We start from the raw sequence: 113,753 nt of genomic DNA on the forward strand, positions 1-113,753 counted from the left end.
GGCGATGCCGAGCACGCCGAACCAGCCGATCAGGGCTACGATGGCCAGCACGACTGCGATCCAGAAAACGACTTGGGTAGGTGCACTAAGACTCATCTTGGCCTCCTCCACCAAAAGCGAATCACAACTTGAGCTTTTGCCTCATCGCCGCAATCTGCAAGAAATTTACTTGGTATTTACACAAAACTCGCCATGCATTGCTGCAATGCTGAAGGCTCAAGGCTTTGGCGATTGCGCGGCGCGGCTTTCTCCGCAATCCTACTGATGCGGGTGGGGCTCGGCGCTGAGTAGTGGCGGCCGGGCCGCTTGCTTTTTCAGCTTACGGGGGAACCGGTGTCGATCCGGACCGAATTTTACAACCAGAAGACCATTGGCATTCTCGGGGGCATGAGCAATCACGCCACCGGCGAATATTACCGTCTGCTCAACGATCAGCTCGCCGAGGCCAATAACGGCAATACCGGCGAGATCGCCATCGTCTCGGTCAACTACGGCAATATCGAGCATTTCGTGTTCAACGATCTATGGTCCGAGGCGGAGGCGTATCTCGCCGAAAAGCTCGACCGGCTCGAGGCGGCGCGCCCCGATGTGGTGCTGTGCGCTTCCAATTCCATGCACCTGGCTTTTGAACCGGTGATTTCCAAGCGCCAGACCCCCTATATCCACATTGTCGATCCCACCGGCCACGCCATTCGCGAGGCCGGCATCTCGCGCATCGGGTTCCTCGGCACGCGCTTCACTATGAACTCCACCAAGATGCACCGGCGTTATCTCGAACGCTGGGGCGTGGAGATCATCGTCCCCGACGAGCAGGACCGCGACCTCATCGATCACATCACGCTCCAGGAGCTGTGCCACGGCATCGTGAGCCCCGAGAGCAAGAGCGAGGCGCTAGACGTGGTTGCCGATCTCGAGGAGCGCGGTGCCCAGGGCATCATCCTGGGGTGCACCGAGCTCTGCCTGCTGCTCAGGCCCGAGGACGTGCCGCACCTGCCTGCCTTCGATACCACCGCGCTCCACATCGCCGCGGCGGTCGATTTCGTGCGTGGCGATGACAGCCTCGTCTCCATCGGCAGCCGCCTGCGCTTGGCGGTCGGCGGCTGAAGGCCTATATAAACCTCCAGAGATTGGAGGTTTGCGCATGCGCGACTATGCCATCGGCGAACTGTCATCGCTCTCGGGCGTCAAGGTTCCCACCATTCGCTATTACGAGGAAATCGGCCTGCTCGCCGCGCCGGCGCGCACCGAGGGCAACCAGCGGCGCTATGATGGGGAGGCGCTCAACCGCCTGCGCTTCATCGCCCACGCCCGCGCCATGGGCTTCCCCATGGATTCCCTCAAGGCCATGCTGCGCATCGCCCGTCATCCCGAAGACCCGTGCGACGACATCGACGACCTCGTCCGCGGGCGTCTGGCCGAAGTCGAGGAACGCATCGCCAGGCTCACCAACCTGCGCGCCGAGCTCAAGGGCATGCTCACCAGCCACGCCCACGGCAAGGTCGCCGAGTGCCGCGTGATGGAAGTCCTCTCCGACCACGACAACTGCAAGCACGAACACTAGCGTTCTCGCGAGAGGGCATCGGTCTCCCCCGACCACGCCATCGAATGCCCCTCTTCGCACCTCCAACGACCGCAGCAGCGCACCGTCCCGCCGCCACCGCCTGATCACGCGCCCCACCCCCGATCTTCCCCGGCCGCAGAGCCCGGGCCCACGGATACCGCCACTCAAGTGGAGGGGCGTAGTCGCCCTTAAATCCCGCGCGAGGAAGTCACGTGTCTGGGGGTGTTCAGTGGGGTGCCACCACGGTCCGGGCCGAAAAGCCACATCCCGACCACGTGGGTCATGGCCCCTCTCGCGCCCCAGCGAAAACCCTCGCCCCCTCGGGGAGAGGGTGCCCGGAGGGCGGTGAGGGGGCAGCCGACAACACCGGCCCCACGCCCCCGCCACCAGCCCGAGCCTAGCCCTCGAACCCCGGCCGGAACCGCGCCATATGGTTGGTGTGCCTATAGGTGCCGCCCGAAAAGATATCGAACCGGGTCTGGCCCTCGAAGATGAAGCCGTGCTTCTCGTAGAGCCCGATGGCCCTGTCATTCCCGGCCGCCACGCTCAGTTCGATCCGCACCAGGTTGAGCCAGTTATCGGCCTGGTGCAGCATTTCGGCCATCAGCGCCTTGCCGACCCCGCGTCCCTGGAAATCGGGATGCACCGCGATGCCGAAGCTCGCCACATGCTTGCGGCGCGGGGCGCGGTTGGTGATCAGCCCCAGGTGTCCGGCGGCGACCCCGTCCACGACCCCGACCAGTTCCAGCCCGTCGGGATCGCGGCTCTTGTAGAAATCCCGCCAGAACGCCTCCGTGCGGAACGGCACCTGGCCGGTATTGGCGATCACCGCCTCATGCGCATAGATGGCGGCGATATCGGCGACATCGCGCTCCTCGGCGCGCCGGACGGTGACCATTTTCGGGCTATGCCTTGATGTGAACCGGCGTGCGCGGCAATTCGGAAAGCACCTCGGCCTGGTTGCCGCGCACGATCACGATCTCCTCCAGCCGCACCCCGAACTTGCCGTTGAGATAGATCCCCGGCTCGATCGAGAAGACATTGCCTTCGTCCAGGATCGTTTCGGACGTCCCGGTGATGAAGGGCGGCTCATGCACGTCGATGCCCAGGCCATGGCCCGTGCGGTGCAGGAAGAACTCGCCATAGCCCGCTTCCGTGATGACGTCGCGGGCGGCCTTGTCCACTTCCTTGGCGGCCACGCCCGGCTTGGCGGCGGCCAGCGCCGCCTGCACGGCGCGCTCGAGCACGCCCACGACCTTGTCGAACTCGGCCGGGGTTTCACCCACCACGGCCACGCGCGTCATGTCGGAGGGATAGCCGTCCTTGCGTCCGCCGATGTCGATCAGCACAGCCTCGTTGGCCTTGAGCATGCGGTTGCCGGTGTGGTGGTGCGGGAAGGCGCCGTTCTCGCCGAAGCACACCGAGACGAATTCCGGCTTGGCGCCATTGGCGAGGTAATAGTTGCGGATGGCCTGGCCGACTTCGAGCTCGGTGACGCCCGGCTTGAGCGCGGCGAAGCCCGCCTTCATGGCGCCATCGTTGAGCACCGCGTTCATCTTGAGCGCGGCATATTCGGCTTCGTCCTTGCGGGCGCGCAGGTACCCGACCGTGTCGGTGAGGAACTTGCGCCTGGCGCCGGGCAGGGCGTCGATCACCAGCAGCGCGAAATCGGCGCGCATGGTCTCGTCGAGCGCGATGGAAAGTCCGTCCCGGTTGGCGCCGAGGTCGGCCAGCAGCGTGGAGAGCGCGCCATTGGGGCCGTCCGCGTCGGTCCAGGTGTAGAAGGGCAATTGGGTATGTGGGCGCTGGCTGTCGGCATTGAGCGCCGGCATCAGGAACCCTGCATTGTCCTTGCTGACGATCAGCAGGACCGGACGCTCGTCGCCATGCGGCGACATACCGGTCAGCCAGACCAGGTGGGAGGAGGGGCCCACGACGACCAGGTCCGTCCCGGTAGCTGCCATCTGTTCGCGCAATCGCGCCAGGCGTTCTTCATACATGTCGAAATTCCGTTCAAATTTTATCGATTGAGCCGCCCCGTGGGGCGGCTCTTTGCTTTATATTTCAAGAACTTAGTTCTTCTTGACCAGGCGGTAGAAGACGAAGTCGCTGGTCGCTCCGTTCACATAGCCCTCGATGTTCTTGTCCATGGCAACCTGGGTGGCGGCCTGGAACATGATGACGATGGGGGAGTCGGCCTGAACCTTCTTCTGCAGGTCGATATACATCTCGTTGCGCTTGGCCGGATCGGCTTCGGCGCGTGCAGCCTTGGTTTCTTCGTTCATCTCGGCCGGAACGGCCCAGCCGTTACGCCAGGTGGTGGTCGACTGGTAGTTGTCGTCCGAATTGTCTTCGTTGAAGGCGAAGGCCTTGGCGTTCGAATCCGGGTCCATGAAGTCCGGGCCCCAGTAGAGCAGCATGCCTTCGTGGGTTCGGGCGCGGTACTTGGTGATCACCTGCGAGCCGGTGCCCGGGATGATCTCGAAGTTGATGCCGGCCTCGGCGAACGAAGCCTGCAGCGACTGCGCCATGTCGGTGAACGGGGTCGAGTTGATGACGTCGAGCGTGACGGTCATCGGAGTCTTGACGCCGCCATCGGCCAGGATCTGCTTGGCCTTTTCGACATCGTAGCTATAGGGCGTGTCATCGAGCGAGCCGGGGAAGCCCTTCGGCCAGAAGGCCTGGTGGATTTCCATCTGGCCCTTCAGGAACGAGTCCGTCATGCCCTTGTAGTCGACGAGGTAGCGAGCCGCTTCCCAGATCGCCGGGTTGGTCAGCGCTTCGTCCTTCTGGTTGAAGGAGAGGAAGTGCACGGCGGCCTGCGGGTAGGTTTCGACCTTGACATTATCCTTGCCCGAAAGGCTCGAGATCTGGTCCGGGGTCAGGTTCTTGGCCATGTCGACGTCGCCCGATTCCAGCAGCAGCTGCTGGGTAGCGGCTTCGGCAACGTGACGGATGATCACCGACTTCATGGCCGGGGCGCCGCCGAAATAGTTCGGGTTGGCGTCCAGGTTGATCAGCTCGCCCGGGCGGAAGGCCTTGAGGATGAACGGGCCCGAACCGGCCGAGGCGCCCTTGAGGAACGCATTGCCGTAGTCGCCGTCCTTTTCGTTGGCCTGCACGGTCACCGCATCCACCACCGAAGCGGGGCGGGCGGCGAGCACGTTGAGCACGAACGCGGACGAGAAGTCGCCGTCATACTTGACCACGACCTTGTTGCCGTCGGCGGTGACCATGGAGTCGATGTTCTCCGGGGTCCAGCCGAGCTGGGTCAGGATGAAGGCCGGAGCCTTGTTGAGCATCACGACGCGCTTGAACGAATAGACCACGTCCTCGGCGCGCAGCGGGTTGCCCGACGAGAACGTCACGCCGTCACGCAGGGTGAAGGTGATGGTCTTGTTCGCGTCGTCGGCGGTCCACTCGGTGGCCAGGCCCGGCGCCAGGGTCTTGACGTCGGGAGCATCGTACTGGACCAGGCGGTCATAGGTCTGGGTGACGTATTCGCCCGACGAGAATTCATAGGCTTCCGCCGGATCGATCGAGACGATGTCGTCGATGTTCTGGGCCACCACCAGCACGTCGGCGGGAGTCGCCGCGTAGGTCGCGACCGATGCCATCGGCATGGTCAGGACGGCCGCGAGCAGCGCGGCCTTGAAGAGTTTCATTCGGTGTTCTCCTTCTGAAGCGTAGTCTTTTTCGTTTTTCCCGTGGCCCTAGAACTGCGCAGGGCCGGGCGCTCCGCGCGCGACCGGAACATCGGCAGGGTGCCGGTCCATAGGAGGCGCGCAATCTCGTTGCTGTCGTTGGTCCACGAATGCGGGCGGTTGCCGCGGAAGTGCATGCTGTCGCCCGCCCCGAGCGTGACGTCCTGCTCGTCGATCCGCAGGGAGATTTCGCCGGCGAGCACGAAGAGAATTTCCTCGCCCTCGTGGCTCACCGTCTCCGAGTTATACCCGGGCGGCACATTCAGTATAAAAGAGGAGAGGACGTTGCCGGTGAAGTCGGCCGCGATGCGCTCGTAGATGATGGACGAGCCGTCGACCGAAAACCGGTTGCGTTCCGCATCGCGCGTCAGGCCGTCTTCGGCGCTGGGCGTGGCGATGAAATAGTCTACGCCCAGATCGAGGCTGCGCGCGATCTGGGCCAGGGTACCGAGCGAGGGAGTCGCATGGTCACGCTCCACCTGGCTGAGGTAGCCTACCGAGATGCCGGCGGCGTCGCACAGCTCCTGGAGCGTCATGCGCAATTGCTGGCGCCGGGCGCGGATGAGCGACCCGACCTTGGGCTGCGCCGTTGCAGCGGATTTACCGGCCGCGGGTGACACCCGTATTTCACTCCCACTAAAATTTTTTTGATCTAAGCAAAATTGTTTGTATAGTCCAAGCGGAATTTTTGAAAACGAGGGCGCAAAGCCCCGATCCTCTCGCCTATAGTGGGAGGAGGCGTCCGACACAGGAACTGAGTAGCGCGTGGCCTTCGAACCCGACTCCGCAGCTGAGGTCGTCATCGAAGAGGAAACCAAGGGCCGGGGCGGGCGACCGCACGGTTTCTGGAAGTTTCTTCTTGCCGTTGGCGGCTTCGTTCTCACCATCGCCCTGACCTTTCTGGGGCTGCTCGCCATCACCTTCTTCATCGGCCGCGTGATCCCGATCGATCCGGTGCTCGCCGTCGTCGGCGACCGCGCGCCCCGCGCCGTCTATGAAGCGGCGCGTGTTCAGATGGGGCTCGACCAGCCGCTTCCCATCCAGTTCATCCGCTATATCGGCTCGGTCCTGAGCGGGGACCTGGGCATGTCCGTCTCGACCGGCAAGCCCGTGGCGCAGGACCTGGCGCGCGTCTTCCCGGCTACCCTGGAGATGGCGACCCTGGGCATCATCATCGGCGTCGTGCTCGGCGTGCCGATGGGCGTCTTCGCGGCCGCCCGCCAGGGCAAGCTCGCCGACCAGATCATCCGCGTCGTCGGGCTCCTGGGCTATTCGGTTCCCGCCTTCTGGCTCGGCCTCGTCGGCCTTGCCGTCTTCTATGCCCGCCTCAAATGGGTGGGCGGCCCGGGCCGCATCGATATCTTCTATGACGGCCTCGTCCAGCCGGTGACCGGGCTCCTGCTCATCGACAGCCTCATCGCCGGTGATTTCGAGATCTTCATGAATGCCGTCTGGCATCTCATCCTGCCGGCGTCGGTCCTGGGCTTCTTCAGCCTCGCCTACATCGCCCGCATGACGCGCTCGTTCATGCTCGACCAGCTTGCCCAGGAATATGTGACGACCGCGCGCGTCAAGGGCGTGCCCGAGCGAATGGTCATCTGGCGCCACGCCTTCAGGCCCATTCTCGTGCCCCTGATCACGGTCGTGGCCCTTTCCTACGCCGGCCTACTCGAAGGCTCGGTGATGATCGAGACGGTGTTCTCCTGGCCGGGGATCGGCAACTACCTCACCACCGCGCTCCTCAATGCCGATATGAATGCGGTGCTCGGCGCCACCCTGGTGATCGGCGCCGTCTTCATCGCGATCAACAAGATTTCGGACGTGCTCTACCGCGTCCTCGACCCGAGGGCTCGCTGATGGCTTCCACTCGTGATTGGCTCCTGGACGATTCCCCGTCCTCGCGCTTCCAGGCGCGCATGGGGCGCGGTTACCGCGTCTTTCGCTCGTTGCTGGGCAACCCCCTTGCCGTGCTCGGCGCGATCATCGTCATCGGCCTCATCGTCATGGCGGTCTTCGCCCCGCTTTTCGCCACGCACTCCCCGACCGCCCAGAACCTTTCGATGCGCCTCATGCCGCCCTCGGGCGAGAACTGGATGGGCACGGACGAACTGGGTCGCGATATCTGGAGCCGCGTCGTCTTCGGCTCGCAGATCACCCTCGTGATCGTGCTGCTGGTGGCGGTGCTTGCCGCCCCGGTCGGCCTCGTCGTCGGCGCCGTCTCCGGCTATTTCGGCGGCTGGGTCGACAGGATCCTGATGGGCATCACCGACATTTTCCTCTCGATGCCCAAGCTCATCCTGGCCCTGGCCTTCGTCGCCGCCCTCGGCCCGGGCATCCAGAACGCCATCATCGCCATCGCCATCGCGACCTGGCCTAGCTACGCCCGCATTGCGCGGGCCGAGACGCTGACCATCCGCAATTCCGAGTTCATCTCCGCCGTCGAGCTTCAGGGCGCCTCGCGCCTCCGCGTCATCGTCGCCCACATCCTGCCGCTCTGCACCTCCTCGATGATCGTGCGCGTCACCCTCGACATGGCCGGCATTATCCTGACGGCCGCCGGTCTCGGCTTCATCGGCCTGGGGGCTCAGCCCCCGCTCCCCGAATGGGGGGCCATGATCTCGCGCGGGCGCTCGTTCATCCTCGATCAGTGGTGGGTCGCCACCATGCCGGGCTTTGCCATCGTCATCGTCAGCCTGGGCTTCTGCTTCCTCGGCGACGGTCTGCGCGACGTGCTCGACCCCAAGCACGGAGAACGCCAGTGACCAATCTGCTCGAAGTTCGCAACCTGCGCGTCACCTTCCCCACGGCTCGCGGGCCGGTCGATGTGGTCAAGGGCATCTCCTTTTCGCTCGGTCGCGAGCGCCTCGGCATCGTGGGCGAAAGCGGCTCGGGCAAGTCCATGACCGGCCGTTCGATCCTCCGGCTCATCCGCGCGCCGGGCCGCGTCACCGCCGAGCGCCTCGATTTCGACGGGGTCGACCTGCTGCGCCAGTCCGAAAAGCAGCTGCGCGCCATTCGCGGCGCCCGCATTTCGATGATCATGCAGGACCCGAAATTCTCGCTGAACCCGGTCATGACCATCGGCGCCCAGATCGCCGAGGCCCTGCTGACCCACCAGCGTCTCGGGCGCGGCGACATCCGCCAGCGCGTCCATGCCATGCTCGAATCGGTGCGCATCGCCGATCCCGAGCGCGTCGCCAAGCTCTATCCCCATGAGGTCTCCGGCGGCATGGGCCAGCGTGTCATGATCGCCATGATGCTGATCCCCGAGCCGGACCTGCTGATCGCCGACGAGCCGACCTCCGCGCTCGATGTCTCCGTCCAGGCCCAGGTGCTCGACATCATCGACGATCTGGTCAAGCGCAAAGGCATGGGGCTGATCTTCATCAGCCACGACCTCAACCTCGTCTCGAGCTATTGCGACCGGATCCTGGTCATGTATGCGGGCTCGGTGGTCGAGGAATGCGTGGCGGGCGAGCTGCAGAACGCCAGGCACCCCTATACGCAAGGGCTCCTCGCCGCCATTCCGCGCCTCAACGAGACGCGCGACGAACTTCCCGTCCTCGATCGTTCCGGATGGGCAGCATGAGCGCCATCGTCATCGACAATCTCGACGTTTCCTATGGCGAGACCAAAGTCACGCGCGGCATCGGTTTCACCGTCGCCGAGGGCGAGAGCTTCGCGCTCGTGGGCGAGAGCGGTTCGGGCAAGACCACCGTGCTCAAGGCCATTGCCGGGCTCGCCCGGACCTGGACGGGCTCCATCTCGGTCTTCGGCCAGCCTCGTGGCCATGGCATCGACCGTGGCTTTGCCCGCCAGTGCCAGATGGTCTTCCAGGACCCCTATGGCTCCCTTCATCCGCGCAAGACCGTCGATGCGGTGCTGAGCGAACCGCTCGCCATCCATGGCGTCGGCGGCGACCACGGCAAGCGCGTCGAGGACATGCTCGATGCCGTCGGCCTCGATCGCAAGTTCCGCTTCCGCTTCCCCCATCAGCTCTCCGGCGGCCAGCGCCAGCGTGTCGCCATCGCTCGCGCCCTCATGCTCGAACCCAAGCTGCTGCTGCTCGATGAGCCGACCTCGGCGCTCGACGTTTCGGTGCAGGCCGAGATCCTGAACCTGCTCAAGCGCTTGCGCCGCGAGCAGGGACTCACATACCTGATGGTGACGCACAACCTGCCCGTCGTCTCGTTCCTGTGCGACCGCCTGGCCGTCATGCGCCACGGCAAGGTCGTCGAGATCGCCGATGTCGGGCAGTTGAAGCGCGGCGAACTCGTCAATCCCTATTCCCGGGAACTGATCGAGCTCAGCGCCACTCCTTCCCAGACCTGACGACCCTCGAGGACTTAAATGACCGATCCCGCAATCGCCAAGGCATTGGCGGATTTCGACGCCGCCATCGCGACCGCCCAGGATGCCGAGGCGCCCTGGCGCGCGCTCGAAGCCCTGGCCCAGGTCGTGGTCGGCGCCAAGCTCTTCACCGTCATGAAGGTCGATTGGGCCAACGACCGGTCCGGCCGCGTCTATAGCAGCGACCCCGAGGCCTATCCCGTCTCCGGCACCAAGCCCATCAACCGCACCCACTGGTTCGATACCATCCACACCCAGCGCAAGCCGTTCGTTGCCAACACCATTGCCGGCATCGCCGAAGTGTTTCCCGATCACGAAACCATCTGGTCGCTCGGCTGCGGTTCGGTGCTGAACTATCCGGTCTCGATCGGCGGCGACATGATCGGCACCGTCAACATGCTCCACGAGGAGCATTTCTATACGCCCGAGCGCGTGGCAGCCGCCGAACTGCTCTCGCTCCCCGCCAAGACCGCCTTCCTTGCGGCCGAGCATCTGGAGCGCACCAGGAAGGCCGCTTGATTTTTATTCAAGTGTTGCCGCCATAAACTAGCCGCATATGGGACCACCTGCTAACCTTGCTTGGGTGGTTCCGTGTTCTCTACGCGCGACCGTTAACGGGATATTGGTTCGTTTGGGCCAAAATCTCCTTTTGGCCGAGTGGGTTGAGTGTTTACCCCCGGCAGCTACAGGGAGCAGGGCTCTGCAGCTTAGTCGCGTCATATTGTGCGTATCGGCACTGGCAGTCATGGCGGCTTCGATTCCGCCCGCTTCCGGATTCGAGTTTTTCGGCATCAAGCTCTTCGAGGACCAGAGCGAAAAGGACGCCGATGCGGTCATCGCCGATCCCGTCTCCTATTCGGTCACCTTCGATACGACCGGCGCGGACGGTGACATGGCCAATGTCATCCGCAACGCCTCCGACCTCGCCGCCAGCCAGAACGAGCCGGCCTCGGGCGTGGCAGGTCTCGTCGCCAACGCGCGCGGCGACTACCGGCGCATCCTCGCCGCCCTCTACGACCAGGGCTATTACGGCGGCACCGTCAGCATCAAGCTCAATGGCGTGGAGGCGGCCAACGTGGTGCCGGACGCCAAGATGGCCCGGCCCGTGGCCGTTTACATCGCCGTCAATCCCGGCCCGCTCTTCCATTTCCGCGATCTGGTGATCGTCAATCGCGCGCCGCCTTCGAACTATCCCAACGATCGCACGCCGACCCCGGAAAGCCTCGGCTTCGTCATGGGCGGCGTGGCACGCGGCAGCATCGTCGTGCGGGCCGAGCAGGCCCAGCTCGAAGCCTGGCGCCGTCTGAGCTATGCCAAGGCCGCTGCGGGCGAACGCAAGGTCGTCGCCGACCACCGCACCAATTCGCTCGACGTCGTCATCACCATCGATCCGGGCCGCCAGGCCGCGTTCGGCGACATCACCGTCACCGGCACCGAGCGCATGGATCCCGAATTCGTGCGCCAGCAGACCGGCCTTTCGGTGGGCGAACCGGTTACGCCCGACGCCGTCAGCCGCGCTCAGCGGCGCCTGTCACGGCTCGAAGTCTTCCGCTCCATCCGCCTGGAGGCGGCCGAGAGCATCGGCAACGACGGCCTGCTTCCCTACAACATCATCGTCCAGGAACAGGCCCTGCATCGCTTCGGCGCCGGCGCTACCTTCTCGACGGTCGATGGCGCCGGTCTTGAAGGTTTCTGGCTCAAGCGCAATCTCTTCGGCCATGCCGAGCGCATCCGGCTCGATGCCAAGATCGCGGGCATCGCCTTCCCGATCAACACGGCCGAGTTCGACTATGCCTTCGGCGGTACCTTCACCAAGCCCGGGTTCCTCACCCCCGATACCGACCTGGTCGCCTCCGTCTCGGCTGAGCGCACCTTCTACGACACCTATACCGAAACCTCGCTGACCGCCCGCACCGGCCTGACGCACTACCTGAGCGACGAAATCACGCTCGAGGGCGGTGTCATCTACAAGCGCGCCCGCTTCGACGACGATTTCGGCACCCGCGACTTCTCGACCCTTTCGGCGTATGCCGGAGGTACTTTCGATAATCGCGACGACAAGACCGACGCTCACCGCGGCTGGTACCTCAACGGCCAGGTCGAGCCCTTCTACGACCTCAACTACGGCATCCTGGCCACCAAGGCCTTTGCCGAAGCCCGTACCTATTTCGGCTTTGCCGAAGACGACAAGTTCGTCCTCGCCGGACGCCTCAAGGCCGGGCTCGTGGTGGGCCCCTCGCTCGACCAGATTCCTCCCGACAAGCTCTTCTTTGCGGGCGGCGGCGGATCGGTCCGCGGCTATGGCTACAAGAGCATCGGCGTCGACAATGCCAACGGCACGACCACTGGCGGCCGCTACCTGCTCGAAGGCTCGCTCGAGGCCCGCTATCGCGCGACCAACGATATCGGCGTCGTCGCTTTCGTCGATGGTGGCTACGTGGCCGCCGACACCTTCCCCGATATCTCCCAGCTCCGGCTCGGCGCCGGTGTGGGGTTGCGCTACTATACGGGCCTTGGGCCCCTGCGGCTCGATCTTGCGGTTCCGCTCAACAAGCGCCCCGACGATCCGAATTACGCACTCTATCTCGGCATAGGACAGGCCTTTTGAGACGGCTGCTTGCATTTTTGCTGTTCGGCCTGGCGCTCATCGTCGCCGCGCCGATCTTCGCCCAGGATCAGGCCCAGCCTGACCCGGAAGCGGAAAAGAACGGCTTCCTGCGTTTCGTGGAAGATCGCCTTTCCACGCCCGATCGCATCATCCGCATTTCCAATATCGATGGCGTGCTCTCTTCGGACGCCTCCATCGGCCAGATCACCATTGCCGATCCCGAGGGCGTCTGGCTCGAGATCAACAACGCCAAGATCAACTGGAACCAGGCCGCGCTCCTGCTCGGGCGCCTGGAGATCAATTCGCTCTCGGCCGACAGCATCAACTTCCTGCGCAACTCGGCGCCCCCGACCCAGGCCAATCTGCCGGCACCGGAGGCGGGCGGCCTCTCCATTCCGCAATTCCCGGTCGCCATCAACATCGGCAAGATCTCGGTTCCCAAGATCACCTTCGGCCAGCAGGTCTTCGGCCTGGGCTCGCAGATCTCGCTCGAGGGCGCCCTGCGCCTCGATGGTGGCTCGCTCGACACCACGCTCGATATCGTCCGCCTCGATGGTCCGGGCGGCACGCTCAACGCTAAGGTCGTCTACCAGGCCGGTACGCAAAACCTCGATCTCGACATCACGCTCGCAGAACCCGAGGACGGCATCATCGCCAACCTCCTCAATATCGATGGCCGTCCCGATGTGAAGCTCACCATCGCCGGCTCCGGCCCGGTCAAGGACCTGCGCACCGACCTCACCTTCGATGCCGGCGGCCAGCGCGTGCTCTCGGGCACGGCGACCATCAACCAGGCTCCCGAAGGCTTCGATGTCGGCCTGGACATGCATGGCCCCATCGCGACCCTGTTTGCCGATCCCTTCAAGCCCTTCTTCGGCGCCGAGTCGGTGCTGAGCGGCAGGGCCCTCATCCGGTCCGACGGCGGCCTCGATCTGACGGGCATCAAGCTCTCGGGCGGCCAGCTGGCGCTCAATGCCGACGCCAGCACCACCCCGGACGGCTTCCTGCGGCAACTGGCGTTGACCGCGCAGATCGCCAGCGCCGATGGCAGCAAGGTGCTCCTGCCCGTACCCGGCGCCCAGACCCAGGTCGGCAGCGCCGACCTCAAGATCGATTTCGGCGCCGCCGGAAGCGAGGACTGGTCAGCGGTGCTCAATGTCGCGGGTTTCCAGGGCAAGAGCTTCGCCACCGACCAGTTGACCTTCAAGGCCTCGGGCGTCGCGGCCAATCTCGATCAGCCCGATGCGCGCCGCGTTACCTTCAACGGCGACGGCACGGCCTCCGGCATTACTGCCGCCAGCCCCGACGTTCAGGCGGCGCTGGGGGATACCATCGGCTTCGGCATTGCCGGTCTCTGGAATGCCGGCCAGCCGGTGCGGCTGGCTCAGCTACGCATCGAAGGCAAGTCCCTCGACCTGGCGCTCTCCGGAACCATCGACGATTGGGTCTATAATGGCGACGTGGCCATTCGTGCCGCCAACATCGCCCCGTTCTCGGACATGGCCGGTCGCGACCTCACTGGCGCCCTCGACCTCACCGCCAGCGGCACCATCAGCCCGCTGATCGGCGGCTTCAACCTCAACCTCGACGGCACCGGCACCAACCTCACCATCGGCGATGAAACCGCCGACCGGCTGCTGGCCGGAGAGGTTCGTCTTACCGGCCGCGTCGCGCGCACCGAACAGGGGCTCGAGACGCAGGATTTCCGCTTGGGCAACCAGCAGGTCGAACTGACCGCCAATGGCAATTTTGCCACCGGCGCGGCCGATTTCCGTTTCGACCTCGGACTTGCCGATCTGGCGCTGCTTTCGCCCGACGCCAGCGGCGCCCTCAAGGTCACCGGCACCGCCAAGGGCCAGGACAACAACATCGCCCTCAACCTCGATGCCAATGTCGCCCAGGGCACGCTCTCCGGCCGCAGTCTCCAGAACGGCACGGTCGGCTTTGCCGGTACCCTGCAGGAAGGCAAGCTCGCAGGCGCCGTCACCGGCAACGCCTTCCTCGATGGCTATCGCATCGACCTTGCTGCCGACCTTTCTGCAGATGGCGAGACACGCAAGGTCGGCAATCTCGATTTCAGTGCCGGCGGCACGCGGCTGACGGGCAACCTCTCCCAGGACAAGGCCGGTCTTCTCACCGGCCAGCTCCAACTCGCTTCTTCCAACATCTCCACTGCCGCTGCGCTCTTCCTTGCCGAAGCGACCGGCGCGGCCAACGCTTCGATCACGCTCAGCGCCGCGGACGGCAAGCAGGCGGCAGCCATCAGCGGCACCGTCAATGGGTTGACGACCCAGGGCATCAGGATCGGCGCGGCCGACATCGAGGCCAAGGTCGCCGATCTCTTCGGCATCCCGCAGGTTCAGGGGACCCTGAGCGGCAGCAAGATCGTCGCCGGCGGCGTGGAAGTCGCCACACTCCAGGCCAATGCCGATCTAGAGGGCAACGCCACAAACTTCTCGGGCCAGGCCGCCCTCGTCAACGGCACCAGGCTCGATGTTGCCGGTTCCCTCGCGCCGCTCGACGCCGGCTACCGCCTGGCCCTCGATCGCGTGAACCTGACCCAGGGCCAGCTTTCCGCCAATCTGGCCCAGCCCGCCGCGTTGATCGTCAATGGCGACACCGTCACCATGGACGCCATCCAGTTCAATGTCGGCAGTGGCCGGATCACCGCGACCGGCACGGCCGGGAACGAGTTGGCGATTGACCTCAACATCAACGCCCTGCCGCTCTCTGTCGCCAACGCCGTGGCGCCCGACCTGGCGCTCTCGGGCACGCTGAACGGCACTGCCCGGATCGGCGGCACCCGCTCGGCGCCCCAGGCCACGTTCACGATCGCCGGGCAGGGGATCGACGCGGCCGCGCTCCGGCCCGTGGGCATTTCTCCGGTCTCCTTCACCACCAGCGGCAGCTTTGCCAACAACACCGTGCGCCTGGCGAGCCTTTCCGCCAACGGGGCCGGCGGCCTGAGCATTTCCGGCAGCGGCACCGTCCCGCTGGAGGGCAAGGGATTGGCGCTGGACCTTACCGGCTCGGCGCCCCTCAGCCTCGCCAACCGTTTCGTGGTCGACCGCGGCGGCCAGGCGAGCGGCACGCTTTCGCTCAATGCGCGCGTGACCGGCAGCATCGCCTCACCCCAGTTCTCCGGCCAGATCTCGACGCGCGGTGCGCAATATATCGATCCGCTGACCAATCTGCGGCTCAACAACATCACCGGCACTGCGACCCTCACCGGCGAACGCGCCACCATCAACAGCCTGACCGCTGACCTCGCCACCGGTGGCTCGCTGGCGGTCTCCGGTTCGGTCGGCCTCATCGCGCCCGCTTTCACCGCAGACCTGGCGTTGCAGCTCAACAACGCGCGCTATGCCGATGGCGATCTCGTCGTCGCCACCATGACGGGTGGCCTGACCCTCAAGGGTCCGCTGTTCCAGGGGCCGCTCCTCTCCGGCAACGTGCTGGTCCGCCAGGCGGATATCTCTATCCCCGAACGCATCGGGGGGAGCGGCGACGTCATCGACGTGATCCACAAGGCGCCTCCACCGGCGGTCCAGAAAACTCTGGCGCGCGCCAAGGCCGACGTTCGGCCGGGCGGCGCGCCGACGCCGCGCGAGCGGCCCTCCGTCATGCAGCTCGACGTGACCATCAACGCGCCCAACCAGGTCTTCATCCGGGGTCGCGGCCTTGATGCCGAGCTTGGCGGCTCGGTGCGCCTCACCGGTCCGGTGACCAACGTGCAGCCCGTCGGGTCCTTCAATCTGATCCGTGGGCGCCTATCCATCCTGGGGCAGCGCGTCACTTTCGAGAGCGGCTCGGTGACCCTGGCGGGCAATCTCGATCCGGAGCTCAACCTCGTTGCCAGCACGCAGGGCGATGGCATCACGGTTTATGTCACCGTCTCCGGGACCGCCTCCAATATCGATGTGAGCTTCACCTCCGATCCCGCCTTGCCGCAGGACGAAGTTCTGGCTCGCCTCATCTTCAATCGCTCGATGGGCGAATTGTCGCCGCTCCAGCTTGCGCGGCTCGCCGGCGCGGCGGCCGAACTCGCCGGTGGCGGCGGTGGTGGCCTGGTCGACAGCCTGCGCAACGCCGCTGGCCTCGCCGATCTCGACATCGTCACCGATGCGCAGGGCAACGTCGCCGTCCAGGCCGGTCGCTACATCCAGGACAATATCTACCTGGGCGTTCAGGCCGGTGCGAACGGACAGAGCAAGGTCACCGTCAACCTCGACATCACCAGCGACCTCAAGGCCAAGGCGGCCGTGAGCGCCGATGGCAATTCGAGTGTCGGCGTCTTCTACGAGAAGGACTACTAGCTTCCGCGATCAGGCGGGAGCGCGTTCGAAGACGTCTGCCTCGGCCAGCGACATGCCCAGTCCATCCTTGGCCGAAAGCACCGGGTTGCCTCGCAATGGCCAGCGGATACCGATGGCAGGATCGTCCCAGATGATGCAGCGCTCGCTGGCGGGCGCGTAGTAATCGGTCGTCTTGTAGAGCACCTCGGCGCCATCGGTCAGCGCCAGGAAGCCATGGGCGAACCCCTCTGGCACCCAGAGCTGCGCGTGGTTCTCCGCGGAGAGGATTTCGGCGACCCAGTGGCCGAAGGTCGGGGATGTCCGCCGGATATCGACGGCCACATCGAAAATCTCGCCGCGCACGACGCGCACCAGCTTGCCTTGCGCCGCTGGCGGCAACTGATAGTGGAGGCCGCGCAGCACGCCGCTGGCCGAGACCGAGTGGTTATCCTGCACGAATTCGCGCTCGAGCCCCGTCAGGTCCTCGAAGACGCGCTTGTTGAAGCTCTCGAAGAACACCCCGCGATCGTCGCCCAGCACTCTGGGCTCCAGCACGATGACATCTGGTATTGCCAGCCGTCGGGCCTTCATACGGTCATCAGCTCCCGCTCGCCTGCCAGGCGCCTTAGATACTGCCCGTATCCACTCTTGCACAGCGGGTCGGCGAGGCGCAGCAACTGCTCGTCGTCGATCCAGTGATTGCGCCAGGCGATTTCCTCGGGACACGCGATCTTGAGACCCTGGCGCTTTTCGATGGTGGCGATGAACTGGCCGGCCTCGAGCAGGGATTCGTGGGTGCCCGTATCGAGCCAGGCATAGCCGCGTCCCATCAGTTCGACGCTCACATGGCGCGCCTTGAGGTAGAGCTTGTTGAGGTCGGTGATCTCGAGCTCGCCCCGCGCCGAGGGACGCAGGGACTTGGCGTAGTCCACCACCTGGTTGTCGTAGAAATAGAGGCCGGTCACCGCGAAGTTGGACTTGGGCTTGGCCGGCTTCTCTTCAATGCTGATGACTCTGCCCGAGGCGTCGAACTGGGCCACGCCATAGCGCTGCGGGTCCTGCACCTGGTAGGCGAAGAGCGTGGCGCCACGATCGTGCTGGTCGGCCCGGTCGAGCAGTTCGGTCAGCTTGTGCCCGAAAAAGATGTTGTCTCCCAGCACCAAGGCACTCGGATCGTTCGCCAGGAACTTTTCCCCGATGAGGAAAGCCTGCGCCAACCCATCCGGGGTGGGCTGGATGGCATAGTTGAGGTTGAGGCCCCACTGGCTGCCATCGCCCAGCAGGCGCTCGAAGAGCGGCATGTCCGCCGGGGTCGAGATCACCAGGATATCGCGAATGCCGCCGAGCATGAGCGTGGTCAGCGGATAGTAGATCATCGGCTTGTCGTAAACGGGCAGGAGCTGCTTGGAGATCGCCAGCGTCGCCGGATGCAGCCTGGTGCCGCTCCCTCCTGCCAGAATGATGCCTCTGCGCTTCATGTCCGTGGCTCCACTATGCGTATTGCCGTGCGACCCATTCGCGGTATTCCCCACTCGTGACGCTCGTCGTCCAGGCGGGATTGGCCAGGTACCATTCGACGGTACGGCGGATACCCCCTTCGAAGGAGGTGCGCGGCGACCATTGGAGGGTGCGGGCCAGCTTGCTGGCATCGATGGCGTAGCGGCGGTCGTGCCCGGGCCGGTCGCGCACGAAGGCGATCTGCTCCGCATAGGATTTGCCTGATGCCAGCGGGCGCAGTTCGTCCAGAATTACACAGATCGTGTGGACTACCGTCAGGTTGTTTCGCTCGCTGTTGCCGCCGATATTGTAGGTTTCGCCCGGCTGCCCATCCGACAGCACGCGATTGAGCGCGTCGCAGTGATCGCTCACATAGAGCCAGTCACGGACCTGCTGGCCGTCGCCATAGAGGGGGAGCGGCTTGCCGCCCAGGGCATTGAGGATCACCAGCGGAATGAGCTTTTCCGGAAACTGGAAAGGTCCGTAATTGTTTGAGCAATGCGTGATCAGTACCGGGAGCCCGTAGGTTTCCCCATAGGCACGCACGATGTGGTCCGACCCGGCCTTGCTGGCCGCATAAGGGCTGTTGGGTTCGAACGCATCGGTCTCTCGAAAGCCCGGCTCGTCCGGCTGGAGCGAGCCATACACCTCGTCGGTCGACACCTGCAGGAAGCGGAAGTCCTTTGGAGCTTCCCCGCTCGTCCAGTACTCGCGAGCCGCCTCGAGCAGCTTGAGCGTTCCGATGACGTTGGTCTGGAAGAAGGCTTCCGGCCCCGCTATCGAGCGGTCGACATGGCTTTCGGCTGCGAAGTTGATGATGGCGCGAACATTGTGCGCGCCCAGCAACCGCCGGATCTTGTTGGTTTCCTCGATCCCGATGCGAAAGAAGAAATACTGCTTGCGCGCCGAGACCGTAGCCAGGTTCTGCAGGTTGCCCGCATAGGTGAGCTTGTCGATGTTGAGGACTGGCTCGGGCCCTTGCTCGAACCAGTCCAGAATGAAGTTCGATCCGATGAACCCTGCGCCGCCCGTCACCAGGATCGTCATTTTCTATGCCTGCCCCGCATATCCAGAAGTCGAATCCCGGTAATACGCTGCCGCCTGCGTTCTGTTGTGCGTGCGTAGCTTGGAGATTACGTTGTGGACGTGGATCTTGACAGTATATTCGCTCAGGTTGAGCGAGCTGGCGATGGTCTTGTTCTGAAGACCTCGCGAAACCAGTTCCAGCACTTCCATCTCACGCGCCGTCAGGTGCGAAAGTGCCGCCGGAACACCCGGCTTGGCCGCGACGACCGGGGCCTCCGGCTCGCTTTGCTCGCTCTGCACGCGGTGGTTGTCGAGCAGGTCGCGCGGGAAATACTCGCCGCCCCGCAACATCAGTCCAACGACCGAGAGCCAGAGATCGCCCTTCGACCCGATCGGCAGAACACCGCGCACGAAGCGCGAGGAGACGATGCCGGAGGGCAATTCCTGCTTGCCGCTGTCGAGCACCGACAGGAGCGCGAGGGGATGGCGGTCGCCGATCTCCCGGGCCAGCCGCGCCGCATCATCGAGAACGCTCGGATGCACGATGATCAGGGCGACGATGTCGCGGTAGCTTTCGAACAGCGCCGAAACGGCTTCGACCTTGGTGACGGTCGTCCACGGAAAGGCGCTTTCGATAGCGTCGACGTGGCGGTCGCTGATCGAATCCGCCGGGTCGACGAAGACAATGGCTCTGTGAGACGGCGCACTGGAACGGCCGTGTCCGACAAAGGTAGCGGTGGTGTGGAACATTTGGGCCCCCGACCTCCTTGTTTCGATGCTCAAAGCCTAGGAGGCCGCCACGCAACCGGAAACTTGCCAATAGTGATGAAGGGCCCGCCAACTGCGCGTCAGAAATGAGTATGCGCGTCTAACCCCCTACCCCCATTGATCTATGTCGGGGTGAATCCGCCATCGCTATCGTTTGCCCATGTTCACACCAAATGGGCGACCTTCGTGTTCCACGCAGCTCACGCGAGCCTCGAAATAACCGGCATCCCGATCGACCTGGTCGATATGGCCGCTGTCGTGCGGGAGATCGACGCTGCCGCCCGGACGCGCGAGCCGCTGCTGATCTCCACCGTCAACTCCAACTTCATCGCCCTGAGCGCGCGCGATCGCGGCTTCCGCAATTCGCTGATCGAAAGCGACCTGTGTACCGTCGATGGTGTCGGCGTGCTGTTGCTCTGCAAACTCGTTTGTGGCCGGCCCATCGCGCGCGTGTCGGGAGCAGACATCCTCGAGGTCTTGCGTGCCCGCGCCGACAACGGGCTTGGCCGTCCCCTGCGGGTCTTCTTCCTGGGCGGCGCCAGCGGCGTGGCGGACCTTGCGCGCCGCAAGCTCAACGCGTCGCGCTCGCCGGCCATCTGCTGCGTCGGCGCGCTCGATCCGGGCTTCGGGAGCATGGAAGAACTGAGCCGCCAGGAAGTGATCGACGCCATCAACGACGCCCAGCCCGATTTCCTCATCGTTGCCCTGGGAGCGGCGCGTGGGCAGGCCTGGCTCATGCGTAATGGTAGCCGTTTGCGCGTCCCCATCCGCAGCCATTTCGGTGCTGCGGTGAATTTCGTGGCCGGCACCATCGAACGCGCGCCGGGGCGATGGCAGGCGCTGGGGATGGAGTGGGTCTGGCGCATCACGCGCGAACCCAAACTCGCCAAGCGCTACTGGGACGATGCTCTCGCCCTCGGTCGCCTGCTGTCGTTCGATGTCGTCCCGCAGGCCCTTTCCAGCCGGCTTTCCCAGCTAGTCCAATTCGTCTACCCCGACCACGCCCGTGTCGATGTCGAACTCAAATCCGATACCGCCGTCGTGCGTCTTGCCGGGCGGCTCACCGACCGGTCCAACGACCAGGTCTTCGCGGCCTTCGCCACCGTCGCTGCGGCCGGCAAGCCTGTGTTCCTCGACGTCTCCGAAGTCGCCTCCGCCTCCAGCCAGATCACCGGCGCCATCCTCCGGCTGCGTCACGAACTCGGCCGTCGCGGCCACCCCTTGCGCGTGCGCGGCGCCCGCCGGCGCCTGCAGCGCAGCCTTCAGGACCAGGGAGCAGGCGGATGACGTCCGTTCCGCGCGTCAGCGTCGTCATCCCGCATCTCAACGACAACGCGGAACTCGAACGCTGCCTGGCGCGGCTTGATGCCCAATCGCCCAATGCGCCTCCTTTCGAGGTCATCGTCGCCGACAACGGCTCGCGCGAGATGCCGCGCGCGCAATGCCCCCGCGCGGTGACGACCACGGTCGTGGTCGAAACCCGCCCCGGCCCAGGCCCGGCGCGCAACCGCGCCGCCGCAATCGCGCGTGGTGACATCATCGCCTTCATCGACGCCGATTGTCGTGCCGATCCTGAATGGCTGGCCAATCTCGCCGCCGCCTTCGAGCGTGATCGCGACCTTGACGTCATCGCCGGGCGGATCCTGGTGGATTCGGCAATCCCGGGGCGCCCGACGGGTGTCGAAGCCTATGAAAGCGTCTTCTCCTACCGGGTAAAGCTCTTCGTCGAACGCGACCACTACGCGGCGACTGGCAACATGGCCGTACGCCGCCGCGTCTTCGAGGCCGTTGGCCCGTTCGACGGCGTCAGCCGGGCCGAGGATCGCGCCTGGGGCCAGCGGGCAGCCGCGCTCGGCCACACCATCGGCTACGAACCATCCGCCCGCGTCTCCACGTCCGGATGCACCGACTTCGCCGAACTGGCGCAGCGTATGGACCGCCTCGTCGCCCACAATCACGCCGAGCGGCGATCCAATGCCCGCTGGGTCCTCCAGAGCGTTGCCATGGCGGGTTCGCCCCTGCGCGACCTTTTCGTCCTGGCGCTTTCGCCCGAGCTTTCCGGACTTCGCTCGAGGCTGCTGGCCTCGGGCGTCCTCATCCGCATCCGGACCTATCGCGCCGCGCGCATGTTGCAGTTGATGGGGCGGAACTGGTCGCCTCAACACCTGGCGAGCTGGAACAAGTTGTCCTGAACGAGTAATGCCATGCCAGACAGCCTCTCGATCATCATCGTTACCTACAATAGCGCCGACGCACTCGGTGGCTTGCTAGACTCCTTGCCGTCCGGACTCGATGGCATCGAACGGTCGCGCATTCTGGTGATTGACAACCAGTCCCACGACGACACATGCGCTCTGGCGCGATCCCATCCGATCGGTGCTGAGGTCATAGAGATGGGGCGCAATGCCGGCTATGCCGCCGGCATCAATGCTGGCTACCGGCTCATCGATCCCGACGATCATGTCCTGGTGCTCAACGCCGACCTGCGCCTGGGGCACGGCGCGGCGTCCATGCTGGTCGAGAGGCTTCGGGGGCCCAACGTCGGGATAGTCGGTCCGCGCCTCATCGAGCCGGATGGCCACCTGGCCCATTCGGTTCGCCGCGAGCCATCGCTCGTCACCGTCTGGTCCGAGGCCATCATGGGCGGGCATCTGGCCGCCCGCCTCGGGTTGAGCGAGATCGTTGCCCATCCTGCCATCTATCGCTGCGGCGGCAGCGTTGCCTGGGTGACCGGGGCGGCCGTGTTGATCGGCGCACAGGCGCGGCGCGTGCTTGGCGATTGGGACGAAAGCTATTTCCTCTACAGCGAGGAAACCGACTACATGCGCCGGGCTCGCGAGAGCGGCCTCAAGGTCGTATACGAACCGCGCGCCAGTGCCGTTCATGTGGGGGGCGAGGCGGGCACCAGTCCCTACCTCCACGCCATGCTGACGGCCAACCGCATCCGCTACTTCGGCAATTATCACGGCAAGCTCAGCACGGCCCTGTTTCGGGCCGGGGTCGCAACGGGGGAAGCCTTGCGGCTGCCGCGCGGCGGCATCTATCCTGCAGGTCTCAAGGCGGCGATCACGCCCGCCTAGTGCCGCGTGTGATGGCCGTGACGCAACCGCGTCCACGCCGCCTTGACGCGATCGGCTCCGTCGGCTCCTCCCACCGCGTAGACCAGACGCTTGGTGCCCGCGCGCGCGGCCTCTCGGATCGCGCGCTGGGGTGCGTGGAGCAGATATTCGCCCATGTAGTCAGTGCTTGAGGGCTCGGCCAGATCGTCGAGCAGCCTGCCGAACCGCTCGGCGTGGCGGCGCGGCGAGATCAGCCGCCCGCGCGCGCGATTGCTGACATTGGTATCGTGGACGACCTGGAGCCAGGCGGGCGGGCCATCGATGCGTCGCTCGTCCATTACCTGGTTGAGTTTGTCATGGTGTGCGGCCCAGCAGGTCAGCGCGCCCTCCCAGGGTTCGATGACGTTGCAGAAGGCGTTGCGCCGGTCGACGCGGAAATAGGCCGCCTGATGGGTTCGGATGATGCCGTTGGCGAAGTAGACCGCCATGGGCTGGTCGGAGGGCTCGACCGCTTGCAGGCGCTCGACATAGTCGGCCGCCAGTCCGTCGTCGTTGTCGAGATTGGTGGTGATCAGGAACGCTGGCGTCTCGAAGCCGGGCCGGGCCGCGATATCCTCCAGCCGGTCGGCGAGCGAGACTTGCGCGCGAAAGATCGGTCGAAACTCGCCGGCGGCCGCATGTTCGGCGATCCACGCCAGAAGCCACGGAGGGCTGGCCGGGTCGAAATAGATGATCCAGTCGAATGCCCTGGAAGTCTGCGCAGCTACCGAAGGAAGGCAATATCGCTCGAACAGGGCCACGCGTCCCTTGAGCCACCCCTCCCGCTCGCGGACATAGCTCTCATTGCCCGCCGAGGGGAGGTTGAAGCGCGTGAGGATGACGTGTTGCACGGAGCCCATGGCTTTCATGCTCCACCGGCTGTCGCCGCCCGTCGAGGGATGCGAACGGTCTCCCGGGACGCATCGCTCATCCAGGATCCGGCTCCCAACATGAACATGAAATAGACGCCGATCGCGCCCCAGAAATGCACCGTCAGACCACCGATGAAGAACCCGACCATCGAAACGACATAGGCGGTCCTGGCGAGTTGGATGTCGGGGTCGAAAGTTCGCGCGCGCACAGCATCTACGATCGAGGCCAGATAGGCGAGGATGAGAAGCGCGGCGCCGGGCAGTCCGTAGCGCACCGCCTGCACCATCCAGTAGATATCGATCGTCGAATACATCCAGTTGGGCCGCGCCCAGTCGGCAAAGCCGATGCCGAACCAGGGATGCGTGGCGACTGAGGCGGACGTATAGGTCCAGATGGCCATCCGGTACCACGACGACTGCTGGCTGAAAGTGAAATAGGTAATGTAGATCTCGACCACGCTGCGCTTGGAGGCCAGCGCCAGCACCACGTAGATCGCCGCCAGCCCGAGCAGGACGATCGTCCAGCGATAGGGATTCCTGCGGGCGATACGGTCCCAGGCCACCAGGACGATCTGCGCCGCTGCCACCGCGATCGGCCCCGACGACAGCGACAGGAAGGTTGCCAGGAGCGATGCGGCCGGACCTGCCACGCGCATCATCATGCTCTTCCCCTGTGGCAGGAGCAGCAGGAAGGGCAGCAGGCTTGCGGCGAAAACGCCCAGGTGGATGGAGTGCTCGAACACCGATTGCGCCCGCCAGATGCCCGCGCGCATCTCGAGCGTTTCGAGAGGGAAGGTCGGCAGAACCATCGCAAAGACGTTCCCGACGATGTTCTTGCCTGTGATCGACTCGTAGACCGCAAAGGCGGCGAGCGCGCAGAGCGCATAGAACAGGAACTTGAGGACGGCTCTCAGGTCGGCCAGGGACCGGATGTAGACACGCGCCAGCATGTAGGGCGGCAGAGTTTCGGCAAAAAGCAGTCCCGCCGACCGCATGGCTTCGTCTGCGCCATGGGCGAAAAAGAGGCAGAGCGCGGCCCACCCCACATAGCCGATCAGCAGTCCGTCAGTTGCCTTGAAGCTGGTCGCCGCAAGCTTGATCCATTTGATCAGCAACGGCACGGCCAGGACGAGCAGCACGAGACGCGAGACGGTGAATGTCGTGCCGCCCAGCGTCACCAGCCAGGGGATGAAGAGCGAAACGAGGAAGAGCTTCGTCGGCCAGGCGAGCCTGGCGGCATGTTCTCCGGTTTCCTCAACCGCTGCAGCACTTTGCCGGGGTACGGCCGACCGCCGCCCGCTGCCCTCTCGCGGAGGGCGCGTCAGTTGCCGGGTATTATATCCGGGCTGTTCGCGGGCTTGCAGCATGGAGGTCGTTCCAAGGGTACAGGACGAAGTCAATCCATGCACCCCTCCCAGTCAACTAGCTCGAAATGACTGCGGGCTCCCGCGAGAGGCCGTCAATGACGCCCTGTCCGGCGCGGTCAAGCTCCTAACCCCATTTAGCTATTCGATGCCTCCCACCCCCCGCCTAGTGTCCCGTCATGGCGCAAAGGGCCAGGTGAGGCAGACAATGATCAAGGGCGTGACGCTGGGCGAAGGGGCGGTGATCTACCATCCCGATCTCGTCAATCTCTACGACTGCACGATCGGTGCGGGCAGCCGCATCGGCACGTTCGTCGAGATTCAGCGGGGCGTCACTGTCGGCGAACGCTGCAAGATTTCCAGCCACAGCTTCCTTTGCGAGGGCGTGACGCTCGAAGATGCGGTGTTCGTGGGCCACGGCGTCATGTTCACCAACGACAAGTTTCCGCGCGCCGTCAATGCGGCAGGCGAGTTGCAGGGAACCGACGACTGGTCGGTATCCCCGGTCCTCGTCAAGTCCGGCGCATCCATCGGCAGCAACGCGACAATCCTGGGCGGGGTCACCATCGGTCGCTATGCCCTCGTCGCCGCCGGTGCCACCGTCACCCGAGACGTGCCGGACGGCGCCATCGTCGCCGGCGTTCCTGCGCGCATCGTTGGGCAGGCGCCCGACGTCGCATCCCACATTTATAGCGAGCTTGCATCATGATCGGAGTAGCGGTCGTCGGATACGGCTATTGGGGCCCCAACCTGGTTCGAAACCTCTGGGAAGTGCCGGGGGCAGACCTGCGCTGGGTCTGCGACCTGCAGACCGAACGGCTTGCGGGCGTCCGCAGCCGTTATCCATCCGTCAACATCACCGAGGATTTCGATGAGATCCTCAAGGATCCCAAGGTCGACGCCGTCGCCATCTCGACGCCGGTCGCCTCCCATTACCCGCTGGCCATGAAGGCTCTGCAGGCGGGCAAGCATGTGCTGGTCGAAAAGCCCATGGCCGCCTCCGCCGACAAGGCTTCCCGGCTGGTCGATGAGGCGGCGCGGCGCAATCTCGTGCTGGCCGTGGACCATACCTTCATCCACACCGGCGCGATCAAGAAGATGCGCGAGCTCATCGATGATGTCGTGGGCGATCTCTATTACTATGACTCGGTGCGCATCAACCTGGGCCTTTTCCAGAGCGATGTGTCGGTGCTCTGGGACCTGGCGGTCCATGACCTTTCGATCATGGATTTCGTGCTGCGCGAACGGCCTGTGGCCGTCTCTGCGACCGGCACCAGCCACCTTCCCGGCAAGCCCGAGGACATCGCCTACCTGACCCTCCACTACCAGAGCAATCTCATCGCGCATGTGCACGTCAACTGGCTGGCGCCGGTCAAGGTCCGGCGCACCCTGGTCGGCGGCAGCCGCAAGATGATCGTCTATGACGATCTTGAGCCGAGCGAGAAGATCAAGGTTTACGACAAGGGCGTGGTCATCGACTCGCGCTCGCCCTCGCGCCGCAACAAGGAAGACCAGCTGCGCGTCGGCTATCGAACCGGCGACATGTGGGCGCCCCAGCTCGACCTGGGCGAGGCCCTGGCCTGCGAGCTGCGCGAGTTCGTCTCCTGTGTCGAGCACGGCAAGACGCCCACGGCCGACGCCATGGCGGGCCTGCGTGTCGTCTCGATCCTCGAAGCCGCTTCCAAGTCATTGGCCCGTGGCGGCGCCATGGTGAACCTGGAGGGCGTCAAATGCCTGGCGTGATCCCACTTCTCGATCTGCGCGCCCAATATGCGGCGCTCAAGCCCGAGCTGGATGCGGCTGTCCTCGATGTGCTGGCCTCGGGGGCCTACATTCTGGGCGAGCCGGTCGAGCGCTTCGAAAAGGCGTTTGCCGCCTATTGCGGCGTCGAGCATGCCATCGCCGTAAACAGCGGCACCAGTGCCCTGCATCTGGCGTTCCTGGCGGCCAATATCGGACCGGGCGATGAGGTGATCACGACGCCCTTTACCTTCGTGGCCACCGTGTCCGCCATCATCTATGCCGGGGCGACGCCCGTCTTCGTGGATGTCGAACCGGATAGCTTCGCCATCGATCCCGCAAAGGTCGAGGCTGCCATCACCCCGCGCACCAAGGCCATTGTCCCCGTCCACCTCTACGGCCAGATGGCCGACATGGACGCGCTTCAGTCCATTGCGGTCAACCACGGGCTGGTCATCATCGAGGATGCCTGTCAGGCCCACGGCGCGGCCTATCACGGGCATCGTGCCGGCAGCATGGGGCTGTCGGCGGCCTTCTCCTTCTATCCCGGCAAGAACCTGGGCGCGTGTGGGGAAGGCGGCATCGTCGTCACCAACAGCGAAGAGCAAATGCGCACCATGCGCTCGCTGCGCGACTGGGGGCAGGCCGAGCGCTACAACCATGTCCTCAAGGGCTTCAACTACCGGATGGACGCCATCCAGGGCGCGGTTCTTGACGTCAAGCTGCGCTATCTCGAAGACTGGACCGAGGCCCGGCGCGCTGTGGCGGCTCAGTATCGCCAGCTTCTGAGCGAAGTCGAAAGCCTCCGGCTCCCCGCCGAACTGCCGGGTCGACGCCACGTCTACCACGTGTTCGCCGTACGGACCCGCGACCGCGAAGGTCTGCGCCGGCACCTGGCGAGCGAAGGCGTCCACACCGGGCTGCACTATCCCATCCCCGTCCATTTGCAGAAGGCGCATGCCGATCTCGGCTACGGCGAGGGCGACTTTCCCGTGACCGAGACGCTTGCACGCGAAGTGCTGTCGCTCCCCATCTTCCCGGAGATGACCTCGCGTCAGATTCAGACCGTGGCCGACGCCATAAAGCAGGATGCCTATGTCCTCTAGCGTGACCACGCTCCAGGATCGCCTGGTTCCCGCCGTCCACGCCCAGAAGGCGCCGGTCGATGTCGACTACCTCGAAGGTCTCGTGCTCGACCTCAGGGAAAAATACGACACCAAGGCGCTGGTCGAACTCTATGGCCGCTTCTCGGCCGGCGAGGGCATGGTCGACCAGCTCATGCGCAAGGCCATCGTCAATGCCGCCGCGCGGCGCTGCGGACCGGGCGTGCGGGTGGAAGCCAATGTCGGCTTCAAGCACCTGGAGACCATGGATATCGGGGCGGGTGTGTTCTTCGGGCACGGCGCCTTCATCCAGGGCCGGTTCGATGGCCATTGCCGCATCGGCGACCACGTCTGGATCGGCCCGCAAGTCTTCATCGACGCCCGCGACATCGTCATCGAGGACCATGTCGGCTGGGGCCCCGGATCGCGCGTGCTCGGCTCCGAGCATACCGGGATGCCGCTCGACCGACCCATCATCGCCACCGACCTGCTCATCAAGCCGGTTCGCGTGGAAGCCTGGGCCGATATCGGCACCGGCTCGGTCATTCTTCCCGGCGTCACCATCGGCCGCGGCGCCATCGTTGGGGCAGGGGCGGTCGTAACCGCCGATGTCGAACCATTCTCGATCGTCGCCGGCGTACCGGCGCGGAAACTTCGGATGCGCGATGACAAGGAGGCGCACCATGAGGGGTAAGCGGATACTGATCACTGGCGGGGCCGGTCTCATCGGCTCCCATATCGCTGAAATCCTCGCCGGCGAAAGCCCGCGCGAGATTGTGGTCCTCGACAATTTTGATCGTGGCCGTCGCGAAAACCTCGCCCCGGCCAGCGCCATCTATCCGATCACCATGGTGCAGGGCGACATCCGCGACACCGCCGTGGTGCAGCGGGTAATGGAGGATATCGATATCGTCTTTCATCAGGCCGCCATTCGGATCACGCAATGTGCCCAGGAGCCGCGCCTCGCCCATGACGTCCTCTCGACGGGAACGTTCAACGTACTCGAAGCCGCTGTGGCCGCCGGCGTCTCCAAAGTGGTTGCAGCGTCCTCCGCCTCCGTGCTCGGCGCCGCCGACCTGTTCCCGACCGACGAGGATCACCACCCCTACAACAACCGCACCATCTATGGAGCGGCCAAGGTCTACAACGAAGGCCTCCTGCGCAGCTTTGCCGAGATGTACGGCCTCAAATACGTGGCGCTGCGCTATTTCAACGTCTACGGCCCGCGCATGGACGCCTATGGCGTCTATACCGAAGTGTTGATCCGCTGGATGGAGCGCATCGCCGCCGGCCAGCCTCCGCTGATCTTGGGCGATGGGCTACAGACCATGGACTTCATCAATGCCCGCGACGTGGCGCGCGCCAATGTGCTGGCGGCCAAGTCAGACGTGACCGACGCGGTGTTCAACGTCGGCAGCGGCACCGAAACCAGCCTGCGTGAACTCGCCGATACCCTGCTCGAAGTCATGGGATCGAGCCTCACGCCGGAGTACGGTCCCGCCCGCAAGGTGAACCCCGTGCCCCGGCGCCTGGCCGATGTCAGCCGTGCTCGCAACCGCATCGGCTTTGAGGCATCCATCTCGCTCAAGGACGGGTTGCGCGAACTGGTCGAATGGTGGAGCGACGAGGTGTTCGCTTCCCGGCGTGAGGCGGTCTGACCATGCGCAAGATCCCGGTGGCCCTGCCCAACCTGGGCGAGGAAGAGGCCGAAGCGACCCGTCGCGTCATTCTGTCCGGCTGGGTGACGCAGGGCCCTGAAGTCGCCGCGTTCGAAAGCGAGTTCGCCGCCTATGTCGGCGCGAGCCATGCCTGTGCGGTCTCCAACTGCACCACGGCGCTGCACCTGGCCCTGCTGGCTTTGGGCGTGGGAGAGGGTGACGAAGTCATCACCGTCAGCCACAGCTTCATCGCTACGGCCAACGCCATCACCTATTGCCGGGCCAAGCCGGTCTTCGTCGATATCGAGGCCACCGGCTTCAATATCGACCCCGCTCTCGTCGAGGCGGCGATCACGCCGCGTACCAGGGCCATTCTCTGCGTCCACCAACTCGGGATGCCATGCGACCTCGCGGCGATCGTCGCCATCGGGCGCAGGCATGCCGTCCCCGTAATCGAGGACGCCGCCTGTGCCATCGGCAGCGAGATCGAGTGGGAAGGCGCCTGGCAGAAGGTCGGCCGCCCGCATGGCGATATCGCCTGCTTTTCCTTCCATCCCCGCAAGGTCATTACCACGGGCGATGGTGGCATGCTCACTACCAACAACCCGCAATATGATCAGAAATTCCGCCTGTGGCGGCAGCACGGCATGTCGGTTCCCGACGCGGTGCGCCATGCATCGAGCCAGGTCGTCTTCGAGGCCTATAACGAAGTGGGCTTCAACTACCGGATGACCGACCTGCAGGCAGCCGTCGGTCGCGTGCAGCTCGGCCGGCTCCCCGGGATCGTGGAGGCACGCCGCCGGCTCGCCGGACTCTACGGCGACCTGATCGGCGGGATAGAGGGCGTTGCGGCGCCCATCGAAGCCAATTGGGCTCGCTCGAACTGGCAGAGCTATTGCGTAACCCTGGCGCCCGACCTCGACCAGCGCTCGGTGATGCAATCCATGCTCGATGCCGGCATCGCCACGCGCCGCGGCATCATGAATGCGCACCTGGAGACGCCCTACGCGAATGCCGGCGCCAATCTCCCGCGTTCCGAGGCTGCGCAGGCGCATTCGATCATCCTGCCGCTCTATGATCGCATGCCGGAAGCTGACGTCCAGGCTGTCGTCAATGCGTTGGAGGTGGCGGTCGAGGCCGCCCGTCCCATCCTACATCGTGCTGCTGTCTGAGGGCGCTTGCGCCGACTGCTGGGGCTTTTCCGCCGACAGCACCTTGACCACGTCGCCCGGCACCAGCTGCGAAGTTTCGTCGGCGACGAACTGTTCGGTGCCGCCGCCCGCCTTCTGGCGGATGATCACGAAATCGAGGGCCGGATCGGACGTGGCCGGCGCGGCGTCCGGCGGCAGGCCGATCAACAGCAGTCGCGAGGTCGTCTGGGTGTTGCGCAACTGCTCAAGCTTGGCCTGCTCCGCCTGAAGCTGGGCTGACGCATCGGTCTTCTGCTGATCCTGCACCGCCGCCAGGTTGCGCTGCGCCTCGCTCAGGGACTGCTTGGCGCGCATCGTGGCGGTGATGTTGTCCAGCCGGTCGGCCCGCAGGCTCGTCAGGGCCGTTTCGAGGTCGGTGCGGCGGGTGACCGTGGCGATACCCTGGTCGACCAGCGTCTTGACACCATCCAGTTCCTTTTCCTTGGAGGTGATCGCCGTCTCCAGGTTGCCGGCTTTTTGCTGGAGCACGTCGATTTCGGCCAGCAACAGCGTCTTGAGTTCTTCGAACGAAGCTTCCTGGCGCTTGGTCGCCTCGATCCGCGAACGGAACACAAGTTCCTCCTGCGCCATGATTTCGGCGACTTGGCTGTTCTTGGCGGCCGCGCTCAGTTCGGGCGGATAGGTGATGCTGTTCGCCCCGCTCAGCTCTGCCTGGAAACGGGCAATGTGCGCCAGGCTGCGCAGCATGTCGCCTTCACCGGCCTGCAAGGCGCCGAGCAGCTTGGTCCGCTCGCCGTTCTGGTCCGCTGTCGGCTGGAGCGGGCCTCCGCCCAGCGCCAGCGCCTGCAGCACGGTCATGTCCGGGCGGAACGGGTATTCTCCCGACTTTGTGACGTCCCCGATAACGTAGATCGGAGGGTACTCGGCGATGTCGAGCGTTACCTCGGGCAGGTCGACCAGCCCGATCCGGGACTTGATGCGCTCGGCGATGATCGCGGCGATCTTGTCGACGTCGCCATCCTGGACCGGCAGCTTCCCCACCAGCGGCACCGTAATGCTGCGATCCGGGCCGACGGTGATTTCGCCGCTGACCGCATCCAGCTTTTGGTACTGGCCGACCACCGGATTCCATTGCACGACCGACAATTGCAGCTTGGTCAGAGGGGCCAGTCCGCCCGGCTCGGCCGCCAGGACCGGCATGGCCATTGTTCCGGCCAGGAGGGTCACCAAGAGGCCTTTGCGCCAATTGCCTCCAACCTGATTGAGCCTTCCGAACGCGACCATGACGACACCTGATAATACCACCTTAGGCCTAGACCCGACCATGAAACCGTCAGGCGCTCCATAGCTCCAACGGTCGATAGCCCGTTGACCGGCCGTGACGCAGCATGCAGTCCAATCAATGTTTGGGTGACACTTTGAGCGGCACGGACATTCTCTTTTACCTGGCGGTTTTCTGGAGGCGTCTTCCCTATTTCGTTGGCGCTGCCCTGTTGGTCGCGGCCGCCGGCATCGCGACGGTGATGCTGCTCCCGCCCGTCTATCGCGCGAGCTCGAAGATCCTCGTGGAGACGCCGCAGATTTCGGCTGATCTGGCACGCTCGACCGTCGCCTCGGACTCGCCTTCCCAGATCCAGGTCATCACAGAGAGCATCCTGACCACCGCGAGCCTGGTCAATCTGGCCGACCAGTTTCACGTCTATGAGGGCCGCACCAACATGACGGACTTCGACGTCGCCCAGGACATGGCAAAGCGCATCGGGGTGGGACAGTTGCCGATGGACCTGCGTGGCGCGGCGACCTTCGACGTCTCGTTCGACGCCGAAACGCCCGAGCTCTCTGCGGATGTCACCAACGAGATCGCCAGCCGAATCCTGAGCGAAAACATCCGCCAGCGCACGGCGCGCGCGGGCGACACGCTCGACTTCTTCAAGCAGGAAGTGGATCGGCTCAGCGCCAGCCTCACCGATCTCGAAGGCAAGATCCTCGCCTTTAAGAACAAGAACGCCGACGCCTTGCCCGACAGCCTCGATTTCCGGCGTAACCAGCAGTCGTCCCAGCAGGAGCGCCTGCAACTGCTGGTGCGCGAGGAAGCGACGCTGCGCAGCCGCAAGACCAACCTGACGGAGGCCTTCAATTCCGGCGCCGCCCTGCCGGTGAGCTCAGGCCCTCAGACGCCCCAGGAACGGCTGCTCGATCAACTTGAACAGACGCTGGCCGCCCAGACCGGCATCTATGCCGATGACAGCCCGAACATGCTGGCTATCAAGGCCAGGATCGCCACCGTAAAGGCAGAAGTGCTGGCGGCGTCCAAGGCGGCCAACGCTGCCGATGTGAAGCGCCCGGCCACCGACCTGGACGTGGAACTGGCGGGGATCGATGACCGCCTGGCCTTCATCACCCAGGAAAAGGCCTCGATCACGGCCGACCTTGCCGATCTCTCCAAATCCATAGCGGCAACGCCGGCCAACGAGGCCGTGCTCAACGCACTCGAGCGCGACTACAACGACGTCAAGGCCCAGCACAGCGCCGCCGTCAGCCGCCTGGCCGATGCCTCGACCGGCGAGCAGATCGAACTGCGTTCCAAGGGCGAGCGCCTCACCATCCTCGAGCCTGCCGTGCCGCCCCAGCGTCCCTATAGTCCGAACCGGACCCGGCTGGGGCTGCTCTCGATCGCGGCTGCGATCGCTGTCGGAGCGGGCGTGGTGGCACTGCTCGAATACCTGAACAAGACGATCCGCCGACCCGTGCAACTGACGCGGGCGCTCGATATCGAACCTCTGGCCACGATCCCGATCATCAGGACCAAGCGCGAGCGCCAGCGCCAGCGTCTCCTCCTGACCGGCATGGCGGTGGCAGGCTCGATCGTGGTCATCGCTCTGGCTCTTGTGGCCGTGCACTACGCCACTGGTTCTTTCAACGGAATGGGGATGGGTGTTGCCAAGATCTAATGGATCGTCGCCGCCTGGGGGCTCGGACGCGGTGCGCGATGTAAGCGGCCGGTCCGGCATGCAAGGATTGAAGATGTTTGCCGTCAACACGCCGGCGCCTACCGCCGATGAAATCTGGAAGTCGCTGCCTGAGTTGAGGCTCGACCAAGCCAAGCTGGAAGACAACCGCCTGATCGCGGCAGTGCAGCCGGATGCGGCCCATATTCCCATCGACATGCTGCGCACGCGCGTGGCCTCTATGATGAGCGAGAAAGGCTGGACCCGCGTCGCGGTCACCTCGCCCACTGCCGGTTGCGGCAAGACCACGATCGCCATCAACCTGGCGTTCTCGATGGCGCGCCGTCGCCAGGGCAAGGTGGTGCTGATCGACCTCGATTTCCGCCGCCCGCGCGTCGGCGCGCTGCTCGAGCTCAATCCCAAGCGGCAGCTCGAGGAATATTTCGAGGGCAAGGTCCGCCTCTCCGAGTGCTTCTCCCGCATCGGCCAGAACCTGGCCGTGGCGGTCAACACCTCCCAGGTCAGCCGAGCAGCCGAACTGCTGCATTCGGACGGCGTCAAGCTGGCGCTTTCCGAGATCGAGCGCGACCTCAAGCCGGACATGATCATCTGCGATCTGCCCCCGATGCTCGTCAACGACGACTTCCTGGCCTTTCAGCCCAATGCGCATTGCTCGCTGCTCATTGCCGGCGCAGAGTATTCGACGGTCGGGGAAATCGACGTGTGCGAGCGCGATCTGGCCCAGCACGAGACTCTCTTGGGGGTTGTTCTCAACAAGTGCCGCTACAGCCCGGCGCGCTACGGATACGGCTACTATTAGTAGCCGGTCCCCTTTAGCACGATGCCGACGGTGCGCATCATGATCGCTAGATCAAGGCTGAGCGACATTTCCTGGGCATAGCGCAGGTCGTAGTCGGCGCGCTCGGAAAACGAAGAGGCGTTGCGCGCGCTGGTCTGCCAGAGCCCGGTAATCCCCGGCCGCAGTGCAAAGCACGCGCTGCCCGGATAGATCTGGCGCTGGCTGGGAAACATCGGGCGCGGGCCGACCAGGCTCATGTCGCCCTTGAACACATTCCAAAGCTGTGGAAGCTCGTCTATCGAATACTTTCGCAGGAAGCGGCCGACCCGGGTGATCCGCGGGTCGTGCTTGAGCTTCTGGTCGCGGTCCCATTCGGCCTTGGCCTCCGGGTTGTCTGCGAGGTAGCGGGCCAGGTGTTCGTCGGCGTCCATGACCATCGAGCGCAGCTTCCAGATCTCGAAGACCTTGCCGTCCTTGCCGAGGCGCTTCTGGTGATAGAAGGCCGGTCCGCCGTCCAGCTTGACCAGGGCGGCCGAGACCGCCACCAGCGGCAGCGCCACGACGCCCCCCGCGAGAGTGCCCGCGATGTCGATAAGTCGCTTGACCGGCGGATAGAACCCGCGACGCAGCGCCGCGCGGTCGCCGCTTTCATAGACCGGGACCTTGGATATCGAGGTCTTGTCCACCGACATAGCGTGTGCCTTGCAAATGTTGACACCCTAGGAGGGAGCAAGCGGCAGACGCTTTCATTACCCAATTCGATCTAGCGGGCAGTAGTCTATCAATTTCAATGGCTTAGTTTTGCGATGCCGGTGCGCAAAGGTTGGCCATGAGTCTGAACGCACCGGGCACGAGACGATCCATCTGGTGCTGGAGCCCCAGGGCGGTGTGCGTATGGCGTCCGGTGCCGACCCTGGCCGAAAGGAGAGCGCCTTTGAGAGCAGTCTCGCCCTTGTCGTTCAGAGCCACGAGCGGTTCGTAGGCGTCGTCCCACTCGGAGGCGAAATAGAGCCCGCGTTCCTTGTCCCACCCGGCCCAATCGCCCGGTCCGATCCGGTTCGGGCCGTTGAGGAGTGGATGGCCTGGATCGAGGATCGTGACGGGGGCCTCAGGGTCGGTCACGCGCCAGCGCAGCGATGGCGATCCGATGACGAGGCGGCGCGGCGGCGTCCGTGTGGGGTCCCATCCATCCGAAGGGCGATGGTAGAGCGTCACCAGATGCCCGCCCCCCTGTACCCAGTCGTGCAGGCGTTCGGTCGCCGCCGCAAGGTCCGGGCGCAGTCCGAACGCAAAGATGCCGACGACGATGGTCGAATAGGCCGAGAGGTCGCCCTGAAGGGCCTCCCTGTCGAGCCAAGTGACGTTAAGGCCCATCCGCTCGAGCCAGATCCCGACATTGTCCGCTCCGCCGCCGACATAGCCGACACGGGTGCGATCGGGCAGGGCCAGGTCGAGTGCCAGCACGTCGAGCCGCTGCGGCGCATACCAAGCGGTGCGCCCGATGTGGGGATAGGCAATGTCGCGCCGCGAATATCCCGGCACGTTGCCGGCGAGCACGCCCAGGGCGTAGCGACCCGGCGCGACATCGGTGGGCGCCGAGAGCTCGATATGCCCCGGCGTTGTGGCTTGACCATGGAAACCGGCATGCGTCTCGAGCCTGGGTTCTCCGACACTGGAGGAGATGTCCACCGGCCAGGCGCGGCGCTCGTCGCGCAGGTTGAGAAGGATGGCGTCCGGTTCGATCGCCACGATCGCAGCCGGCGCGATCTGGAATGGCTCATCGAGATCGAGCGTGGCACGCACGATGCGTCCGGCGATCTCGGCCTCCACCATGACGAAGACTTCCCCGTTCCCGCCCAGCGCGGAGAAGGAAGGCGCATACTGCGTCGACAGTTCGGCATTTGCCGACACCTCGAGCGGCATCTGGAAGGTACCCGTCGCCTCGGCGCCTTCACCTGCGGCAATCGAGGCGGAACCACTGGCGAAGGCAGTCAGCGCCTCTACTTGGCGCCCACTCTCGAGGTTGATTGAAAGCGTGGAGCGTCCGCCGGGCGCCACGATATGTGGTTCGGCCCAGGCGCTTCCCGTCACCCCGGCGGCAGTCAGTATCGCCGCATCGATCTCGCGCAGCTTGCGTTCGAGCCGATGACCGATCCGGTTCTCCGCATCGGCGTCGAGATGTTGCCGCGCTGCGTTGATCGAGTCGCGGGCCTGACCCAGGGCGGCAATGATCCTCTGCGCATCCGGAAAGGCCGCGATGGCGGTGTCGATAGCCATCTGGCCGGCGCGCAGCGCGTCAGCGGGTGCGTACGCCAATCCCGTGTCAAGGGCGGCGAGGCTGTCCGGAAGGTTGTCCTTGATGCTGGCCTGATCGGGCGCTGCGCCACGCAGGAGGTGCAGCGGCCATTGGGTCTTGGGCTCGCGCCAGAATCCCATGCCCTGCGAGGCGTGCCGGGCGCGCGACCATTCGCCGATGTTATCATAGGCCGCTCCGGTCGCTTCGTCGCGTCCAGCGGCCTCCACAATCAGGGTTGCGGGTGGCGGAGGCACCTCGTCATCATAGGTCCCACCCCCGCCCGACCAGGCAGGCAGGTAATATTTGGCAACCGTCCAGGGAGAAAGGCCTTCCTCGAAGTGTTCGGGAAACGCCTCGGGGTCGGCAGCCAGCTCCAGCGCCGCCTCCGCCGCTTCCGTCATCGCCCGGTGATGCCCATGCTGACCTGGAACGTCGAGGAACGTTGGGATGACGATGTCAGGTCGCTCGGTTCGGTAGGCGCGCACCAGACGCTCGAGGGTGCGCTCGCGTCCCCAGCGTCCCAGCGTATCTTCCCCGCTCTTGGAAAAACCGAAGTCGTGCACCGGATCGTCCGGTCCATGGCCGAGCCAGGCGATGTCGGCATCGAGCACGCGTGCGGCTTCCTCCATCTCCCGCGTTCGCATAATGCCCAGCGCGGCAGTGCGTTCGGGCCCCAGGCTGTTCTGTCCGCCTTCGCCCCGCGTCGAGCACGCCACAACGACGCGCATGCCCAGTCCATAGCGGAAATAGGCCAGCATGCCGCTCTGTTCGTCGTCCGGATGCGCCCCGGTGTTCATCACCGTCAGCACCGAGCGGAGGCGCGAAAGGGCGCGGTGAAGGGTCACCAGCGCAGGTTGCGCCTGTTGGCGTGCGAGGCGCTCACGATCGGACAACATGGAATGCCTCCTCGGGCGTTGGGACCGGACCCGCAGCCAGGTCGAGCTTGGGCGTAAAGGTTTCGAGAAGTGGCAGCGCGGCGGCGCCAAGGGCGGCAGTCAAATTCCCTGTTTGGCCGCGAATGACGCGCGGCAGCGCCCGGATGCGGCGGCTCGAAACCGAGCGGGGCAGGGGCGCCAGCCGCGCGATGATGGCATCTATGGTCGCGTCCGATAGCGATCCGCCGAAAACTATGGTTTCTGGATCGAAGATGTTTTCGAGCATGGCGACCATCGGGGCCAGATGTGCGGCGGCCTCCTCGATCCATTCGGCAAACGCCGATTGTCCCTCGACGCCCAGACTGTCGATGTCGATGTCGATGCCGGCCGTCGCGTCGATACCGACCTCGGCCAGCTTTTCGCGCAGAGCCTGGACCGATGAGTAGCGCTCCAGGCATCCGTTCTGGCCACAGGGGCATGGGCGGCCCCGGGGCGCCACAACCACATGGCCGATTTCACCGGCATTGCCGAAGGCGCCCCGCAGTGGCTGGCCGTCATGGATGATCCCCAGGCCCAAGCCGGCGCCGAAATAGATCATCAGGAAATTGGAAAGGTGCCGGCCCGCCCCGAAGAGCCGCTCGCCGACCGCGGCGGCGGTGGCGTCGTTCTCGATGATGACGACTTCGCTGGTTGAGCGCGTGATGAGCTTGGTAGCATCGACCTCTCCCCAGCCGGGAAGGGTCGTCGGACCGACCGAGGTCATGCCCTCGATCTCGAAGGGCCCTGGCATCACTACCCCCACCCCAAGGAGCTTGCCGGCCCAATCAGGGATAGTCTTGCGCATCAGCGAAAGTTCTCTCGGCAGGATAGCGGCCACCTGCTGGGGGCGGCTGTCATCGAGGGGGCTGACCCGCGAGGCTCTAACCTGCCCGGCAAGGTCGAGGATCACAGTGGTGATGTGGTCGGCCGCGACTTCGACGCCGGCGGTCATAGGACCATTCGGGTTGACGGCGAACTGGATCGGGGGCTGACCGCGTCCCGAGCGCAGACGCCCGACTTCGATCAGCATCTGCTCGCTCGCCAGCTCGTCCACGATGTTGGCGACCGCCTGCGGGGTGAGCTGCGCGAGGCGCGCGATGCGGGTCCGGCCGAGTGGTCCATGGGCGCGCACCACATCGAGCACCACACGCCGGTTGTGGGCGCGGCTGCGCTCCGGATTGTTGCCTATCGCCACCTGTTGCGGCGACGGGCTCCCCGCCTTGGTCCTCATCGGTCATCCCTTTCAGGGTTGCAACGATGATCGGGCGGAGGGAATAACTCAAGTAGATTATTTTATTGACAGTTTCGTGTCGGCGAGTGAGCGTAGAGGTTCGGAAGGGGGGAAGCCGGGTCTTGCCCCTCCGACAAAAATGTTCGTGCGCTGAGGGAGTTGGCGCCGGACTGGGGTAACAAGGAGGTTTATCATGCGCATTCGTACCATGCTGGCCGGTCTCGCTGCCGGGCTCAGCCTGATGGCCGTCACCGCCGCCCAGGCGGTGGAAATCCAGTACTGGCAGTACGTCTTCGAGACTCGCGTCAACGCGATGGATCAGCTGATCAAGAATTTCGAGGCCGCCAACCCCGACATCACCGTCAAGCAGGTGACCTTCCCCTACGCCGACTACCAGACCAAGGTCATCGCCTCGCAGGCGGCCGGCCAGGGTCCGGATGTCCTGCAGTTCTTCTACGGCTGGCTCGACCAGTTCCAGAAAGGTGGCGTCCTGCAGCCACTTGATCCGGCGGTTTTCCCGAGCGACAAGATCGAGTCTGATTTCTTCCCGATCGTCACCGCCGTCAAGCGCGGCGACAGCTATTATGGCCTTCCGACGGCAGTGCGTTCGCTGGCGCTCTTCTACAACAAGAAGCTGCTCGACGAAGCCGGCGTTAAGCCTCCCCAGACCCTCGACGAACTGGTCGATGTCGCCACCAAGACCACCAAGACCGACGGCGGTGGCAACATCACCTCGGAAGGCATCACCCTCGATTTCGCCGGCCAGGACCACCAGTGGTGGCGCGAAGTGCTCGTCCGCCAGTTCGGCGGCGTGCCCTATGACGCCGATGGCAACGTCGCCTATAACGACGAAGCGGGCCTGAAGGCTCTCGAATTCTACACCGGCCTGCAGACCGACAAGAAAGTCGGCCTTGCCGGCTTTATGGATGAGGGCCAGGCCGCCTTCAAGGCTGGCCTCGCCGCCATGACCATCGATGGCACCTTCCGCCTGGGCGCCTTCAAGCCGATCACCGATTTCGAGTGGGGCGTGGTCGAACTGCCGGCCAATGCCGACGGCCTGCGCTCGAACTATGCCAGCTACTTTGCCAACGGCATCGGCGCCGGCGCTACCGGCGAGAAGAAGGCCGCGGCCGAGAAGTTCCTGGCCTACATCACGTCCGATGAAGCCATGAAGGTCTGGCTCGACGTCGTCGGTGAACTACCTGCCCGTCGCGCCGCCGCGCTGACTGACGCGAACCTGGCCGACCCGATCTACGCGCCGTTCCTCAAGGGTCTCGATTACGCCAAGACCACTCAGTTCCTCGATGAGGCCGGCCAGCGCCAGACCGCCATCGACATGGTCAACCGCGTCTTCCTCGAAGGCCAGTCGCCCAAGGATTCGCTTGCCCAGGCCGCTTCGGCGGAGCAGGCGATCATCGACGCTGCCAAGGCGAAGTAACTCCCGGTGGCCGCGAGCGCACAATCCACTTCTGCCGGCGCGACCCGAAAGGGCCGCTCCGGTTTCCGCCTGACGCTGCACGGGCGCAAAGTCCTCTGGGCCTGGACCTTCCTGGCCCTGCCGATCGTGTTCTATTGCTGGATCCGGTTCTACCCGACCCTGTCGGCGTTCTGGATGTCCTTCACCGATTGGGACCTGCTCCGCCCAGCCAATTTCGTGGGCCTGGCCAACTATCAGAAGCTTTTCGCCGATCCGAACTTCTGGAAGGTCTTCCGCAATACCTTTACCTATCTCATCATCGGCACGCCCGTCAGCCTCGTACTGTCCTTCGTGATCGCCTTCTATCTCGATCGCGTGCGGTTCATGCACGGCTTCATCCGGGCGCTGTATTTCCTGCCGTTCCTCACAACTGCTGCGGCGATGGCCTGGGTCTGGCGCTGGTTCTACCAGCCCATCCCGATCGGCGTCTTCAACGACGTTCTGGCCTCCCTCGGCCTGCCGGCGCAGCCGTTCCTGCGTTCGACCACCCAGGCCCTTCCGTCCATCCTCGTGACTGGCATTTGGGCGGGTCTGGGTTTCCAGATCATCATCTTCATGGCCGGACTGCGAGCGATCCCCTCGACCTACTACGAGGCCGCGCGCGTCGATGGCCTGGGTGAGTGGGCTATCCTCACCCGCATTACCCTGCCGCTCCTCAAGCCGACGACGGTGTTCCTCGTCGTGTTCTCCTCGATCGGGTTCCTGCGGATCTTCGATCAGGTCTACAACATGACCACCAACGATCCGGGCGGTCCGCTCAACTCGACCAAGCCGCTGGTACTCATGATTTACCAGACCGCCTTTTCCTCGTTCCAAATGGGTTACGCCGCCGCCCAGACCGTGGTCCTCTTCACGATCCTCTTGGCTGTCTCCCTCCTGCAATTGTGGATCATGAGGAAGCGCTGATGAGCACTCAGGCAACCGAACTCAGGCTCAACGCCTCCCGCATCCGGCCCGGCCTTATCATCACTTGGACGCTGCTGTTCATCGGCGGCCTTATCATGGTAACGCCGCTGCTCTACATGTTCTCTACTTCGCTCAAGTCGGCGGGGCAGGTCTATGACCTGCGCCTGATTCCGGCGGCGCCCACCTTCGATAATTACATAAAGGTGCTCTCGGACGGTCGCTTCGCGCGCTGGTTCTTCAACTCTGCGCTCGTCGCCGTCACCGTCACGCTCTCCAATGTCTTCTTCGATAGCCTAGTCGGCTATACGCTCGCCAAATTCCAGTTTCGCGGCCGACAGCTGGTCTTCATCGCCATCCTCTCGACGCTGATGATCCCCACCGAAATGCTGGTCATTCCCTGGTATCTCATGTCCAGCCAGCTCGGCTGGCTCGACAGCTACTGGGGCATCATGTTCCCGGGCATGATGACTGCCTTCGGCACTTTCCTCATGAAGCAGTTCTTCGAAGGTGTGCCCGACGATTTCCTCGAAGCCGCCCGCGTGGACGGCCTCAACGAGTTCACCATCTGGTGGAAGGTGGCGATGCCGCTGGTGACCCCCGCCATCTCGGCCCTGGCCATCTTCACCTTCCTCGGCAACTGGACGGCCTTCTTCTGGCCGCTCATCGTCACCACCAGCCGCGAGCTCTACACCCTGCCCGTCGGTCTATCGAGCTTTGCCGTCGAGCAGTCGATCCAGTGGGAAATGATCATGACCGGCGCGGCGCTTGCCACTATCCCGACATTGCTCGTCTTCCTGTTCTTCCAGCGCTACATCGTGCGCGGAGTCATGCTTGCCGGACTGAAAGGCTGATCGCATGACCGACCACGATCCCCGGCGCTCCGACACCAGCACGTTCCCCGATCCCGTCTACAAGGAAACCGTGCTGCGTCCGCTCTTTGACGGCGCCAAGACCCACCATGTCGATGGCTTCCGCGCCATCGACCGCGCGCACCTCGTGATGCTGGCCGAGACGAGCATCCTGACCGCAGACCAGGCTCAGGCAATTGCCCGGACTCTCCTGGCCATTGATGCCGAAGTCGATCCAGCCACCCTCACCTACACTGGGGAAGTGGAAGACTACTTCTTCCTCATCGAGCGGGAGCTCAAGACCCGCCTCGGCCCCGACCTTGGCGGCAGGCTCCACACTGCGCGGTCGCGCAACGACATCGACCACACGCTTTTCAAGCTTGGCCTCAAGAGCAGGCTCGATCCCCTGTTGGCACGCCTGCGGAAGCTCCTCGCCGCGCTCATAGACGCTGCCGAACGCGAACGCGCGACGCTTATCGTTGCCTATACGCATGGGCAGCCGGCCCAGCCGACGACCTTCGGTCATTACCTCTCGGCCATGATCGAGGTGTTGATCCGCGATATCGAGCGCCTGATCGCTGCCCGCGCGACGGTGGACCTCTCGCCCATGGGGGCGGCCGCTATCACCACGAGCGGCTTTCCCATCGAACGCGCCCGCGTCGCTCACCTGCTAGGCTTTTCCGCGCCGCTGCAGAACTCCTATTCGTGCATAGCGGCGGTCGACTACATCACCGGGACCTATGGCGCGCTCGAACTGCTTTTCCTCCATCTCGGTCGGCCCATTCAGGATTTCCAGTTCTGGACCAGCTTCGAAGTCGGCCAGATCTACGTGCCCAACGCCCTGGTGCAGATCTCCTCGATCATGCCCCAGAAGCGCAATCCGGTGCCCATTGAGCATATGAGGCATCTTGCCAGCCAGACCATGGGGCGCGCCCGGGCCGTGCTCGACATCATGCACAATACGCCCTTCACCGACATGAACGACAGCGAAGGGGAGACGCAGGCATTCGGTTATGAAGCTTTCGAGACCGCCGGTCGTGTGCTCGATCTCCTGACGGCCTTTGTCGAAGCGATCCGGATCGATGGCGAGCGGGTCGCCGAGAACATCCGCCGTTCCTGCATCACCGTGACCGAACTGGCCGATACGCTCGTCCGCGCCGAAGGCCTGTCGTTCCGGCAGGCCCATGAGATTGCCGCGTCGGTAGCGCGCGCCGTGGTCGCCGTGGGCGGCGATCTGGGCGTCAAGGGCTACCCGGCCTTCGTCAGCACGTTCGAAGAAGCGACTGGGCGCAAATGCGAGATGAGTGCAGAGCGTTTCGCCGAGGTCGTCTCCCCGCAATACTTCGTTGCGGTGCGGACGCGTTTCGGCGGCCCCGCGCCCGAGCCTCTGGAGGCGGCCTTCGCCGGCTACCGCGCGCAACTAGCGGCGTTCGACGTCGGCGCGAAGGCCTTGGCTACACGCCAGTCCGCCGCGGCCCATGAATTGGAAACCAGGTTCCTGGCCCTTGTTGGAGAGCCAAATGGCAAAAATTGAAATCGAAAGCCTGGTCAAGCGCTATGGCAAGGTCCCGGCGGTAAAGGGTATCGACCTGTCGATCGGCGATGGCGAGTTCGTCGTCCTTGTCGGGCCGTCCGGCTGCGGCAAGTCCACCACTCTGCGTATGGTCGCCGGGCTCGAGGACATCAGCGAGGGCGCCATCACCATCGATGGAAAGGTGGTCAACGATGAGGCGCCCAAGCAGCGCAACATCGCCATGGTATTCCAGAACTATGCCATCTACCCGCACCTCACGGTCGCCCAGAACATCGGCTTCGGGCTCTACACCGCCCGCATGTCCAAGGATGAGAAGAACAAGCGCATCCTCGATGCGGCCAAGACACTCGGTCTGGAGGCCCTGCTCGAGCGGCGCCCATCTGAACTGTCCGGCGGCCAGCGCCAGCGTGTCGCGATCGGCCGTGCCATGGTCCGTGATCCAGTGGCTTTTCTCTTTGACGAGCCGCTGTCCAACCTCGACGCCCAGTTGCGCGCCCAGATGCGCATCGAGATCAAGCGGCTGCACCAGCGTCTTGGAACGACCATCGTCTATGTGACCCACGACCAGATCGAGGCGATGACCCTGGCCGACCGCATCGTCATGATGCGGGACGGCAACATCCTCCAGGTGGGTACGCCCAGTGAGCTCTACGAAAGCCCCGTGGACGTCTTCACGGCCCGCTTCATCGGCAGCCCGGGCATGAACCTGCTGCAGGCCAACCGCAACAATGGCGGCCTCACGCTCGCCTCGGGGGGCGCGCTGAACGTGAGGGCGCCCGGCTCGGGATCCGATGACATCCTCGTCGGCGTCCGTCCCCACGACCTTATCGTTGGCGCGGAGAGCGGTGCCTTGAGGCTTTCCGGACAGATCGCCGCCATCGAACCGCTTGGGCCCGAAACGCTAGTGCACGTGATGGTCGGGGACGCGGAAGTCACCGCGACCGCGCCGGGCAAGCTGACGGCGCGGGTCGGCGATACCGTCGAGGTATCGGCCGGAGAGGGCAACCTCTATCTCTTCGATCGCCTCACCGAACTGGCGTTGGGACGAGCCTGATCGCCCTCAATCGACCCAGGCCATGCTCGGTTCGACCGTGGCGCAATAGGCCTTGGCGCTGGCGCGCGACTGCTCGACGACGCTACGGATGAGGTCGTTGTGGGTCGAGGACTGGTACGTCGCGATGATCGGCATCGGTGGGAAGCGCTTGGAAACGTTCAGCGCGTGGAGCAGGCCCATCTTGATCTCGCGGTGGATGGTCACCGTGGGAATGGTGCCTACACCAAAGCCGTCGATCAGCAGGTTGATGATCGAGTAGAGCGAGTTCGAGCTCGTAAGCTTGGACGCGAGCACGCGCTCGTCCTGGAAATAAGGTGCCACCATACGATAGGGCGGCGTGCCCTTGGGGAAGGTGATGATGGGAAGCTGGGAAAGCTCCTCCACGCTGTAGACCTTGTCCGGATTGATGAGGCGCGGCGAGCCGGCCCAACTCATCTGGAAGACGCAGGAGACGAAGCTGCGAAAACCCTCGCCGATCGCCGGATCGAGCGCGAAGATCATGTCATAGGCGCCGTCATGCATGCCCTGGACGAGGTTCTTCGTGCTCTCGACGGTGAGCTCGATCTTGAGATGCGGGAAGGCCGCATGGGTGGCTTCCACGAAATGGGTGAGCCAGGTCGAGGAGATCGTGTCGATGGCGCCGACGCGGATGACTTCGAGGATGGGCATCGGGTCGTCGGCGAGTTCGTGCTTGAGGCTCTCGATCTGCCGGAGCACGACCTCGAAGGTCTTGAGCACCTTCTCGCCTTCTGGCGTCAAGCCGAACCCGGTATTGCCCCGCAAAATGAGCTTGCATCCGAACTCCTGTTCGAGGGACGCGAGGCGTGCGGAGATGGCTGGTTGGGTCGTGTTGAGCTCGAGCGCCGTCCGGCCGAAGTGGCGGTGCCGGGCCAGCGCGACCAGTGTCATCATGTCGAGGATCCGCATGGCGGAACCTCTATCAGAAATTCTGGCGCGCTGCTGCACCTGTCGGCTCAAGCTCCCGTTATGAGGCGATCATGATGTGTCGGGCCTGCGTGTAGTCGATCAGCGACTGCATGGAGAGGTCAGACCCGTACCCCGAATTCTTCATGCCACCATGGGGCATCTCGGTGGCAAAGACCCCGTGCGTGTTGACCCAGGTCACGCCATATTCGAGGGCTTCGGCCACCGACATGGCCTGACTCGCATTACGCGACCATACCGACGAGGCGAGCCCGTATTCGGAGTCGTTCGCCCAGTCGATTGCCGTTTCGAGCGTTTCAAACGGGGTGATGCTCACAACCGGGCCGAACACTTCTTTCTGGACGATCTCGGCCTCGATGGGCGCGGCGACCAGTGTCGGCGCGTAGTAGAACCCGTCCTGGTCCGGCGTCTTGCCGCCGGTCACCACATCGGCGCCTGCCGCGCGGGCGCGGTCGATGAAACCGGCAATGCGCTCGCGCTGGCGGGCCGTGATCACCGGACCGAACTCGACGTCATCGCGTGTCGGCAGACCGAAGGGGATCGTCTCGATCATCTTGGCCAGCCGGTCGGTGACCTCTTGGGCGATGGTTCTGTCCACGAAGATGCGGCAGGCCGCGGTGCAGTCCTGGCCGGCGTTGTAGAAACTGGCTTCCCGCAGCGTCTCGACCAGCACGTCGATATCGGCATCGCCGCACACGATCACTGGCGCCTTGCCACCCAGCTCCAGATGCGTGCGTTTGATGCTCTCACCCGCTGCAGCCTGCAGCACGGCCCGCCCGGTGCGAATGTCCCCGGTCAGGGAAATCATGCGCACGAGGGGATGGGAGATCAGCGGCTGGCCGACGTCCAGGCCATTGCCGAGCACGACATTGATCACGCCCGGGGGCAGGAATTCGCCTAGGATTTGCATGAGCAAAAGCAGGCTGAGCGGCGTGTTCTCGGACGGCTTGATGACCACGGTATTGCCCGCGGCAATGGCCGGCGCCAGCTTCCAGGCAGACATCAGCAGCGGGTAGTTCCACGGCGCGATCGAGGCGACGACGCCGATCGGGTCACGCTTGAGCATGCTGATATGCCTGCTGGAGCGATAACCGTTCGCCACCGTCCCCGGCACATTGCGGACGGCGGTACCGAAAAAGCGGAATACATCCGCGACATTGGCGATCTCGAAACTCTGCGCATAGCGCAGCGGCTTGCCCGAATTGCGCGATTCCAGTGCTCCAAGCTCCTGGGCGCGCTCTTCGATCGCGTCGGCGATCCGCAGCAGAGCGCGGCTACGTTCCTTGGGCGTGGTGCGGCGCCAGGACTGGAAGGCGCCGTGCGCCGCCGTGACCGCAGCCTCGATCTGGTCGGGTGTGGCCGACGGCACGTCGGCGATCAGCGTGCCGTTGCCCGGATCGAAAGCCGGCTCGGTTGCACCTTGCCCGGCCACGAACTGGCCGTTGATGAAAAGGCGCGTTTCGACATGAGTCATGGTTGGCTCCGATGAGCAAAGACTACGGGTAGTGTTTCGGTTCAGTCCTGGAGCACGCGAATGCGTTCTGCCGGAATGGCCAGGCCGACAGCCCCGCCATCGTCAAGCATCACGTCATTTGCGGTCAGCGCCCGGATCGTGGTGCCAGCCAGCGAGAGCACATAGCGGTTACGCGCGCCCAGAAAGACCCGCGTCCGCAAGCCGGCCTTGAGCGCGCCTGCCTCGCTGGCGTCAACGAGCGAGATATCCTCCTGCCGCAACGCCAGGGTGACCTTTCCGCGCGCTTTTTCCTCCGCGGCCAAGGGGATTTGCTGGCCATCTGCCAGCCTGGCGAGCGGGCCGCCGGGACCGTCTGATATCTCGGCCGGCACCAGGTTGGCCGATCCGATGAAATTGCTGGCAAAGCCGGTCTCGGGTCGCGCGTAGATGTCGGCAGGCGCGCCTTCCTGTTCCACACGGCCGCCATTGAGCAGCACGATGCGGTCCGAAAGGCTGAGCGCTTCCTCCTGGTCGTGGGTGACAAAAAGCGTCGTCAGCCCCAGGCGTTTGTGGATCTCGATGAGTTCGACCTGCATGTCTTCGCGCAGGCGCGCGTCCAGATTGGAGAGCGGCTCGTCCAGCAGCAGCACCTTTGGTCGCGAGACGATGGCGCGCGCCAACGCTACGCGCTGCTGCTGGCCACCCGAAAGCTGGCGCGGACGCCGGTCGGCCAGATGGCCGAGCTGGACGGTCTCGAGCGCCGCCTTGACCTTGGCGTCCTGCTCTTCGCGCGATCCGATGCGCCGCATGCGCAGCGGAAACCGCACGTTCTCGTAGACCGACAGGTGTGGCAGGAGCGCGTAGGACTGGAACATCATGGCGATGTCCCGCTTCTCGGGCGGCTCGGTCGTGACGCTGCGGCCGTCGATCTCGACCCCGCCGCTGGTGACGCTTTCCAGGCCCGCCACGATGCGCAGCAGCGTGGTCTTGCCGCACCCGGAAGCACCGAGCAGGCTCACGAACTCGCCCGAGGCGATCTCGAGCGAAATGCCATGCAGGACCTGCACGAAGGCGAAGGATTTCTTGATGTCGAGGAGGCGGACATTGGCCATGGGTCAAGTACTCGCAAATCGGCTGAGGCCAAGCATCCGGTCGATGATGACGATAAGCACGATAGTCAGGGCAATCATGATGGAAGACACGGCCGCCACCGACGGGTCGGGGCTGAATTCGAGCTGGCCGTAGATCTGGACGGGCAGGGTGGTGAGCCCCGGCTTGCGCAGGAACAGCGACAGCACTGCCTCGTCGAAAGAAATGTTGAACGCGAAGAAGGCGCCGGCGGCGAGCCCCGGCACGCATTGGGGCACCACCACGAAGAGCAATCTCTGTAGCCGCCCCGCGCCCATGGTGCGTGCAGCCTCTTCGAGGAAAGGATCCGATTCCGCCAACACCGCCAGGGTCGTGCGTACCACATAGGGCAGCGCGATCACGGTATGGCCGATCCAGAGCGTGATGGGGGAAACCGGGCCGAAGGCCGCGCTCCAGAACATCAGCATGCCGATGGCATAGATGATCGTGGGCAGGACCAGTGGGGAAAGGAAGAAGGTCGCCAGCACGTCCGAGAACGGCAATTGGCGGCGGTGGAGGGCAATGGCTGCCGCCCCGCCGATGACGGTAGCGCTCAGGGTCACCAGCAAGGCGATCTGAAGGCTGGTCGCCGCTGCCGAGAGATACTCGGGCGAGGCCAGCACCTTCTCGTACCACTTGAACGAGAACCCTTGCGGCGGAAAGGCGATGAACTGGTTTTCTGAAACCGAGACGCCCACGACCACGACCAGCGGTGCCAGCAGGATCAGCCCAGTCAGGATCACGAAGACGACGGCAAGGATGCGCAGAGGCGTGGGGACGGCTCTAACCATGGCTGCGCCCCGTCATTTTCACATAGGGAGCCAGGACTAGGAGAATTCCGACGAAGAGGATCACGGCCTGCGCCGCGGCAAAGGGCCAGTCGAGCACTTGGGTAACGGACTTGTAGATCGAGGCTGCCAGCACCTGGATGCGCGTCCCGCCCAGAAGGTTGGGGGTAACGAACGAGCTGGCCGACAGCGTGAAGCAAAGCAGGGACCCGGCGACGAGACCGGGAAGCGAAAGCGGAAGCACCACGGTGCGCACCGTCTGCAAAAAGCTGCAGCCCATGGTCCGGGCGGCTTCCTCAAGCCGGCGGTCGATGCGCGTGATCACGCCCAGAATCGAGAGCGTCATGAAGGGCAGCAGCACCTGCACCATGCCGATCACGATGGCGGTCTCCGTCTGCATGAGCGCAAAGTTGCGGTTCACCAGGCCAAGGTCACGCAGGATGTCGGGGATGAGCCCGCCGCGGCTGAGAATGACCATCCAGCCGAAGGTGCGCACCACCACGCTCGTCATCAGCGGAAGGATCACCATGACAATGAGCCAGAGCCGCGTACGCGCGCCGATGCGCGCCATGATGTAGGCCAGCGGAAATCCGATGGCGGCGCAGATGATGGTGATGACCAGCGACAGCCGCACCGTGCGCCAGAGGACGCCCAGGTAGAAGGGGTCGGAGAGGAAGCGGATGAAATGTTCGAGGGTCGGCCCGTTCTCGCCTTCGACCGAGAGCACGAGCATCTGGCCGATGGGCAGGAAGAACGCCAGGGCCAGCAGGAGAAGTCCCGGGAGGGCCAGAATGAGGTTTTCCGTGCGATCCGTCATCGGAACTCCATACTAAGACTTGAGACGGGCGGGAATGGGGGTCCCGCCCGTCCAGCGTTGCTTACTGAGCGATAGCCTTGTTCCAGGCCTCGACCCAGGCCTTGCGATTGGCCTCGATAGTCGCAGGGTCGAAACGGATGAGGCCGGCGACGCCTTCGGCGCCATAGGCCACGTCAGCGGCTACCTCCGGGGAGAGTTCCACTTTCGAATTGGTCGGGGAGTAGCGCAACGCCTCCGCAAAGCACGTCTGTGCTTCCTTGGAGATGGTCATGTCGATGAACTTGAGCGCCAGGTCCTGGTTGGGACGGTTGGCGACGAGGTTCGCCGTGATGTAGCTGGCCGGGGTGCCTTCGGCGCCCTGGACAAACTTGGCCGGCAGCCCGGCCTTGCGCAGGGTGTAGGCGTAGTCAGAGGCATAGGGCGCGACCCATGCGTCGTTCTGCGCGAATTCCTGCTGGATTTCGGGCGAGGTCGAAACCACGATGGCGCCGCCCTTGAGAAGCTTGGTCACCGCATCCAGGCCCGGCTGGATATTCGTCAGGTCGCCGCCTTCGGCCTTGTTGAGCATGAGGAAGCTCAGCATGCCGTAGCCGTTCGAGATGTCGGTCAGCACCAGGTGCTCGCCGAAAGCTGGATCGAGCAGGTCCGTCCACTTGGACGGCGCGGTCGGGGCCTTTTCCGAGTTGTAGACGAGGCCGATGGCCGCGATCGAGTAGGCCGGGCCCTCGCCCTTTTCGAGGCCCGCCTTGGCGAAGTCGTAGAGGTCGCCGGCATTGGTGAGCTTTGCCGGATCGATCGGCGAGAGCAGGCCTTCAGCCGCCCCGACGATTTCCTGGCCGCCCGAGAAATGGATCACGTCGAACTGCGGCGCATCCTTCTGGGCGCGGAGCTGGGCGAAGGCGTCAGCCGAATAGGCGGTGACGACGTTGACCTTGGCGCCGGTGGCCTCCTCGAACGGAGTGATAACGCACTTGCGGTGCGCTTCTTCATAGGCGCCGCCGAAAGAATTGATGGTGAGCGTGTTCTCCTGAGCAAACGCCGTGCTCGAGAGCAGGGCGGACAGGCCGAGCAGCGCGATACCGAATTGTGCCTTCATGGGGTTCCCTTCCTTTGAAGTTGAAGCGCCCCGGCCGTATGGTGCCGGCCGGGGCGCAGTTTGTCAGGCCAGGCGGCCGAACTCGACGATCTTTGCGCCTTCAATGCGGATCTTGCGGCATTGTTCGGCTACAGCGTCGAGCCCTTCGGTCATGCGGCCGAAATAGGTGCACGGAATCCAGCCCGTCGGGCCGAAAGTGCGGCCGCCATGGGCGTAGAACATGCCGACTTCCCAGAACTCGGTGGGGTCGATCTTGAAGAAGTTCTTCGGCTGGTAGTACCAGAGCAGCTCGCCGGCCTCGGGAATGATCGTCTGGTTCTCGGGCGGCAGCTTGGTCGGGTCGAAATTGCGGTTCTCTTCGGGGATGCCCATCATGATTTCCGGGCCCGAGAAGATGGCGTGGGTGGTCTGCCAGCGGATCGGCTTTTCGAGCGCGCCCCAGATCGCCTTGCAGGTTTCCGGCGCATTGTCCCAATAAAGTGAGATGATGCCCTGGACATTGGCATCGACGAATTTGAGGTAAAGCTTCTTGTCGGTCATGGTGCCCACGAGTTGAGTTAGCAAGGGCAATCCAAAATGAGTTTGGGCGGGCCTGTCCAATTCCGATTCAAAATCACTCCGATAAAAGCTTTTTATCGGGTCCGCAGCGAAATCGCGAATGGCGCGTTCCGGGGCGTCAGCGCGGACTGACCGAACCTACCCGCTTCCAGAACGCCAGGTCATGCGGACGGTTGTCCGGGCGCCATTCGGGGTGCCATTGCACCGCCAGGATCGGGGAGGCCCCGGGGAGGCTCGAAACCGCCTCGATCACCCCATCCTCGGCACGTGCATTGACCATGAGCCCGGGAGCGAGCTTGCCGATCATCTGGTAGTGGACGCTGTTCACGCTGGCGTGGGTCACGCTGGTGAGCGCGGCCAGAGGAGAGCCTGCGACGAGATCCACCTCATGAGCGAACCCGAACATCTCATCTAGGCTCACGCCGTCGGCGGCGTGGTGGGGTTGGGTCGTAGCAGCATCGTCGCGTTGATCGATCAGGGTGCCGCCAAGGGCCACGTTGATTTCCTGCAGGCCGCGACAAACGCCGAACACCGGTTTGCCGGCGGCCATCGCGGCGTGGATCAGCGCGTGAGACATCGCGTCGCGATTCGTGTCGAACGGCATGCGCCCTTCGCTCGCTCCATACCGGGAGGGCTCGATGTTGGAATTGGACCCCGTGAGCAGTATGGCATCGAGCCGCGAAACGATGGCGCCCGCGTCCGAGGCATCGTTGATACTGGGGCAGATCAGCGGTATCGCCCCGGCGAAATTCTGCACTGCCTCGACATAGCGCGCCTTGACGATGTGGGCAGGCTCGCCCTCCACGGTGCGGTTGCAGCCGATGATGCCGATGACTGGTTTGGGATGGGTAGACATGTGTTTTTGTTAGGCCGAAAAGCGATCCCCTAAGTCTCGGCATCGCGTCCTTCCCGGTCAAGACGCACAATCAGCAAAGCCCTTCTAGACAGGCGCGTCGGCAGGAGCGGATACTGCGCGCACGCGTACGAGCGTACGTGAAGACCGCCTCCGGAGTAACGATGTCCCGCAGCCTGCCGCCCCTTGTCGCGCTCCGCGCCTTCGAGGCCGTGGGCCGGCTTGGCAGCGTCGGCGCTGCCGCCGACGAACTGTGCGTGAGCCACTCGGTGGTGTCCCGGCATGTGGCTAATCTCGAGGCGCGCCTGGGCGTCGATCTCATCGAACCGCGCGGGCGCAGTGTCGCCCTGACGGAAGCCGGCCGGACCTATCTTGGGCGCGTTACCCGCGCCTTCGACGCGATCGCGCGGGCAACCCAGGAACTCAAGCCCTCTCGCGTTCGGCGGCTCGATATCCGCTGCATCCCGGGGCTGGCCAATCGTGGCCTCCTCAGGCATCTCGGGGCACTCGAAGAGCGCGTGCCAGACACCGAGATCATGCTTCAGCCGACCCTGGCCCACCCTGATCTGCTGGCCGGCGAGGCCGATGCCGAGATCGTCTATGGCGAGGATCTGGTGCTGGGGGAGGGCCTCGCCGCCCAACTGGTGATGCGCCCGCGGGTGTTTCCCGTCGCCAGCCCAGCCTTCCTCGATCGCTTTGGCGGCAACCCTGGGATCGAAGATCTCGAACGGCTTCCTCTCATTCACGAGGAGTCGACCGATCAGTGGGAACGCTGGCTAGACGCTGCCGGCGTTCCGCCTGGAGCGGCGCTAAAAGGCATGCGGCTCTGGCATGCCCACCTGGCAATCGAGGCGGCGCGCCTGGGGCAGGGCGTCGCCCTCGCGAACGAAGCCCTGGCCGCGGACGACCTTGCCAGCCGCACCCTGGTGGAGATCGGCCGAACCAATCTGCGCCTCGGGGGCTATTACCTCGTCGCATCGGCCAAACGCTGGGAGGATGCCGATATCCGCGCCATCCGGGAATGGCTGCTCGATCTCTATAGGGATGTCTCGATCAGTGCTTAAAAGGCACCAATGAGGTGCAAACAAAGCGATGGTGGTGAAGCAGCTACGGCTCGATGATTGCCGTACACCAGTCAACGAGACGACCCATGTCCACCAACGCAGAGCTTCTCTCCCGCCGCAACGCCGCCATTCCGCGCGGTGTCGCCCACACGACGCCCATAGCCGCCGAACGCGCGCTCAACGCCGAGATTTGGGACATCGAGGGCAGGCGCTATGTCGACTTTGCCGGTGGCATTGCCGTGCTCAACACCGGGCACCGCCACCCCAAGGTCATCCGGGCCGTCCAGGACCAGATCGACCGTTTCACCCACACCTGCTTCCAGGTCGTTCTTTACGAGCCCTATGTCGAGCTTGCCGAGCGGCTGAACGCCATCGTCCCTATCGAGGGGCCGGCCAAGACCATCCTACTCTCTACCGGCGCCGAGGCCACAGAGAACGCCATCAAGATCGCCCGCGCCGCGACCAACCGCTCAGGCGTCATTGCCTTCACCGGTGGCTTTCACGGCCGCACTATCGTCGCCAGCGCCATGACCGGCAAAGTCGTGCCCTATAAACTTGGCCTCGGCCCGACCGTCCCCGATGTCTGGCACGTGCCGTTCCCATCTGCGGCCAGCGGCGTTTCCGTCGAGGAAGCGCTGCGCTATCTGGATTTCCTCTTCAAGGCCGACGTCGCGCCGTCGCGCGTCGCCGCCATCATCATCGAACCCGTCCAGGGCGAAGGCGGCTTCCACCAGGCGCCAGTGGACATGATGGTTGCCCTGCGCCGCATCTGCGACACTCACGGCATCGTGCTCATCGCCGATGAGGTTCAGACCGGCTACGGGCGCACCGGCAAGATGTTCGCAATGGAGCATTATCCGGTCACGCCCGACCTGATGACCATTGCCAAGAGCCTCGCCGGCGGCTTCCCGCTCTCGGCGGTCACTGGCCGTGCCGCCATAATGGATGCCGCCGATCCGGGCGGTCTGGGTGGCACCTATGCCGGTAACCCGGTTGCCTGCGCCGCCGCGTTGGCGGTGCTCGACGTGTTCGAGGAAGAAAAGCTCCTTGAGCGCGCCAACTCCATCGGGGAGCGGTTGACGAAGCGCCTTGCGACCCTGGAAGGGCGCAACGACCTCGTGCCCGTGCAGGCGATCCGAGGCCCGGGTGCCATGGTTGCGTTCGATATCGTCAAGGACCGGACCAGCGGCGAACCGGACGCTGAGGCGACCAAGCGTGTCGTCCAGCGTGCCTGGCAGGGCGGTCTCGTTCTCCTCTCGTGCGGGGTCAACGCCAACACCATCCGCATCCTCGTGCCGCTCACCGCCTCCGATGCCATTGTCGATGAAGGCCTCGACCGGCTCGAAGCCGCGCTCGTGCGGGAAGCATGAAAATGCCGCTGGCTCTTCACGATCCCTCACTGCTTCGCAACCAGTGCTACCTCGGAGGCGCCTTTGTCGGCGAACCGGTGGAGCCCGTCGACAACCCGGCGACAGGCGAAGAACTGGCGCGCGTCCCGGCGCTCGACGCCAAGGCTGCAACTGCTGCCGTCGAGGCTGCGGCGCAGGCCTTCAAGCCGTGGTCCCGGCGCCTCGCCAAGGAGCGCTCCAGCATCCTGCGCCGCTGGTTCGACCTGCTTATCGCCAACCGCGATGACCTAGCGCTGATCCTAACGTCCGAGCAGGGCAAGCCCCTGGCGGAAGCCCTGGGCGAGATCGACTACGCCGCCTCCTATGTCGAGTTCTATGCCGAGGAAGCCAAGCGCGTCTCTGGCGAGACGCTGCCCAGCCACCGCGTCGACGGGCGCATCATGGTGCTGCGCCAGCCGACCGGTGTCGTTGCCGCCATCACGCCGTGGAACTTTCCGGCCGCCATGATCACGCGCAAGGTCGCCCCGGCGATCGCGGTGGGTTGCACGGTCGTCGTCAAGCCGGCGCCCGAGACGCCGCTGACCGCCCTGGCCATCGCAGAACTGGCCCATCGCGCCGGCTTGCCGGCGGGTGTCCTCAACGTCATCACCGGCCCCGCCGCCCCGATTGGGGAGGTTTTCACCAGTCACCCGGCAGTTAGGGTTGTCGGCTTTACCGGTTCGACTGCCGTCGGCAAGCTCCTCATGCGGCAGGCGGCCGGCACGGTGAAGAAGGTCGCACTCGAACTCGGCGGCAACGCGCCGTTCATCGTTTTCGATGACGCCGATCTCGATGCCGCCGTCGAAGGCGCCATCGCGGCAAAGTTCCGCAACATGGGGCAGACCTGCGTCTGTGCCAACCGCATCTACGTCCAGCGTCCGGTCGAGCGCGCCTTCGTCACAAAACTGGCTGCTGCCATGGAAAGGCTCAAGGTCGGCAACGGCCTCGACGCGGGCACGACGCAGGGGCCGCTCATCACCTCTCGCGCAGTCGAAAAGGTCGAGGCCCACATCGCCGATGCGCTGGCCAAGGGAGCCGTCGTCCATATGGGCGGCAGGCGCCATTCCCTCGGCGGCACCTTCTTCGAGCCCACCCTCATGACGGGGATCACCCAGGACATGACCGTCGCCCGCGAGGAAACCTTTGGTCCCCTGGCCCCCGTCTTTGCCTTCGACACCGAGGACGAAGTCGTCGCCATGGCCAACGATACCGAGTTCGGCTTGGCGGGCTATTTCTACTCGCGCGATATCGGGCGCATTTTCCGGGTCGCCGAGGAGCTTGAATACGGCATGGTCGGCATCAATTCTGGCCTCATCTCGACCGAATTGGCGCCTTTCGGCGGCATCAAGGAGAGCGGCAATTCCCGCGAGGGCTCCCACCACGGGGTCGAGGAGTTCCTCGAAAAGAAATACCTCTTCGTCGGGGGGATCGCCTAGCGATCCCCTTCAGCCCAGCCCCGACGCCCTCGTTGCGAGATACCCGGCGGTTGCCGCTGTCGCCGTCAGTACGGTCCCCCACGCCAGGTCGACGAAGGTGACCGCGCTCGACCATCCGCGCAGCGTCGATTGGTTGGTGAGGTCGTAGGTGCCGTAAGCCACCAGGCCCAGTACCGCGCCCGCGATGAGCGCATTGATCCACGTGCCGGTGTTGAGCGCCGGCAGCACCGCCAGCACCACCACGCCCCCCACATAGACGAGGTAGAAAAGCCCCGCGACCTGGAGGTTCGGCTTTTCGAGCAGCAATTCGCCCAGGCGCTCGCGGTAGAACGGGGTTGCCGTCGAAAGCCAGATGAAATCGAGCGCAAAGAAGACGAGCGCCGTGGCGCCATAGGAAACCAGGTACTTCATGGTCAAATTCCCAGGATCGGTTGGACGAGACGCACCACCCAACTGCTGAAGCGCAGGGGCGCGTCGGTCACGGCCAGGCAGATGCAGTCCGCATCGGGTGTCGCGCGGGGCTGGTGGGTCACCGAGCCGTCGGCGTCTTCGAGGTCGCCCGGGCCGAAGCGCCCGGTCTCGTCCTCGAATGCGCCTGACAGCACGAGCGTCAGCTCGCGTCCGCCATGCGAGTGTTCGGGCACCGGCTTGCCGGCCGGGATCTTGAGCAGCCGAACCTGAGTCGTATTTTCCCCCGTCCGGATCAGGCATTGGGACGCCCCCTTGCCGAGCGAGCGCCATTTGACGGCTTCGAGGTCTCCCCCCAGATAGTCCCGCAATGGCCGCGGGATGATCGGCTTTTCAGCCTGAACAGCGGCCCGCCCCGCCTTTTCAGCTGGCCGTTCGGAAAGCCTGGCCCGCACGCTCTCCCAGCTTGAGGGCTCAATCGCCTGCGGTTGCGTACCCTCGAGCAGCCCGCCGCCGATCTCTTCCGCCTCGACGAGCCGCCGCCGGCAATCGGGGCATAGCGCCAGGTGCGTCGCGACGGCGATGCTCCAGCCTTCGGCCAGCGACCCCATGGCATAGGAGAGCAACAGATCGTCGCTGATGTGATGGCGAATGGTCATGATGCCTCTCCCGTTCCGCGCAGCGCCGCCTTGAGCTTGGCGAAAGCCAGCCGCATGCGGGATTTGACGGTTCCAAGTGGCACCTTGAGCTCCGCAGCGATCTCGCTTTGGGATTGGTCGGAAAAGAAGGAGCGGTTGAGCACGTCAGCCTGGTCCGGGGGTAGTTGCGTGAGCGCCAGCTTGAGGCGTTCTGCGTCTTCGCTTGCCGCCAGGCGCATGTCGGCCGGTTCCTCCCCGTCGGGCACGAGGGCAGGATCGGAAGGATCGAATTCGGGACGCTTTTCGCGCCGATAGGCATCGATGCGCAGATTGCGCGCGATTGCGAAGATCCAGGCCGCGGCGCTACCCTTGGCGGGATCATAAAGCGCGGCCCGCCGCCACACGATCAGCATGGCTTCCTGCATGAGCTCGTCGGCCGAGGCCGCGCCGCCTCGGGACAGGTAGGCTTTGATGCGCGGAGCAAAATGACGGAACAGGGCCTCGAAGGCCTCAACGTCCCCGTTTGTGCCGACCGCGACCAGAAGCGCGGTCAGCCCGGCTTCCGTATCCCCGTCGTCATCGATCCTGGCCATCGGCACTCCGTCATGACTCGCCGCTACCCGCACCCTGGGGCGGAGGAACACCCGGTTGTCGCATGGCGACCTTGGTATGGAAACAACTAGCTGCATGATCCCAGCTACGCGAAAGCGCGCAGCCCGGATCACTGCCGAAGTAAATTCCTTGCCTCGCAAATCCGATCTGGCCTCCGGCTCGTATCTCTTGCAATACGATAACCAGAGGGAACGCGTCCGTGCGCAACGTGGCAGTCATTGGAGCAGGCATAGCAGGACTATCAGCGGCGTGGCTGCTCAGCCGCACCAACAAGGTAGTTCTCTATGAAGCCGAGGGGCGTGCGGGTGGCCATGCCAACACCGCGACTTTTCCCTCCCTCTCGGGACGGGTGGACGTGGATACCGGGTTCATCGTCTACAATGAGCTTAACTATCCCAATCTCGTCGCCCTCTTCTCCCATCTGGGCGTTGAAACCGAGGCGTCGGACATGTCCTTCTCCGCTTCCCTCGAAGGCGGGCGCCTCGAATATTCGAGCGAGGGCCTCAATGGCTTGATCGGACAGCGCGGCAATGTCTTGAAGCCGCGTTTCTGGGCCATGCTCGGCGATATCGTGCGTTTCTACAACGAAGCTCCCAGGCTGCTCGACCGCCACGATCTCGCCGGCCTGACGCTCGGCGATTATCTAGATCGGGAACGGTATAGCCAAGCTTTCGTGCGCGACCACCTTCTGCCCATGGGCGCGGCAATCTGGTCGACCACCGTCGAGCAGATGCGCGACTATCCCCTTCTCGCCTTCGTGCGTTTCTTCAAAAGCCACGGCCTGCTTCGCCTGGTTGGCCGTCCGCAATGGCGCACCGTCACCGGCGGGAGCCGCCGCTACGTCTCGCGACTGATCGAAGACGGCAATTTCGAGCTCCGTCTGGGCGCGCCCGTCGTCAGCGTCGAACGGCGAGGAGAAATGGTCGCGATCAGGGACGGCAACGGCAACGAGGCGATCCACACCGATGTGGTGTTCGCCACCCACGCGGATCAGGCGCTTGCCCTCCTCGATGATCCAGATGCGGGCGAGTGCAACATCCTGTCGGCTTTTCGGTATACCAAAAACACCGCCGTCCTGCACGCCGACCCGCGCCTGATGCCGCGGCGGCGTCGCACCTGGTCGAGCTGGAACTACATCGGGGAGCCGGGGGAAAGCGGCGACGACCAGCTCTGCGTCACCTATTGGATGAACCGCCTGCAGAACCTGAACGTGCCGGAAGACTATTTCGTTACGCTCAACCCCGTGCGGGAAATCGCGCCCCACAGCATCGTCAGAACGATCCAGTACCGACACCCCCTCTTCACCCGCGCCGCGATCGAGGCCCAGCCACTCCTCTGGCAATTGCAGGGTCAGCGTAACACCTGGTTCTGCGGCAGCTATTTCGGCCACGGGTTCCATGAGGACGCCCTCCAATCCGGCCTCGCCGTCGCCGAGGCCATGGGCGGGGCGAGCCGTCCCTGGTCGGTCGACCCGCGTGCTAGCCGCATTCACACCCAACCCATGCTTGCGGCGGCCGAATGAACCTTCGATCCTGCATCTATCGTGGAAACGTCGTGCATGGCCGGCTGCGCCCCCGTCGGCATAGGCTCCACTACCGCGTCTTTTCGCTGCTGCTCGACCTTGATGAGCTACCGACCATCGCTGGCCACTTGCGCCTCCTGGGCTTCAACGCTCCGGCCATCCTGAGTGTCCATGAAAGCGATCACGGCGACGGCCGCGCGCGAGGCCTGCGTGGATGGGTGGACGAACAGCTTGTCGCCGCGGGAATAGAGACCGGCGACCTGCGGGTCGAGATGCTCTGCTATCCTCGCATGTTCGGCTACGTCTTCAATCCGCTGACGATCTATTTCTGCCGCGATCCCGAAGGGCAAGTGCGTGCCTTGCTCTACGAAGTCTGCAACACGTTCGGCGAGCGCCACACCTACGTCTATCGGATAGATTCGTCCGGCCAGTTGGGCGCGCACCAGGGCCCCAAGCTCCACTATGTCTCGCCTTTTGTACCGATGGATTGCGTCTACCGCTTTTCGATTGAAACACCCGGAGAGCACCTTCTGGTGCGCATCGATGAAATGGATTCGGAAGGTCTGCTGTTGCGCGCTTCGCTCTCGGGCCGGCGCGTGCAACTCGATGACCGGGGGCTTTTGGCCGTCCTGTTTGGCTACCCCCTGATGACGTTCAAGGTCATGGCCGCCATCCACTGGGAGGCGCTGCGCCTCTGGCTCAAGGGGATGCGCGTCTATCGTCATTCCCGAGCCGACACACCTTGTGCGGTCACGGTGATATCGCCCCCGTCAGCGCAGCATGCGGCGGGTAATCGCGAAGCGCAGCCGCGACGGGAGAATGCTTAGCGCGCGCATCGAAAGCACCATGCGCCAAGGAAAGGCGATCTCGAAATAGGCGCCCTCGAGTCCCTTCATGATAGCGCCCACCGCTTCCTCGGTCGAAATCAGGAACGGCATGGGAAAGTCGTTCTGCTTGGTTAGCGGCGTATCCACGAATCCGGGACAGATGAGATTGAGCCGGATGCCGGCGCGCTCGAGCTCCGGACGCAGCGACTGGCACATGTGGATGAGTGCAGCCTTGCTCGCGCCATAAGCCGAGGCATAGGGCAGGCCAACATAACCCGCGACCGAGGCGACGACCGCGATATGCCCGGCTTTGCGCGCCATCATCGCTGGCAGCAGAACGCCGAGGCAGTTCGAGGTTCCCATCACGTTGACTTGGAGCGTTCGCGCAAAGGCCGTCGGATCGAAGTCCGATGCCGAAATCGGCTCGTAGGTGCCGGCGTTCAAGATCGCCAGGTCCACCTCCCCTAATTCCTCTGCGATCTGCGCCGCCACCTTGCCGACCGATGCAAGGTCGGTCACGTCGAGTGGGAAGGCGAAAATCCGATCGGGGTTCAGAGCTGCCACTTCTGCCAAGGCCCCTGTCGAGCGGGCACTGATGGCGACCCGCCAGCCCTCCTGCGCCAAGGCCAGCGCCAGGCCTCGTCCTATTCCGCTGCTTGCGCCTGTCACCCAGGCCAGACCTTTTTCCATGCGTCTTTTCCTTGCCTTGCTCCTTCTACGATCCGGTTCGCCCGGTGGATCAGTCCGGCGTTGTCGTTCTTGTTGCAAACGACTTGCAATAGCAAAACGGCTGTCGTAGGTGATTGCAAATCATTTGCAACAAGGAGTGGAAAGTGATCGCCCGGATCAAGCGTGGAATTGCCCTGTTGGCGGCCATCGCGGCCTTTGCCCTGCCAGGGGCGGTGCAGGCGGAGGAAAAGTTCAAGGTGGTGACGACCTTCACCATCATCGCCGATATGGCGCGCAACGTTGCCGGCGACGCCGCTAGCGTCGAATCGATCACCAAGGCGGGTGCCGAAATCCACAATTACGCGCCCACGCCCGGCGACCTGCAGCGAGCCCAGGGCGCCCGGTTGATCCTCTGGAACGGCCTCAACCTCGAGCGCTGGTTCGAAAAGTTCTTCGGCAATCTCAAGGATGTCCCGGGCGTCGTAGTCTCGCAGGGGATCGAGCCGATGGGTATCGGGGAGGGGCCCTATAGCGGCAAGCCCAACCCCCACGCCTGGATGTCGCCGTCCAGCGCCCTGGTCTATGTCGACAACATCCGCGATGCGCTGGTCGCGCACGATCCGTCAAACGCGGCGACATACGAGGCCCATGCCCAAGCCTATAAGCGGCAGATCGAGGCAGCCATCGCGCCTATTCGCGAGGCGCTTGCCGGCATTCCCGAGGATCGGCGTTGGCTGGTGACCAGCGAGGGAGCCTTCAGCTACCTGGCTCGCGATTTCGCCCTCAAGGAACTCTATCTCTGGCCGATCAATGCCGACCAGCAGGGTACGCCCCAGCAGGTGCGCAAGGTCGTCGACGCCGTTCGCGCCAACAACATCCCTACCGTTTTCAGCGAAAGCACGGTCTCGGACAAGCCGGCCCGCCAGGTCGCACGGGAAACAGGCGCCCACTACGGCGGCGTGCTTTACGTGGATTCGCTCTCGGAAGCGGACGGTCCGGTCCCGACCTATCTCGACCTCCTGCGCGTCACCTCGCAGACCATCGCCGATGGGCTCAAGGAGGGCCTGGAGCAATGACCCTTCCGATCCGTCCCCGAGAGGGCGAGGGCATTGCCGTCGAAGGCGCCACGGTTACCTACCGCAATGGGCACACGGCCCTCAGGGATGCGAGCTTTCGCATCCCCACCGGCACCGTCACGGCCCTTGTCGGCGTCAATGGCTCGGGCAAGTCGACACTCTTCAAGGCCATCATGGGGCTCGTGCGCGTCTCGCGCGGTTCCATCGGCATCCTGGGCAAGCCGGTGCCACAGGCGCTTCGCGCAAACCTCGTGGCCTACGTTCCCCAGAGCGAGGAGGTCGACTGGAACTTCCCCGTACTGGTCGAGGACGTGGTCATGATGGGGCGATACGGGCACATGAACCCGCTCCGCATCGCGCGTCGCGCCGACCACGACGCGGTCGCCTCCGCTCTGGAACGGGTCGGCATGGCCTCGTTCCGCAAGCGCCAGATCGGCGAGCTTTCGGGCGGCCAGAAGAAGCGCGTCTTCCTCGCCCGGGCGCTTGCGCAGGACAGCCGCGTGATCCTTCTCGACGAGCCTTTCACGGGGGTCGACGTCAAGACCGAGGCTGCCATCATCGATCTGCTCGGCACCCTGCGCGACGAGGGACGGGTGATGCTGGTCTCGACCCACAACCTGGGCAGCGTGCCCGAGTTCTGCGACCGCACCGTCCTCATCAAGGGAACGGTGATCGCGTCCGGCCTGACATCGGAAGTCTTCACCCGCGCCAATCTCGAGCGGGCCTTCGATGGCGTGCTGCGACACGTCACGCTCGGCTCCGGCCCTTCGGCGGACCGGTCGGTCAGCGTCGTCGCCGACGACGAACGGCCGCTGGTGCTCGATGGTGGACGCCCATGAGCGTGCTGCTCGAGCCGTTTGCCTACGACTACATGACGAACGCCATGTGGGTGTCGGCCCTCGTGGGTGCGGTCTGCGCCTTCCTCTCGGCATACCTGATGCTCAAGGGCTGGTCGCTGATCGGCGACGCCCTTTCGCACGCCATCGTGCCGGGCGTTGCCGGCGCCTACATGCTCGGGCTGCCCTTCGCCGTCGGCGCTTTCTTCTCCGGTGGCCTTGCCGCCGCGGCCATGCTGTTCCTCAACCAGCGTACCAGGCTCAAGGAAGATGCCATCATCGGCCTCATCTTCTCATCGTTCTTCGGGCTCGGCCTCTTCATGGTTTCGCTCTCGCCCACCTCGGTCAACATCCAGACCATCGTGCTCGGCAACATCCTGGCGATCACCCCCGAGGATACCCTCCAGCTTATCATCATCGGGGTGATCTCGCTCCTCGTGCTGCTGGCAAAGTGGAAGGACCTGATGGTGGTCTTCTTCGATGAGAGCCATGCCCGCTCGATCGGCCTCAATCCGCCCCTGCTCAAGGCGGTCTTCTTCACGCTCCTAGCGGCGTCGACCGTTGCGGCCATGCAGACCGTCGGGGCGTTCCTGGTCATCTGCCTGGTCGTCACTCCCGGCGCGACCGCCTACCTGCTGACCGACCGCTTTCCCAGGCTGTTGGCCATCGCCGTCGCCATCGGCGCGGTGACGAGTTTCGCCGGCGCCTATGCCAGCTACTTCCTCGACGGCGCCACTGGCGGGATCATCGTCGTGCTGCAGACAGCCCTCTTCCTCGCCGCCTTCCTGCTGGCGCCCAGGCACGGCATGCTCGCCGCCCGCCGCCGCGCCGCCCGGGCCCTGGAGGCCGACCAATGACACTGCCCGAAGCGCTCCTTGCGCCCTTCCGGTTCGACTTCATGGTCAACGCCATGATCGTGGCGGCGCTGATCTCGGTACCGGCCGCGCTCCTGTCGTGCTTCCTGGTTCTCAAGGGCTGGTCGCTCATGGGCGACGCCATCTCCCACGCCGTGTTTCCCGGCGTTGTCATCGCCCACATCGTCGGCGCCCCCTACGCCGTGGGGGCGTTCCTGGCCGGGATGTTCTCTGCCGTGGCCACCGGGTTCCTCAAGGACAACTCCCGCATCAAGCAGGACACGGTGATGGGGATCGTCTTTTCGGGAATGTTCGGCCTGGGCCTCGTCCTCTTCGTCAAGATCCAGACCGACGTCCACCTCGACCATATCCTCTTCGGCGACATTCTCGGCATCGCCACGACCGACCTCATCGAAACCGCGATCATCGGCGCCTTCGTGACCGGCGCGATCCTCATCAAGTGGCGCGACCTGCTGGTTCACGCCTTCGATCCGCTGCAGGCGCGGGCCCTCGGCCTTCCCGTCGGCATGCTGCACTATGGATTGCTGGTCCTGATCTCGCTGACGGTCGTCGCCGCGCTCAAGGCGGTGGGGATCATCCTTGCGGTCGCTATGCTGATCGCGCCGGGCGCGATCGCCTTCCTGCTGACCCGCCGCTTCGGCGCCATGATGATCACGGCGGTAGCGATCGCGATGGCAAGCGCCCTCGCCGGGGTCTACCTGTCGTTCTTCATCGACAGCGCCCCCGCCCCGACCATCGTATTGCTGATGGCGCTCATCTTCCTCCTCGCCTTCTTCGCCCCATCGAGAAGGGCGCGACTGGCGGCTTGATGCTTTTGCCGGCTCGCGCTTTCTGAGTGAGCCGGCTTTGCCATTGGATAGCTTAACCGATTGATATTAAAGGTGTTATTGCCGATTGGGTTGCCGCCAATCGATAAAATTTGAAAACATTCAGGCCTGTTCGCCCGGAAAATTCTCCGTGGCGGCGCCTTGAAGGCGCCTGCATTACAGACCCTCAAACAGCTGCTTGACACGACCCTCGCGTGTTCCATATAGACTATAATTTATAAATTATAGGAACAGCGATGAAACTGACGCGCCTCACTGCGGTACCCCTTCAAGCCACCTTTGCGGACATCTATGGCGGTGCCGACAAGGTGCCAGCCCACATTCGCACGCCTGCGGCGCACTTCCTCAATATCCCCAGGCTCGGCCAGTTCCTGACCATGGTCATAGCCGAAAGCGACGACGGTGTTGTCGGCTACGGAGAGTGCTTCGGCCTGCCGCATCCGCTGGCGGCGGCCAGTCTGGTCAATCATGTCGTGGCACCTGCCGTCCTCGGCATGGAAATCACCGATCCCGCCGAGATGACCCGGGCGCTGCACGACTACTTCTTTGCCATGGGGCATACGCGCGGCCCGGCCATGGAGGCCCTGAGCGGGGTCGATATCGCGCTCTGGGATCTCAAGGCCCGCGCCGCAGGGCTGCCGCTGGCCACGCTTCTGGGCGGAACGCCCGGACCGGTCGCGACCTATGTGAGCCCCATTCCGTTCCGTGCCACGGCGGACGAGACCTTTGCCGACGCCAAGGCCTATGTCGAGCAGGGCTATGTCGCCTTCAAGCTCAAGGTCGGCCGCGGCGTCAAGACCGACCTGACCCATATCGAGGCGGCGCGCGCCGCCGTCGGCAGCATGCCGCTCTACCTGGACGCCAACTGCGGCTATGACGTTGCGACCGCGATCGCACTGGCCAAGGAGCTCAAGCAGCACGATATCGGCTGGCTCGAAGAACCCGTGCCACCCGATGCGCCCGAGGCGCTGGCCGAGGTCCGGCGCCATTCCCCCGTGCCAATCGCGGCGGGCGAGAACGAATTCGCCATCGGCGCCTACCGGCAACTGCTCGCCGCCGATGCGGTCGACATCCTCCAGTGCAATATCGGGCGCTGCGGCGGCGTCTCGGGCATGATGGCGGTGGGCGAGCTTTGCGCCGAACGCGGCCTCACCATGGCGCCGCACGGAGTGGGCGGGTGCGCCAACGTGGCGGCCTCGGTCCATGTCGGCCGCGCCGCAAAAGGCTTCCACTCCTACGAGGCTAACCGGCTTCTCAATCCCCTGCGCGACCAGATGGGCATCGAGCCCACGGCCCTGGTCGAGGGCTCACTTGTTGCATCCGATCGGGTAGGCCACGGTGGCGAACCCGACATGCAAAAGCTCCAGCGCTACCGGCTGGACGCAGCGGCCTAGGAGAAACGGATGCACGAAAACGACCCAATCGTAATGCTCGTGGGCGAGCCCGGCGCTACCCTGGCGGAGAACGTCCGCCTGACCCTGATCGACCTGATCATGAAGGGGGTCTATGACGAGGGTGCGCGTCTCTATCCCGAGCGCCTCGCAGAGCAGCTCGGCGTCTCGATGACACCGGTGCGCGAGGCCCTGATGCAGCTGGCTGCCGACGGGTTCGTCGAAGGCGTGCAGCGGCGCGGCTTCCACGTGAGGACGCCCGACCCCCGGCAGGTGACCAATCTCTGGCAGGTGCGACAGGGGCTCGAACTCACCGCGGGCGAACTGGCGATCGCACGGCGCAAGGCCAACCTCGTGAGCGATGCCGACATCGAATACCTGGCAGGCCTCCAGCGTCAGCAGGAAGCTTCCGAGACGCTCGCCAACCATCTCCAGAAACTCGACCTCAACGGTCGGCTGCACACGCGGATCGTAGAACTGAGCGGCAACGAGGTGCTGGTCTCGCTCTACCAGAGCATCCGCACCAAGGTGGCCGGCTCGCTCGTCCAACGGGGCCTGAATACCTGGCGCGGCCGGCTGGAGGCCGAAAGCGCCGAGCACTGGGGCCTGATCAACGCCATTCGCGACGCCGATTTCGTCGCTTTCGACCGGGCGACGCGCAAACACCTTGCGCGCTCGCTCAAGGATGCACTTGCGGATCTCGAGGCGCGGAGGGCGCACGCCGCAATCGTGCAGGACAGGAGCGCCTGACCGGCGCCCGACTATTGGAGGAGGAAACCAATGAAGACGACCCGCAGGCTGGCAATGGCCCTGGCGGCATCGATGCTCAGTATCACCCTGGCTTCGGTGGCGCTCGCGCAGGACACCACGATAAGGATGTGGACGTTCCTAAACCCCGCGGGTACGGCGCCGCGTGAGGTCGCGCTGGCCAAGATCATCGCCAATTTTGAAGCGGCCAATCCGGGGACCAAGATCCTGGTCGAGCCGCAGGTCTGGGACCAGATGACGCCCAAGTTCCTGGCTGCCCACGCCAACGGCAACGCCCCTGACGTGATCTGGGTCGTCACCGACTTCCTGGGCGACGCCATCCGTTCCGGCTCGCTCGCCGACCTCAACGAGCTCTTCATCAAGGATTGGTCCCCCGAGCGCATCGCCGACAATGCCGGCGCCTATTGGGACCTGACCAATGTCGATGGCAAGCAGCACGCCATCTTCGTGTCGCGAAACTACATCTCGCTGATGTATCGCAAGGACCTGCTCGACGCGGCCGGCATCGACCCCAACAGCTTCAAGACCTGGGACGAATTCCGCGACGCGGCCAAGAAGCTCACCGTCACCGACGCTTCGGGCAACGTCACCCGCTATGGCTTCGCCGTCGGACTTTCCGAACAGCAGGCCGACCCCTCGCCGGTCATCCCCCAGATTCTCGCCGCGGGCGAGAGCCCGTTCAAGGCGGACGGCAAGGCCAATTTCGCCAGTCCGACCGGGGTTGCGGCAATGACGTTCCTTACGGACCTCATCACCAAGGACAAGGTGTCTCCCGCCGAATCCGTGTCCTGGACGGTGGACGACCTCTTCGAGCAGTTCGCCGCCGACCGCGTGGCCATGGTCCAGGGACCTGCCGTGCGCGTTTCGACCCTCCAGGCCAAGCTGGGCAAGGACAAGGTCGGTCTCGCCTTCTGGCCGGGAAACGGCACGGTCGAGCACTCCCCCGCCGTCATGGCCGGCTGGGCCGTGGGCGTCTGGTCGGGCAGCCAGCACAAGCAGGAAGCCGGCCAGTTTGTCCAATATATGCTCGGGCCCGATGGCGATCCGATCTGGGTCCAGGACGGCGGCCAGGTCCCCGGCCTCCTGTCGACCCTGGGCAAGATGCAGGATTTCATCGCCCAGCCGGGCAATGAATATCTCAGCGTCGCTGCCGAAGGCGCCTCCAAGTATGGCTGGCTGACCCCGATCGACTTCTCCGTGGGTGGCTATCGCCAGGCTCTCAACAAGGCAGCCCAGCGCATCCTGGTGGACGGGGTGCCGGTCGAACAGGCCCTCAAGGACGCCGAAGACGAGTTCAATCGCCAGAATAACCGCTGACGTGTCGATCCCGGTGCGCGCTCCCCCATGGCGCGCACCATTCCTGCAAGACCAATTATGGGCGTTGCCATGCAATCCCGGCTCTTATCCCTGACCTATGTATTGCCGGCGCTGGCGGTGATGACACTGGTTCTGTTTTCGCCAGTCTTCTACGGCTTCTGGTTCAGCCTGTTCCGCATCCAGTACGGTGCGACGACCGACTTCATCGGGCTGGGGAACTACGCGCGCCTGCTCTCGGACCCGGCCCTGGGCGCCACGCTCTGGCGCACGGTGATCTTTACCCTCAGCTCGGTGGCCCTGACCACGAGCATCGCGCTGGCGCTCGCGGTCTGGATCCATTCGATCAAGGGCCCCGGCGGATTCGTGGCGCAGATGGTGGTGATCCTCCCCTGGATCATCTCGACCGTGGTCGCCACGCTGCTTTTCCGCTGGGTCTTCCTCAACGATATCGGGCTGGCGCTCTCGCTGGCGCGCACCTTCGGCTTCCCCGACATCCACCCGCTCAACGACCCCAACGGGGCCATGGGTTTCCTGATTGCCGTCTCGGTGTGGAAACGCATCGGCTATGCGCTCATCATCCTCCTGGCCGGCCTCAAGGGCATCCCGGAGGATTACAACGAGGCCGCCCGCATCGACGGAGCGACCGACTGGCAGATATTCCGCACCATCACGCTGCCGCTCCTCAAGACCCCGCTGCTCCTCGTCACCATCGTCCTGACGCTCAGCACGGTCAACACCGTCGAGACCCCGCTCGTGCTCACCGGCGGCGGCCCCGGCTCGGCAACCCGCATCCTGCCCATGGACGTGTTCGACCGCGCCTTCATCAACTACGACCTCGGCTCGGCCAGCTCGCTCGCCGTCCTCATGTTCGCGGGCAATGTGCTGCTGGTCCTGGCCTATGTCCGCCTCTCGAAGTGGAAAGTCTAGCCCATGGCCATCTCCTCAGAAGCGCCGGTGGCGGCCCGCTCCTCCGCCCCGCGAGTGCACCTGCCTCCGCTTTCCGCCGTCGCGATCACCCTGCTCTTCGGCGTGCTGTGCATCCTTAATCTGGTGCCGGTGGTGTGGGGCATCCTCACCTCGCTCAAGTCCGAGCCCGATCTTTTCCGCTACCCGCCCACCATCTTCGACTTCACGCCGACGCTCGAGAACTACGAGCGGGTGATCGCCAGCGGCTTCCTGGGCAATATGCAGGTGACCGTGCTCTATGCGCTCGGCACGGTGGTGGCGACGCTGACCCTGGCGCTGCCGGCGGCCTATGCCTTCGACCGCTTCGTCTTCCCGTTCCGGCGCACCCTGCTGCTGCTGGTCGTGGCGTCGATCCCGCTCTCGCTGGGCGCTGCGGCGCTCCTCATCCCCAACTACATCTATTTCACCCGCCTGGGCCTCACCAACGCCTGGTTCACCCTGCCGCTGATCTACACCGCCAACCAGTTGCCGATGGCGATCTGGATCATCAAGGGCACCATCGAGACCATCCCGCGCGAGCTGGACGAGGCGGCCGTGATGGACGGCACCACCCGGCCGGGAATCCTCGTGCGCATCATCCTGCCGCTCTCGCGCCCGGCGCTGGGCGCGGCCGGCGTGCTGGCCTTCGTGGGCGCCTGGAACGAGTTCGTGGCGAGCTCGGTGATGGTGGACAACCCCGCGCTCCGCCCGCTCCAGCCCGCCATCTACAACTTCATCGGCTATTTCGGCCGCGAATGGGGTCCGCTCACCGCCGCCGCGATGCTGGGCATCCTTCCCATCCTCGTCATCTTCGTCGTCCTTGGACGGCAGATCGTCTCGGGCCTGACCAGCGGTTCGGTCAAGGGCTGAGGCGGGACCATCCAGTTACTCGGAGTAGGGCAGTGCTCACCAAACTCAGCATCGACAACGCCACGGCCGAGGCCGTCATCGCGGCGGCCAGCGAACGGGCCACGGCCATGGGCGTGCCGCAGAACATCGCCGTCGTCGATGAAGCCGGTCACCTCGTCGCCTTCCGGCGCATGGACGGCGCCAAGTTCTTCTCGATCGAGATCGCCATCACCAAGGCCTTCGCTGCGGCAGGGACCCGCAAGGCCACCCGGGACATCGGCCCCGCCACCCAGCCTGGCCAGCCCGGCTTCGGCGCGCAGGCGCTTGTCGGCGGCCGCTTCACCACCCTGCCGGGCGGCATCCCGCTCGAGGCCGGCGGCGCCGTCGTCGGCGCGGTGGGGGTGAGCTCGGGCTCGACCGCCCAGGACCAGGAGGTCGCCGAGGCGGCCGCCGCCTATTTCAGTTCCCGCTGGGGCGCCGGAGCCCCTGTCGCGGACAGCCAGAAAGACTGACCAATGTTCGACTACATCATCGTCGGGGGCGGCAGCGCCGGGTGCGTGCTGGCCAATCGCCTCTCCGCCAACCCTTCGCTCAAGGTCCTGCTCATCGAGGCCGGGCGCGATCTCAAGCCGGGAGAGGAAGGCGAGGCCATCCGCGACACCTACCCGGGCAAGGCGGCCCACGATCCGGCCAACCACTGGCAGGGCCTGAAGGCCTGGACGCAGCCCAACCATCACAACAACCCCAACCGCCCCGCGCCCAAGAAATACGAGCAGGCCAAGCTCATGGGCGGCGGCTCGAGCATCAACGGCCAGATCGCCAACCGTGGCACGCCGGACGACTATGAGGAATGGGCACGGCTCGGCTGCGAGGGCTGGGACTGGGCGGGCGTGCTGCCCTTCTTCAAGCGCCTCGAAAACGACCTCGATTTCGATGGGCCGCTCCACGGCAAATCCGGCCCCATCCCCATCTACCGCATCCCGCGCGAAAAATGGCCGGCGCTTTCGCTCGCCGCCGAGCGCGCCATGACCGAAATCGGCTACGAGGGACTGGAGGACCAGAACGGCGCCGCCTTCGGGGACGGTCACTTCCCCATGTCGCTCTCCAACAATCGCGGCCTGCACCGCGTCTCGACGGCGATGGGCTATCTCGATGCCGCGACGCGCGCACGGCCCAACCTCACCATCCTCGCTGACACCCACGTGCTCCAGCTCGTCATCTCCGGCACCACGGTCACCGGCGTTCGGGTCGAGCGGGCGGGCAAGGAGGAACTCATCGCGGCCAGGGAAGTGGTGGTCTCCTCGGGCGCGCTCCATTCGCCGGCCCTGCTGATGCGCTCGGGCATCGGGCCCGCAGTGGCGCTGCGCAAGGTCGGAACGGAGGTCGTCATCGACCTCCCGGGCGTCGGCGCGAACCTGCAGGAGCACCCCGGCACCTCGCTCTCGGCCTATATCAAGCCCGGGGCCCGTCTCAAGCACACGCGCCGCCACATTCACCTCGGGCTGCGGTACAGTTCGGGCGTTGAGGGATGCGGTCCCTCCGACATGTTCATGATGCTGGCGGCCAAATCGGCCTGGCACCCGCTGGGCATCCGCATCGCCTCGATGCTCGGCTGGATCAACAAGGCGGAGTCGCGCGGTCACGTGGAACTGGTGAGCTCGGACCCGCGCGTCGAGCCGCTGGTCGATCTCAACTACCTCAGCGACAGCCGCGACCTGCAGCGCCTGGTCGGCGCCATCCACCTGATGGCCCGCATCTACGCGGCCGACGCCATGAAGCAATATCTCGAACTGCCCAGCCCTTCGAGCTACACCGGCTTTGCCAAGTCGCTCGGCCGGCAGACGCTGCGCAACTTCATCATCACCGCCCCGGTGGCGGCGGTGATCGACATCCTGCCGCCGGCCCGCCGGGTGTTCTTCGATGTCGCAGTGGCGACCGGCATGACGCTCAGGCAATTGCTCACCGACCAGGACATGATCGAGGACTACGTCAAGGCCAACGCCTTCGGCCAATGGCACGTCTGCGGCACCTGCAGGATGGGGCCGGGCGACGATCGCGACGCGGTTGTCGACCCGCGCAGTGCGCGGGTGCACGGTATCGAGGGCCTGCGCGTCGCCGATGCCTCGATCATGCCGACGGCGCCCCGCGCCAACCTCAATATTCCCACGATCATGGTGGCCGAGAAGGTCGCCGACCTGATCCTTTCCCAGCACGCTTGACGGTAGGGCGCTGCCCGGCGCCCGCCATCGTCCATGGGGTGGCGAACGCCCATTCGCCACCGCCGTGCCGGGCTCGGCAATTGCCCGCTGGAAGATTTCGGGCAATAAGACGCCATGCCCGACACGCTTTCGATCCTCGTTATCGATGACAACGCCATTCGCGCTTCGATCATCGAGGCGGGGTTGCGGGAGGCCGGGCATGATCGGGTGCGGGTGATTACCGAGATCGATGACGTCGCCGGCCAGATCGGCGCCATCGCGCCCGACGTGGTCATCATCGACCTCGAAAATCCGAACCGCGACGTGCTCGAGCACTTCTTTTCGCTTTCGCGCAGCCTCAAGCGCCCCATCGCCATGTTCGTGGACAAGGCCGACCTCAGTTCCATCGAGGCCGCGGTGGATGCCGGGGTCTCGGCCTATGTCGTCGATGGCCTGCGCAAGGATCGCGTCAAACCCATCCTGGACATGGCGATCCTGCGTTTCCGCGCCTTTTCGCGCATGCAGGAAGAACTCGAAGCCGCCCGTTCCGAGCTTCAGGGCCGCAAGATCATCGACAAGGCCAAGGGCATTCTGATGCGCACGCGCGGCGTTTCCGAAGAGGAAGCCTATGCGCTGCTGCGCACGACGGCGATGAACCAGAACCGCAAGATTGCCGAGATCGCCCAGAGCCTGGTGACGGCGGCCGAATTGTTGGGGTCATAGGAGAGCGCGCATGGGGCTGACCAAGATCACCGTGGGTTTCGTGCCCCTGCTCGACAGCGCCGTGCTGGTGGCCGCCCAGGAAATGGGCTTTGCCGAAGCCGAAGGGCTGACCCTCAAGCTCGTGCGTGAAAGTTCCTGGGCCAATATCCGCGACCGGGTCGCCATCGGTCACTTCGACGCCGCCCACATGCTCGGGCCGATGCCGCTCAGCGCCAACCTGGGCCTGACGCCTCTCGACGTACCGCTGATCGCGCCGATGGCGCTGGGGCTGGGGGGCAATGCCATAACCGTCTCCAACGCGCTCTGGGAGCAGATGCTGGCCGCCGGCGCGCCCTCGGACGGTTCCGCCCGGGGCACCGGGGAGGCGCTGCGCCGGGTCGTCGCCGAGCGTGCCGAACAGAACCTGCCCAGCCTGCGCTTCGGCGTGGTGCACCGCGAGAGCGGGCACAATTACGAACTGCGTTACTGGCTGGCGGCCTCCGGCATCGACCCGGACCGGGATGTCGAAATCCTCATCGTGCCGCCGCCCTTCCAGCCCGATGCCCTGGCGGCGCGCCGCACCGACGCCTATTGCGTGGGCGAGCCGTTCAACTCGGTGGCCGTGGCCCGCGGCATCGGCCGCGTCGTCACCACCAAGTCGGCCATCTGGCGCCTGAGCCCGGAAAAGGTGCTCGGCACCCGCGCCCAATGGGCCAACCGCTACCCCGAGCAGCTGGCCGCCCTCATCCGCGCGCTGACCCGCGCCGCCCGATGGTGCGGAGACCCGGACAACCTGCCGACCCTGGCCGAGATCCTTGCCCGCGACGACCGCCTGGGATTGCCGGCCGACCTCCTGCTGCGCCCGCTATCCGGGCGCCTGCTCTTCGGGCCCGGCGAGGAGCATGAGGTCAAGGAGTTCTTCGTGCCCTTCCAGCGCGCGGCGAACTTCCCCTGGATCAGCCATGCCATGTGGTTCTATTCCCAGATGGTGCGCTGGGGGCAGGTCGAGCACACGCCCGAGAACGCCGCCAAGGCCCGGGCGAGCTATCGGCCCGACCTCTTCCGCGCCGCCCTCGCCGGCCAGGGGATCGCCGTGCCCTCCGCCAATGCCAAGGTCGAGGGCGCGCTGAGCGAGCCCACCGTGGTGGGCGCCGCCGGCGGCACGCTCACGCTGGGGCCCGATGGCTTCTTCGACGGGACGCGCTTCGACCCCGACAAACTCGATGACTACATTATGAGCCAAAAGCAATAATGCGCATAATATAGGCAGTTTGCTGCCCGCTTGGGCGCTGCCGACCGGCCCTGCCGATAAGGGCGATCACGGCCCGATCCCTCTATCGCATTGAGAAGAAATGGAATTGTTCCCGGCGCTGCATCTGGCACGCTTCCTGCAATGCTGATTGCGAGCGCTCAGGCGCAATGACATTCCGGCGTCCAATGGCGGGCGCCGACACATCTGGCAACGCCGCCAACCATCAAGACTGTCTCTCCCCGAGGGGAGGACGGGTCGTGACGGTTGGCGGCGTTTTCGTTTTTGGCCCGCGGACAGGCTCCGCACCAGGAGAGCACACGATCACATGAGCGAAAAACTCGTCATCATCGGAGCGGGCATGGCCTCCGGGCGCATGCTCGACCATCTCTTCGAAACCGCCCACGATTTCGAGGTGACCCTGTTCGGCGCCGAGCCGCGCGGCAACTACAACCGCATCATGCTCTCCCCGGTCCTGGCGGGCGAGAAGCGCTACGAGGACATCGTCACCCATGACGCCGCCTGGTATGCGGCCAACGGGGTCGACTGCCGCTTCGGGCATGCGGTGACCAAGATCGACCGGCACGCCAGGACGGTGTTCGCCAACGGCGTCGAGACGCCCTACGACAAGCTGGTCATCGCCACCGGCTCCGCTCCCTTCATCCTGCCCGTCGCCGGCCGCGACCTGCCCGGCGTCCACGCTTTCCGCGACCTCGACGACGTGGAGGCGATGCTCGCGATCGCGGCTCGACCGGGCGCGCGTGTCGTCGTCATCGGTGGCGGACTTCTGGGCCTCGAGGCCGCGGCAGCCCTGCGCGGGCGCGGCATGAACGTGGTGGTGCTGCACCTTGCCGGCCACCTGATGGAGCGCCAGCTCGATCCCGCCGCCGGCTACCTGCTCGAACGCGAACTGACCGGCCGCGGCATCAAGGTGCAGTGCCGCGCCCAGACCAAGGCCATCCTGGGGCGCGACCGCGTCGAGGCGGTGCTGCTCGAAGACGGCACCATCCATGAGGCCGACCTGGTGGTGATGGCCGCCGGCATCCGGCCCGAGACGCGGCTGGCCACCGACGCCGGCATCGAGGTGCAGCGCGGCGTCGTGGTCGACGACGCCATGCGCACTTCGGACCCCGATATCCTGGCGCTGGGCGAATGCGCCGAGCATGCCGGCGCCGTCTACGGCCTCGTCGCGCCGCTCTACGACATGGCCCGGGTAGCGGCCAGGACGCTCGTGGGCGAGACGGCCGGCTTTGTCGCCCCCAAGACCGCCACCCAGCTCAAGGTCACCGGCGTCAGTCTCTATTCGGCCGGCGATTTCGGCGAGGGCGAGGGGCGCGAGGAAATCGTCCTGCGCAATGCCGCCTCGGGCATCTACAAGCGCGTGGTGCTGGCCGGCAACCAGGTGGTGGGCACGGTGCTCTACGGCGAAACCGGCGACGGCGCCTGGTTCTTCGATCTCATCAAGCGCGGTACCGACGTCTCGCAGATGCGCGACACCCTGATCTACGGCCAGTCCTATGGCGGCGATGCCCTCGCCGATCCCCTGGCCGCCGTCACCGCGCTGCCGGCCGATGCGGAAATCTGCGGCTGCAACGGCGTGTGCAAGGGCAGGATCACCGATGCGATCGCGGCCAAGGGGTTGACCTCGCTCGACGACGTGCGCGCCCACACCAAGGCCTCGGCCTCGTGCGGCTCGTGCACGGGCCTGGTCGAGAAGCTGCTGATGGCGACGCTGGGCGACGCCTATAACCCCGCCGCCATCCAGCCCATGTGCCAATGCACGGACCTCGGCCATGACGAAGTGCGGCGCCTCATCGTGGCGCAGGAGCTCAAGTCCATTCCCGCCGTGATGCAGGAGCTGGGCTGGAAGACTTCGTGCGGCTGCGCCAAGTGCCGGCCGGCGCTCAACTATTACCTTATCGCCTCCTGGCCGGGCCAGTACGAGGACGATGGACAGTCCCGCTTCATCAACGAGCGCGTGCACGCCAACATCCAGAAAGACGGCACCTATTCGGTGGTGCCGCGCATGTTCGGCGGCATCACCAATGCCCGGGAATTGCGCGCCATAGCCGATGTCGCCGACAAGTTCGAAATTCCCACCATCAAGGTCACCGGCGGCCAGCGCATCGACCTGCTCGGCATCCGCAAGGAAGACCTGCCCGCCGTCTGGGCCGACCTCAATGCCGCCGGCATGGTGTCGGGCGCCGCCTACGCCAAGGGCTTGCGCACGGTCAAGACCTGCGTCGGCTCGGACTGGTGCCGGTTTGGCACCCAGGATTCGACCGGGCTCGGCATCAGGATCGAAAAGTTCATGTGGGGCTCCTGGACGCCCGCCAAGCTCAAGCTCGCCGTCTCCGGCTGCCCGCGCAACTGCGCCGAGGCGACCTGCAAGGATATCGGCGTCGTCTGCGTGGAATCGGGATACGAGATCCACTTCGGGGGCGCGGCGGGGCTCGAAATCCGCGGCACCGAAATCCTCTGCCATGCCGGCACGGAAGACGAGACCATCGAGATCATCGCCGCCCTCACCCAGCTCTACCGCGAGCAGGGCCGCTATCTCGAGCGCATCCACAAGTGGATGAAGCGTGTCGGCATTGCCTCGATCAAGGCGGCGGTGGTGGAGGATCCGGCGCGGCGCCGCCAGCTCTACGAGCGCTTCGTCCATTCCCAGCAGTTCGCCCAGGTCGACCCGTGGGAGGAGCGCGTCAACGGCAAGGACGCGCACGAATTCGCGGCCATGGCCGAGTTCGCCATGCTCGAGGCGGCGGAGTGAGCGCCATGACCGAGATGAGCACCATCACCTGGATCGAGATCGGCGCGCTCGCCGACATTCCCCGCCGCGGCGCGCGCTGCATCACCACGCCCATGGGCCGCGTCGCCGTCTTCCGCACCGCCGCCGACGAGGTGTTCGCCATCGACGACAGGTGCCCCCACAGGGGTGGGCCCCTCAGCCAGGGCATCGTCCACGGCGCCCAGGTCACCTGCCCGCTGCACAACTGGGTGTTCTCGCTCGAAACCGGCCAGGCCCAGGGCGCCGACGAGGGTGCGGTGCGCACCTATCCCATGCGCACCCAGGACGGCCGGCTCTTCATCGACGCATCCACGCTTCTGGCGGCCACCGCCGCCTGATCCCTCAACACACGACAAACCCAGGAGACTTCCAATGGCCTATGTTGCCCCCAAGGAATTCGTGACCAAGATGGTCGACGCCGGCGAGGCCAAGATCTTCATGTCCACCCGCGACACGCTGATCCGCGCCTTCATGGCCGGCGCCATCCTGGCGCTGGCGGCCGCCTTTGCCATCACCATCAACGTACAGACGGGCCAGCCGCTGCTCGGCGCCGTGCTGTTTCCGGTCGGCTTCTGCCTCCTCTACCTGATGGGGTTCGACCTGCTGACCGGGGTCTTCACGCTCTCCCCGCTCGCCCTGATCGACCGCCGGCCCGGCGTGACGCTGGGCGGGGTGCTGCGCAACTGGGGCCTGGTCTTTACCGGCAATTTCGCCGGCGCGCTGCTGGTCGCCCTGATGATGGCGGTGATCGTGACCTTCGGCTTCACCCAGGCGCCCGACGCGGTGGGCGAGAAGATCGGCCATATCGGGGAGGGCCGCACCCTCGGCTACGCCGCCCACGGCGCCGCCGGCATGCTGACGCTCTTCATCCGCGGCGTGCTCTGCAACTGGATGGTCTCGACCGGCGTCGTCGCGGCCATGATGTCCACCACCGTCCCGGGCAAGGTCATCGGCATGTGGATGCCGATCATGCTCTTCTTCTACATGGGCTTCGAGCACTCGGTGGTGAACATGTTCCTGTTCCCCTCGAGCCTCATGCTCGGCGGCAACTTCTCCATCATGGACTACCTGATCTGGAATGAGATCCCGACCGTCGCCGGCAACCTCGTCGGTGGCCTGACCTTCGTCGGCCTCACCCTTTACGCCACCCACTCGCGCACGGCTCCGGCACGCACCCCCGCCGTCGCCCGCGGCACCGACAACGTCGTTCCCGTCGCTGCCGAATAACCATCGCAACCCGGGGAGACCGACAGATGCATATCGTGCCCGCGCCACGCGCCGAAACCGCTTCGCCCCGCATGGCCGACCTCGCCACGCTGCCGGTCTTCTTTACCCTCGCCGGCAGGCCCGTGCTGGTTGGCGGCGGCTCGGATGCCGCCGCCTGGAAGGCGGAACTGCTGGCGGCGGCCGGCGCGCGGGTCGCGGTCCATGCGTCAATGGCGGACTGCGAACCGCAAATGCTCGCGCTCATCAGCTCCGGTCGGGTCGAGCTTGTCCAGACGCACTGGCGCGATGCCGACTGGTCGGCGCTGGCCATGGCCGTCGCCGATTGCGAGGAGGCGGAGGCCCCGGCCTTCGCCGCCCATGGCAGGGCGGCGGGCGTGCCCGTCAACGTCATCGACAAGCCCGGCTTCTGCAGCTTCCAGTTCGGCTCGATCGTCAACCGCTCGCCCGTGGTCGTGGGTATTTCCACCACCGGGACGGCGCCCATTCTCGGCCAGGCGGTGCGCCGGCGCATCGAGACGCTGCTGCCCGCTTCCCTTGCGGGCTGGGGCGAGATCGCCAGGACCGTGCGCGGCAAGGTCGCGGCCCTGCTCGACCACGGCCCGCAACGCCGCGCCTTCTGGGAAAGGCTCTCCGACGCGGCCTTTGTCCAAACACCCTCGCCTGACGCCGTGACCCCCTGGCTTGCCGAAGCGGCGACGGCCAAGGCGGGCAAGGTGACCCTCGTGGGCGCCGGGCCGGGGGAGGCGGAATATCTCACGCTCAAGGCCGTGCGCGCCCTGCAGGCGGCCGATGTCATCCTTTTCGACGACCTGGTGTCGGACGAAGTCCTCGAACTCGCCCGGCGCGAGGCGGGACGCATCCTCGTGGGCAAGCGCGGCGGCCGGCCCAGCTGCAAGCAGCAGGATATCAATGCCATGATGATCGCGCTGGCGAAGCAAGGCCGGCACGTGGTGCGCCTCAAGTCCGGCGACCCCATGATCTTCGGGCGTGCCGGGGAGGAGATCGCGGCGCTCGAGGCGGCGAACATCCCGGTCGAGATAGTGCCCGGCATCAGCGCCGCCCTGGCGCTGGCGGCCTCGCTCGGGGTGCCGCTGACCCACCGGGATCATGCCCAGTCGGTGCGCTTCGTCACCGGCCACTCGCGCCACGGCGGCTTGCCGGAGACCCTGGACTGGCAAGCCCTCAGCGATCCGGCGACCACCCATGTCTACTACATGGCCGGCCGCAACGCCGCCGCCATCGCCCAAAGGCTTCTGGCCAGCGGCATGGCGCCGGGCACGCCGGTTGCCATCGCCAGCGACATCAGCCGCCCGGGCGAGACGATCACTCATCTCGACCTGGCGCAATTGTGCGCCGGCGCGGTGGCAATCGACCTGGGCAAGCCGGTGCTCCTCGTAACCGGCAACGTCCTGCGCCTCGCTACGGCAAGGACGAAGCGGTCTTCCGAGCGCGCCCCGGCGCCGGGCCTTACTTCTGCAGGGGCGTGACCGCGCGGCCGGCGACGTGGCTCTCGACCAGTTCGAGCGCCAGTTCGAGCCCGGTCATGGTCGAGCCGAAGCAGCCTTATGTATCAAACGCACCAAGCCGGGGGCCGGTTGTGAATCGCCTACTCTTGGCGTTGCTGGTTTGGTCGTACGTTGGTTGCTTTCATGCTTCCAACGCGACGGGCAGGGAGGTTTTCACCGCGTTCAAAGGACCGGCTGGTTTCGATCAAGAAAAAGTTGATCGTCTGGGTATCTTTGAAAACATCCACCCACTGCAAAACACAGTCCGCGCTTACGTACCACTCTCCGTCGAACAGCTCTTGGCGAACCTTTGTGGGGAACGATATTTGCAGCGGGAGCGTCGCTTCAGACTCACCACCAGCAGGGATGCTGAAGAGTTCAGCTGTTTTAGCCTCTGTTCGCAGGAAGCCATCCATTGGGCTAGTACTGTGCAAGTTCGGAACGATCAAGCTCCCGAATACGACTGCGCTAGGGGATGGAGATGCGCCATAGTTGCGGATGTTGAGGTTGATGACGCAGAGTTGGTTCACCACCGTGTAGCTGCCACCGACGCAACTCAAATACGCCCTAGTCTGGGCTTGCCCGATGTCTCTAGCGGTTTGTTCCGACTTGATCGCGGCGTCAGCGGTACGCTTGGTTTCCTCGAAGGTGCGCCGCAGAAGGACCACGCCCACTACGCTGATGATGGTAGCGACAAGGGCGAAGCCGGTCATGGCCCATTGGGCGTACGTATCGCGCGCCGAAACCTCGGGCATCCAATACCCTTCGGATGGGCCGCGCTCTCCATAGCTGGCTTGTGCACCGCTGCTGTTGGTTTGGGATATTGGATTGGGCGCGCTGTATCGCGCTAAAAGTCCAAGCGCCGACACAAGAATGACGCTGCCTACAAGCAGCCCCAAAACTACAAGCGCAGATCGGTCGCTTCTATTGCCGCCAGACATTGCAGGAAAAACGCCGCCGTGAATTTGCCCCGAGAGAGCTTATTCCGCACGTTGGCCTCTTTTTCGTCAATGCCAATAGCCGCCTGCTTCTCGACTAGCTGGGCATAAGTGACGCCCTTGCGCTTCAAGCTGCTCGATGACAGCCGTATCGGTATAGGTGCCGCCGATGATGAGATCGGGCTGGAGCGCGGCGATGGCCTCGACGTCGAGCCCGTTAAAGCCCCCCACATATTTGATGTCGGTGTTCGCATAATCGATGCCCGGCGTATCCATGCCGCCGCGCATGTAGAAATTGCCATCCGCATCGACGCACCCGGCGCTGCCCACCACCGGAGCGCCCAGTTCGTAGAGCGGCAGCGCCACGATCTGGTCGTTGAGGGCCACGATGCGCTGCGGAGCGACGGGGATTTCGAAGGTGCCGTTGGCGGCGGTGAAGGAGCGCGTTTCCTGGGCGAAGGCCGGTGCGGCCAATGCCAGGGCCAGTGCCAGGGCGCCGGGCTTGAGCAGGTTCATTGCAATGAGATCCTCAGGGGGAGCGGGTGGGTTTGCGTGTTACCGGCGCGCGTCCGGCACCACCGTCGTCGGGTCGCCGTCGGCGGCGGCCTCGAGTATGGGAACGAGGTTTTCGAGGGCGACCGGAATGGAAAGCAGGGAGACGCGGGAGAGGGCGGCTATGGTGAGATCCCCGTATTCATGGGAGCGCTCATCCGAAATATGATTTTCAGAGTCAATAATTAGGAGCGTCACATCAAATTTGATCTGTGATGTCAAGTTTATGGGCCGGCGCGGCCATGGAAAACGGTTCGCGTTCCGCGAAATCGCGGGGTTCACCCCGAGGATCGCAGGCGAGGATGACTGCTCGAGGGAACGCGATGGCGTCCCAAGGGTTTAGCGTCCGTAGGGAGTGCAGGGACTGGCGGTGACAAAGAGTATCAATCCGGTCGTCTTCTTCGGCGCGAGCGCGATAATTGCGGTCTTCCTGATCGTCGGCATCCTGGTCCCCGAGGGGGCCGAGCGGTTCTTTTCGGCGATCCAGACCTGGATTTCCGATTCCCTAGGCTGGCTCTATATCCTGGCCGTCGCGGGGTTCCTGTTCGCCGTGCTGTTCGTGGCGCTCAGCCGCTACGGCAACCTTCGCCTCGGGCCGGACGATGCGAGGCCGGAATTCTCCTACCTCTCCTGGGTCGCCATGCTGTTTGCGGCGGGGATGGGCATCGGCCTCATGTTCTTTGCGGTGGCCGAGCCGATCCAGCATTTTTCCGCGCCTCCCGAAGCGCAGCCGATGTCGCTGGACGCGGCGCGCGAGGCGATGGTGATCACCTTCTTCCATTGGGGCGTGCATGCCTGGGCGGTCTATGCGGTGGTGGGCCTGTCGCTGGCCTATTTCAGCTTCCGCTACAACCTGCCGCTGACCATCCGTTCCGGCCTTTACCCGCTGTTCGGCGAGCGCATCAAAGGCACGATCGGCAATGTCGTCGATATCTTCGCGGTGGTCAGCACCATCTTCGGCATCGCCACCTCACTCGGGCTCGGCGTTCTCCAGATCGATGCCGGCCTGGGCTACCTGTTCGGCCTGCCGCAGGAGGCCTGGTTCCAGCTCGTGCTCATCTTCGTGGTCATCGGCCTGGCCACGCTCTCGGTCGTGAGCGGGCTCGACAAGGGTATCCGTCGCCTCTCCGAGCTCAACCTGATCCTGGCGCTGGTCCTGATGCTGTTCGTGCTGTTCGTGGGGCCGACGGGTTTCCTGCTCAAGGCCTTCGCGCAGAACCTGGGCAATTACCTCGACAGCTTCTTCAGCCGCACCTTCAATCTCTATGCCTATGAGCCGCGCCACTGGATGGGCGCCTGGACGCTGTTCTATTGGGCCTGGTGGATCGCCTGGTCGCCTTTCGTGGGCATGTTCATCGCCCGCATCTCGCGTGGCCGCACCATCAGGGAGTTCGTGATCGGCGTACTGCTGGTCCCCTCGGCCATGACCTTCATGTGGATGACGGTGTTCGGCAATACTGCCATCTGGCTCGATATGGGGCGGGCCGCGGGGGAGGTGTCGCGCGCCGTCAATGAGAACGTGCCCGTGGCGCTCTTCCAGTTCCTCGAGCTGTTGCCCCTGAGCGGAGTGACTTCGGCCCTGGCCGTCCTGCTCGTGGCCGTCTTCTTCGTGACCTCGGCGGATTCGGGTTCGCTCGTGGTCGATACGATCGCCTCGGGCGGCAAGTCCGATACGCCGGTCTGGCAGCGGATCTACTGGTGCGCCATCGAGGGCATCAGCGCCGCCCTGCTGCTCCTGGCGGGCGGCCTGTCGGCGCTCCAGACCATGACGCTGATCGCGGCGCTGCCCTTCACCCTGGTCATGATACTGATCGTCTTCGGCCTCATTCGCGGCCTGCAGGCCGACGTGGCGAGCCGGTCCGCGCAGCAATCGGTTAACGCGCGCCCCACCGCCAACCTGCCCTGGCGCAAGCGCCTGGCCCACATCCTGCACGAGCCGGGCGAGAAGGACGTCAAACGCTATATCGCCGAAATTGCCGAGCCGGCCCTGGGCGAAGTGGCAGATGAAATGCGCGCACGCGGGCAGGAGGCGACCCTGTCGCGCGACCCATCGGGCGCCGTGATCCTGACGGTCCCCGCCGAGAACGTGCGAAACTTCGTCTATGGCGTGCGCCCCGTCCGCGAGCTGACGGCCGCCTTTTCCGCCTCGGACCTGATGGGTGCCGAACGCCGGCGGCCCTATGTGTGGGTCGCGCGCACCGAGTTCTCGGACGGCTCGATCGGCTACGACATCATGGGGCTGCAGCGGGACCAGATCATCGACGACGCCCTCAGGCAGTACGAGCAGTACCGCACGCTGTTCCAGTCCAAGGAAGCGTCCATCTTCCTCAAGTCGCCCGACCCCGAAAGTCAGGAACGGCAGGCGGAGTAGGCTCTGCTCCGGCGCCTATCGGTCGCTGATGCGATGGAGCCAGTCGACGAAGGTGCTTTCGGTGCCGGGCAGGGCGTGGCCGTCGTGAGCGGCGGCGCGGGCCTCGCTGGGGCTGAAGCCGTAGCGGGCCGAGAATTGCCGGTTGAACGAACTCAGGTTGAGAAAGCCGTATTCGTAGGCGATGGCGCTGATGCGCCGGCCATCCTCGATCCTCGCCAGGGCCGCATAGCACGCGGCGAGGCGCCGGTTGCGGATGTAGGTCGCAACACCCCCATGCTGCTCGAAGAGGTAGAAGAGCTGGCGGCGCGACACGCCGATATTGGCGCAGATGGCATCGGGCGTCAGTCCCGGCCACTTGAGGTTGGCGTTGATGAAACGTCGCGCCCTGTCGAACTGGGCGGCCGCGATCGGCGCCCTGGCCGCCTCGATCGCGGCGGGACTGTTGACGACCATGGCCCGCACCAGATGCCCGAAGGCCTCGGTGATCGCGGAGGCATCGGCCTGGGTCAATCCGTCCGCCCGGGCGATCAGCGACAGCATGAAGTCGCGCACGATCTGGGACATCGGGCCTTCCATTACCTGGTTGGCGCCGCCCTCGAGATGCTCGGCTATGTCCCAGAAATCGTCGCGCGCAAAGAACAGGCTGCTGTAATTGGTATTGTCCATCTGCCCCGAGAACGGGGCCGCATAGGAGTGTAGCAGCAGGTTGCCGGGCGCAACGGAGAGTTCGCTGTCGTCCTTCTGGTAGCCGACCGGACCTTTCGTGACCACGCTCAGGCACCAGTGGTCGAGGCCCAGCCTGCGCTGAATATCGCGGGTGTAGCGGACATTCATCGGGGAGAGCTCGAACGAGGTGAGCTGGAGCCCGCCCAGGTGATAGGACGCCGAACTGGCGTCGAACCCTTCCGTCGGCGCGGTGACGGCCTCGAGCTCCGCCATCGAGTTGAAGGCCCGCCAGGCCTCGAACTGCTCAGTGACCTTGACCGATTGCGTCGAAAATTTCAGCCGGGGAACCAGCCGGCTTCCCTTGCCCTCGATATTGCGCAACGTCACGGCCTGCTTCCCCGGAGCCACCGAGGGTGGCATTGCAAAGACTTGGGTCGAAATGATTTCTCAAATTGTGTGACCGCAGAGCTCGTGGGGTCGCATGGGACCTCGCCCTGCCAATCCCCGGAAGGTTAGTGGCATCGCTCCGGGCTGGCAATGACCCTGCGTTCGGAGCGCGCAGCACCGCCATCACGAGCCAGTCTAGCCGGTTCGGCCCCGTTGCGCATGGGCCGGTACTGATGCCGGCGTGCAAGCCTTTTTGCATTCCATGCACAGTCGCCGCATTCAGGCCGCCACGACCGCCCGTGCCGGGAGGCGACGGCGCCAGAGCACGAACGGCATCGTCAGGAACCAGGCGGTGATCGAATAGATCACAGCGGGCAAGGTAGTGTCGGGCAGGCCCGAGCTCGCGCCCAGGATCAATAGTCCCACCGTGATGCCGAGCGAACCGTTCTGCGTACCCGACTCGATGGCGATGGTGGTGATGTCCTTCTCGTTGAGCCGGGCCAGCCTGCCGCTCAACAGCCCGATCAGCAGAAGGGCCGCGTTCATGACGATCAGCGCCGGCCCGAGGGCCCAGAAACTGCGTGAAAAGGCATCCCAGCTGTTGATCAGCGCCGCCAGGATCATCGCCAGGAAGAGCCAGAAGGCCAGTCGCGAAATCCAGGGGCCGGCGGTCGCCACCAAGCCGGGAAAGAACCGGGTGAGGGCCATGCCAAGGCCGACCGGAACGGCCGACAGCACGAAGACCTGCACCCCGAGCGCGCTCACGCTGATCGCCGGAGCGTCCGTGCCGAGAAAATGGGCGGCGCTCAGGGCCACGATGATCGGCAGGGTGATGGTGGACACCAGCGAGATCACGGCGGTCAGCGAGATCGAGAGCGGGACGTTTCCCCCGGCGTAGCGGGATGCCGAGTTCGACAACACGCCGCCAGGACACGCCGCCAGGATCATGACGCCCAGCGCCATCTCAGCGGGCAGCGCGAAGAGGGTGACAACGCCAAAGGCCACGGCCGGGACGACGATCAGCTGATTGAAGGCGCCGACGCCGAATGCCCTGGGCTGCGTGGCGATGCGCCAGAAGTCGGCCGCGCGCAGGCCCAGGCCGAGCGAAAACATGATCACCGCCAGAATGACGGGCAGAATGACCCCGATAAGCATCACCGCTCCCACCCATTACCAACATCGACTGAATACGGGCGAGGCATCTAGCGCAGATGAAATGCGGCAACAAGCTGCATGCCGCCGGTGCCCTGGGGCAGCGCCCCGCGTGATAGATCGGGCGAGGATCGTCGGGTGCGGAACGGCCCGCGATTCCATCCCGGCGCCCGGCCCCGCGAAACGATCGTTCCCAAACTTCGCGACCCGGTAGCCAGGCGTTCTCATTTTGCGTCTTGCCAAGCAAGAGAAAGTTATATTCAATAACTATATCGGACCGCACAGGGGAAGTTCGTGGTCTCGATCCGAAAGGGAAGGGCCTTATCGGCCGGTGGCCGGAAAGGCATGTGACGCACGGTGAATGCGTAGTGCAACAGTCGCAAATAGATCGGTTCGAGGGAAATTTTGGACAAGTTTTTCAATCGTCACACGTCGTTCCAGCTGGAAGTCGCCGACCAGCTCCGCAATGACGTCAAGTCAGGCGCGCTGTCGCGCCGTGAAGTGCTCAAGCGCGGTTCTGCGCTGGGGCTGTCCCTGGGCCTGCTGGGCGGGCTTTTCGGCTTCGACAAGTCGGTCCTGGCCCAGGAAACCCCCAAGCAGGGCGGCGTGCTCAAGCTCGGTATCGCCCGCCCGCGCGGCGTAGTCGATCCGCTGACCTCGCGCAGCCGCAGCGAAGGCTTCGTGCTCAAGCCCGTGCTGCCTCCGCTTGGCCGCCTGCAGGCGGACGGCTCGCTCGCTCCCGGCCTGGCCGAAAGCTGGGCGCCCAACGAGGACGCCACGGTCTGGACCTTCAAGTTCCGCCCGACCAAGTGGATCAGCGGCGAAGCCTTCACCGCCCACGACATCGCCGCCGCGCTCGATCTTCTGCTCGATCCGGCCAGCCCGTCGCCGACCGTTTCCGGCTATCGCGGCATCCTCTCGCACGGCAATTACGAAGTGCCCGACGACCAGACGCTGGTCTTCCACCTCGACCGTGCCTATGTCGACTTCCCGTACATCGTTTCCTACGGCGCCACGGCTTGGTTCCCGAAGGGCTACACCCAGGGTGACTTCGCCAAGGGGACCGTCGGCGGTGTCGGTCCGTTCCTGCTCAAGGAATATTCGGCCGACCGGGGCGCCAGCTATGTGAAGAACCCGGACTACTGGGACGCCGCCAACATCCACCTGGACGGGCTCGAAATCGTCTTCTTCGACGACGACCAGTCGATGGCCCTCGCCCTCCAGGGCGGGCAGGTCGATGCCCTGCCGGTGCTGGCAAGCTCGGCGGTGCTCGCGATCAGCGCCAACCCGGATTTCGAAGTGCTCTCGGCGCGTTCGAGCGCCTATAACTCGATCCGCATGCAGGTCGACGCCGAGCCCTTCACCGACAAGCGCGTCCGCCAGGCGCTGGCCTATTCCATCGACCGCCAGGCGATCGTCAACACCATCTATAGCGGTGCGGCCGATCTCGGAAACGACCACGTCTTCGCTCCGGCCTTCCTGCAATCGGCGGTGGTCAACGAGGCCATCCCGCAGCGCGTCCGCGACATCGCCAAGGCCAAGCAGCTTCTGGCCGATGCCGGCCACGCCGATGGTCTCAAGCTGACCCTGACCTCCCAGCAATACGCGGACATTCCGCAATACCTGCAGCTGGTGCAGTCGCAGGCCAAGGAAGCCGGATTCGATATCACGCTCGATCTCAAGTCGCAGGCCGAGTATTACGGCGCCGACGCCAACCAGCCTTGGCTGAGCGTGCCGTTCGGTGCGACCGATTGGGGCGAGCGTGCTACGCCTGGCGCCATGATCACGCCCGCCTACCTCACCGGTGCTCCCTTCAACGAGAGCAAGTATTCGAGCGCCGATTTCGACGCTGCGGCCAAGGCCTTTGACGGCGAGATCGACGTGGCCAAGCGTGGCCAGCTGGCGATCGACGCCGCCAAGATCATGCACGAGGATACCCCGACCATCATCGGCTACTTCGCCCAGACGCGGCGTCCGGTGAACAAGAAGGTCAAGGGCTTCCCGGCAGGTCCGGCTTCCCAGCTCGACCTCACCGGCACCTGGCTCGACGCCTGACACTCCTGAGCATCGGGGCCGGCCCGCCGGCCGGCCCCTCCTGCATTCCTCGCGCGAAACGCCGATGTTGACCTTTCTCCTCCGACGGCTCGCCCTCATAGGGGCCATGCTGCTGATCCTATCGGCGCTGGTGTTCACACTGGTGCAATTGCTGCCCGGCGACCTGGCGACGACGATCCTCGGCAGCCAGGCGACGCCCGAGCAATACGCCGCGCTGCGCAGCCAGCTCGGCCTCGATCAGCCTGTCTGGATCCGCTACTTCACCTGGCTCCTCGATTTCCTGCGCGGCGACTGGGGGCATTCGGCAAGCCTCGACCAGCCGGTTCGCGACGTCGTGCTCTCGCGCTTCGGCAATACGCTCAAGCTTGCCGCGGTGGCGCTGGTCATCCTCATTCCCACCTCGATCGCTGCCGGCATCGCCGCGGCGATGAACGAGGGCGGACCCATCGACAAGCTGATCTCGGTGGGCGGCGCGACGCTGACCGTGATCCCGGAATTCGTCAGCGGCATCATCCTGATGATCGTCTTCTCGGTCGGTCTCAAGTGGTTTCCGATCAACGCCATGGCGCCTGCCGATGCCGGCTTCATCGAGACCATCCACCACCTGATCCTGCCCGCGCTGCCCGTGGTCTTTGTCTCCTTCGGCTACATCGCCAAGATGGCGCGCAGCGGCACGCTGGAAGTGCTCGAGGCGCCCTATATCCGGACGGCGACATTCAAGGGGCTGAGCCGGGGGCAGATCGTCGTCCGCCACGTGCTCCGCAATGCGCTGCCGCCCACGATCTCGCTGTCGCTGCTGCAGGCGAGTTTCATCATGGGAGGGCTGGTCGTGGTCGAGCAACTGTTTACCTATCCGGGCCTCGGCAAGCTGCTGCTCGATGCCTCGACGTCGCACGACGTGCAGACGCTCGAAGCCGCCGTTCTGGTGGCCGGCATCGTGGTCATGGTGATGACGCTGCTGTCCGACCTGACGCTTGCCATTCTCGACCCGCGCGTCCGCATCGGAGGAGGGGCACGATGAGCGACACTCCTTTGGCTGCGCTTCCCGAAGCCGCTCCGTCCGCCGCCGCCCAGCGCAGACGGCAGCGGGCCTATATCGCGCGCCAGCTCCTGGGCAATCCCGGCTTCATCATTGGCGCGGCGGTCATCCTCTTCTGGTGCTTCATCGCCGTGGCCTGGCCCCTGGTCGTGCCCTATGGGCCGTTCGATACAGGCATCGGCATTCCGCTTGCCGGCCCGAGCCCCGAACACTGGATGGGCACCGACGACCTTGGTCGCGACGTCTTCTCCCGCGTCCTGGCCGGCGCCTCCGACGTGCTCTCCATCGCCCCGCTGGCCACCGTGATCACCATCGGCCTCGGCACCCTCGTGGGCCTTTGCGCCGCCTATTTCGGTGGCTGGATCGACAACCTGCTGATGCGCTCGGTCGATATCCTGCTGGTGTTTCCGCCCATCATCATCGCCCTGATGATCATCTCGGCCATCGGCGCCTCGCAGCTGACCATGATCGTCATCATCGGCCTGTTCGGCGCGCCTGCGGTCAGCCGCACCATCCGGGCGGCGGCGCTAAGGCAGACCAACAAGGACTACATTTCGGCCGCGCTCATGCGGCGCGAGAACAACGCCTATATCCTGCTGCGCGAAGTGCTGCCCAACATCTCGGGGCCGGTGGCCGTCGAGACCACGATCCGCTTCGGCTACGCCATCTTCGCGGCCGCTTCGCTGTCGTTCCTCGGCGTTTCGCTCCAGCCGCCTGCGGCGGACTGGGGGCTGACGATCACCGTGCAGCGCATCTACCTCCAGGTGCAGCCCTGGTCGGCGCTCGGTCCAGCCCTGGCGCTCGCTTCCCTCGTCATCTCGGTGAACCTCATCGCCGACCGGCTCAGAAAGGTGCTGGCCACGCCATGACCAATCCAGCGCTCGAAGTCAGGGATCTTTCCGTCGCCTATTCCAGCCAGGGTCGCCTGCTGCCGGTGCTCGAGGATATTTCGTTCTCGGTGGCGCCGGGCGAGGCATTGGCGGTCGTCGGTGAATCCGGTTGCGGCAAGAGCACGCTCGCCGCCAGCATTCTCGGCGTCCTGCCCGGCAACGCCTCGATCCTGAAGGGTGCGATCACGATCGGCGGGCTCGATACGACCCGCGCCGGTTTCGAGGCGATGCGCGCCATTCGGGGCACGCGCATCGCCATGGTCTCGCAGGAGGCCGGCGGGGCGCTCAACCCCTCCATGCGCATCGGCCGGCAGGTGATGGAGGCGGTGGTCGCGGCCCGCAAGGTCGGCAGAGCCGAGGCCGAAGCCGCCGCGCTCGATCTGCTGACACGCGTCGCGCTGCAAAATCCCGCCGCCGTGATGCGCCGCTATCCGCACCAATTGTCCGGCGGGCAGCAGCAGCGCGTGCTGATCGCCATGGCGCTGGCGGGCAACCCGTCGGTGCTGGTGCTCGACGAGCCCACGACGGGGCTCGATGCGACCGTGGAGGCCGAGGTGATCGACCTCATCGCGCACCTGCGGCGCGAATACGCGGCTGCCATCGTCTTCATCAGCCATAACCTGCCGCTGGTGTCGCGCGTGTGCGAGCGCATCGCCATCCTCTATGCGGGACGGCTGATCGAAATCGGCGCGACCGCGGCAGTTACGGCGAAGCCCGCGCATCCCTATTCGGCGGCGCTGCTCTCGTGCCTGCCGAGCCCGCAACACCACAAGATCCTCAACCCCGTGGCCCCGATCCTGGGGGAAGTGCCGCCGCCGGACAACCGCCCGGCCGGTTGCATCTATGCGCCGCGCTGCCCGCTGCGCACCGACAACTGCACCGCAAAGCAACCCGAGCTGCTTGCGGTGGGAGAGGATCATTCCAGCCGCTGCCTCTATCCGGACCGGGTCGACGCCGCGGAGGCCCAGAACCCGATAGCCAGCCAGGTGCCAGCGATCGCCGATGAGCACGTCCTCGAGGTCGAGCATCTGGTCAAGCGCTATGGCGATCTCACCGTCTGCGACGACATTTCCCTCACGATCCGCCGTGGCGAGACCTTCGGGCTGGTCGGGGAATCGGGCAGCGGCAAGAGCACGCTGGCGCGCTGCATTGCCGGGCTCATCACGCCCGAAAGCGGGGTCATCAGGCTCAACGGCAGGCCGCTCGCCGGTCAGACGCGCCAGCGCGAGCTCGGCGAAATCCGGGCGTTGCAGATGGTGTTCCAGAGCCCGGAAGCCACGCTCAACCCCTCCTTCTCCATTCGCCAGACACTCGGGCGCGCCATCAAGAAACTCTCGCGGCGCGGACAGGAAAAATCCGAGGTCGGAACGCTGGCCAAGGATGTGCGCTTCCCCGAGGGCCTGCTCGACCGGCGTCCGCGCCAGTTGTCCGGCGGCCAGAAGCAGCGCGTCGCCATCGCCCGCGCCTTCGCCGGAAAGCCCGAACTCGTGCTCTGCGACGAGCCGGTCTCGGCGCTCGATACGTCGGTGCAGGCGGGCATCCTCTACCTGCTCACGCGGTTGCAGGTCGAAGACCGGGTCTCCTACCTCTTCATTTCCCATGATCTCGGCGTCGTCCGGTATCTCGCCGATCGGGTCGGGGTCATGTATCTCGGCCAGCTCGTCGAGACCGGGCCGACGCACCAGATCTTCGCCGGCCCGCGCCACCCCTATACCGACGCGCTGCTCAAGGCGTCCGAGCGCGAGATCGGCGGTTCCCCGCGCAAGGGCGCCTCGATCGACCAGGTCGAGCCCTCCGCCAGCGCCTGCCGCTTTGCCGCCCGCTGCCCGCACGCCACCACCCGTTGCACGACCGAAGCGCCGCCATGGCGCATCGGCGAGGACGGCCACCAGATTCGCTGCCATCTCGATCTCGAGACCCTGCGCAGCGTCGCTTAACTCACCAGGGAGATTATTTGTGACCCAGACTACCAATGCTGTCGTGAAGGACGATCCTTTCACCCTGGCTTTCCGTGGCGCCTTCTTCGTGCTGCATCCCCCGATGCGACGCATCCGGGCTGAGTTCCGCGGGCGTACGGTCGCCGATTCCGAGCAAGCCTATCTCTTCATCGAATTCCGCGACCCGCGCGAACGCGCCCGCGAGATGGAGGAGAACACCTACTGGATGGGCCGCTGCGAATATTACTGGCCGCTCGAGCACGCCGACCTTTCGGCCTTCGTCGCCAATGGCAAGCGCCGCCACGACCCGCGCATCGGCGAGGGCGCCTTCTACGACATGGTCGTGGACGGCAAGGTCATCGACGATGCCGCCTGGATCTGGGACAAGGCCGAGGGCGACGCCGAGCCGCTGCGCAACTACATCGCCATCAACAGCCGCGCGCTCGACGGGCTCTATGAGGAAGAGGACCAGATCACCGGTCCGCGCAACCCCTACCACTCGGTGGAAGTGCGCCACTCGAGCCGGCACGTGCAGGTCGAGGTGGATGGCGTGATCGTGGCCGACACGCACCAGTCGCGCATCCTCTACGAGACCGGACTGCCGCCGCGCTTCTACATCCCGCGCCAGGATATTCGCGGCCAGTACCTGACCCCGACCGACCTGCGCACGACCTGCCCCTACAAGGGCGAATGCGCCTACTGGACCGTGCAGACCTCGGGCGAGGCGCGCGAGAACATCGCCTGGAGCTACGTCCACCCGTATCCGAACGCCGGCAAGATCGAGCACCTGGTCTCGTTCTACGAAGAGCGCGGCGCGACGGTGATCGTGGACGGACAGCGCAAGCCGGCTCCCGGCACGCCGTTCCCGCCCGGCTTCATCGTCAAGCCGAAGCCTCGTCTCGTCGAGTAGCAGGGCAGGCGGGGCAGGGCCGCTCCCACGGCTCTGCCCTTCCGGTCAAAGCGGCCTGTGGGGCGTCAGCCTGTCGAGCAGTGCCATCAGCTGGTCGCGGGCGTCGATCCCGCCCAGGACATCAATGCAATGCGCCTCGAAGTCATCCTGAGTCTGCCGTATCTGCCGCGTCAGGTCCTTGCCTGCCTCGGTGAGATAAAGCGCGTGGGCGCGGCGATCCGCAGGCGGCTGCGCAAGCTCCACATAGCCACGCTCGACCAGCCCCCGGATCAGGGCGACGAAATTGGCCTTCTTGATGCCAAGCACGTCGCCGATCTCGTTCTGCCGGCGGCCGGGATTGTCCTCCACGAGGACCAGGATCGAATACTCGGAAGGCCGCAAGTCGTATTTGGCGAAGCGCTCGCCGAATTGCTGGAACACGTAGTGCTGTGCACGCCGCAGCCGATATCCGATGACCTTGTCCATCGAGGACATGTCGATCTCCGACCGGCTCTTTTTCCGCGTCGCGCCCTCGGCAGCCGCCATGGATCTCTCCCTCTCCAATACCCCAAGTCCTTGCATTATCGAGGCTTCGAAGCCGAACGCAACGCCAGACTGAACAACAACCACTTTCCGCCACAACCGGCGGCCCTTGCTCCTATAATAGTTATATGAAATAACCAATGCCGGGTAGGAGGACTTGATGGAAATTGCAGGCAAAGTAGCGCTGGTGACCGGAGGCGGCAGTGGACTCGGGGCCGCCACCGCGCTGGCGCTCGCAGCCGCCGGCGCCAAGGTCGGCGTCTTCGACAGGGATGGCGAGCGGGCGCGGGAGATCGCGGCGCGTTGCGACGGATTGGCCCTTAACGGCAGCGTCACCAGCAGCGCCGACGCCGAGGCCGCCGTAGCGCGGCTCGTGGAGCGCCATGGCGAAGCACCGCGCATTCTCGTCAATTGTGCCGGTATCGGCACCGCCGCCCGCATCCTGCCCAAGGATGGGACGCTCACCATCGACGCGTTCGAGAAGACCATCGCTACCAACCTGACGGGCACGTTCGTCATGCTCTCGGTCGTGGCGAGGGTCATGTCGGGCCTGACACCTGCCAATGACGACGGGGAAACCGGCATCATCATCAATACCGCTTCGGTCGCCTATGAGGACGGCCAGATCGGCCAGGCGGCCTACGCCGCCTCCAAGGGTGGCATCGCCTCGATGACGTTGCCGGCGGCGCGCGAACTGGCGCGCTTCGGGATACGGGTCGCAACCATCGCGCCCGGCCTTTTCGAAACCGCCATGACCGAAGGGCTGCCCGAGGAAGCGCGACAGGGCATCGTCCAGATGCTGCCTTTCCCGCGTCGTCTCGGCCTCCCGCGCGAATACGCGGCCACGGCCCTCCACATCATTACCAATCCCATGATCAATGGCACCGTCATCCGCCTGGACGGCGCCGTACGCTTGCCGCCGCGCTGAACTGGAAAAAGCTGCATGAACGCCCTGGAACCCACACCCACCCTGGTCGATATTTCGATTGATGCCGAAATCGCCACCCTCACGCTGGCGCGCCCGGAAAAGCGCAACGCGCTCAACGATCGGACCATCGAAACCCTGGGCAACTTCTTCAGCGCCCCGCCTCGCGAGGTGAAGGTGGCGATCCTGACCGGTTCGGGCGGACACTTCTCGGCCGGGCTCGATCTTTCCGAGCACGTCGCCCGTACCCCCGAGGAAACCATGGCGCACTCGCGCCAGTGGCACCGCGTGATGGACAACATCCAGTTCGGCGGCCTGCCGGTCATTTCGGCGCTCGAAGGCGCCGTCATCGGCGGTGGGCTCGAAATGGCGGCGGCGACGCATGTGCGCATCGCCGATGCGACGGCCTTCTTCCAGCTTCCCGAGGGGCGTCGCGGCATTTTCGTGGGCGGCGGCGGTTCGGCGCGCATCGGGCGCATCCTGGGCGCCGATCGCATGGTGGAGATGATGCTCACCGGCCGCACCTTTGCCGCCGAGGAAGGCGTTCGCCTCGGGCTGGCGCACTATCTCGTCGATGCCGGGGCGGCCTTGGCGAAGGCAAAGGAAATCGCGGCCCAGGTCGCCTCTAATGCCCCGCTCTCGAACCTCATGATCATCCAGGCGCTCAGCCGCATCCAGGACATGTCGCAGGCCGATGGCCTCTTCACCGAAAGCCTGGCAACGGCGCTAGCCCAATCGAGCCAGCACGCTCAGGAGGGCCTCAAGGCCTTCCTCGAAAAGCGCGCACCGCAATTCAAGTAAGCCGTCGGCGAGCGAGGGAGGAGGCATCGTGACCCAACAGGCAATTATCGCGCGCAAGCAGGAGGGGTTCCTGCCACAGGCGGTGGAGATGTCCACGCGTCCGGATGGCGCCATCATTTTGCGCTCAAAAATCGCGCTCCAACCGGCTGCGGCCAAGACGAGTGACTGGTTGCGCGACTGGGCCAAGAAAACGCCCGCAGCGACTTTCCTTGCCGAACGCTCGGGCGAGGGCTGGCGCGAGGTGGCCTATGGCGAGGCACTGGAGGCCGTTCGCGCCATTGCCGCGTCGCTGCTGGGGCTCGGACTCGGCCCGGATCGTCCCATCGTCGTGCTGTCCGGAAACAGCGTCGACCACGGATTGCTGGCGCTTGCAGCCCAGTATGTCGGCATTCCCCTGGTGCCCCTCGCCGAGCAGTACTCGCTGATCCCGGGTGCCCATGGCCGGCTGGTGGGGATTGTCGAACAGGTGCGTCCGGGGGCGGTCTTCGTCGCCGACACCGCCAAATTCGCGTCCGCCCTGACACTGGACGTGCTCAAGGGCGCGACGGTGCTCGCCACCAGCGGCGAGGGCGCTATCCTGATGGACGAATTGCTGAGCGGAGACTCTGCCGCCACCGATGCCGCCAACGCGGCTGTCGGCCCCGACACGCTCGCCAAGATCGTTTTTACCTCCGGTTCGACCTCGGCGCCCAAAGGGGTGCTGACGACCCACCGTATGCTCTGCGTCAACCAGATGCAGATGGGGCAGGTCTGGCCGTTCCTGCGCAAGCGCACGCCGCGCATCGTCGACTGGCTACCCTGGAACCACGTGTTCGGCGGCAGCCACAACTTCAACCTGATGCTCTCTAATGGCGGCGCCCTCTATATCGATGAGGGCAAGCCCGCGCCCGGCCTCATCGACCGGAGCGTCCGCAACATCACCGACATCGCCCCGACGATCGCTTTCAATGTGCCGATCGCCTATGCGCTTCTGGTCGAACGCATGGAGAGCGATGCCGGATTCCGGCGTGCCTTTTTCGAGGACCTGGATCTCATCTTCTATGCCGGGGCGTCGCTGCCTGCCGACACCTGGCAGAAGCTCGAGGCCATGGCCGTCGCCGAAAAGGGTTACGCGCCATTGATGTCATCGAGCTGGGGCATGACCGAGACTTCGCCGGCCAACCTCATGGTGCACGAAGTCATCGAACGCGCCGGCATCGTCGGCGTGCCGCTGCCCGGCGTCGAGATCAAGCTGCTGCCCGACGAGGACATGCGCTGCGAAATCCGGGTCAAGGGACCCAACGTCATGCCCGGCTATTTCCGCGACGACCGACGCACCGCCGATGCCTTCGACGAGGAAGGCTTCCTGATCACCGGCGACGCCATGCGTCTGCGCGACGGCAACGATCCGGATCGCGGCCTGACTTTCGATGGCCGCATCGCGGAAGACTTCAAGCTGGCGACCGGGACGTGGGTGCACGTTTCAAAGCTCCGTCTCGCCGCGCTGGCCGGCTTCAAGCCGGTGGCGAGCGACCTGGTCATCGCCGGCCACGACCGCAGCGAAATCGGAGCCCTGATCTTCGCCAGCCCCGGGACGCTCAGGACCATGGGCATCAGCGCCGATCCGGACGCCGGGCTCATCGACCATCCGGTGCTGCGCGCCGCCGTGGAGGAGCGCCTTGCCGAAATGGGGCAGCAGTCGACCGGCTCATCGAACCGCATCACGCGCGTGGCAGTGCTCGCGGAGCCGGCTTCGCTCGGCGAGGGCGAACTGACCGACAAGGGCAACCTCAACCAGCAGAAGGTGCTCAAGCGCCGCGCGCATCTGGTTGCGCGCCTCTACGACGATGCCGACCCGGCCGTCATTCGCATTGGAGACACCAGCCGTGGTTGATTTCGCCGCCGTCCGCGCCATCGACTTTCATACCCATGCCGAGGAGCCCTGCGGCCACCACGCCGATGATGGCTATGACGATCTGCAGGCCTCGATGGCCAAGTATTTCAAGGCCTCGTTCAGCCATCCGCCCACCATGGCGGAGACGGCCGCGCACTATCGCGCCCTCAACATCGCCTGCGTGATCTTTCCGGTCGATGCCGAGCGCGAGACCGGCTACCGCCGCTATGCCAACGAGGAAGTTGCCGAAATCGCCGCGGCCAACAGCGACGTGCTGATCCCCTTCGCCTCGATCGATCCGGCAAAGGGCAAGCTCGGAGCGCGCGAGGGGCGCCGGCTCGTGTCCGAGTTCGGCATCAAGGGCTTCAAGTTCCATCCGACCATGCAGGGGTTCTTCCCCAACGATCGCAGCGCCTATCCGCTCTACGAGGCCATCGCCGAATCCGGCGTGCCGATGCTCTTTCACACCGGCCAGACCGGGGTAGGGGCCGGGATGCCGGGCGGCAACGGCATGCGGCTCAAGTATTCCAACCCGATGTACATCGATGATGTGGCGGCGGATTTCCCGGACACCCCCATTGTCCTGGCGCATCCGTCCTTCCCCTGGCAGGACGAGGCGCTGGCCGTCGCCACGCACAAGCCGAACGTCTATATCGATCTGTCGGGTTGGTCTCCCAAGTACTTCCCGCCGGTGCTGGTGCGCTACGCCAACACCATCCTGCGCCACAAGGTACTGTTCGGCAGCGACTGGCCGATGATCACCCCCGAGCGCTGGCTGGCCGACTTCGAGACCTTAGACATGAAGCCGGAAGTCCGGCCCTTGATCCTCAAGGAGAACGCCATGAAGCTGCTCGGCTCTGCGCCGGATCGAGCGGCCTGAGCGCACAACCGCAACGCCCCTGGGCAAGGAATAAGGTGGAGGAGCAGGGTTGACCGGGATACGGCATTCTGCGAACCACTTGGTATGTTTAAAGCCATTGCCGCGCGGCTGGTCCGTGCCTTCGCCCTGTGTCTGGTACTGACGGGCGCCGCCCAGGCCGCGCCTCCCGCGACGGTTTCGGTCGCGGTGCCGGGTAATGTCACGTTCGGGATAGGGCAATCGCTCGACTTGTTCGTGAACTGGAACCAAACCGTCTTCGTCTCCGGCACACCCAGCATATCGCTTGTCGTCGGGACGACGACGAAGCAGGCCTCTTACATTTCGGGCTCCGGAACCAGCCAACTGCGCTTCCGTTACCAGGTGGCGGAATCGGACTACGATTTGGATGGCATTACCGTCGGTGCGTTAGGCCTGAACGGTGGCACTATCCTCAACGTGGGCAGCGAAGTCGCCAATCTGACGCTTAACTCCGTCGGGTCGACTGCTTGGGTTCTCGTGGATGGCATCCGGCCGACCGCGACGATGTCGCTGGTCGGCACCCCGGCTGGCAGCGACGCCTCGGTGCAGTACAACCTGACCTTCAACCAGGCCGTCACCGGCGTCGACATCTCCGATTTCGAGCTGACGCTCGGCGCCGGTGTGTCGGGGCGGGTCGCGCTGGTAACGACAAGCAACAACATAACCTACCTCATCACGGTAGACGACCTGGCGGGCCAGGGGACGATCGGGCTTGCTCTCAAGGACAACACCAACATTGGCGACAGTGTTGGCAATGCGCCCGAGGGTTTTCCCGGTCCCGTTCACAGCGTGGCCAGGCCCTTTGGCCTGAGCGGGTTCAGCGCACCCGGGGTGGCGTTCTCTCCCGCCTTCGACAGGGACACGCTTTCATACGCGGCGTCCGTGCCGGCCAGTCCTTCCACGATCTCGATTACCTTCAATGGCGAGGGGACAGGCACGATCATCCGTGCCAACGGAACCACCTACGCCTCCGGGGCAACGATCCCGTTCGCTCTGGTGGCCGGCAGCAACGTGGTCACGGTCGCCACCGAGACCACGCAGGGGATCGTCACGACCTACACGATCACCGTGACGCGGGCCGCCGCTTCGGCAAATGCCGAACTCGCCGCGCTCGTGCCCAGCGCGGGCTCGCTTTCGCCGGCCTTCGCTCCTGGAACCGCCGCTTACCAGGTGTCGGTCGGCAACGAGATCGACACCTTCAGCCTGACGCCGACCGTTGCCGACCCGGACGCGACCGTGGTCGTCAACGGCACGCCGGTAACGAGCGGCTCGGCCTCGCCGTCCGCCACGCTCGCCGTGGGAGCCAACCCCTTCAGCGTCGTCGTTACGGCGCAGAACGGAGACACGTTCACCTATACGGTCGACGTCACAAGAGGCACGGGCTCGGCGATGCCCGACCCCAGCGCAAACGCCACGGTCGAGGGCATCGCCAACGCCCAGTCCGCGAGCGTGCGCGGCATGCTGAACACCCAGGTCTCCAACCTCACCGGCCGCATGCAGCAACTGCACAATGAAACCAGCCGCCGCCAGAACAGCATCGATGTGCAGATGGCGCTGAGCGCCTTCGGCCCCGACGTGTCGCAGGCCATGGGCTACCTGCCAAAGATCGATCCCTTGGCTGGTGTCGATCTCGGCCCGTTCGCAGTGTGGGCGGGCGGGTTCGTCGATTTCGGCAAGAGCGGCAGCGGGCTCGACCTGAGCAGCGTCACGGTCGGCGTGAGCGGCGGTCTCGACTACCGCTTCAGCGACTTCTTCACCGGCGGCTTCGGCATCGGCCTGGGCCGCGACCGTACCGACATCGGCGGCGACGGATCGCGCAGCGAGACGCAATCGGTAACCGGGGCGCTTTACGGCAGCTACAAGCCGATCGACAACTTCTTCATCGATGGGCTCATCGGGGCCGGCTCGCTCGACCTCGACAGCAGGCGCTTCATCTCGGCCTCCGACTTTGCCCTCGGCAAGCGAAACGGGCGGCAGCTCTTCGGGTCGCTGACGGCGTCCTACGAGTTCCGCGAGGGCAAGTGGCTTCTCGCGCCCTATGGGCGCCTGGATGCCTCGCGCTCGTGGCTGGACGGCTATTCCGAAACCGGCGGCGCCGGCATGGCGCTGGCCTATGGCGACCAGACCATCGATAGTCTCTCGGGAACCGCAGGCATCCGCGCCGAATACGGATTCGACATGGATTGGGGTACGCTCATGCCCGGAGCGCGGGCCGAGTTCACCCACGGATCGGAAGCCAGCAGCCGGATGGAGCTCGGCTACGTTGCAGTGGGTGGCATGCCCTATGCGATCGGCGAGCAGCGATCCACGAGGAATACCCTCAGCCTCGGGCTTTCCCTGGACGCCTATGTCGATACCGGCCTTACCCTGGGCATCGACTATCAGGCCTCCGCCAGCGGGGACTGGCGCAGCCAGGGCGTGAGCCTGCGCCTCCGCTCCCGGTTCTGACCGATCCCAAATGCAGAGGCGCCCGCCTCGGCTATCCTCGAGCCGGAGCGCCTCTCGCCCAGACGATCGCCAGCAGCGAAGCGATGCCGAGGATGAACGCGCCCCATACCAGGGACGCCGGCGTGCCGTCATAGCCCTGCCCGATAAGTGAGCCGAGCAGCGTCGCCCCAAGCGCCTGGATGGCGCCGAATGCCGACGCCGCCGTCCCCGCGACACTGCCCAGGTTCGTCATCGCGAGCGCGCCCAGAGTGGCGTCCGCCCAGGTGAACATGGCCATCATGGCGGTGACCAGGATGAGGAACAGCCAGAACGGCAGCGCCGCCAGGGACAGCATCAGCACCAGCGCGGCTGCAAACCCGACATAGATGGAGAGAGCCACCAGGCCAACGGCCGGCGCACCGAAGCGCCGGATCAGGCGCGAGCAGACATAGGCCGCGCCTGACTGGACGATGGCGGTCGCCGCCATCGCCAACGGGAAGAACCCACCCAGGCCGAACGCCTCGCCGTAGATGGGCTGGGTCGTTGCGATGAACCCGTAGAGGGCGCCGAGCAGGAACATTGCGGCCACTCCGTACCCGACGGCATTGCGGTCGGCCCCGATGATAAGGAGGCCGGCCCATACCGATCGCAGGCCGAGGGCCCTGCGGCTTTCGGGCGCCAGTGTCTCGGGCAACTTGAGCCAAGCCCAGGCCAGCACCGCCATGCCGAGCACGGCCATCGTCAGAAAGATCGCCTGCCATCCGGCGACGACCAGAATGCCCTGGCCAATCAGGGGCGCGACAACCGGAACAATGAGGAAGGCCATCAGCGATAGCGACATCGCCTCCGCCATCTCGCTGCCAGCGTAATGGTCGCGCAACACGGCCTGGGAGAGCCGCGTCGTGCCGATGCCGATCCCCTGCACCAGCCGAAGGGCAAGCATCATCTCCATGCTTTGCGCGAACGGAGCCAGCAGGGACGCGAGCACGAACATCGCCAATCCGGCAAGAATCGGCAAACGGCGCCCACAGGCGTCTGCAACCGGCCCGACGAAGAACGCCGAAATGGCCGCGCCCAGCAAGAACACGCCGACTGTCAACTGTGCCAGGTTGGGCGTGGGCGTCCCCATGGCGCGGCCGATATCGGGCAGCGCGGGCAACATGATGTCGAGAGCAATGGAACCGAGGCCCATGAGGGCGGCGACAAGCAGGACGAGTTCGCCTCGTTCCAGACCAGCTTTGCTAGATAATTAGTGCACCCACCGGCAGCGACATGACCGCCCAGACCAACCCTGGATCGTACGGTCGCTACACCACCAAGATGGCACGCGGCGCATCGATCCGCAACGGAGGGCGCTTACGTGCAAATTCCGGAGACCTCCCGGGGCCTGAGTCACTGAAGACAGGATTTGGGGAAGCGGCGTTGGGTGAGGGATGTACCCCCAATGCTAGTTCGCCAATGCTCTCACCCTATCATAGGCGCTGGTGAACCCCCTAAGAGCGATAGAAAACACGATCGGCCCACAGCCGTCTGCGGATGCCTGGACCTTCATCACGCTCCCGGTCATGAGGCTTTCCACCGTGCGGGCATCAAAGGCGATATCAACCAGGCACCCGGCGGGCAGGCAGGTGTGAAACTGCTGCGCCGTTCCAACGTCTCCGTCATCGATCTGATAGGTGACGCTCGAGGCGAGGGCGAGACCAAAGGGAAGAACGAGCGTGCCCTGCACGCCGTCCCCCTTGCGCTCTCCAGCTCAATGGCAAGCGCGCGCTGGCGGGTCTGAGCGTGCAACTGGATCTGGGACATAGCACAATACTTGACTGGCCTGCTCTCGGCCTGGGTGTCGACCGCGCAAATGACGGTCAACGCGCCATGGGTTTCGTTCCGGGTGCTGGCACCGCCCGGCAGGCTTGCCTCCTGGGCCAGTGCCGGCGGGGCAAGACCAACAAGGTTCTCGAAAGTCTCGGCCGTGTCGATGGTTTCCGCCGCGCCAGCATCGATGTACTTGTCCTGCGCATGGGCCGTAAGCGGGACGACGCTCGACAGCGCCGTCGAGGTCATCAACGCAGCAATGAGAATGCTTCGGTTTTTCGGTATCGCGGTGCTGATCATAAGAATTCCTTCGGGCTCACGGTACTCAATGCCGCTCCGGCCCGCGCAGCGCCCAAAGAACTGCGCACGGACCCACGGCCGCGCGCAGGGAGTCGGCCTGCGCGCAGTCATCCTTGGTTAAGCCGGGAATTGATCGTGCCACGGGGGCAAGCCGGGTTTGCACGCGGCGAGAAATGACGTGCACGCATTGGGCATCGCACGTGCCTGCCGCCATGCGGTCAGGACGTCAAAGCGGAGGCCGGCGAATCGAAATGGGACGAGGGCGCGCCAGAGGCCCGCACCGCGGGCTCGCGCAACGTTCAGGCGATGTCAGGGTGAAGTGGCGGAGAGAGAGGGATTCGAACCCTCGAGACGGTTACCCGCCTACACACTTTCCAGGCGTGCGCCTTCGACCACTCGGCCATCTCTCCGCATTGCGTGAAGCCAGAAGGCCGCAAGCGGGCGCAATATACTGATCGCGAGCGCATCCGCAAGGGATCACAAGCACCTGATCAGCATTGTTTTGCCAAGGGCCTGACCTATCTTGTGAATGTCGGCTTGGCCGTGCAAGAAAGGGGCGCGGCCGATGGACGGGATGGGGCAATCCTGCCGGGGCAACTGGCTGCTGAGGGAAAAATGCGTCTCATCTTGCGTACGTTGGGGACATGGCTACTGAGCATAGCCGTGATTCTGGGCGTGATAGACGGCACCAAGTCTCTTGCCGCCAACGCGGTTATCACCACTTCCCTCGGAGACCTGTGGACTTCACTCAATGCGACGAGCCTTGAATGGGTGCAGGCTTTCCTCGAAACCCGGTTCTTCGGTCCCGTCCTGACGCCCATGCTGGCGAGCCTGTTGACGGTACCCAGCTTCGTGGTCGTGGGCGTTCCCGCGATCGTATTGGCCTTCCTGGGACGGTCACGCTACGTCCGCCAATATGTCAAAACCGACGAAATCTGACCCTTTCGGCTAGGAGTTCGCGATGTTCCTGAGGTCCAAACCCTCATCAATTCCCTCTGCAGGCGATTCGCTTCCCGGTCGCCCGACCGAGATGCAGGTTGCAGCGACCCATTTCGTCAACGGTCATGCACTCAAGGGTCCTTGCCCCGAGGGCCCGCAAACCATCTATTTCGGCATGGGATGTTTCTGGGGCGCAGAACGCCTGTTCTGGCAACTGCCCGGCGTCTACGTCACCGCGGTCGGCTACCAGGGCGGCCACACGCCCAACCCGACCTATGAGGAAGTCTGCTCGGGCATGACCGGGCACACCGAGATCGTCAAGGTCGTCTACGATCCGAACCAGATCGGGCTCGAGACCCTGCTCAAGACCTTCTGGGAGGAGCACGATCCGACCCAGGGCATGCGCCAGGGGAACGACGTGGGGACGCAGTACCGCTCGGCGATCTACACCACTTCGCCCGACCAGGCCGCGCAGGTCGAGGCAAGCCGCAAGGCGTTCGACGCGGCGCTGGCGGACCGTGGCCTGGGCAAGATCACCACCGATGTCGCTCCGGCCGGCCCGTTCTACTACGCCGAAACCTATCACCAGCAGTATCTCGCCAAGAACCCCAACGGTTATTGCGGCCTGGCGGGGACGGGCGTGTCCTGCCCGATCGGTCTGTTCAAGACGGCCGGTGCCGAGAGCGAGCGGGCATAGTGAGCATCAGGTCGCGGGCAGGTTTTGAGGATTTCGTCTCGGGCTTGCCCGCGACTTCGATCGTCCATCAATGGGGCGACGCGTCGGTCGCCAAGGTCGGGGGCAAGGTCTTTGCCCTGTTCGGGCTCGATGCCGAGGGCTCTGGCCTGGTCTTCAAGGTCACCGAGTTCACGTTCGATATGCTGACCGAGGCGGATGACATCGCCCAGGCGCCCTATTTCGCCAAGCGTGGCTGGGTCCGCGTCGGGGGCAAGGCCGCGTTGTCCGAGGAGGATCTGGAGGCCTACCTGCGCGAGGCGCACCGTCTGGTGGCCTCCAAGCTGACGCGCAAGCTCCAGGCCGAACTGGAGCTTACCGAACTTATCGCGGCAGGACCTCGTAGGTCCTGAGCGCGGCGCCCGACGGGGTGACGTCGCGCAGCCAGGCGGGTAGCGCGTCGATCTCGACCAGCTTGACGAAGGAATCGGGCGCAGCGTCGGGCAGCCCGCTCATTTCGGGCATTGCCGGACACGTCACGATCACCGAGATGCCGCGCGCCTCGAGGATTTTCCGTGCCTCATCGATCGGCCAATTGAAGAAGTGGAAGGCGTCGAGCACGCCCTGCTGGTTGCGATGATAGGGCGCCGCGACGACCGAATGGGGTGTGTAGAAGAGCATGTGCGACCCCAGGTCGATCGGGGTCATCAGCCGCTCGGGCGGGAGCGCGGCGAGGTCGGCAAAGGCGCTGGGCATCAGGCAGGCGGCACGATCACCGATCCCCTCCGCTGCCATCGAAGCGCTGCTCGTCGGAAACAGCATGCCGATATAGGCGACGGCCGCCGATACGGCGATGCCGGCAAACAGCAGCCAGCTGCCGATCAGTGCACCGATTTCGAGGGGACGGCTCTTGGCCATGTAGTGGGCGCGCGCGGTGGTGATGAGCCAGGCGCCGGCCGGCACGGCGATGATGCCGGCGGTGCGCGCACCGCGAATCTGGAGGACCGTCACCACGAAAGCGAGCGCCAGGAACAGCCCGAGCATTGCCCATTCGGGCGTGCGTCCATCCCGCACCTTGAGGATGTGATAGGCGGCCACGACGAGGCCCGCGATGACCGGAATGATCGAGGCGATGGTGAAGGCCGGCAGCGACGCGAGGCTTTCCCAGACCGGGCGGGCCTCGATGATGTTGTCGATCCAGTGCTCCAGCAGCCAGGGATCGAGTTGCCCATAGGGTCCCTTGCGGCAATCGGGGAACAGCACGGCGAGCGCGACGAGCACGACCAGTCCCGCGCCCACTCCGAGCGCCATGCGTTGCCACACCGGCCGGTGCCGGACCGGGAGCAGCGACAGCGCCGTGAAGGCGATGCCAACCGCGCCCGCTGCCGCGACATAGACGATCGACATGGCGTCGCATGCCGGCTCGAGCCAGCGCGACGGCGGCAGGGCAATGGCCAGATGCACCAGGCTGGCCCCGGCATAGGAGAGGCCAAACCAGCGCAATGCCTGCCCCCGACTGGGGCTCGCCACCCACATCAGGCCGAAGGCAACGATGGCGGCGGCCACCGTCGCCACCGATTCCGAACCGATCGCAAGGGCCGTGGCGCAGGCGATGCCGGCCCCGATGGCAAAGCGCGGCCGCCGCAACGCCTCGATAGTGCAATAGACCGCCGCCAGGGCCAGGATGAGCTGGACGCTATGGTGGTCCACACGACCCGGCACGAACTCGTTCATGATGGACGGCGAGAAAGCGGGGAGCGCCACGCCCGGCAGGGTGCCGTCGCTGCCGATCAGCCGCACGCAGAGCTTGGCGCTCACGGCCATCAGCACGAAGAGCAGGATGAGCGGCCAGACGAAAGCGGCCACCATCTCGGCTCCCGACCCGGCGAGGGGCCGGGCCGCCAGCACCAGGACGGCAATCGGCAGGTCCACCAGCCGGGACCAGTGGATCTCGGCGCCATAGGGTGTGTTCATGCGATATTGCATGTGGTCGAACCAGGGCTGCCCGTTCAGGAAGTCCCGCACGACCGTCATCCGCATGGCGTCGTCCGTGTCCGCCAGCAGCGGAATGGTGTCGGCGTGGACGAAGTATCGCAGCGCCAGCACGCACACCGTCGCAACGAAGGCGACGGCGACGATCAGCCAGTTGATGCGAGCCGGGCCGGCCTCTCCGGTGGTCACGGTGTCTGCACCTCGAGGATTTCGAGCTTCCCGTCCTTGGGCGATACCGGTTTGAGCCAAGACGATTTTTCCTTCAATGGGACGGTCGGGCAGCCGACCACGTAGCGGATGTTCCGTTCGGCCGCGATACGCCGGGCCTCGTCTTCGTTGCCGCGGAAGAAGGCACGGGCATCCAGGGTACCCTCGACGTTGCGGTGAAAACCGGCCGAAACGACGGCGTGCCGGGTATAGTGCAGGATATGCGGCCCCAGCTCGGGCGAGGCGACCGCGATCCCCGGCTCGAGGGCCGCGAGCGTGGCGAAGACCTCCGGCTCGAAGCAGGTGAGGCGCGCCACCGTGAACTCGGACGCGCCGGCCACGGCGGGCTTGGGGAGCCATTGGTCGAGCCCGATGACGACCACATTGTGAATGACGCTGGCAAAGACGAGCCAGGTGGCGACCAGGAGCCCTGCGCCCTGCGGCCCGCCTTTGGCGAGATAGCGTTCGCGGGCGGCAGCGATCGCCCAGACGCCGACGGGTACGGCAAAGAAGGCTGCGAGACGTGCGCCTCGGATCTGGACGATCGTCATCGGGGTAGCGACGGCGAGGAAGGCGAGGAGCACCAGCCAGGCCAGCCGTTCGTCGCCACGTGACCGGCGCAGGCGCCAGGCGGCGACGAGAAGGGCGACGGCAGGCGGCAGGATGGCGCCGGTAGCGGAAGCCGGATTGTCCTCGAAAAACAGCGACAGCGGCCGCGCCTCCCCGATCTCGGAGAACAGCGCCGCCATCTTCGGATCGAGTTGAGCATAAGGGCCCGCAAGGCACTGTGGATAGAAGAGCGCCAGAACGCCCAGCGACAGCGCGCCCAACGTCGCCAGGACGAGGAGGCGCGTCGGCAAGGTCTTGAGGGCTTCCGATAGCGCCGCCAATGCGAGGAGGACGAGGCAGGCCAGCCCGGTTGCGAGAACGTAGACGATCGAGATGGCATCGCACGCGGCCACGCCGAACTGGTCGGCCGGCAGCGCCAGTGCTGCCAGAGCCGCGGTCCCGGCGAAGAGAGGGAGGGCGAACCAGACCGCCGCGCTTTTCCAGGTCAGCGGATCGAACGCCCAGAGCAGGGCCACGAGCGCGATCGAGAGCACGACGAAGGGCAGGGTCTCAAGGCCGATAGCAATGCTTGCCGCCGCGAGAAGTCCGGCTGCGATGGCACTGGCCCGGTGCCTGTGGCTATCCGTGAGCGCCAGGGAGAGGCCGGCGAGGAGGAGGATCTGCACATTGTGATGATCGACGCGTCCCGGGGAAAATTCGGCCAAGAGCGGCATCGAGAGCAGGGGCAGCACCAGCGCGGCGGCGGTTTGGCCGGGCCCGGCAATTCGGCGCCCCCAGAGCTCGGAAAGGGCGAGAAGCGGCAGGAGCAGCAGCAACGGCCAGACGAGGGCCGCCAGGTCCGGGTGGCCGGTCGGGCGCAAGAGCGCGATGAGCCCCGCCAGCGGCGCATCGATGAGGCGCGACCAGTGCAGCGGCGCGCCGAACGGGGCGTTGTCGCGATGGACCACCGTGTCCTGCCAGGGCTGGCCATCGAGTAGGTCGGCGGCCGTCACCATGCGCATGGCGTCGTCGGTATCGGCCAGGAGCGGCTTGGCGTCGGGGGGCAGGAGGCTGGTCGCCACGAGCAGCACGACTGCTGCCAGCCAGACGAGCGTCACCGTCACCCACGTCTTGCGCGCAGCCCCAGCGCTCATCACCGGCCCCTCCACCTCGTCCGGTCTTACGCCCGGGGTATCAAGAAAGCGTTGAGCGCAAAAACAAGGGGCGGCCCCAAGGCCGCCCGGAGTTCGGGTCAGGAGAACCCGTCAGGATGATCAGCCACGCGGCTGGGGCACGATGCGCAGGTAGGGCTTGGGTGCCTTCCAGCCGTTCGGGAACTTTTCCTTGGCTGCGTCGTCCGACACGGAAGAGGCGATGATCACGTCCTCGCCCTGCTTCCAGTTGACCGGAGTGGCCACCGAATGCTTGGCGGTGAGCTGGAGGCTATCGATGACGCGCAGCACTTCATCGAAGTTGCGGCCGGTCGAGGCCGGGTACTCGATCTTGAGCTTGACCTTCTTGTCGGGGCCGATGACGAAGACCGACCGCACCGTCAGCGAATTGTCCGCGTTCGGGTGGATCATGTCGTACTTGCGCGCGATCGAGCCATCGGTATCGGCGATCAGCGGGAAGTTGAGCGCAGTGCCCTGCGTCTCCTTGATGTCGGCGGCCCAGCCGGCGTGATCCTCGAGCTTGTCGACCGACAGGCCCAGCACCTTGACGCCGCGCTTGTCGAACTCGGGCTTGAGCTTTGCGGTGTAGCCGAGCTCGGTCGTGCAGACCGGGGTGAAATTCTTCGGATGGCTGAACAGAACCGCCCAATGGCCATCGATATAATCATAGAAGCGGATGTGGCCTTCGGTGGTCTCAGCCTCGAAATCGGGGGCGGCATCGCCAATCAGGATTGCCATTTGTCTTCCTTTCGAACCGCGCCGGGCGCAGCAGTGAACTTTGCAACTAAGATATCGGGTAGATAGCCGGTGTTAGTAGATTGAGGGAGCGAAATCTTTTTGTCTTTTGGCCCGAGGGCGCACCAAGGCGTTCCAAAGCGCCACCCTTGGGCGCAATCGCGCTCGAAGGGTGCGCGGCGGGTTGGTCGCCGCCGGTTTGATTAAATCAAATAACCTGATACACACTGCGATCGCCCACCTTCGCGCCTTCCTTGCGCAAGCCGCACCAAGACGGACAATCATGAGTCGCAATTTTCTGGTCGTCGATCCCGAGGAGGGGCTTGAGGTCCTGCGTGGCCTGGCCTCGGCCATCCGCATAAAGATCCTCAAGCTGCTGCACGTGCGTGGACCGCTCAACGTCAACGACATAGCCGAGGCGCTGGCGCTGCCCCAGTCGACGGTTTCCTCCAATGTCCAGATTCTCGAGGATGCGGGCCTGATCCGCACCGAGACGCAGAAGGCGCGCAAGGGCAACCAGAAGATCTGCCACTCCACGTTCGACGAAGTGCTGGTGATGTTCAAGGAAGACATCAACCCGCTGCACAAGGAGGCGATCGAGGTGGCCATGCCGCTCGGGCTCTATACGAGCTGCGAGGTGTCGGCTCCCTGCGGGCTGTGCTCGACCGAGGGCATCATCGGGCTGCTCGACGTGCCCGATACCTTCCTCGACCCCGAGCGCATGAAAGCGGGCCTCATCTGGTTCACGCGCGGCTATGTCGAATACCAGTTCCCCAACAACGCCAAGCTGGCCCAGAACGAGATCGAAGCCATCGAGTTCTCCATGGAGCTGTCGTCCGAAGTTCCGGGAACCGCGGCCAACTGGCCGTCCGACATCACGGTGGCCGTCAACGGCAAGGACGTGGGCACCTGGACCTCGCCCGGCGATTTCGGCGACAAGCGCGGCGTCTACACGCCCGACTGGTGGAAGCTCAAGGGCAGCCAGTACGGCAAGCTCAAGAGCTGGAAGGTCACCCATTCGGGCACGTTCGTGGACGGGCTCAAGATCTCCCCCGTCTCGCTCAAGGACCTCGATGTCGAAACCCACCATTCCATCCGCCTGCGCATCGGCGTCAAGGAAGATGCCAGGCATCCGGGCGGGGTGAATATCTTCGGCCGCGGCTTCGGCAACTATGACCAGGACATCGTGCTGCGCCTGCACACGACACGCTGACGGCCGCTAGATGCCGCCGCCGGTAGTGCTGGTGGCGTCCGCACCGGTCGGGGCGGCGCTGCCGCCCGGCTTGCCGTTGGTCCAGGTCACGTCCGCGCCATTGAGCGGCACGACCGAGAGCGACATCTTGCCCGAGCCGAGCTGCAATTCGCGGGCATGCGCCAGGTAGACCAGGGCATTGTTGGCCGCGTCATACATGCGCGTCACGCGCAGGCTCTTCCAGATGAGGCTGCGGTTCTGCTTGAAGATCTCCTCGCCGCCGGCGTTGAGCGAGATGTCGCCGACCGTGACGGGCCCCGTCGCGGTGCAGTCGAGCGCCGAATAGGAAGGATCCTCGAACCAGTTGCCCTGCTGGAGCCGGTCGATGAGGCCGCGGCTGAAATAGGAGACGTGGCACACCACGCCCTTGACCTCGGGATCGGCGACCGCCTCCACCACGATGTCGTTGCCGGTCCAGTCGACGCCGACCTTGCCGACCGCCTGCTGGTTGTCCGGCTTGGAACAGCCTGCCAGTGCAGCCACGAGGGCAACGGGGAGAGCGAAACGGGCGAAGGTCTTGAGCATAGGCCGAGGTTCCAATCCGCTTGAAAGGGTCAACGCGCCGTCATGTGGGGCGGGCAGGGCCCGCTCACAAGACTTGGCGCCAAAACTATCGATTATGGTCCTGCCGCTTGAGGCGGTGTTCGAGCAGGCGCACCAGCAGCGAGAGCGAAATCGTCATCGTCAGGTAGAGGAACGCCACGATGTTGTAGGTCTCGAAGAACTTGAACGTGCTCGAGGAATAGACCTTGCCCAGCTGGGTAATGTCCTGGACGCCCAGCGCCGAGACCAGCGCGGAATCCTTGATCATCGACACGAAGTCGTTGCCGTAAGGCGGCAGGATGGTGCGGAACGCCTGGGGAAAGGTGATGAACCGGAACGTGTGCCAGCGCGACATCCCCAGCGAATAGGCGGCCTCGTGCTGTCCGCGATCGACGGCCTCGATGCCGGCCCGGAAGATCTCGGCCAGAAAGGCGGAGTAACAGAGCGTCAGCGCCACGATGGCGCGCCAGGTGAAATCGAAGTTGCGCACGGTCAACGGCGCCATCCATCCCTGGTCGATGACCGGGGCCAGCAACCAGTTGGCGCCCTCGACCATGGCCGGGGCCCCCACGAAGGCGACGTAGAACAGCACCACCAGCAGCGGAATTCCACGAACGATCTCGACATAGAACGTGGCCACCTCCCGCAGCACCCGAAAGCGCGACGTCCGCGCCATGGCCACGATAAGGCCGACGAGGGAGGCGAGGATAAAGGCGACCGCCGTGACCCAGAGCGTGGTGGCGATGCCGCCCGAGAGCGCATTGAAGATGGTGCGCATGCCCTCGTCGGCGACGATCTGCCAGAAGGTCAGGATGCCGAGCAGGACGATCGCGAGCAGCCACCAGGGTATCTCACGGCGGCGATGGGGCGGGGTCGATGATGACATGAGGCGGCGGGAACTCGCGGGATTTTATGCCGCGAGCCCCCATGAGGCGCGCAGCTTATTGGGCGGCGTTATACTCGTAGAACCATTTCTGCTTGAGCTTGTCGAGGGTGCCGTCGGCCACGATGGTGGCGAGCGCGGCGTTGATCGGCTCGCGCAGGTCCGAGCCCTTCTGCAGGATGAACCCGAAGCTCTCGGTGCCCAGCGCTTCGTCGAGCGACTTGAAGGCACCCGGATTGGCGCCGATGTAGCCGGCGGCCGAGCTCTGGTCCATGAGAACGGTATCGACGTCCCCGGACTTGAGAGCCTGAACCGAGGCGCCGAACGTGTCGAAAAGCTTGATGCGCGGATTGGCTTCGTCGCCATCGAGAACCGAATAGACGGCGACGTAGAAATTGGTGGTGCCGGCCTGGGCGCCGACCAGCAGGTCCTTGTCGGCGGCGAAGCTCTTGGCGTCGGTGAAGCGGTTCTCGTCGGCCCGGACCAGCATGAACTGCTGGCTGGTGAGGTAGGAATCGGAGAAGTCGATCTGCTCGGCGCGCTCGGGATTGATGGTGATGCCATCCATGCCGACGTCGAACTGGCCATCCTTGACCGACTGGATCATCACGTCCCAGCTCGACAGGTTCCACTCGACCTTGGCGTTGAGCCGCTTGGCGATCTCGTTGAAGAGGTCGTATTCGAGCCCCACGCTCTCATTGGTCTTGGGGTCGACGAAGTTGAGCGGGACATAGGCATTCTCGGTCACCGCCTTGATGGTGCGGCCCTGCAGGTCCGGCAGGCTCTGGGCCGTGGCAGGCGCGGCGAAGCCGACAGCCATGGCCGCGGCGAGGACGAGCGAGGAAATGAGTTTCATGAGGCGGCAGTCTCCCTGTCAGCAAATGGCGCCTCTGTCGGCGCCCTTGGCGCGACATTAGTGCATAACCGCCCGCCAAGTGAATTCCGATTTGGGCAACGCCTTACCCAACCAGCACAAATTTCGAGTGCATCCATCCTGCCCCGCCTCAGCGGGGCGCGATGGCGTACCCGGATCGATTATCGGCTGGCCGCAGGCAGGATGGACAAGTGGGCCGAACCTGGCGATGCCGGGTCTCCCCGGCATCCGGCAATCGGCCTTAGTCGCTGCTTATTTCTTGGCGGCGGCAGCCGGCTTTGCTGCCAGGCTCTCGTCGACGGTGTCAGCCTTGGGGCCGTTCTTCTTGACCGACTCGATGGCGTTCTTGGCGCTGGCTTTGGAGGTATAGGTCTCCGAGCGCACCATGATCTCCCCGTTCCGGGCACGGAAGCGCACGAAATGCTCGCCGTTCTTGGCGGCTTCGATCTCGAAGCGGTAGCCCTTGCCGGTCTCGCCCGCCGAGAGATCCACCGTGGCGGCTTCCGGGGCATTCTTCTTGATCGAAGCGATGGCGTTCTTGGCGCTGGCCTTGGACTTGTAGTTCTCGGACCAGACGATGATTTCCGAGTTATAGACAAACTGTACGCGGTACTCGCCCGCCTTGGCGGCTACGATCTTGAATGTGTGCGGCATAGGGCCCTCTCCCAATCAAGCGAGCGGCGCGGTGGCCACTCACCGGTTTCGTCGTTGCAAAGTGTTACTAGCTTTGGGGAATTTGGAAAGGGGAGAAAGTCCTGATGGCATTCCCCTGATGCGCTTGCGCCCCGCGCGCCCCGGTTTGGGCCTTTCAGGTTCACGTCAGCAAGCCGGGCAATACTCCCCTCAATGAGAAACTCGTGAGGTAAGTCATGCGCAAGGCATTGCTGTCGCTCGCCGTCCTGGCAGGTTCGGGCATCTACGTCGCACAACAGTTCTCGGCAATCCAGGTGCCGACCGCCCTCGATGCCATCGCGCCTCCCGCCGGACAGATGCTGCCGGCTTCCGGGCCGGTGGTCACCGAGCCTGCCGCCCCCGCGCCGCAGACTGCCATGGTCTCCCAGCCGCCCGCCGTCACCCCATCCGTGCGGCAACTGGGCCGCGGCGAGATCGATATCGCCAGCACCCCGACCCCGAGTGCAACGATTACCCCGCCCCTGCCGCAACCGCGCCCGCTCGACGCGCCTGTCTCGATCGTGCAGGCCGCGGCCACCACCATCAACGGTCAGTACCGCGACGGCACCTACCAAGGCCCGGTGACCGACGCCTATTACGGCAACATGCAGGTGCAGGCGACCATCCAGAACGGCCAGCTCACCGGCGTGGACGTGCTGCAATATCCCAACGACCGGCGTACCTCGCGCTACATCAACAGCCAGGCGCTGCCGATGCTCGAGCAGGAGGTGATCTCGGCCCATAGCGCCAACGTCAACCTCATCACGGGGGCAACCCTCACCAGCCAGGCCTATGTGCGCTCCCTGCAGGGAGCCCTCGATCAGGCGAGGAACTGAATGCGCCAGACCCGCATCATCATGGGCATGCCGATAACCCTCGAGGTCGTGGACGCCGCCGACGCGTCCCTGCTCGAGGCGACCTTCGCCTATTTCGAGGCGGTGGACCGGCAGTTCAGCACCTACAAGGCCGATAGTGAGATCAGCGCCATCAACCGGGGCGAGCGCGACATGTTCGCGTTCAGCCCGGCCATGCTCGAAGTGCTGGCCATCGCCGACCAGACGCGCAACCAGAGCGACGGCTATTTCGACATTCGTCGCCCGGACGGCGCCATCGATCCCTCGGGCATCGTCAAGGGTTGGGCCATCCTCAACGCCGCCCGCCAGCTCGAAGCCGCAGGGGCCGAGGACTTCTATGTCGATGCCGGCGGGGACATCCAGGCCCACGGGCACAATGCCCAGGGCAGCGAC

Annotated in this window: 107 protein-coding genes, 1 tRNA gene and 1 pseudogene (2 of these 109 running past the window's edge); 64 read left to right on the plus strand and 45 right to left on the minus strand. The window is 64.9% G+C overall.

The window, feature by feature from the left end:
• Positions 1-96: the 5' portion of a hypothetical protein gene (locus FNA67_RS21810; protein WP_244616436.1), read on the minus strand. The gene continues 78 nt to the left of window position 1, outside the view; 96 of the gene's 174 nt are visible here — the first part of the coding sequence; it begins with the start codon at positions 94-96; its stop codon lies off the left edge, out of view.
• Positions 97-333: 237 nt separating this feature from the next.
• On the opposite strand from FNA67_RS21810, the gene FNA67_RS02005 reads away from it, so the two are divergent.
• A complete protein-coding gene (locus FNA67_RS02005; RefSeq protein ID WP_210246421.1) occupies positions 334-1,104 on the plus strand; it encodes an aspartate/glutamate racemase family protein in 771 nt (256 codons plus the stop codon).
• Positions 1,105-1,141: 37 nt separating this feature from the next.
• Entirely contained in the window at positions 1,142-1,561 is a 420-nt protein-coding gene (locus FNA67_RS02010) for a MerR family transcriptional regulator (protein ID WP_049707491.1), read from the plus strand.
• A gap of 397 nt (positions 1,562-1,958) precedes the next feature.
• Here FNA67_RS02010 and FNA67_RS02015 read toward each other — a convergent pair whose 3' ends face one another.
• The 4 genes from FNA67_RS02015 to FNA67_RS02030 form a co-directional block, all read right to left on the minus strand.
• The gene (locus FNA67_RS02015; protein ID WP_049707492.1) at positions 1,959-2,459 is read right to left on the minus strand and encodes a GNAT family N-acetyltransferase; all 501 of its coding nucleotides are present in this window, start codon (positions 2,457-2,459) and stop codon (positions 1,959-1,961) included.
• Between the two features lie 7 nt (positions 2,460-2,466).
• The gene (locus FNA67_RS02020; protein WP_049707493.1) at positions 2,467-3,561 is read right to left on the minus strand and encodes a M24 family metallopeptidase; all 1,095 of its coding nucleotides are present in this window, start codon (positions 3,559-3,561) and stop codon (positions 2,467-2,469) included.
• A 72-nt stretch (positions 3,562-3,633) separates the two neighbouring features.
• Positions 3,634-5,226 carry an ABC transporter substrate-binding protein gene (locus FNA67_RS02025; protein ID WP_049707494.1) on the minus strand — a complete coding sequence of 531 codons (1,593 nt, stop codon included), beginning with the start codon at positions 5,224-5,226 and terminating at the stop codon, positions 3,634-3,636.
• The gene (locus FNA67_RS02030; protein ID WP_049707495.1) at positions 5,223-5,885 is read right to left on the minus strand and encodes a helix-turn-helix domain-containing protein; all 663 of its coding nucleotides are present in this window, start codon (positions 5,883-5,885) and stop codon (positions 5,223-5,225) included. Before FNA67_RS02030 ends, FNA67_RS02025 begins: the two co-directional genes overlap by 4 nt.
• A 145-nt stretch (positions 5,886-6,030) precedes the next feature.
• Here FNA67_RS02030 and FNA67_RS02035 point away from each other — a divergent pair, with 145 nt between their 5' ends.
• From FNA67_RS02035 to FNA67_RS02065, 7 genes are all read left to right on the plus strand, one after another.
• Positions 6,031-7,122 (plus strand): ABC transporter permease, encoded by a 1,092-nt coding sequence (locus FNA67_RS02035; RefSeq protein ID WP_147654877.1) that lies wholly within the window; start codon positions 6,031-6,033, stop codon positions 7,120-7,122.
• Complete coding sequence (locus FNA67_RS02040) at positions 7,122-8,027, plus strand: ABC transporter permease (protein WP_147654878.1); 906 nt, start codon at positions 7,122-7,124, stop codon at positions 8,025-8,027. Before FNA67_RS02035 ends, FNA67_RS02040 begins: the two co-directional genes overlap by 1 nt.
• Positions 8,024-8,854, plus strand: a complete 831-nt coding sequence (locus FNA67_RS02045; protein WP_049707497.1) for an ABC transporter ATP-binding protein — start codon at positions 8,024-8,026, stop codon at positions 8,852-8,854. The genes FNA67_RS02040 and FNA67_RS02045 overlap by 4 nt, the downstream gene beginning before the upstream one ends.
• Entirely contained in the window at positions 8,851-9,597 is a 747-nt protein-coding gene (locus FNA67_RS02050; protein WP_049708278.1) for an ABC transporter ATP-binding protein, read from the plus strand. The genes FNA67_RS02045 and FNA67_RS02050 overlap by 4 nt, the downstream gene beginning before the upstream one ends.
• Before the next feature lie 18 nt (positions 9,598-9,615).
• Positions 9,616-10,134, plus strand: a complete 519-nt coding sequence (locus FNA67_RS02055) for a GAF domain-containing protein (protein ID WP_049707498.1) — start codon at positions 9,616-9,618, stop codon at positions 10,132-10,134.
• A 226-nt stretch (positions 10,135-10,360) separates the two neighbouring features.
• Entirely contained in the window at positions 10,361-12,223 is a 1,863-nt protein-coding gene (locus FNA67_RS02060) for an autotransporter assembly complex protein TamA (RefSeq protein ID WP_147654879.1), read from the plus strand.
• The gene (locus FNA67_RS02065; RefSeq protein ID WP_244616437.1) at positions 12,220-16,539 is read left to right on the plus strand and encodes a translocation/assembly module TamB domain-containing protein; all 4,320 of its coding nucleotides are present in this window, start codon (positions 12,220-12,222) and stop codon (positions 16,537-16,539) included. Before FNA67_RS02060 ends, FNA67_RS02065 begins: the two co-directional genes overlap by 4 nt.
• A 9-nt stretch (positions 16,540-16,548) precedes the next feature.
• Here FNA67_RS02065 and rfbC read toward each other — a convergent pair whose 3' ends face one another.
• The 4 genes from rfbC to FNA67_RS02085 are packed head-to-tail and all read right to left on the minus strand — an operon-like array spanning position 16,549 to position 19,791.
• Positions 16,549-17,109, minus strand: coding sequence for a dTDP-4-dehydrorhamnose 3,5-epimerase (rfbC, locus tag FNA67_RS02070; protein WP_147654880.1), 561 nt, complete (start codon positions 17,107-17,109; stop codon positions 16,549-16,551).
• Positions 17,106-17,996: a glucose-1-phosphate thymidylyltransferase RfbA gene (gene rfbA / locus FNA67_RS02075; protein WP_049707502.1), complete on the minus strand. Its 891-nt coding sequence runs from the start codon at positions 17,994-17,996 to the stop codon at positions 17,106-17,108. Before rfbA ends, rfbC begins: the two co-directional genes overlap by 4 nt.
• Positions 17,997-18,009: 13 nt before the next feature.
• Positions 18,010-19,062 (minus strand): dTDP-glucose 4,6-dehydratase, encoded by a 1,053-nt coding sequence (rfbB, locus tag FNA67_RS02080; RefSeq protein WP_147654881.1) that lies wholly within the window; start codon positions 19,060-19,062, stop codon positions 18,010-18,012.
• A gap of 3 nt (positions 19,063-19,065) precedes the next feature.
• On the minus strand, positions 19,066-19,791 hold the full coding sequence (locus tag FNA67_RS02085; protein ID WP_049707504.1) for a helix-turn-helix transcriptional regulator: 726 nt from the start codon (positions 19,789-19,791) through the stop codon (positions 19,066-19,068).
• A 204-nt stretch (positions 19,792-19,995) separates the two neighbouring features.
• Here FNA67_RS02085 and FNA67_RS02090 point away from each other — a divergent pair, with 204 nt between their 5' ends.
• From FNA67_RS02090 to FNA67_RS02100, 3 genes are read left to right on the plus strand one after another with little or no spacing between them, the layout of a single operon-like run.
• Complete coding sequence (locus FNA67_RS02090) at positions 19,996-21,096, plus strand: WecB/TagA/CpsF family glycosyltransferase (protein ID WP_147654882.1); 1,101 nt, start codon at positions 19,996-19,998, stop codon at positions 21,094-21,096.
• Entirely contained in the window at positions 21,093-22,001 is a 909-nt protein-coding gene (locus FNA67_RS02095) for a glycosyltransferase family 2 protein (RefSeq protein ID WP_147654883.1), read from the plus strand. The genes FNA67_RS02090 and FNA67_RS02095 overlap by 4 nt, the downstream gene beginning before the upstream one ends.
• A 12-nt stretch (positions 22,002-22,013) precedes the next feature.
• A complete protein-coding gene (locus tag FNA67_RS02100) occupies positions 22,014-22,889 on the plus strand; it encodes a glycosyltransferase (RefSeq protein ID WP_147654884.1) in 876 nt (291 codons plus the stop codon).
• Here the strand turns inward: FNA67_RS02100 and FNA67_RS02105 are convergent.
• Both FNA67_RS02105 and FNA67_RS02110 read right to left on the minus strand, forming a co-directional pair.
• Positions 22,886-23,767, minus strand: coding sequence for a glycosyltransferase (locus tag FNA67_RS02105; RefSeq protein ID WP_170267181.1), 882 nt, complete (start codon positions 23,765-23,767; stop codon positions 22,886-22,888). The two genes, FNA67_RS02100 and FNA67_RS02105, sit on opposite strands and share 4 nt — an antisense overlap.
• A gap of 5 nt (positions 23,768-23,772) precedes the next feature.
• A complete protein-coding gene (locus tag FNA67_RS02110; RefSeq protein ID WP_147654886.1) occupies positions 23,773-25,146 on the minus strand; it encodes an O-antigen ligase family protein in 1,374 nt (457 codons plus the stop codon).
• 205 nt (positions 25,147-25,351) lie between these two features.
• Between FNA67_RS02110 and FNA67_RS02115 the strand changes: the two genes are divergently transcribed.
• The 6 genes from FNA67_RS02115 to FNA67_RS02140 are packed head-to-tail and all read left to right on the plus strand — an operon-like array spanning position 25,352 to position 30,816.
• A complete protein-coding gene (locus tag FNA67_RS02115) occupies positions 25,352-25,852 on the plus strand; it encodes an acyltransferase (RefSeq protein WP_147654887.1) in 501 nt (166 codons plus the stop codon).
• Positions 25,849-26,886: a Gfo/Idh/MocA family protein gene (locus FNA67_RS02120; protein WP_049707509.1), complete on the plus strand. Its 1,038-nt coding sequence runs from the start codon at positions 25,849-25,851 to the stop codon at positions 26,884-26,886. Before FNA67_RS02115 ends, FNA67_RS02120 begins: the two co-directional genes overlap by 4 nt.
• Positions 26,883-27,989: a DegT/DnrJ/EryC1/StrS family aminotransferase gene (locus FNA67_RS02125; protein WP_147658115.1), complete on the plus strand. Its 1,107-nt coding sequence runs from the start codon at positions 26,883-26,885 to the stop codon at positions 27,987-27,989. Before FNA67_RS02120 ends, FNA67_RS02125 begins: the two co-directional genes overlap by 4 nt.
• Entirely contained in the window at positions 27,979-28,680 is a 702-nt protein-coding gene (locus tag FNA67_RS02130; protein ID WP_049707510.1) for an acyltransferase, read from the plus strand. Before FNA67_RS02125 ends, FNA67_RS02130 begins: the two co-directional genes overlap by 11 nt.
• A complete protein-coding gene (locus FNA67_RS02135) occupies positions 28,670-29,644 on the plus strand; it encodes an NAD-dependent epimerase/dehydratase family protein (protein WP_147654888.1) in 975 nt (324 codons plus the stop codon). Before FNA67_RS02130 ends, FNA67_RS02135 begins: the two co-directional genes overlap by 11 nt.
• 2 nt (positions 29,645-29,646) lie before the next feature.
• Entirely contained in the window at positions 29,647-30,816 is a 1,170-nt protein-coding gene (locus tag FNA67_RS02140; protein ID WP_049707512.1) for a DegT/DnrJ/EryC1/StrS family aminotransferase, read from the plus strand.
• Here the strand turns inward: FNA67_RS02140 and FNA67_RS02145 are convergent.
• Positions 30,796-32,001, minus strand: a complete 1,206-nt coding sequence (locus tag FNA67_RS02145) for a polysaccharide biosynthesis/export family protein (RefSeq protein WP_145976859.1) — start codon at positions 31,999-32,001, stop codon at positions 30,796-30,798. The two genes, FNA67_RS02140 and FNA67_RS02145, sit on opposite strands and share 21 nt — an antisense overlap.
• A gap of 212 nt (positions 32,002-32,213) precedes the next feature.
• On the opposite strand from FNA67_RS02145, the gene FNA67_RS02150 reads away from it, so the two are divergent.
• On the plus strand, positions 32,214-33,746 hold the full coding sequence (locus FNA67_RS02150; RefSeq protein WP_049707514.1) for a GumC family protein: 1,533 nt from the start codon (positions 32,214-32,216) through the stop codon (positions 33,744-33,746).
• Positions 33,747-33,819: 73 nt separating this feature from the next.
• A complete protein-coding gene (locus FNA67_RS02155) occupies positions 33,820-34,563 on the plus strand; it encodes a CpsD/CapB family tyrosine-protein kinase (RefSeq protein ID WP_049707515.1) in 744 nt (247 codons plus the stop codon).
• On the opposite strand, the gene FNA67_RS02160 is transcribed toward FNA67_RS02155, so the two are convergent.
• The 3 genes from FNA67_RS02160 to FNA67_RS02170 form a co-directional block, all read right to left on the minus strand.
• A complete protein-coding gene (locus FNA67_RS02160) occupies positions 34,560-35,234 on the minus strand; it encodes a sugar transferase (protein WP_147654889.1) in 675 nt (224 codons plus the stop codon). The two genes, FNA67_RS02155 and FNA67_RS02160, sit on opposite strands and share 4 nt — an antisense overlap.
• Positions 35,235-35,337: 103 nt before the next feature.
• Positions 35,338-37,734, minus strand: a complete 2,397-nt coding sequence (locus tag FNA67_RS02165) for a PIG-L family deacetylase (protein WP_147654890.1) — start codon at positions 37,732-37,734, stop codon at positions 35,338-35,340.
• On the minus strand, positions 37,718-38,983 hold the full coding sequence (locus FNA67_RS02170; protein WP_147654891.1) for an ROK family transcriptional regulator: 1,266 nt from the start codon (positions 38,981-38,983) through the stop codon (positions 37,718-37,720). The genes FNA67_RS02165 and FNA67_RS02170 overlap by 17 nt, the downstream gene beginning before the upstream one ends.
• Positions 38,984-39,176: 193 nt before the next feature.
• Between FNA67_RS02170 and FNA67_RS02175 the strand changes: the two genes are divergently transcribed.
• From FNA67_RS02175 to FNA67_RS02195, 5 genes are all read left to right on the plus strand, one after another.
• The gene (locus tag FNA67_RS02175; RefSeq protein ID WP_147654892.1) at positions 39,177-40,421 is read left to right on the plus strand and encodes an extracellular solute-binding protein; all 1,245 of its coding nucleotides are present in this window, start codon (positions 39,177-39,179) and stop codon (positions 40,419-40,421) included.
• A 69-nt stretch (positions 40,422-40,490) separates the two neighbouring features.
• Complete coding sequence (locus FNA67_RS02180) at positions 40,491-41,366, plus strand: carbohydrate ABC transporter permease (protein ID WP_371874384.1); 876 nt, start codon at positions 40,491-40,493, stop codon at positions 41,364-41,366.
• Positions 41,366-42,217, plus strand: a complete 852-nt coding sequence (locus tag FNA67_RS02185; protein ID WP_049707520.1) for a carbohydrate ABC transporter permease — start codon at positions 41,366-41,368, stop codon at positions 42,215-42,217. Before FNA67_RS02180 ends, FNA67_RS02185 begins: the two co-directional genes overlap by 1 nt.
• A 4-nt stretch (positions 42,218-42,221) precedes the next feature.
• Positions 42,222-43,748 (plus strand): argininosuccinate lyase, encoded by a 1,527-nt coding sequence (gene argH, locus FNA67_RS02190; protein ID WP_147654893.1) that lies wholly within the window; start codon positions 42,222-42,224, stop codon positions 43,746-43,748.
• Positions 43,735-44,802 (plus strand): ABC transporter ATP-binding protein, encoded by a 1,068-nt coding sequence (locus FNA67_RS02195; protein ID WP_147654894.1) that lies wholly within the window; start codon positions 43,735-43,737, stop codon positions 44,800-44,802. The genes argH and FNA67_RS02195 overlap by 14 nt, the downstream gene beginning before the upstream one ends.
• Before the next feature lie 6 nt (positions 44,803-44,808).
• Here the strand turns inward: FNA67_RS02195 and FNA67_RS02200 are convergent, their stop codons facing one another.
• The 8 genes from FNA67_RS02200 to FNA67_RS02235 form a co-directional block, all read right to left on the minus strand.
• Positions 44,809-45,729 (minus strand): LysR family transcriptional regulator, encoded by a 921-nt coding sequence (locus FNA67_RS02200; protein WP_147654895.1) that lies wholly within the window; start codon positions 45,727-45,729, stop codon positions 44,809-44,811.
• A gap of 58 nt (positions 45,730-45,787) precedes the next feature.
• Positions 45,788-47,221: an aminobutyraldehyde dehydrogenase gene (locus FNA67_RS02205; RefSeq protein ID WP_147654896.1), complete on the minus strand. Its 1,434-nt coding sequence runs from the start codon at positions 47,219-47,221 to the stop codon at positions 45,788-45,790.
• Between the two features lie 41 nt (positions 47,222-47,262).
• Positions 47,263-48,312: an ABC transporter ATP-binding protein gene (locus FNA67_RS02210; protein WP_049707525.1), complete on the minus strand. Its 1,050-nt coding sequence runs from the start codon at positions 48,310-48,312 to the stop codon at positions 47,263-47,265.
• A gap of 3 nt (positions 48,313-48,315) precedes the next feature.
• A complete protein-coding gene (locus tag FNA67_RS02215) occupies positions 48,316-49,119 on the minus strand; it encodes an ABC transporter permease (RefSeq protein ID WP_147654897.1) in 804 nt (267 codons plus the stop codon).
• Positions 49,112-49,933: an ABC transporter permease gene (locus tag FNA67_RS02220; protein ID WP_147654898.1), complete on the minus strand. Its 822-nt coding sequence runs from the start codon at positions 49,931-49,933 to the stop codon at positions 49,112-49,114. The genes FNA67_RS02215 and FNA67_RS02220 overlap by 8 nt, the downstream gene beginning before the upstream one ends.
• A 61-nt stretch (positions 49,934-49,994) precedes the next feature.
• Positions 49,995-51,029, minus strand: a complete 1,035-nt coding sequence (locus FNA67_RS02225) for an ABC transporter substrate-binding protein (protein ID WP_147654899.1) — start codon at positions 51,027-51,029, stop codon at positions 49,995-49,997.
• Between the two features lie 63 nt (positions 51,030-51,092).
• Positions 51,093-51,593 (minus strand): DUF3830 family protein, encoded by a 501-nt coding sequence (locus FNA67_RS02230; RefSeq protein ID WP_244616438.1) that lies wholly within the window; start codon positions 51,591-51,593, stop codon positions 51,093-51,095.
• Between the two features lie 112 nt (positions 51,594-51,705).
• Entirely contained in the window at positions 51,706-52,443 is a 738-nt protein-coding gene (locus FNA67_RS02235) for a gamma-glutamyl-gamma-aminobutyrate hydrolase family protein (RefSeq protein ID WP_147654900.1), read from the minus strand.
• Positions 52,444-52,604: 161 nt separating this feature from the next.
• Here FNA67_RS02235 and FNA67_RS02240 point away from each other — a divergent pair, with 161 nt between their 5' ends.
• The 3 genes from FNA67_RS02240 to FNA67_RS02250 all read left to right on the plus strand — a co-directional run bounded on the left by FNA67_RS02240 (position 52,605) and on the right by FNA67_RS02250 (position 56,328).
• Positions 52,605-53,504, plus strand: a complete 900-nt coding sequence (locus tag FNA67_RS02240) for a LysR substrate-binding domain-containing protein (RefSeq protein WP_147654901.1) — start codon at positions 52,605-52,607, stop codon at positions 53,502-53,504.
• Between the two features lie 86 nt (positions 53,505-53,590).
• Complete coding sequence (gabT, locus tag FNA67_RS02245; protein ID WP_147654902.1) at positions 53,591-54,874, plus strand: 4-aminobutyrate--2-oxoglutarate transaminase; 1,284 nt, start codon at positions 53,591-53,593, stop codon at positions 54,872-54,874.
• A 2-nt stretch (positions 54,875-54,876) separates the two neighbouring features.
• The gene (locus tag FNA67_RS02250; protein WP_244616439.1) at positions 54,877-56,328 is read left to right on the plus strand and encodes an NAD-dependent succinate-semialdehyde dehydrogenase; all 1,452 of its coding nucleotides are present in this window, start codon (positions 54,877-54,879) and stop codon (positions 56,326-56,328) included.
• A gap of 9 nt (positions 56,329-56,337) precedes the next feature.
• On the opposite strand, the gene FNA67_RS02255 is transcribed toward FNA67_RS02250, so the two are convergent.
• Genes FNA67_RS02255 through FNA67_RS02265 form a run of 3 tightly spaced genes read right to left on the minus strand, consistent with a single transcriptional unit; the run spans position 56,338 to position 57,967 of the window.
• Positions 56,338-56,739, minus strand: coding sequence for a DUF2177 family protein (locus tag FNA67_RS02255; protein WP_147654904.1), 402 nt, complete (start codon positions 56,737-56,739; stop codon positions 56,338-56,340).
• Positions 56,740-56,741: 2 nt separating this feature from the next.
• Positions 56,742-57,395 carry a ChrR family anti-sigma-E factor gene (locus FNA67_RS02260; RefSeq protein WP_147654905.1) on the minus strand — a complete coding sequence of 218 codons (654 nt, stop codon included), beginning with the start codon at positions 57,393-57,395 and terminating at the stop codon, positions 56,742-56,744.
• The gene (locus tag FNA67_RS02265; protein ID WP_244616440.1) at positions 57,392-57,967 is read right to left on the minus strand and encodes a sigma-70 family RNA polymerase sigma factor; all 576 of its coding nucleotides are present in this window, start codon (positions 57,965-57,967) and stop codon (positions 57,392-57,394) included. Before FNA67_RS02265 ends, FNA67_RS02260 begins: the two co-directional genes overlap by 4 nt.
• Before the next feature lie 227 nt (positions 57,968-58,194).
• Between FNA67_RS02265 and FNA67_RS02270 the strand changes: the two genes are divergently transcribed.
• Together FNA67_RS02270 and FNA67_RS02275 are read left to right on the plus strand one after the other, a co-directional pair.
• Positions 58,195-59,508, plus strand: coding sequence for an NAD(P)/FAD-dependent oxidoreductase (locus tag FNA67_RS02270; RefSeq protein ID WP_147658117.1), 1,314 nt, complete (start codon positions 58,195-58,197; stop codon positions 59,506-59,508).
• Complete coding sequence (locus tag FNA67_RS02275; RefSeq protein WP_147654906.1) at positions 59,505-60,335, plus strand: DUF1365 domain-containing protein; 831 nt, start codon at positions 59,505-59,507, stop codon at positions 60,333-60,335. The genes FNA67_RS02270 and FNA67_RS02275 overlap by 4 nt, the downstream gene beginning before the upstream one ends.
• Here FNA67_RS02275 and FNA67_RS02280 read toward each other — a convergent pair.
• The gene (locus tag FNA67_RS02280; protein ID WP_147654907.1) at positions 60,279-61,025 is read right to left on the minus strand and encodes an SDR family NAD(P)-dependent oxidoreductase; all 747 of its coding nucleotides are present in this window, start codon (positions 61,023-61,025) and stop codon (positions 60,279-60,281) included. The two genes, FNA67_RS02275 and FNA67_RS02280, sit on opposite strands and share 57 nt — an antisense overlap.
• 167 nt (positions 61,026-61,192) lie before the next feature.
• On the opposite strand from FNA67_RS02280, the gene FNA67_RS02285 reads away from it, so the two are divergent.
• The 17 genes from FNA67_RS02285 (at position 61,193) to cysG (ending at position 79,542) form a co-directional block, all read left to right on the plus strand.
• Positions 61,193-62,080 carry a metal ABC transporter substrate-binding protein gene (locus FNA67_RS02285; protein ID WP_244616609.1) on the plus strand — a complete coding sequence of 296 codons (888 nt, stop codon included), beginning with the start codon at positions 61,193-61,195 and terminating at the stop codon, positions 62,078-62,080.
• Positions 62,077-62,919 (plus strand): manganese/iron ABC transporter ATP-binding protein, encoded by an 843-nt coding sequence (locus FNA67_RS02290; protein ID WP_147654909.1) that lies wholly within the window; start codon positions 62,077-62,079, stop codon positions 62,917-62,919. Before FNA67_RS02285 ends, FNA67_RS02290 begins: the two co-directional genes overlap by 4 nt.
• The gene (locus FNA67_RS02295) at positions 62,916-63,773 is read left to right on the plus strand and encodes a metal ABC transporter permease (protein ID WP_049707542.1); all 858 of its coding nucleotides are present in this window, start codon (positions 62,916-62,918) and stop codon (positions 63,771-63,773) included. The genes FNA67_RS02290 and FNA67_RS02295 overlap by 4 nt, the downstream gene beginning before the upstream one ends.
• Complete coding sequence (locus tag FNA67_RS02300; RefSeq protein WP_147654910.1) at positions 63,770-64,600, plus strand: metal ABC transporter permease; 831 nt, start codon at positions 63,770-63,772, stop codon at positions 64,598-64,600. The genes FNA67_RS02295 and FNA67_RS02300 overlap by 4 nt, the downstream gene beginning before the upstream one ends.
• Positions 64,601-64,854: 254 nt before the next feature.
• The gene (locus tag FNA67_RS02305) at positions 64,855-66,012 is read left to right on the plus strand and encodes a mandelate racemase/muconate lactonizing enzyme family protein (protein WP_049707544.1); all 1,158 of its coding nucleotides are present in this window, start codon (positions 64,855-64,857) and stop codon (positions 66,010-66,012) included.
• 9 nt (positions 66,013-66,021) lie between these two features.
• Positions 66,022-66,759 (plus strand): GntR family transcriptional regulator, encoded by a 738-nt coding sequence (locus FNA67_RS02310; RefSeq protein WP_049707545.1) that lies wholly within the window; start codon positions 66,022-66,024, stop codon positions 66,757-66,759.
• A 30-nt stretch (positions 66,760-66,789) separates the two neighbouring features.
• Positions 66,790-68,094, plus strand: a complete 1,305-nt coding sequence (locus FNA67_RS02315; protein WP_147654911.1) for an ABC transporter substrate-binding protein — start codon at positions 66,790-66,792, stop codon at positions 68,092-68,094.
• A 69-nt stretch (positions 68,095-68,163) separates the two neighbouring features.
• A complete protein-coding gene (locus FNA67_RS02320) occupies positions 68,164-69,021 on the plus strand; it encodes a carbohydrate ABC transporter permease (RefSeq protein ID WP_170267182.1) in 858 nt (285 codons plus the stop codon).
• A gap of 3 nt (positions 69,022-69,024) precedes the next feature.
• Positions 69,025-69,909 carry a carbohydrate ABC transporter permease gene (locus FNA67_RS02325; protein ID WP_049707548.1) on the plus strand — a complete coding sequence of 295 codons (885 nt, stop codon included), beginning with the start codon at positions 69,025-69,027 and terminating at the stop codon, positions 69,907-69,909.
• Between the two features lie 32 nt (positions 69,910-69,941).
• A complete protein-coding gene (locus tag FNA67_RS02330; RefSeq protein ID WP_147654913.1) occupies positions 69,942-70,400 on the plus strand; it encodes a GlcG/HbpS family heme-binding protein in 459 nt (152 codons plus the stop codon).
• A gap of 3 nt (positions 70,401-70,403) precedes the next feature.
• The gene (locus FNA67_RS02335; protein ID WP_147654914.1) at positions 70,404-72,107 is read left to right on the plus strand and encodes a GMC family oxidoreductase; all 1,704 of its coding nucleotides are present in this window, start codon (positions 70,404-70,406) and stop codon (positions 72,105-72,107) included.
• Between the two features lie 114 nt (positions 72,108-72,221).
• On the plus strand, positions 72,222-72,809 hold the full coding sequence (locus FNA67_RS02340; protein WP_147654915.1) for an ANTAR domain-containing response regulator: 588 nt from the start codon (positions 72,222-72,224) through the stop codon (positions 72,807-72,809).
• A 10-nt stretch (positions 72,810-72,819) separates the two neighbouring features.
• Entirely contained in the window at positions 72,820-74,040 is a 1,221-nt protein-coding gene (locus FNA67_RS02345; RefSeq protein WP_147654916.1) for a CmpA/NrtA family ABC transporter substrate-binding protein, read from the plus strand.
• A gap of 325 nt (positions 74,041-74,365) precedes the next feature.
• Positions 74,366-76,810 carry a nitrite reductase large subunit NirB gene (gene nirB / locus FNA67_RS02350; protein WP_147654917.1) on the plus strand — a complete coding sequence of 815 codons (2,445 nt, stop codon included), beginning with the start codon at positions 74,366-74,368 and terminating at the stop codon, positions 76,808-76,810.
• 14 nt (positions 76,811-76,824) lie between these two features.
• Complete coding sequence (nirD, locus tag FNA67_RS02355; protein WP_147658118.1) at positions 76,825-77,166, plus strand: nitrite reductase small subunit NirD; 342 nt, start codon at positions 76,825-76,827, stop codon at positions 77,164-77,166.
• A 34-nt stretch (positions 77,167-77,200) separates the two neighbouring features.
• Positions 77,201-78,055 carry a formate/nitrite transporter family protein gene (locus FNA67_RS02360; protein ID WP_147654918.1) on the plus strand — a complete coding sequence of 285 codons (855 nt, stop codon included), beginning with the start codon at positions 77,201-77,203 and terminating at the stop codon, positions 78,053-78,055.
• Between the two features lie 26 nt (positions 78,056-78,081).
• A complete protein-coding gene (gene cysG / locus FNA67_RS02365; RefSeq protein ID WP_147654919.1) occupies positions 78,082-79,542 on the plus strand; it encodes a siroheme synthase CysG in 1,461 nt (486 codons plus the stop codon).
• A 119-nt stretch (positions 79,543-79,661) separates the two neighbouring features.
• Here the strand turns inward: cysG and FNA67_RS02370 are convergent, their stop codons facing one another.
• The 4 genes from FNA67_RS02370 to FNA67_RS02385 form a co-directional block, all read right to left on the minus strand.
• Complete coding sequence (locus tag FNA67_RS02370) at positions 79,662-80,315, minus strand: hypothetical protein (protein WP_147654920.1); 654 nt, start codon at positions 80,313-80,315, stop codon at positions 79,662-79,664.
• 146 nt (positions 80,316-80,461) lie between these two features.
• Positions 80,462-80,629 carry a DUF6471 domain-containing protein gene (locus tag FNA67_RS22170; RefSeq protein ID WP_244616441.1) on the minus strand — a complete coding sequence of 56 codons (168 nt, stop codon included), beginning with the start codon at positions 80,627-80,629 and terminating at the stop codon, positions 80,462-80,464.
• Complete coding sequence (locus FNA67_RS02380) at positions 80,568-81,014, minus strand: ABC transporter substrate-binding protein (protein ID WP_147654921.1); 447 nt, start codon at positions 81,012-81,014, stop codon at positions 80,568-80,570. The genes FNA67_RS22170 and FNA67_RS02380 overlap by 62 nt, the downstream gene beginning before the upstream one ends.
• Before the next feature lie 39 nt (positions 81,015-81,053).
• Positions 81,054-81,272: a hypothetical protein gene (locus FNA67_RS02385; RefSeq protein ID WP_147654922.1), complete on the minus strand. Its 219-nt coding sequence runs from the start codon at positions 81,270-81,272 to the stop codon at positions 81,054-81,056.
• Positions 81,273-81,420: 148 nt separating this feature from the next.
• Between FNA67_RS02385 and FNA67_RS02390 the strand changes: the two genes are divergently transcribed.
• The gene (locus FNA67_RS02390) at positions 81,421-83,421 is read left to right on the plus strand and encodes a BCCT family transporter (protein WP_049708284.1); all 2,001 of its coding nucleotides are present in this window, start codon (positions 81,421-81,423) and stop codon (positions 83,419-83,421) included.
• 15 nt (positions 83,422-83,436) lie between these two features.
• Here the strand turns inward: FNA67_RS02390 and FNA67_RS22370 are convergent, their stop codons facing one another.
• Together FNA67_RS22370 and FNA67_RS02400 are read right to left on the minus strand one after the other, a co-directional pair.
• The gene (locus FNA67_RS22370) at positions 83,437-84,474 is read right to left on the minus strand and encodes a helix-turn-helix domain-containing protein (RefSeq protein WP_170267183.1); all 1,038 of its coding nucleotides are present in this window, start codon (positions 84,472-84,474) and stop codon (positions 83,437-83,439) included.
• A 279-nt stretch (positions 84,475-84,753) separates the two neighbouring features.
• Positions 84,754-85,629, minus strand: coding sequence for a bile acid:sodium symporter family protein (locus FNA67_RS02400; protein WP_147654924.1), 876 nt, complete (start codon positions 85,627-85,629; stop codon positions 84,754-84,756).
• A gap of 402 nt (positions 85,630-86,031) precedes the next feature.
• On the opposite strand from FNA67_RS02400, the gene FNA67_RS02405 reads away from it, so the two are divergent.
• The 5 genes from FNA67_RS02405 to FNA67_RS02425 all read left to right on the plus strand — a co-directional run bounded on the left by FNA67_RS02405 (position 86,032) and on the right by FNA67_RS02425 (position 92,457).
• The gene (locus FNA67_RS02405; protein WP_170267184.1) at positions 86,032-87,681 is read left to right on the plus strand and encodes an ABC transporter substrate-binding protein; all 1,650 of its coding nucleotides are present in this window, start codon (positions 86,032-86,034) and stop codon (positions 87,679-87,681) included.
• Between the two features lie 64 nt (positions 87,682-87,745).
• Positions 87,746-88,702 carry an ABC transporter permease gene (locus tag FNA67_RS02410; RefSeq protein ID WP_147654926.1) on the plus strand — a complete coding sequence of 319 codons (957 nt, stop codon included), beginning with the start codon at positions 87,746-87,748 and terminating at the stop codon, positions 88,700-88,702.
• Entirely contained in the window at positions 88,699-89,589 is an 891-nt protein-coding gene (locus tag FNA67_RS02415; RefSeq protein ID WP_147654927.1) for an ABC transporter permease, read from the plus strand. The genes FNA67_RS02410 and FNA67_RS02415 overlap by 4 nt, the downstream gene beginning before the upstream one ends.
• Positions 89,586-91,547: a dipeptide ABC transporter ATP-binding protein gene (locus FNA67_RS02420; protein WP_147654928.1), complete on the plus strand. Its 1,962-nt coding sequence runs from the start codon at positions 89,586-89,588 to the stop codon at positions 91,545-91,547. The genes FNA67_RS02415 and FNA67_RS02420 overlap by 4 nt, the downstream gene beginning before the upstream one ends.
• A gap of 19 nt (positions 91,548-91,566) precedes the next feature.
• Positions 91,567-92,457, plus strand: coding sequence for a DUF427 domain-containing protein (locus tag FNA67_RS02425; RefSeq protein ID WP_049707567.1), 891 nt, complete (start codon positions 91,567-91,569; stop codon positions 92,455-92,457).
• Between the two features lie 45 nt (positions 92,458-92,502).
• Here FNA67_RS02425 and FNA67_RS02430 read toward each other — a convergent pair whose 3' ends face one another.
• Positions 92,503-92,982, minus strand: coding sequence for a MarR family winged helix-turn-helix transcriptional regulator (locus FNA67_RS02430; protein WP_049707568.1), 480 nt, complete (start codon positions 92,980-92,982; stop codon positions 92,503-92,505).
• Positions 92,983-93,139: 157 nt separating this feature from the next.
• Here FNA67_RS02430 and FNA67_RS02435 point away from each other — a divergent pair, with 157 nt between their 5' ends.
• The 5 genes from FNA67_RS02435 to FNA67_RS02455 all read left to right on the plus strand — a co-directional run bounded on the left by FNA67_RS02435 (position 93,140) and on the right by FNA67_RS02455 (position 99,924).
• Complete coding sequence (locus FNA67_RS02435) at positions 93,140-93,907, plus strand: SDR family NAD(P)-dependent oxidoreductase (RefSeq protein ID WP_147654929.1); 768 nt, start codon at positions 93,140-93,142, stop codon at positions 93,905-93,907.
• A gap of 15 nt (positions 93,908-93,922) precedes the next feature.
• Complete coding sequence (locus tag FNA67_RS02440; RefSeq protein WP_049707570.1) at positions 93,923-94,705, plus strand: crotonase/enoyl-CoA hydratase family protein; 783 nt, start codon at positions 93,923-93,925, stop codon at positions 94,703-94,705.
• Positions 94,706-94,733: 28 nt separating this feature from the next.
• The gene (locus FNA67_RS02445; protein WP_210246423.1) at positions 94,734-96,578 is read left to right on the plus strand and encodes a feruloyl-CoA synthase; all 1,845 of its coding nucleotides are present in this window, start codon (positions 94,734-94,736) and stop codon (positions 96,576-96,578) included.
• Positions 96,571-97,458, plus strand: coding sequence for an amidohydrolase family protein (locus tag FNA67_RS02450; RefSeq protein WP_147654930.1), 888 nt, complete (start codon positions 96,571-96,573; stop codon positions 97,456-97,458). Before FNA67_RS02445 ends, FNA67_RS02450 begins: the two co-directional genes overlap by 8 nt.
• Positions 97,459-97,542: 84 nt before the next feature.
• On the plus strand, positions 97,543-99,924 hold the full coding sequence (locus tag FNA67_RS02455) for an autotransporter domain-containing protein (RefSeq protein ID WP_147654931.1): 2,382 nt from the start codon (positions 97,543-97,545) through the stop codon (positions 99,922-99,924).
• A gap of 31 nt (positions 99,925-99,955) precedes the next feature.
• Here FNA67_RS02455 and FNA67_RS02460 read toward each other — a convergent pair whose 3' ends face one another.
• From FNA67_RS02460 to FNA67_RS02470, 3 genes are all read right to left on the minus strand, one after another.
• Positions 99,956-101,095, minus strand: a complete 1,140-nt coding sequence (locus FNA67_RS02460) for an MFS transporter (protein WP_147654932.1) — start codon at positions 101,093-101,095, stop codon at positions 99,956-99,958.
• A 255-nt stretch (positions 101,096-101,350) separates the two neighbouring features.
• Positions 101,351-101,632 (minus strand): invasion associated locus B family protein, encoded by a 282-nt coding sequence (locus FNA67_RS22440; protein WP_147654933.1) that lies wholly within the window; start codon positions 101,630-101,632, stop codon positions 101,351-101,353.
• A gap of 703 nt (positions 101,633-102,335) precedes the next feature.
• A tRNA-Ser gene (locus FNA67_RS02470) sits at positions 102,336-102,425 on the minus strand.
• 7 nt (positions 102,426-102,432) lie between these two features.
• On the opposite strand from FNA67_RS02470, the gene FNA67_RS02475 reads away from it, so the two are divergent.
• The 3 genes from FNA67_RS02475 to FNA67_RS02485 are packed head-to-tail and all read left to right on the plus strand — an operon-like array spanning position 102,433 to position 104,040.
• The gene (locus FNA67_RS02475; RefSeq protein WP_145976863.1) at positions 102,433-102,954 is read left to right on the plus strand and encodes a hypothetical protein; all 522 of its coding nucleotides are present in this window, start codon (positions 102,433-102,435) and stop codon (positions 102,952-102,954) included.
• A gap of 22 nt (positions 102,955-102,976) precedes the next feature.
• On the plus strand, positions 102,977-103,651 hold the full coding sequence (msrA, locus tag FNA67_RS02480) for a peptide-methionine (S)-S-oxide reductase MsrA (RefSeq protein ID WP_147654934.1): 675 nt from the start codon (positions 102,977-102,979) through the stop codon (positions 103,649-103,651).
• Positions 103,651-104,040: an MmcQ/YjbR family DNA-binding protein gene (locus FNA67_RS02485; protein ID WP_147654935.1), complete on the plus strand. Its 390-nt coding sequence runs from the start codon at positions 103,651-103,653 to the stop codon at positions 104,038-104,040. The genes msrA and FNA67_RS02485 overlap by 1 nt, the downstream gene beginning before the upstream one ends.
• On the opposite strand, the gene FNA67_RS02490 is transcribed toward FNA67_RS02485, so the two are convergent.
• From FNA67_RS02490 to FNA67_RS02500, 3 genes are all read right to left on the minus strand, one after another.
• Positions 104,012-105,808, minus strand: coding sequence for a hypothetical protein (locus tag FNA67_RS02490; protein ID WP_147654936.1), 1,797 nt, complete (start codon positions 105,806-105,808; stop codon positions 104,012-104,014). The genes FNA67_RS02485 and FNA67_RS02490 overlap by 29 nt on opposite strands.
• Complete coding sequence (locus tag FNA67_RS02495; protein WP_147654937.1) at positions 105,805-107,529, minus strand: hypothetical protein; 1,725 nt, start codon at positions 107,527-107,529, stop codon at positions 105,805-105,807. Before FNA67_RS02495 ends, FNA67_RS02490 begins: the two co-directional genes overlap by 4 nt.
• A gap of 120 nt (positions 107,530-107,649) precedes the next feature.
• The gene (locus FNA67_RS02500; RefSeq protein WP_147654938.1) at positions 107,650-108,285 is read right to left on the minus strand and encodes a peroxiredoxin; all 636 of its coding nucleotides are present in this window, start codon (positions 108,283-108,285) and stop codon (positions 107,650-107,652) included.
• A 280-nt stretch (positions 108,286-108,565) separates the two neighbouring features.
• On the opposite strand from FNA67_RS02500, the gene FNA67_RS02505 reads away from it, so the two are divergent.
• Positions 108,566-109,495, plus strand: a complete 930-nt coding sequence (locus FNA67_RS02505) for an ArsR/SmtB family transcription factor (RefSeq protein WP_049707580.1) — start codon at positions 108,566-108,568, stop codon at positions 109,493-109,495.
• A gap of 6 nt (positions 109,496-109,501) precedes the next feature.
• Here FNA67_RS02505 and FNA67_RS02510 read toward each other — a convergent pair whose 3' ends face one another.
• From FNA67_RS02510 to FNA67_RS22190, 5 genes and pseudogenes are all read right to left on the minus strand, one after another.
• On the minus strand, positions 109,502-110,059 hold the full coding sequence (locus FNA67_RS02510) for a CreA family protein (protein ID WP_147654939.1): 558 nt from the start codon (positions 110,057-110,059) through the stop codon (positions 109,502-109,504).
• An 85-nt stretch (positions 110,060-110,144) separates the two neighbouring features.
• Entirely contained in the window at positions 110,145-110,963 is an 819-nt protein-coding gene (locus tag FNA67_RS02515) for an amino acid ABC transporter permease (protein ID WP_147654940.1), read from the minus strand.
• 55 nt (positions 110,964-111,018) lie between these two features.
• Positions 111,019-111,816, minus strand: coding sequence for a transporter substrate-binding domain-containing protein (locus FNA67_RS02520; RefSeq protein WP_049707582.1), 798 nt, complete (start codon positions 111,814-111,816; stop codon positions 111,019-111,021).
• Positions 111,817-112,086: 270 nt separating this feature from the next.
• Positions 112,087-112,326 (minus strand): YegP family protein, encoded by a 240-nt coding sequence (locus FNA67_RS22185; RefSeq protein WP_244616613.1) that lies wholly within the window; start codon positions 112,324-112,326, stop codon positions 112,087-112,089.
• Between the two features lie 6 nt (positions 112,327-112,332).
• Positions 112,333-112,488 (minus strand): annotated as a pseudogene (locus tag FNA67_RS22190) (YegP family protein); the annotation flags it as partial.
• Between the two features lie 215 nt (positions 112,489-112,703).
• On the opposite strand from FNA67_RS22190, the gene FNA67_RS02530 reads away from it, so the two are divergent.
• Both FNA67_RS02530 and FNA67_RS02535 read left to right on the plus strand, forming a co-directional pair.
• Positions 112,704-113,342 (plus strand): FMN-binding protein, encoded by a 639-nt coding sequence (locus FNA67_RS02530; RefSeq protein ID WP_147654942.1) that lies wholly within the window; start codon positions 112,704-112,706, stop codon positions 113,340-113,342.
• Positions 113,343-113,753: the 5' portion of an FAD:protein FMN transferase gene (locus FNA67_RS02535; protein ID WP_147654943.1), read on the plus strand. The gene runs 330 nt beyond the window's last position; only the first 411 of its 741 coding nucleotides appear in the window; its start codon is at positions 113,343-113,345; the stop codon falls past the right edge of the window.

Source organism: Youhaiella tibetensis, from assembly GCF_008000755.1.
Taxonomy (GTDB): Bacteria; Pseudomonadota; Alphaproteobacteria; order Rhizobiales; family Devosiaceae; genus Paradevosia; species Paradevosia tibetensis.

What these genes read in the sequence shown, in the direction of transcription:
- FNA67_RS02010 (WP_049707491.1), top strand. Translation starts at nt 1,142, where the DNA reads ATGCGCGACTATGCCATCGGCGAACTGTCATCGCTCTCGGGCGTCAAG.
- FNA67_RS02015 (WP_049707492.1), bottom strand. Translation starts at nt 2,459, where the DNA reads ATGGTCACCGTCCGGCGCGCCGAGGAGCGCGATGTCGCCGATATCGCC.
- FNA67_RS02020 (WP_049707493.1), bottom strand. Translation starts at nt 3,561, where the DNA reads ATGTATGAAGAACGCCTGGCGCGATTGCGCGAACAGATGGCAGCTACC.
- FNA67_RS02025 (WP_049707494.1), bottom strand. Translation starts at nt 5,226, where the DNA reads ATGAAACTCTTCAAGGCCGCGCTGCTCGCGGCCGTCCTGACCATGCCG.
- FNA67_RS02040 (WP_147654878.1), top strand. Translation starts at nt 7,122, where the DNA reads ATGGCTTCCACTCGTGATTGGCTCCTGGACGATTCCCCGTCCTCGCGC.
- FNA67_RS02050 (WP_049708278.1), top strand. Translation starts at nt 8,851, where the DNA reads ATGAGCGCCATCGTCATCGACAATCTCGACGTTTCCTATGGCGAGACC.
- FNA67_RS02055 (WP_049707498.1), top strand. Translation starts at nt 9,616, where the DNA reads ATGACCGATCCCGCAATCGCCAAGGCATTGGCGGATTTCGACGCCGCC.
- FNA67_RS02060 (WP_147654879.1), top strand. Translation starts at nt 10,361, where the DNA reads ATGGCGGCTTCGATTCCGCCCGCTTCCGGATTCGAGTTTTTCGGCATC.
- rfbC (WP_147654880.1), bottom strand. Translation starts at nt 17,109, where the DNA reads ATGAAGGCCCGACGGCTGGCAATACCAGATGTCATCGTGCTGGAGCCC.
- rfbA (WP_049707502.1), bottom strand. Translation starts at nt 17,996, where the DNA reads ATGAAGCGCAGAGGCATCATTCTGGCAGGAGGGAGCGGCACCAGGCTG.
- rfbB (WP_147654881.1), bottom strand. Translation starts at nt 19,062, where the DNA reads ATGACGATCCTGGTGACGGGCGGCGCAGGGTTCATCGGATCGAACTTC.
- FNA67_RS02085 (WP_049707504.1), bottom strand. Translation starts at nt 19,791, where the DNA reads ATGTTCCACACCACCGCTACCTTTGTCGGACACGGCCGTTCCAGTGCG.
- FNA67_RS02095 (WP_147654883.1), top strand. Translation starts at nt 21,093, where the DNA reads ATGACGTCCGTTCCGCGCGTCAGCGTCGTCATCCCGCATCTCAACGAC.
- FNA67_RS02100 (WP_147654884.1), top strand. Translation starts at nt 22,014, where the DNA reads ATGCCAGACAGCCTCTCGATCATCATCGTTACCTACAATAGCGCCGAC.
- FNA67_RS02105 (WP_170267181.1), bottom strand. Translation starts at nt 23,767, where the DNA reads ATGGGCTCCGTGCAACACGTCATCCTCACGCGCTTCAACCTCCCCTCG.
- FNA67_RS02110 (WP_147654886.1), bottom strand. Translation starts at nt 25,146, where the DNA reads ATGCTGCAAGCCCGCGAACAGCCCGGATATAATACCCGGCAACTGACG.
- FNA67_RS02115 (WP_147654887.1), top strand. Translation starts at nt 25,352, where the DNA reads ATGATCAAGGGCGTGACGCTGGGCGAAGGGGCGGTGATCTACCATCCC.
- FNA67_RS02120 (WP_049707509.1), top strand. Translation starts at nt 25,849, where the DNA reads ATGATCGGAGTAGCGGTCGTCGGATACGGCTATTGGGGCCCCAACCTG.
- FNA67_RS02130 (WP_049707510.1), top strand. Translation starts at nt 27,979, where the DNA reads ATGTCCTCTAGCGTGACCACGCTCCAGGATCGCCTGGTTCCCGCCGTC.
- FNA67_RS02135 (WP_147654888.1), top strand. Translation starts at nt 28,670, where the DNA reads ATGAGGGGTAAGCGGATACTGATCACTGGCGGGGCCGGTCTCATCGGC.
- FNA67_RS02140 (WP_049707512.1), top strand. Translation starts at nt 29,647, where the DNA reads ATGCGCAAGATCCCGGTGGCCCTGCCCAACCTGGGCGAGGAAGAGGCC.
- FNA67_RS02145 (WP_145976859.1), bottom strand. Translation starts at nt 32,001, where the DNA reads ATGGCCATGCCGGTCCTGGCGGCCGAGCCGGGCGGACTGGCCCCTCTG.
- FNA67_RS02155 (WP_049707515.1), top strand. Translation starts at nt 33,820, where the DNA reads ATGTTTGCCGTCAACACGCCGGCGCCTACCGCCGATGAAATCTGGAAG.
- FNA67_RS02160 (WP_147654889.1), bottom strand. Translation starts at nt 35,234, where the DNA reads ATGTCGGTGGACAAGACCTCGATATCCAAGGTCCCGGTCTATGAAAGC.
- FNA67_RS02165 (WP_147654890.1), bottom strand. Translation starts at nt 37,734, where the DNA reads ATGTTGTCCGATCGTGAGCGCCTCGCACGCCAACAGGCGCAACCTGCG.
- FNA67_RS02170 (WP_147654891.1), bottom strand. Translation starts at nt 38,983, where the DNA reads ATGAGGACCAAGGCGGGGAGCCCGTCGCCGCAACAGGTGGCGATAGGC.
- FNA67_RS02175 (WP_147654892.1), top strand. Translation starts at nt 39,177, where the DNA reads ATGCGCATTCGTACCATGCTGGCCGGTCTCGCTGCCGGGCTCAGCCTG.
- FNA67_RS02185 (WP_049707520.1), top strand. Translation starts at nt 41,366, where the DNA reads ATGAGCACTCAGGCAACCGAACTCAGGCTCAACGCCTCCCGCATCCGG.
- argH (WP_147654893.1), top strand. Translation starts at nt 42,222, where the DNA reads ATGACCGACCACGATCCCCGGCGCTCCGACACCAGCACGTTCCCCGAT.
- FNA67_RS02195 (WP_147654894.1), top strand. Translation starts at nt 43,735, where the DNA reads ATGGCAAAAATTGAAATCGAAAGCCTGGTCAAGCGCTATGGCAAGGTC.
- FNA67_RS02200 (WP_147654895.1), bottom strand. Translation starts at nt 45,729, where the DNA reads ATGCGGATCCTCGACATGATGACACTGGTCGCGCTGGCCCGGCACCGC.
- FNA67_RS02205 (WP_147654896.1), bottom strand. Translation starts at nt 47,221, where the DNA reads ATGACTCATGTCGAAACGCGCCTTTTCATCAACGGCCAGTTCGTGGCC.
- FNA67_RS02210 (WP_049707525.1), bottom strand. Translation starts at nt 48,312, where the DNA reads ATGGCCAATGTCCGCCTCCTCGACATCAAGAAATCCTTCGCCTTCGTG.
- FNA67_RS02215 (WP_147654897.1), bottom strand. Translation starts at nt 49,119, where the DNA reads ATGGTTAGAGCCGTCCCCACGCCTCTGCGCATCCTTGCCGTCGTCTTC.
- FNA67_RS02220 (WP_147654898.1), bottom strand. Translation starts at nt 49,933, where the DNA reads ATGACGGATCGCACGGAAAACCTCATTCTGGCCCTCCCGGGACTTCTC.
- FNA67_RS02225 (WP_147654899.1), bottom strand. Translation starts at nt 51,029, where the DNA reads ATGAAGGCACAATTCGGTATCGCGCTGCTCGGCCTGTCCGCCCTGCTC.
- FNA67_RS02235 (WP_147654900.1), bottom strand. Translation starts at nt 52,443, where the DNA reads ATGTCTACCCATCCCAAACCAGTCATCGGCATCATCGGCTGCAACCGC.
- FNA67_RS02240 (WP_147654901.1), top strand. Translation starts at nt 52,605, where the DNA reads ATGTCCCGCAGCCTGCCGCCCCTTGTCGCGCTCCGCGCCTTCGAGGCC.
- gabT (WP_147654902.1), top strand. Translation starts at nt 53,591, where the DNA reads ATGTCCACCAACGCAGAGCTTCTCTCCCGCCGCAACGCCGCCATTCCG.
- FNA67_RS02250 (WP_244616439.1), top strand. Translation starts at nt 54,877, where the DNA reads ATGCCGCTGGCTCTTCACGATCCCTCACTGCTTCGCAACCAGTGCTAC.
- FNA67_RS02255 (WP_147654904.1), bottom strand. Translation starts at nt 56,739, where the DNA reads ATGAAGTACCTGGTTTCCTATGGCGCCACGGCGCTCGTCTTCTTTGCG.
- FNA67_RS02260 (WP_147654905.1), bottom strand. Translation starts at nt 57,395, where the DNA reads ATGACCATTCGCCATCACATCAGCGACGATCTGTTGCTCTCCTATGCC.
- FNA67_RS02265 (WP_244616440.1), bottom strand. Translation starts at nt 57,967, where the DNA reads ATGGCCAGGATCGATGACGACGGGGATACGGAAGCCGGGCTGACCGCG.
- FNA67_RS02275 (WP_147654906.1), top strand. Translation starts at nt 59,505, where the DNA reads ATGAACCTTCGATCCTGCATCTATCGTGGAAACGTCGTGCATGGCCGG.
- FNA67_RS02280 (WP_147654907.1), bottom strand. Translation starts at nt 61,025, where the DNA reads ATGGAAAAAGGTCTGGCCTGGGTGACAGGCGCAAGCAGCGGAATAGGA.
- FNA67_RS02290 (WP_147654909.1), top strand. Translation starts at nt 62,077, where the DNA reads ATGACCCTTCCGATCCGTCCCCGAGAGGGCGAGGGCATTGCCGTCGAA.
- FNA67_RS02295 (WP_049707542.1), top strand. Translation starts at nt 62,916, where the DNA reads ATGAGCGTGCTGCTCGAGCCGTTTGCCTACGACTACATGACGAACGCC.
- FNA67_RS02300 (WP_147654910.1), top strand. Translation starts at nt 63,770, where the DNA reads ATGACACTGCCCGAAGCGCTCCTTGCGCCCTTCCGGTTCGACTTCATG.
- FNA67_RS02305 (WP_049707544.1), top strand. Translation starts at nt 64,855, where the DNA reads ATGAAACTGACGCGCCTCACTGCGGTACCCCTTCAAGCCACCTTTGCG.
- FNA67_RS02310 (WP_049707545.1), top strand. Translation starts at nt 66,022, where the DNA reads ATGCACGAAAACGACCCAATCGTAATGCTCGTGGGCGAGCCCGGCGCT.
- FNA67_RS02315 (WP_147654911.1), top strand. Translation starts at nt 66,790, where the DNA reads ATGAAGACGACCCGCAGGCTGGCAATGGCCCTGGCGGCATCGATGCTC.
- FNA67_RS02320 (WP_170267182.1), top strand. Translation starts at nt 68,164, where the DNA reads ATGCAATCCCGGCTCTTATCCCTGACCTATGTATTGCCGGCGCTGGCG.
- FNA67_RS02325 (WP_049707548.1), top strand. Translation starts at nt 69,025, where the DNA reads ATGGCCATCTCCTCAGAAGCGCCGGTGGCGGCCCGCTCCTCCGCCCCG.
- FNA67_RS02335 (WP_147654914.1), top strand. Translation starts at nt 70,404, where the DNA reads ATGTTCGACTACATCATCGTCGGGGGCGGCAGCGCCGGGTGCGTGCTG.
- FNA67_RS02340 (WP_147654915.1), top strand. Translation starts at nt 72,222, where the DNA reads ATGCCCGACACGCTTTCGATCCTCGTTATCGATGACAACGCCATTCGC.
- FNA67_RS02345 (WP_147654916.1), top strand. Translation starts at nt 72,820, where the DNA reads ATGGGGCTGACCAAGATCACCGTGGGTTTCGTGCCCCTGCTCGACAGC.
- nirB (WP_147654917.1), top strand. Translation starts at nt 74,366, where the DNA reads ATGAGCGAAAAACTCGTCATCATCGGAGCGGGCATGGCCTCCGGGCGC.
- nirD (WP_147658118.1), top strand. Translation starts at nt 76,825, where the DNA reads ATGAGCACCATCACCTGGATCGAGATCGGCGCGCTCGCCGACATTCCC.
- FNA67_RS02360 (WP_147654918.1), top strand. Translation starts at nt 77,201, where the DNA reads ATGGCCTATGTTGCCCCCAAGGAATTCGTGACCAAGATGGTCGACGCC.
- cysG (WP_147654919.1), top strand. Translation starts at nt 78,082, where the DNA reads ATGCATATCGTGCCCGCGCCACGCGCCGAAACCGCTTCGCCCCGCATG.
- FNA67_RS02370 (WP_147654920.1), bottom strand. Translation starts at nt 80,315, where the DNA reads ATGCCCGAGGTTTCGGCGCGCGATACGTACGCCCAATGGGCCATGACC.
- FNA67_RS02380 (WP_147654921.1), bottom strand. Translation starts at nt 81,014, where the DNA reads ATGAACCTGCTCAAGCCCGGCGCCCTGGCACTGGCCCTGGCATTGGCC.
- FNA67_RS02400 (WP_147654924.1), bottom strand. Translation starts at nt 85,629, where the DNA reads ATGCTTATCGGGGTCATTCTGCCCGTCATTCTGGCGGTGATCATGTTT.
- FNA67_RS02410 (WP_147654926.1), top strand. Translation starts at nt 87,746, where the DNA reads ATGTTGACCTTTCTCCTCCGACGGCTCGCCCTCATAGGGGCCATGCTG.
- FNA67_RS02415 (WP_147654927.1), top strand. Translation starts at nt 88,699, where the DNA reads ATGAGCGACACTCCTTTGGCTGCGCTTCCCGAAGCCGCTCCGTCCGCC.
- FNA67_RS02420 (WP_147654928.1), top strand. Translation starts at nt 89,586, where the DNA reads ATGACCAATCCAGCGCTCGAAGTCAGGGATCTTTCCGTCGCCTATTCC.
- FNA67_RS02430 (WP_049707568.1), bottom strand. Translation starts at nt 92,982, where the DNA reads ATGGCGGCTGCCGAGGGCGCGACGCGGAAAAAGAGCCGGTCGGAGATC.
- FNA67_RS02435 (WP_147654929.1), top strand. Translation starts at nt 93,140, where the DNA reads ATGGAAATTGCAGGCAAAGTAGCGCTGGTGACCGGAGGCGGCAGTGGA.
- FNA67_RS02440 (WP_049707570.1), top strand. Translation starts at nt 93,923, where the DNA reads ATGAACGCCCTGGAACCCACACCCACCCTGGTCGATATTTCGATTGAT.
- FNA67_RS02455 (WP_147654931.1), top strand. Translation starts at nt 97,543, where the DNA reads ATGTTTAAAGCCATTGCCGCGCGGCTGGTCCGTGCCTTCGCCCTGTGT.
- FNA67_RS02460 (WP_147654932.1), bottom strand. Translation starts at nt 101,095, where the DNA reads ATGGGCCTCGGTTCCATTGCTCTCGACATCATGTTGCCCGCGCTGCCC.
- msrA (WP_147654934.1), top strand. Translation starts at nt 102,977, where the DNA reads ATGTTCCTGAGGTCCAAACCCTCATCAATTCCCTCTGCAGGCGATTCG.
- FNA67_RS02495 (WP_147654937.1), bottom strand. Translation starts at nt 107,529, where the DNA reads ATGAGCGCTGGGGCTGCGCGCAAGACGTGGGTGACGGTGACGCTCGTC.
- FNA67_RS02500 (WP_147654938.1), bottom strand. Translation starts at nt 108,285, where the DNA reads ATGGCAATCCTGATTGGCGATGCCGCCCCCGATTTCGAGGCTGAGACC.
- FNA67_RS02505 (WP_049707580.1), top strand. Translation starts at nt 108,566, where the DNA reads ATGAGTCGCAATTTTCTGGTCGTCGATCCCGAGGAGGGGCTTGAGGTC.
- FNA67_RS02510 (WP_147654939.1), bottom strand. Translation starts at nt 110,059, where the DNA reads ATGCTCAAGACCTTCGCCCGTTTCGCTCTCCCCGTTGCCCTCGTGGCT.
- FNA67_RS02515 (WP_147654940.1), bottom strand. Translation starts at nt 110,963, where the DNA reads ATGTCATCATCGACCCCGCCCCATCGCCGCCGTGAGATACCCTGGTGG.
- FNA67_RS02520 (WP_049707582.1), bottom strand. Translation starts at nt 111,816, where the DNA reads ATGAAACTCATTTCCTCGCTCGTCCTCGCCGCGGCCATGGCTGTCGGC.
- FNA67_RS02530 (WP_147654942.1), top strand. Translation starts at nt 112,704, where the DNA reads ATGCGCAAGGCATTGCTGTCGCTCGCCGTCCTGGCAGGTTCGGGCATC.